The organism is Gordonia liuliyuniae (genome assembly GCF_021739025.1).
Classification (GTDB): Bacteria; Actinomycetota; Actinomycetes; order Mycobacteriales; family Mycobacteriaceae; genus Gordonia; species Gordonia liuliyuniae.
In genome coordinates this window covers 228066-343408 of record NZ_JAKKOT010000007.1, presented here as the reverse complement: position 1 = coordinate 343408, position 115343 = coordinate 228066, and the positions used below count along the sequence as shown (strand labels likewise).

The window sequence follows — 115343 nt, the reverse complement described above, 5'->3', positions numbered from 1 at the left end:
AGTCAGCTTTCCGCCGCGTCGGACATCGGTGTACGGCGTCAGACGTGCCACCTTCTGGCCGCCCGCCGTCATCGAACCCAACTCCTCGGCGAGCTGGTGGAGGATCGCGTTCGCGGTGTCGGGCGCACTCAGCGTGAAGTACACGTACTTGTCCGACCCCATCGATTCGACGAGATCGACGTCGATGTCGAACGTGAGGAACTGTTCGAGCTCGGCGGGGTGCGTGAGCGCCGCGTCGACGAGATGTTCGGGCCGGATCCCCAGCAGAACCTCGCCGTTGCTTCCCGTCTGCCGTGCCCGCCCGGTCACCTGCTCGTGGTCCGGGAACTCGACGTGCCCAATCGGGGTGTCGACACCGGTCGCGGTGAGGCGTCCCGGGATGAAGTTCATCGACGGTGAGCCGATGAAGCCTGCGACGAACAGGTTGACCGGATTGTCGTACAGCTCCTGCGGCGACCCGACCTGTTGGACGTGCCCGGCTCGCATGACGACGACGCGGTCGCCGAGGGTCATCGCCTCGGTCTGGTCGTGGGTGACGTACACGGTGGTCGTGCCGAGGCGGGCCTGCAGGTTCGCGATCTCGGTGCGCATCTGCACACGGAGCTTCGCGTCGAGGTTCGACAACGGCTCGTCCATCAGGAACGCCTTCGGCGAGCGGACGATCGCCCGGCCCATCGCGACGCGCTGCCGCTGGCCGCCGGACAGATTCGCGGGTTTGCGGTCGAGATACTCGCCCAGGTCGAGGATGCGGGCGGCCTCGTCGACCTTCGCCGCGATCTCGTCCTTCGACTTCTTTGCCAGTGTCAGCGGGAACGCGATGTTCTCGCGCACCGTCATGTGCGGGTAGAGCGCGTAGCTCTGAAAGACCATCGCGATGTCACGGTCCTTCGGCGCCGTCTCGTTGACGCGAGCGCCCCCGATCCGGAGTTCGCCGGACGTGATGTCCTCGAGACCGGCGATCATGTTCAGAGTCGTCGACTTGCCACAGCCCGACGGTCCGACCAGGATGATGAACTCGCCTTCGGCGATCTGCAGGTCGATGCCGTGCACGGCGGTCGAGCCGTCCGGGTACTGCTTGGAAACGTTGTCCAGAACGATGTCGGCCATGGGTTATCCCTTCACGGCGCCGGAGGTCAGCCCGGCCACGATACGGCGTTGGAAGAAGAGCACGAAGATGATGATCGGAATTGTGATGACGACGGCCGCCGCCGCGATGGCGCCGGTCGGTTCCTCGAACTGACTGACACCGGTGAAGTTGGCGATCGCGACGGGCGCGGTCTGCGCGCGTTCGGTCGACGTCAACGACAGAGCCAGGAGCAGATCGTTCCAGGCGAACACGAATACGAGGATCGAGGCGGTCACCACGCCCGGCGCAGCGAGCGGCAGGATCACCCGGCGGAACGCCTGCCCGGGCGACGCACCGTCCATCTGCGCCGCCTTCTCGAGCTCCCACGGGATCTCGCGGAAGAACGCGGACAGGATGTAGATCGCCAACGGCAACGCGAACGCCACGTACGGAATGATCAGGCCGGGCCACGTGTCGAACAGGCCGATGCTCCGCTCGATGTTGAACAGCGGGGTGACGAGTGAGATCTGCGGGAACATCGCGATCAGCAGTGCAGCGCCCACGAGCAGCTTCTTGCCGGGGAACTCCAGACGCGCGATGGCGTACGCGGCCATCGTGCCGAGCAGGACCGCGATGAACGTCGAGATGAGGCCGATGCCGATCGAGTTGATGAGGCCCGAGGTGAAGAACCCGGTGTCGAAGATGCTGCGGTAGTTCTCGAACGTCCACGAGGTCGGGATGAAGTTGCCGTCAGTGACGGTGCCCGGGCTCTTGAACGACAGGCTGATGATCCACCACAGCGGAATGATCGCGTACAGCACCACCAAGGTGTTCGCGATCAGCCATCCGGCGCGGCGACGATTGAGAGCATTCATTCTCCCGCTACCTCCCCTCGTCGTCGGAACCGGGCGCCGAAGCGCCGAATCCCTTGATGAACACGATCGCGATCACCGCGACACACAAGAAGATCAAGACGCTGATCGCCGACCCGGTGCCGAGGTTGAACGCTTTGAACAAGTTGTTGTAGCCGAGCATCGACACCGATCCCGTGTCGTGGTTGCCCGACGTCAAGACGTAGATGTTGTCGAAGACGCGGAAGGCGTCGAGCGTGCGGAACAGCAGCGCGACGAGGATCGCCGGTTTCATCAACGGCAGGATCACCTTGACCAGCCGCGTCCAGGCGCCCGCACCGTCCACCTGCGCGGCCTTGAGCAGGTCGTCCGGCACCAACGCCAGTCCGGCCAGCAGCAGCAGCGCCATGAATGGCGTCGTCTTCCACACTTCGGCGAGGATGATCACCGACAGCGCAGGCATCTGACTGGTCAACGGCGTCGACCCGTCCGGTAACAGGTTGACGAGGTAGCCGGTGCCCGGCGTCCACGCGTACTTCCACGAGATCGCGGCGGCCACGGTCACGATGCCGTACGGGATCAACACGACGGTGCGCACCAGGCCTCTGCCGAACATCGCGCGGTGCATGACCAGCGCGATCGCCATACCGATGACGAGTTCGATGATCACCGAGATCACCGTTATGTAGGCCGTCACCCAGAGGGCGGTCCACCAGTAACCGCTACCCAAGACCGTGCCGTAGTTGCTGAACCCGACGAAGCTTCCCGAACCCGGTTCGCGCAGGTTCTCGTCGGTGAACGACAGCCAGATCGAATAGAGGATCGGGTATCCGGTGACGACGAGCATCACCAGCGCCGCCGGACCCGCGAGCAGGAAGGCGAGCCGGCGTTCGGACGACTTGCGTCCGGACTTCGTAACCCCGGACTGCTTGGCCCCGACCGTCTGCGGCGCCGCCTCTGCGGGACGTTCGACTTCGAGAATGTCCGACATGGCCATCGCCGACCCGGCACGCGCAGGTGCCGGCCGTCGCTCCTGAACCGGGTTGCGTGGTGCGTCCACGGCGGGCCGCACGCCGGGCGCGGGCGCCTGGTGCGGGGTCGGTGGGCGGGGGGTTTCCTGCTGGGGGGTTTGCTGCTGGGGCTGTTCCGACTCCGGTCGCGGTTCCGCGGCTTGCGGCGACACCGGGGTCTGCTTGGGCTCCGGGACGACGGTCCGAGTCTCCGGCGGAGTCGCCGTCGGCCGCGTCGGCTCGGTACCCGGCGCCACCCACACGTCCGAGTGGACGGTGGGGATCGGGCCGGTCTGTTCTACGGGCCGCTCCGGCGCACGGTCCTCGGGACGCGCGTGGCGTCCCGGGCTCGTGTCCGGACCGTCACCGTGCGGTGTGAGACCGCCCCGATTGGTCGGCTCATCGTTGTCGTCACTGGTCACGGGACGATCCCCTCCCCGTCGATAGCACTCTGTGCGACTTTGCCCAGCTCATCGGCCTTGCTTTCGGGATTCCACTGCCCCACCGGGCTGAGCGTCGCAGTGATCGCCGTCGACATGTCCTGGTATCGCGGAGTCGCCGGCCGTGGCGCGGCGCCCTCGTCGAGTTGGCGGCGGATGATCTCGTACATCGGATACGCGAGTTGGAAGTCGGCGTCCTCGTACAGCGACGCGATGGTCGGCGGCGTTCCGCCGCGCACCGCGTACACCTTCTGCGCCTGTTCATCGGTGAGACACGATGCCGCCTTGAACGCCAGATCCTGCTGCTTGGACGTCGACGCGACAGCAAGGTTGAAACCGCCCGGCGTCGACTTCGCGGTCTTGCCCGAGGTGATCCCCGGGTAGGCGGCGAAGTCGAACTTCTTGCGGGTCGCGTCGTTGACCTTCGCGATGCGCGGATCGGTCGGATCGTCGGCGGTCGCGTCGATGATGTCCTTGAAACCGGTCAGCGAATCGCCCATGATCTTGGCTTCACCCGCCGCACCGTTCTCCTTGATGCCCGCGAAGACGAACGGCCAGTTGATCTCGAACGCCCCTTTGCCTGCCTCCATGTCGGTTCGGGCGGTGCCCTCGTCGGAGTTGGAGATCGACGGGTCCGAACCCGGCGCGGTCGCGACCTGACGCATCACGGTCAACGCTTCGACGGTCGCCGCACGGTGTTCCGGCGTATCGGTCAGCGTCACCTTCGACGGATCGTTCGGGTCGAGGACTTCACCGCCTGCTGACTCCAGGAGCGAGTTGAACCACACCATAAGGCCCTCGTACTGCTTGGCCTGCAGCAGGATCGCCGCCGGCCCGCCCGCGTCCTTGATCTTCGCCGCGTCGTCGAGCATGCCCTGCCACGTGGTCGGAGCCGTCGTCGTGTCGATGGTCTCCTTCATGAGTTCCGGTCGGTACCAGAGCATCTGGGTGTTGGCCCACAACGGGATCGCGTAGAGGCTCTTCGCGGTGTCGTCGTCGCGTTTCCATTCGACGGTCTCCACCGGGCCCGCGAGCGATATCTGCCGGGTCTTCTCGGCGATGTCGTCCGGGACCCGCACCGCCCAGCCGGCGTCCGCGAACTCGGCGGTCCACACGACGTCCATCGCCATCAGATCCAGACCCGAGTCGTTGCCTGCGAGTCGTCGCGCCAATTGGAGCCGCTGCATGTCGGCTTCCTTCGGCAGCATGTGCATCGCGATCCTGTACTCGCCGTTCGAGTCGGCGCTGCACCTCTGCGCGACTTCGTCGATGTAGTCGAAGCCGTCGGCCGCGGCGTACATGTTGATGACGCCCTGCTCGTAGTCCGAACCGCACGCGGTCAGCATGGGCGCCGTCACCGCAGCGGCGATCCCTGCAATCGCCAATTTCGTCCACAACCGGCGTCGACGCGGTGGGCTAGCACCGATCCCGTCGCCGGAGGAATCCTCTGGTCGCATACCCGCCAAGCCTCCTACCGTCGCAAATCGGCTTTGAAAGCCGATGTGCGAGTAGGGTATCGCACCGGTGAGTGACACACCGCACATCCCGTGCGTATGTGTTCGGACCGATCACGAACACGAGCCCGGCGGCGTTCTAGATGCGGCGGTGTCTAGATTCGGCGGTGTCTAGATCGCGAGGCGGGCGAGCATGTCCCGAGCCTGCTCGGCCGTCTTCGGGTCGCACAGCACGTCGTACCGTCCTGCGACCAATTGCATCGACGACGTGAAGTCACGCTGGCCGCGACTCGCCGCGTACGGGATCGCGGCCGAGATCAGACCGAAGACCATGCCAGCGATGACGCCGTACACGATCGGCACCCATGGGTTGTCCGACGAGAAGAAACTGATCAACGCACCGAGGAACAGGCCGAGCCAGGCGCCCGACACGATTCCGCCGCCGATCACCTTCCCCCAGGTGAGACGGCCCAATACGCGCTCCACCTGCATCAGGTCCACACCGACGATCGTCAGGTTCTCTACGTGGAAGTGGTTGTCCGAAAGATGGTCGACGGCACGCTGCGCCTGCTCGTACGTGTCGTACGACCCGACCGGCCACCCCTTCGGCGGCGTCGGCAGTCCGGGCGTCTGTCGCATCGGGTTAGTCATCACTTCACTCCTGTCACAAACGTTCCGGGCGTTCGCTTCTGCGCTGTGTCTCCTAGGCTTGTAGACATGATGCCTGCCCAGAAGGTCTTTGTGGCCAGACTAGTCGGCCTCGCGGTCCTCGGTCCGGACGGTGAATCGATCGGCCGCGTACGTGACGTCGTCATCTCGATGCATCTGCCCGGCCAACAGCCCCGCGCGCTCGGTCTCGCCGTCGAGCTGACGACTCGACGCCGGATCTTCGTGCCGATGCTGCGGGTCACGAGCATCGAACCCGACGCCGTGACGCTGACGACCGGGCATGTGAACTTGCGCAAGCTCAGCGTCCGCCCGAACGAGGCGCTCGCCATCGGCCAGGTCCTCGACAGCATGGTCCGCACCGACGACCCCGACTATCCGGAGTTGCACGGTGTCGACCTGACCGTCGTCGACCTCGCGATCGAACGCAACCGCAACCGTGACTGGATGGTCACTCGCGTCGCCGTCCGTTCCACCCGTAAGGGCCTTCGACGTCGCGGCGAGACACTGATCATCGAGTGGCGCCACGTCGTCGGCATGAGCCGACTCGAGCTGGCCCGCGTCGGGCAGGGCGTGGAACGTGCGCTCGCGCAGTTCGAAGACATGCGTCCCGCCGACGTCGCCAACGCGCTGCGCGAGCTCCCGGCGAAGCGACGCAACGAGATCGCCGCGGCACTCGAGGACGGGCGGCTCGCCGACATCCTGCAGGAGTTGCCGACCGACGACCAGAGCGCGGTGCTCGCCAGCCTCAAACCCGAGCGTGCGGGCGACGTCCTCGAAGCGATGGATCCCGACGACGTCGCCGACCTCGTCGCCGAGCTCCCGGCCTCGGAGGCCGAAGCGCTACTGGCGCGAATGGACCCCGAGGAGTCCGAGTCGGTCCGGCGACTGCTCCTGCACTCTCCGGACACCGCGGGCGGTGTGATGACGCCCGAACCGCTGATCCTCACCGCGACCGCGACCGTATCCGAGGCGCTCGCCCGCATCCGCAACCCCGACATCAACTCGGCGGCCGCCAGCATGATCTTCGTCGTCCGACCGCCCACCAACACTCCGACGGGCAAGTTCCTCGGCGCCGTGCACATCCAACGGCTGCTGCGCGAACCGCCCGCCGACCTCATCGGCGGCATCCTCGACGCAGAGATGCCGCGCCTGCACCCCGACGACTCATTGGAGACGATGAGCCGGTTCTTCGCCACCTACAACCTCGTGTGCGCGCCCGTCGTCGACGACACCTCGCACCTCCTCGGCGCCGTCCAGGTCGACGACCTCTTGGACGCGCTGCTGCCCAGAGACTGGCGCGAGAACGATCTCGAAGGCCACATCCGATGAGCCCCCGCCACCTCGACACGCCTGCCGACACCCGGCGACGCTTCCGGCTGAATCTCGACTCGGACGTCGTCGGCGTCTACAGCGAGCGCGTCGCCCGGTTCCTCGGCACCGGGCGGTACCTCGCGATTCAGACGATCGTCGTCATCATCTGGATCTTCCTCAACATCGGCGTCTTCGCGTTCGAGTGGGATCCGTACCCGTTCATCCTGCTCAACCTGGCGTTCTCGACACAGGCCGCGTATGCGGCGCCGCTGATCCTGCTCGCCCAGAATCGACAAGAGAATCGCGACCGGATCTCGCTCGACGAGGACCGTCGTCGAGCCGCGCAAACCAAAGACGACACCGAGTTCCTCGCGCGCGAACTCGCTGCGGTCCGACTCGCCGTGGGCGACACCGTGACCCGCGACTATCTGCGCCGCGAACTGGAGGACGCCGTCGAAGACATCGCCGAACGTGTCGCCGCGAAGCTCCGCGACGAGGCCCCGGGTACACGTTCGGACGAATCCGGTACGTAACAGGATTGATCGCCCTGTATGCTTGCTCACAACCGCGGGGGTGGATGATGACAGATGTTCGCCTGAAACCGCGCGAATGACACTCGACTGGAGTTCGCGAATATGGGGATGAGTTTCCGGCACAGCCCGAATCGGGTACGTGTGCCACGGCGCGGAGTAGCCGTGGGCGTCGGCACGGTCGCCGTCGGAGCCGTGCTGCTCGGCGGGATGACCGCAGGCTCTACCTCGCTTCCGTCTGCGCAAAGCCCGATCAACATCGGGCCGTCGCTGCTCACATCGAACGATGCCGCGATCACCGCCGTCGACGACGTCACCCAGATCGTCCCGTCGCAGAGCGGGCAGTTGACCGGTTTCGCTCCCCCGTCCGACCCAGCCGACCAAGAGGCGGAGTCGGCGGCCCAGTTTCGGATCGCGGCGAATCTGCCGTCCGGCCCCCTCGGCATCCCCGGCATCATGTTGAGGGCATACAAGCTGGCGGCGACCCGTGTCGCAGCCGAGACCCCGCAGTGCAAGCTCCCGTGGTACCTGTTGGCGGGCATCGGACGCATCGAGTCCGGCCACGCGGGGAACGGCAACGTCGACCGCTACGGCAACACCCTCACCGATATCCGCGGACCGGTGCTCGACGGTTCGCTCGCCGGTAACGCGGTGATCACCGACTCCGACGGCGGCGACCTCGACGGCGACCGCGGTCACGATCGCGCGATGGGGCCCATGCAATTCATCCCTAGTACCTGGGCCAGTTGGGGTTCGGACGCGAACGGCGACGACAAGTCGGACCCGGACAACGTCTTCGACGCCACCTATTCGGCTGGTCGCTACCTGTGCTCGGGCGTCGTCGACATCATGTCGGCGTCCAACAAGGTCGGCGCCGTGATGCGCTACAACCACTCCGTCGCCTACGCGAACAACGTGCTCGGTTGGGCCGCGGCATACGCTGCGGGCGTGATGCCGACGACTCCGATCCCGGAGATGACGACACCGCCGAAGGACGACGAGAAGAAGAAGGACAAGAAGGACGATAAGAAGGACGACGGCAAGAAGAAGGACGATAAGAAGAACGGCGACGAGTCGAAGAAGCCGAGCAAGCCGTCCACGCCGCCCTCTTCCAGCAAGGACAAGCCGAAACCCAGTCCGAAACCGCAGTGCCTCGGACCGATCTGTCTGCCGCCTCCGCCCGTCCTCCCGTGACCGAAGCGTCCGCCGGGTTCGTTCGGTACGTCGAGTGAGGCTGGCCTGAACTCGAAGGCCCCCGAACACTGACTAGACTGGGCCGCGTGAGTACTCCCACCGAATCCGCAGTTCGTTCTGCGCTCAGTAAGGTCTCCGATCCTGAGATCGGTAAACCGATCACCGACCTCGGAATGGTGAAGTCGGTGGCGATCGCCGACGACGGGAGCATCGACGTCGGAATCTATCTGACGACGTCGGGTTGTCCGCTTCGAACCGAGATAACCGACCGCGTGTCCACTGCGGTGTCGGACGTTCCGGGAGCCGGAGCAGTCCGTGTCGAACTCGACGTGATGGACGACGAGCAGCGCACCGAACTCCGCAAGAAACTCCGCGGCGACCGCGCCGAACCCGAGATCCCGTTCTCCAAGCCCGGCAACCTGACTCGCGTCTACGCGATCGCATCGGGCAAGGGTGGTGTCGGAAAGTCGAGCGTCACCGTCAATCTGGCGACCGCTCTCGCCGACCGCGGGCTGTCCGTCGGTGTGCTCGACGCAGACATCTACGGCCACAGTGTCCCCCGCATGCTCGGCAGCGACGCCAAACCGACACAGGTCGAGTCGATGATCATGCCGCCACAGAGCCACGGCGTGCGGTTCATCTCGATCGGGCAGTTCACCGACGGCAACACCCCGGTCACCTGGCGGGGCCCGATGCTGCACCGCGCACTCCAGCAGTTTCTCGCCGACGTCTACTGGGGCGACCTGGACGTCCTCCTCCTCGACCTTCCCCCGGGGACCGGCGACGTCGCGATCTCGATCGCCCAGTTGATTCCGGGCGCCGAGATCCTCGTAGTCACCACACCGCAGCAGGCGGCCGCCGAAGTCGCCGAACGCGCGGGCGCGATCGCACTGCAGACACGCCAGAAGATCCTCGGCGTCGTCGAGAACATGTCGTGGATGGAGTTGCCCGACGGCTCGCGCGTGGAGCCGTTCGGCTCCGGCGGCGGTGAGTTGGTCGCCGAACGGCTCACCCGAGCAGTCGGCGCCCCCGTCGAACTCCTCGGTCAGGTGCCTCTCGAACAGCAGCTCCGCGAAGGCGGCGACGAGGGCACCCCCGTCGTGCTGTCACACCCCGACTCCGCTTGCGGTTCAGCTCTCCGCGCCGTCGCCGACAAGCTCGCGGTCCGACGACGCGGCCTCGCAGGCATGAGTCTCGGCATCGACACCACCCGGCACGACTGACCCGACTTCGCCGAATCTTCCGGTTTCGGCGAGTCCGTGGAACCGAACCGCGCTACCGTGCGTCTAACTGAGTAGGAGCCCTCAACTCGCACCAGCCCAGGGAGTCGCAGTGAGCAACGACGTAGTCTCCGAAATCGCTGCCTGGAACGCGCGCGCCGCCGCCGCGCGAGCCGCCGGGGTTGAGCTGGAAGCGCTGAGTGGGGCGCTCCGAAAAGTCGTCTCCACGAACTATCTTGGAATGGGGTGCGAGGAAGGCGCCAAAGCGTATGAGGCGTTGAGGCGCCTGATCGATTCAGGGGCAAACAGTCTCCAGGCACAAGCACTGAACGCAGCTGACCTGAGTTCACATGCTAACGCTGCGTTGCAAAGTTTGCTGGAAACGGACGCTACGGGTGCCGCTAGCCTTCGAGCAGCCGGAACTGGCCGGTGATACTCCGGGGTCTCGCTTTCGCGGCGCTTCTAGCGGCAACTGCGGCGTGCATCCTGACCGGGTGTACAAGAACTGGCACGCCCCTCGCAGCGATCTCCGCGACTTCGTCAGTTCGCCAGACAGATGATTCCGGGAAGACGCTTCCTTTCCAAACAAGGCACTCTCGACGGTGGAACTCAGCAAACGATGGCACAGCTTACGAGCCGTGTACCGCTCTGTCTCAAGAACAGCTCGCAGAGCTTGGCATCCGGGCGAGCACTGCAGCGGACGCAGCAGGGACCAACGGCCAGACGCTTCGCGGGTGCGACTGGCGATATGCCGGTGGTGACTTCGACAACCACTGGTCGCTTAGTCAGTTTGTCGGCAACTCGCCCGGACTAGCTACGTCGAAGGAACGCAGATCAGGCGGCATCAACCAATGGCTTCCAGACGAAGTGATTTCCGGCCGCCAGGTCGGCGTGCATATCTATACGACCGGGGACCAGTGCGACACTTATGTCCAGTCCGGGCAGGCGTCTGTCATCACGATGGTCACGCACTATGGGAGACCCCAGCCTCCCATCTCGGAGATCTGCGATCGTGCGCTCGCCTTCACGCGGGCGACTATCGACAAGATGCCGCTCTGAACTGCCTACGAGATTAGCTCCGAGAGTTGTGACCAGTATGTGGTCACAAGTCTCGGAGCTAATGGTTCTGGCGAGTAATGCGGGTGATTACGTGGCGTCCCAGTCGGTGTAGTCGTGGGAACGCTTCGTGACGCTCGGCTTCTCGAGCGAAGGGGCAGGAGGGGGCGCCGCCGGCGCCTGAGGCTCGGGACGGGACGGCTTGGACAGTCTCTGGACGTCGAGAGTCTCACGGACCGTACGGCCGAGGTCGTCGACGGACGACGAGTCGCCGCCCAGAAGGTGCTTGGTCACCACGCTTTTCGGGCTCATCTGGCGGAGCTCGTTGATCTGCTGGATCGGCTCACGGAACTGATCGAAGTCCGCGCCCATCTCGTCACGCAGCTGCCCCGACGCGCCCGTCGCGTAGTCGCGGACCTTCCGGATCGACTGCATCGTCCACGACACCGCGCCCGGCAGCCGTTCCGGGCCGAGAATGATCAGCCCCGCAGCGAGCAGCACAACGATCTCGCCCCAACCGATACTGCTGAACATTCGTGAACCAGCTCGATCCGTCTCTAGTCGCTGACCGGCGTGATCGTACCGTCGAAGGTCCTACCCTCACGCCAATAGGTGAACTTCACCTCGTCATCGATCTTCGATGTACGGACCGCGACCGTCAACTCGTCAGAGCCTTCGATCTGACGACCATTGAAACTCGTCACGACGTCGCCCTCGCGCAGGCCCGCGCGCGCAGCAGCACTCCCCTGCGCGACATCACGTACCTGCGCACCGAACACCTTGTCGTTACGGACCGTCGCAGCGCTGACACCGATCGTCGGATGCTTCATCCGGCCGTCCTTGATGAGCGCATCGAACACCGGGATCGCCTCGTTGACCGGGATGGCGAAGCCGAGACCGATCGAACCGCCGTTTGGTGTCGCGGCAGCCGTGTTCACCCCGATCACGCGCCCCTTCGAATCGACGAGCGGGCCGCCCGAGTTGCCGTGGTTGATCGCCGCATCCGTCTGGATCCCGTTAACCACCGTGTCCGTGTCCGACTCCGCGTCCGGCCGCAACGGCACCGGCTGGTCGACGGCGCTCACAATCCCCGTCGTCACCGTCTTCGAGAACCCCAGCGGAGAACCGAACGCGACGACGTTCTCGCCGATCTTCACCTTCGACGAATCGCCCAACGTCGACACCGTCAGGTTCTGAACGTCATCCACCTTGATGACCGCCAGATCGGTCTTTGGATCCCGCCCGGCGATCCGTGCAGGAACACGACTCCGGTCGGAGAACACGGCCTCGAGCTTCGCGCTGCGATCAGACGCCGCCATCGACACGACGTGATTGTTGGTCGCGATGTAGCCGCGCTTGTCGATCACGAACCCCGACCCGCTCACCCCACCGCCGCCAGTACGCACCTCGATGGTCACGACAGCCTTCTCCATCGCGTTAGTGACCTTCGTGACAGTCGTGCCGTCATCGTCGTCGTCAGAATCGTCGACGTTCAGACGCACCGAATCAGAGTTGAGCGGCGTCGCGACCTCCGCCGTCCACCGACCGACGAGACCACCGAAGACTCCGACGAGGAGCGCGGCCATCAACAACGACGCCAACGCCCACCAGTGCACTCGGCGACCCGACAACAAATCGCGGAGGCCGAGTTTCGGACCCGGATCGACCGGGGTCGGCGCCTTCGCCTCGGCCAGAGCCGGGGACGCCAACGCGACACCAGACGCCGGACTCCGCCACGGATCTTCAGGCGCCTCCGGCTCGTCGTCGTCCGGCACCGCGTGCGGGTCACGCTGCAGAGTCTGCGTCTCGCCTTCCGGACGACCGAACGCCTCGCTCAACACCGGGTCCGGTGCAGCGACCTTCGGCTGCGGACGATCTGTGTTCGGAGTGTTCGCGAACGATCCAGTGACGCCTGCCGGACGTCCGAATACAGCTTCGTCCCGCGACGAGGGGGTTCCATCAGTCACGAGTCAGCGGCTCCGACGATTCGATCGACCTGCGCGACGTACGTCGATCTCGCGCGTCGGGATCTGGCTGAGTTGGCCGAGCAGCGACGGTGGAGCACTCATCTGCGCGCCACCGCGCAGCAGCGACCGCGCACGCACCTGGTTGACGACCTCTTCCGAACACCTCGTGCACAACACCAGGTGGGCGTCGGCGCGCGTCGTGGCCATCGGCGACAATTCGTTGTCCACGTAGGCGACGACGGCCTCCACTGCGAGATGCTCGGTCGCCGCGAACTCGTGACGCGGCGGGCGCTCGGGATTCGGAAGGATCGACGAAGTCACCGGCGCCCAACGGCGACCGGAGGAACGGTGTCCCAGACCCACGGGCGGCGCCCCTTCCACTCGGCGGCCGCCGAGGCGGCCCAATGTGATCGGTCGCGCCCAGCTTACGCGATCAGACCTCACTGGCGACGGCGACCGATCGGCTGTCCGTGTGACCGCGCGCTGCGAGGAACTCACGAATCCCCTGCCGACCGCGGTGGATGCGGCTGCGGACCGTGCCCAACTTGACGCCCAACGTCGCACCGACCTCCTCGTAGGAGAGTCCTTCGATGTCGCACAGGACGATCGCCGCACGGAACTCCGGCGCCAACGAATCCAACGCCTCCTGCAACTCCTGGCCCAGGTTCGCGTCCGCGTACACCTGCTGAGGATCGGGCGTGTCGGTCGGGATCTTCTCGTAGACGGGCTCGAGCGCCTCCATGCGAATCTTGGCGCGACGCCGAACCATGTCGAGAAACAGATTCGTCGTGATGCGGTGCAGCCAGCCCTCGAAGGTGCCGGCTTTGTAACTGGTCAACGAGCGAAACACCCGAATGAACGTCTCCTGGGTGAGGTCCTCGGCGTCATGCTGATTACCCGAGAGACGGAACGCGAGACGGTAGACGCGATCGGCGTGCTCGGCGACGAGTTCGTCCCACGACGGCATCAGGTCTTTGTCGCCGGTCGCGTCGAAGCCCGCGGTGCCGCGGAAAGAGCCACGCGGTGCGGAATCGGTCGGGTCAGAGTGGGTCATCGGTGAAGCGCCAATTCCTTTCCTTGCACTGTCGCAAACAGAATCGCCGTTGTCCGTCTGTCCAACGTCGGCGGTGCGATCGATATTCCGTGCCATCGCCTATGACCCTCTCGCATCCGAATGTGGGCGGACCCAGATTGCCCTGTGTGTTTCCTGAGGATGGGAATCGGAGGCGGTCGGCGTGGGGTGATTCCTGGTCAGTGCCACTGTGGCACCCTCATTCACATGACTGACACGACGGGTTCGCAGACCACCGAGCGGCTCAACGCTTACGCCGAGTCCGCGATCATCGAGGACGACGCGATGACCGCGGCACGGATGCGTGGCGAAGAACTCGGCGCGCGCGCCGTCAGCCCGGCCACCGGCGCCCTGCTGTCGCTCCTCGCGCGGACCGGCAACGCCGAACACGTTGTCGAGATCGGTACCGGCGTCGGCGTGAGCAGCCTCTGGTTGTTGGCCGGGATGCCGTCGACCGGAGTCCTGACCACCATCGATCCCGAGTCCGAACATCATCGTGCCGCACGTGAGACGTTCGCCGACGCCGAAATCGCGCCCGGACGAACCCGGCTCATCAACGGCGCGCCGACCGATGTGCTCACCCGACTGGCCGACGAGTCGTACGACCTCGTGTTCGTGGACGGGCTGCCACTGTCGTACCCGGCGTTCGTCACCGAAGCCATCCGCATCCTTCGGCCGGGCGGCCTCCTCGTCGTCAACAATGCCTCCGCCGACGGGACGATCGACGACCGAGAGTCCACCGACCCGCGCACCCTCGCCGCCCGTGAAGCGGCGATGATCGTCGCCGAGGACGACCGCTTTCTGCCGGCCGTGATTCCCGTCGGAACCGGGCTCCTGGCAGCTGCGAAAAGTCGCTGACGGATTTACTAGCACGTATGCGGTATCTACTCGCCCCGCTTAGCTTCAATCGGCCGTGTACGTGCTAGTAATGTTTTCGAGTCATCTATTCGACCGACTCGTTGACTACTGTCTCGACCATCGAACTCGATAGAACTGTTGGCGACGGAACTGGTGACATCAGATCGAGGGGAGGGCTGGGCTGCATGAGGAGGATCGCAACTGCGGCAGCCGTCGCGGCGTGCGTCGCCGCCGCGGTGACCGGTTGCCGCGGCAGTGGCGACGACGGTCCTGAGTCCGATCCGATCCGGTCGACGTCGACGGCCGTCTCGTCCAGTTCGGCGGTGACCGGCGGACCCGCGAACGGCTCAGTGGGTGCCGGTGCACTCCCCGCGACCGCGGGCCACGGGAAGTGCGTCGACCCGGCATCGCCGATCGTCGCGCAGGCAGTGTCCGCGATCGACTCGTACTACGGCCACGATTTCATCGTCACCACGGCGACTCCCGCCGCCCTCGGCTCGTGCCCTGATCTGCTGTGGGTCGAAGCCGGGCTCGCCGGGGGCACCGGGAGTTCGCCCGAACGCGTCCTGTTCTTCGATGCGGACGGTTTCATCCGCTACGACACCGAGGTCAATACCGCGTTCACCTCCGTCGTCGGGTCGACGCGCAACACGGTCACCGTCCGCTACCGGTGGCTCAACGGCCAGGATGTCAGCGCCAACCCGACCGGCGGGCCCGTCGACGTCGACTACACCCTGTCCGGTCAGAACGTGATCGCCGATCGCACCGTCCCCGACCGGGCACTCGCGCCTGTCGAGGAGACGACCACGGCTCCGCTCCCGCCGACCACACCGCCGACCGGATCGTCGCCGACCAACGAAGTGGCGCCCCCGCCGAGCTCGACAAGCTCGCCGAGCACGACGCGACCGTCGACTTCACCCCCGTCGACGGCTCCGAGCACATCCAGCTCGCCTCGGCCGACCAGGCCGCACCTGCCGTTCCTGCCGCACCTGCCCACGAAGCCGCCACCACCGACCCCGTCGAAGCCGTCGCCGGCACCGACGCCCGCGCCCGGCCCGTCAGCCGAGATCGCCCCGCCAGCCGAGATCGCACCGTCGGCCGAGATCGCACCGCCGGCGAGGCGCTAGACGTCCGTCGAGAATCGGATCCCGCTGTCGGGGATCTGGATCTCCGGCCACACGCGGGCACCGCGCAGCAGTTCACAGCGCGCGCCGATGGAAGCGCGGTCGCCGATCACCGTGTCGCGGACGAGCGCGCCTGCACCGACGCGCGCGCCGAAGCCGACGATGCTGCGTTCGACCACTGCACCAGCTTCGATGACCGCGCCGTCGAACACGACCGCCCCGTCGAGTCGTGCGCGAGCACCGACAGTGGCCCCGCGGCCGACGACGGTCCCGCCGATGAGCACCGCGTTGCGCGCCACGTCGGCCTCGTCGAGCACGAGAGCTTCACCGCACTGCTGCGCGATCGCGGGCGACGGGGCGATGCCGCGCACCAGGTCGGCGCTGCCGCGCACGAAGTCTTCCGGGGTGCCCATGTCACGCCAGTACGCGGCGTCGACGTGCGCGTGGATGTGGCGCCCCTGGGCGAGGAGCGACGGGAACACTTCGCGCTCCACCGAGACCGCGCGGTTCGACGGGATCTCCCCGATGACGTCGCGGTTGAAGACGTAGGTGCCCGCGTTGATCTGGTTGGTCGGCGGGTCCTGCGTCTTCTCGAGGAACGCGGTGACACGGCCGTTCGCGTCCGTCGGCACGCAGCCGAACGCACGCGGGTCGCTCACCCGGACCAGGTGGAGCGTCACTTCCGCGCCCGACTCCTGATGGGTCGTCACCACGTCGCGAATGTCGGTGCCGCCCAGCACGTCGCCGTTGAAGACGAGGATCGTGTCAGCGGTCAACGAGTCGTAGACGTTACGGATGCCGCCGCCGGTGCCCAGCGGCTGCTCTTCGGTCACGTACGTCAGGTTGAGCCCGAGCGACGATCCGTCGCCGTAGTGCCGTTCGAACACTTCGGCCTTGAACGACGTCCCGAGGACGACGTCGGTTACGCCCGCTTCGCGGATCCGCGACAGCAGGTGCGTGAGGAACGGCTGCCCGGCCGTCGGAAGCATCGGCTTGGGTGCGGACAGCGTCAACGGACGCAGCCGGGTGCCTTTGCCGCCGACGAGGACCAGTGCCTGAACAGACGGTGCCACAGAGTTTCCTTCCAGAATTACGTGTCGGATGCGCGGGTGCTCGTCACGGCTGCTCGGCGCGGCGTCGCTCGCGCAGAGCCGCGGCGACCGCGATCTTCGATCGGACGGCGAGTCCGGCCCGCAGCGCCAGGCGCAGGGGTGCGCGGAGCGGCCCCGGATTGCGGTCCGCGTTGAAGCGGTACGCGCTCGCGTGGTGCGCCGGGATCATCTTCTCGGGATGCTTGCTGACCGAGTGACTCTTGGCGTGCAGCACGCGAGCGCTCGGCACGTACACGTTGAGCCAGCCGGCTCGGCCGAAGCGGTCGCCGAGGTCCACGTCCTCCATGAACATGAAGTAGCGGGAGTCGAAGCCGTCGACGCCGTCGAACGCGCTGCGGCGCACCAGTAGGCACGATCCGGACAGCCAGCCGACCGGACGTTCGGTGAGGCCTCGTTCGTCGTCGCGATACGCCTTGGTCCACGGGTTCGACGGCCACACGGCTCCGAGGACTGCGTGCCCCGTACCCGCTACGAGATCGGGGACGGCGCGCGCCGACGGGTACACCGAACCGTCGAGTTCGGTGACGAGTGGGCCGAGGCTCGCGGCACGCGGCCAGCGTCGTGCGGCGGCGACGAGCTCGTCGAGCGAGCCGGGCGACCACTCGACGTCGGGGTTCGCGATGACGATGAACTCGACGTCGGGGTCGAGTTCGGCGACGCCGCGGTTCATGGCGCCGCCGTAGCCGATGTTTCCGCCGGTCTCCACGAGTGTCACGTTGTCGTGGTCGGCAGCAGCCTTCTCGGGTGCCCCGTCGGTCGACCCGTTGTCGGCGATCACGACGTGCGGCGTGTGCTGCGTCGCGTCGGAGAGCGTGCGCAGAAAGTTGTGCAGGTAGTCACCGGACGAGTACGTCACGGTCACCACGCCGAAGGGTGCAGTCACCGCGACAGACTAACCCGAAGACGACACGTCGAGCGCGTCCTGTAGGGCGTCCGGCCAGTCACGCAGCGGAGTCAGACCCGCTCGCACCCAGCTCACCGCGGACAGCACAGAGTACGCCGGACGTGCCGCGGGACGGGGGAATTGTGCTGTGCTGCAAGGCTTTACGCGGCTCGGATCGGCTCCAATCCCGGCGAAGACAGCGCGAGCGAGATCACACCAGGTGGCGTCGCCGCCGTTAGTCGCGTGCAGCACCTCTCCACCGCCCGAACGACCCGACCGGAGGCGTGCGACGAGCTCCCACAGTCCGTCGGCCAGGTCGGGCGCATACGTCGGCGAGCCGCGCTGGTCGTCGACGACGGTCAGTTCGTCGCGCTCGCCTTCCAGTCGCCGCATCGTTGTGACGAAGTCGCGGACCGGGGCGCGGCCGGTGAACAGCCACGCCGTTCGTACGACGACGGCGTCCGGGTCGGCACGGAGCACCGCCCGTTCACCGGCGAGTTTGCTCGCTCCGTAGACGGTGTCGGGCGCCGCGTCGACGGGCAGGTCGGACGGTTCGAGCGGGAACGTCCACGCGCCGCGCGGAAAAACGTAGTCGGTCGAGACGTGGATCAGATGTGCGTCGGCAGCCGAGGTGGCCGCGGCGAGGTGCGCCGACCCATCGGCGTTCACCGCGTAGGCGGCACCGCTCGCCGTCTCGGCGGCGTCGACGTCGGTGTACGCGGCGACGTTGAGTACGACGTCTCCCGCGGCGAGGTCGGTGAGCGACGTCTCGACGGAGTTCGGGGAGGTGATGTCGATGTCGGACGATCGCATCCCCACCACGCGGGCGTCGTCGGGGACCGAGTGGGAGGACAGGAGCGCGGATCCGAGCTGGCCTGCGGCACCGATCACATAGATCGTCGAAGGATGGTTCACGCCGACCATCGTGCCTCACCGGCGATCGCGCTCTACTGCCCGTGTCTCCCGTCCGCTGTGTGTCCCCTCCCGCTGTGTCTCTCTTCCCGCTGTATTCCCCCCGCGCTATCTCCCCCCGCCGTATCTCCCCCCGCCCTATCTCACTGCGAGCGTGGCATCGCCCACGCCGGGGCGCGCTTCCCCGACCCGCACCGGACTCGCCAGTATCCTCGGGCGGAGAGCGCGTCGAACGGCGCGCGTCGACGACATGCAGTGAAGGGAACGACCGAGGCGTGGATCAGCGACGTGAAGGCGGCGGGGACGACTCCCCCCGCGGGGGCACACGCGGAAGCGCCGACGGCACACCGTCGCGTCCGCGTGGGGATGCTCCGCGTGGGGATGCACCGCGTCGACGCCGCCCGGCACCGGTGGACACCGCGGCGCGGCGCCGTCGGACCTCCGACGAGATCCACACCCGTCCCCGCAAGCGGCGGCCGGCTGCGAAGCCGTCGGAGACGTCGGGTGGCAAGCGCACGGTGACGGCCGGCTCATTCCGGGACACGGTGAAACTGTGGGCCACGCGGCCCATCGCCGGGATCGCCCCCAAGCACATCGGCCGCACCGTCGTCGCGCTGTTAGCGATCGTCGTCCTGGTGGTAACCGGCTTCGGCTGGAGTGAAGTCAATTCGATCCGGTCGTCGGCCACCCAGATCGGCGGCCTCGGTCTCGGCGGCGGCGACGACGGCGCGGTGGACATCCTTCTGGTGGGCACCGATTCGCGGAACGATGCGAACGGCAATCCGCTCCCCGAGGACGAGCTCAAACGTCTGAGGGTGAGCGGTGAGGTCACGACGAGCACGGACACCATCCTGCTCGTCCGCATTCCGAATGACGGCTCGGCCGCCACCGCGGTGTCGATCCCGCGAGACTCGTACGTCGACGTCCCAGGCCTCGGTAAGAGCAAGGTCAACGCCGCATACGGCGCGACGCGGGAGACGGTCCGCGCGAAGGAGGTCGAGGACGGCGCGAGCGAAGCCGAGGCGGAGGAAGCGGGTACCAAAGCCGGTCGACAGGCGTTGATCAAGACCGTCGGGAACCTGACCGGCGTCACCGTCGACCACTATGCCGAGGTCGGCCTCCTCGGGTTCGCGTTGCTCACCGACGCGGTAGGCGGCGTCGAAGTGTGTCTCAAGCACGCGGTCCGGGAACCGTTGTCGGGAGCGCGTTTTCACAAGGGGAGGCAGACCCTCGACGGCCCGCAGGCCTTGAGCTTCGTCCGACAGCGCCACAATCTGCCGCGCGGCGACCTCGACCGCATCACTCGCCAGCAGGTCTACATGGCCTCCCTCGCACAGCAGATCCTGTCGACACAGACTCTCACCGACACCGGCAAGCTCAACGAACTGCAGGACGCGGTGTCGAAGTCGGTGCTCCTCGACGACGGCTGGGACATCCTCGGGTTCGCCGAACAACTCAAGGATCTGACCGGGGGCAACATCAAGTTCGCCACCATCCCGGTCGCCGACGACCAGGCGTGGAGCGAGGACGGCACCCAGAGCGTGCTCGGCATCGACCCGACTGCGGTGCACGCCTTCGTCGAACGCCTGTTGGGCGGCGGTGAGTCGTCGAAGTCGGAGTCGGACGATCCGCGAGCCGACTACACGGTGGACGTCGTGAACGCGGGCACCGTCGAGGGGCTCGCAGGCAACGTGTCGAGACTGCTGGCCGGCCGCGGCTTCAAACGTGGCGCCACCTCGACTAAGCCGATGAACGAGTTCGACTCGCTGGTGTTCGCGAACTCGAAGGACAATGAGGGCGCCAAGCAGTTGGTGACCGACCTCGGTGGCGGTATCGAGATCCGGGTGGACTCGTCGCTGCCGGAGGATCGCCTCAAGCTCGCGCTCACCAACACGTACGTCGGCGCGGGTTCGATCGTCAACACCGGCGACCAGGGCGGTGACGATTCCGGATCTGACGAAGGATCGTCGTCGCAGCCGTCCACCAAATCGCCCACGGTCATCAAGGCCGACAACGACGGCCCGGTCTGCGTCAACTGAGCGGCGTCGGCGACGATGGTCCTATGACTGACACGTTGACCGCACTCGTCCTCGGTCGGGTCGCCGACCACGCCCGCCCGCTGTTCACCTTCTACGACGAAGGCACCGGCGAACGCACCGAGTTGTCCGCGGCGACGCTCGGCAACTGGGCGGCGAAGATCGCCAACTACCTGCGCGACGAGATCGGTCTGGCCCCAGGCGACGAGGTGCGCGTCGACCTCCCCGAACACTGGCAGAGCGCGGCGGTCCTCCTCGGGGCATGGTGGGCGGGAGCGCACGTCCTGGTCGACGACGCCGACGGGGACGCTCGGGTGGTGTTCACCAGCCGTGGCCGCCTCGACGCGCACGACGCCGACGAGGTCGTCGTCGTCCCGCTCGATCCGTTCGCGATGGGCTCGCGGGAACTGCCGATCGGGGTGAACGACTTCGGCGAGTCGGTCCGCGCGCACGGCGACCAGTATCGGCCGTCCGGCACCGGGCGACTCGCCCTGAACGACCTGTCCACCGAGACCCTGGCGGCCACGGAATCGACCGCGCGCCAGGGTGATCGGATCGTATCGACACTCCCGTGGAACACGGCCGAGACGATCGCCGCGAACGTGGTGGCACCACTGCTGCACGGCGCGTCGCTGGTGTGGGTGCGCGGCGCGGACGCCGAGCGCGTGGCCGCGATCGCCGCCATGGAGAAGGCGACGGCAGTACATTCGGGAGAATGACACGACTCGGTTACCAGATCCCGAACTTCACCTACCCCGGCGTCGCCCCCGCGGACCTCTTCGATCGGATTCGCGCTCAGGCCGTCGAAGCCGACGAGTCGGGCTTCGACACCGTGTTCGTGATGGACCACTTCTATCAGCTGCCGATGATCGGCGCCCACGACCAGGAGATGATCGAGTGCTACACGCTGTTGTCGGCGCTCGCACAGCACACCTCGCGGGTCCGGCTGTCCGCGCTCGTCACCGGTAACACGTATCGTGAGCCTGCTCTGCTCGCCAAGACGGTCACCGCTCTCGACGTGGTGTCGGGCGGCCGCGCTCAGCTCGGGATCGGCGCGGGCTGGTTCGAGCTCGAACACGACAGTCTCGGTTTCGAGTTCGGTACGTTCACCGATCGCTTCGAGCGCCTCGAGGAGTCCCTGCAGATCGTGCTCGGCATGCTGCGGGGAGAACGCCCGAGCTTGGACGGGAAGTGGTACACGGTGCGTGACGCCGTGAACTCCCCCGCTCCTCTGACCCGCGTCCCGGTGATGATCGGCGGCGGCGGCGAGCGCAAGACGCTGCGGATGGTCGCCCAGTACGCCGACGAGTCGAACATCATCTGCGCACCCGACCAGATCGGCCGCAAGCTCGCCGCGCTCGACGGACACTGCGAGCGCCTCGGCAGGGACCGGTCGGAGATCACCGTAAGCCTCCAGACCTATGCGTGCATCGCCCAGACGCACGATCAGGCGGTTGCCGAGCTCGACGCCTACATCGAACGCGCGCCGCAGGCCGCCGGGCGTCGCGACGGCTTCATCGTCGGCAGCCCAGACGAGGTCCGAGCCCGCTACGAGGCCCTGTTGGAGTCCGGTGTCGACGGATTCAGTGTCAATTTGATGGCGAACGGCCACCTGCCGGGTCGGGTGAGTCTGCTCGGCGAGACCTTGGCACCGCTCATCGGGTGACCTGAAACATCTGGCAATCGGCGAGCGAATACATTAAGACGCGGCCGCACGCTGTGATGCCAATCACTGCCTGCGATCTGCACTGCTCGACCTCGCCGTCCCCTGCCACGAAAGTTCTCAGTCCCGCCTATGATTCGTCTCCCTGCGTCCCGGTCCCACGAGTCCGCGCTGTTCCACGCGGACTTCGTCGCGGCAGGCCGAGCGACCAAAGCGCAGGTCACCGTGATCATGGCGCTGGGACTGGCCGCGATGTGGATACTGCGTCCGATCCTGTTCAACGAACCGCATCCGCTCATCCACGACTGGGCGTTCGCGAGCCTCTGGCTCGTCGTGCCGGCCGCGATCCGGGTGGTGAGTTGTCTGCCTCGCACGCCACCGCCCTGGTCGACGGGGCTGTTCATCGCGTCCGTGTATCTCGATGTCATCACCTTCATGGTGATTCGGTCGCTGTCGGAGCAGGGCGGCTACGACGAGATCCCCATCCTGATACCGATCGCGTACCTTGCGAGCCTGTTGGTGGTGCACATTCGGTTCGTCGTGCTGGTGCCCGCGATGCTCGTCGGCTTCGCGACTCTCGCGATCATCGAGGCGACGACGATCCCGATCACCAGCGCGAGCGTCGTCGACATCGGCGCGGCGGGCGCGATCTTCTTCGTGCCGCTGGCGTCGTCCTGGCTCCACGAGCGTGAGACCGAACTGGGCTGGGTGCGCGAGCGTCGCCTGAACACCCTGTCGACCACGGACGAACTGACCCGGCTGCCCAATCGGCGTGCTTTCGATCACGAGCTTCAGAGAGCGCTGACCGACGGTCCGCTGCCGGTGTCGCTCGCCATCCTCGACGTCGACCGATTCAAGGTTCTCAACGACGCCCTGGGGCACGCAGCCGGTGACCGCACGCTCGCCGCGATCGGCCGCAGCATCGCCGATTCGGTGGACGGACCGAGCACGTTCACGGCGCGGTTGTCGGGCGAGGAGTTCGTCGTCGTGTGGTCGGGCGACGACCCGGAGACCGCCCGCGCTCAGGCCGACCGGGTTCGTGGCGATCTGGCATCGCTCCAGCTGCCGTCCGGACGGTTCGACACGCCCGTGACCGCATCCGCCGGATTCGCCTCACTCGGGTCGCCGCCCGAGGACCCCGCCCGCGCCGCAGCGGTACTCACGGCCACCGCCGACGCCGCACTCTACCGAGCGAAGCACGACGGACGAAACCGACTCGTGGCAGCCGCGACGCTGATCCCGGACTCAGACCCGACGGTCGACGCCCGACTGCAACGACCGGTCGACGAGGTGTCCGTCGAGGTCGAGGATCCCCTGGGTGAACATGATCGTGCGTTCCTCGCCGACTTCGACCGTTCAGGACTCGTCGCCCGGCGAGTGATCATGGCAGGCATCGCGCTGATCGTCGTCGCCGTCGCCGCTGTCGCGCCCGGCCTGCTCGCGCTCCCGGACACCACCGTGACGACGAGCCGGGTGGTGTACGGCTTCCTGATGATTCCGGCCGCGGTCGTAGCCATCGTCGCCGCGACCTGGCGACGTCTGCGTCCGTGGGCAGCCGTCATCCATGTCGTATGCGTCGCCCTGGTCATCGCCGGACAGATGTGGTTGCGCGCGTCCGACGTTCCTCACGCGCAGGAGATCGTCACCTTCCTGATGCCGGTCGCCGTCCTACTCAGCCTCGGCGTCGTGCAGATCCGGTTCCGGTTGATGTTCCCCGCGATGGTCGTCCTGTACATCGGGATCCTTGTCGTCGAGTGCCTCGCCGTTCCTGCCTACGACGGCGATTACCTCGCGTTCTCGCCGATGACCTTCATGACGGCGGTGGTGATCCAGGCGTCGTACCGGCTGCAGCGCGCGGCCAATCTCAACTGGCAGCGGTCCCAACGCCTGCATGCTCTCGCACGGACCGATCCGCTGACCGGCTTACCGAACCGACGGCAGTTCGCCGAGGACTCCGCCAGCCGACCCGCCGACGGTGACACCGGTGTCAGAGCGATCGTGATGATCGACGTAGACCATCTCAAACAATTCAACGACGCATTCGGGCACCTCGCGGGCGACGGGTGCCTCGATCAGATCGCGGACGTGCTCACCCAGTCCGCGAGAGCTGTGCCTGCGCGGATCTATCGACTCGGCGGCGAGGAGTTCGCGGCGATCATCACCGGCGACACCGCGTCGACCGTGGCCGACCGTGCGCGACAGCTGGTCGCCGCCGTCGAAGAAGCCCACATCGAGTCGCCGGTGCCCGGCTGGCCGGTCACCGTGTCGGCGGGCCTGGCCGTCGCCGACGCCTCCGAGGACCTCGGTTCGGCGATGAGCCGCGCCGACGACGCCCTGTACGAGGCCAAACGCACCGGCCGGAACCGCCTCGTGGTCGCCGAGTGCGGTCCGGCCGGTGCGGGCGATCGTTCGTGAGGCGTCTTCTCGACTCAGCCGCGCAGCAGCGCGCGAGCCATGACCATGCGCTGGACCTGGTTGGTGCCCTCGTAGATCTGGGTGATCTTGGCGTCACGCATCATGCGCTCCACCGGGAAGTCGGTGGTGTAGCCGGCACCGCCGAACAGCTGGACGGCGTCGGTGGTGACCTCCATCGCGACGTCGGACGCCATGCACTTGGACGCCGACGAGATGAACCCGAGGGGGCCTGCGCCGCGCTCGGCACGTGATGCCGCCGCGTACACCATGAGGCGAGCGGCCTCGACCTTCATCGCCATATCGGCGATCATGAACTCGACGCCCTGGAACTGGCTGATGGTCTTGCCGAACTGCTTGCGCTCCTTGACGTAAGCGATGGCCGCGTCGAGCGCACCCTGAGCGACACCGATCGCCTGCGCGCCGATCGTCGGGCGGGTGTGATCGAGGGTGGCGAGCGCGGTCTTGAAGCCGGTGCCCTCGTCACCGATGATCCGGTCCTCGGGGATGGTGCAGTTCTCGAAATACAGTTCGGCGGTCGGGCTGCCCTTGATGCCGAGCTTGTGCTCGAGCGGTCCGACGGTGAAGCCCGGGTCGTCCTTGTGGACCATGAACGCCGAGATGCCATTGGCGCCCTTCTCGGGGTCGGTGACGGCCATGACGGTGTACCAGGCGGACTGTCCACCGTTGGTGATCCAGCACTTGGAGCCGTTGAGCACCCAGGTGTCGCCGTCGCGGCGGGCGCGGGTCTTCATGGCCGCGGCGTCACTGCCCGCTTCGCGCTCGGACAGGGCGTACGACGCCATCGCCTCACCCGATGCGATCGACGGCAGGACCTTGGCCTTGAGCTCGTCCGAACCGGAGAGGATCAGGCCCATGGTGCCGAGCTTGTTGACGGCCGGGATGAGCGAGGCGGACACGTCGACGCGGGCGACCTCTTCGATCACGATGCAGGCGGCGAGCGAGTCGGCGCCCTGACCTTCGAACTGCTCGGGAACGTGCACGGCGTTGAAGCCGTTGGCGACGAGGGCGGCACGAGCCTCCTCGGGGAAGCGGGCGTTCTCGTCGACGTCCTTCGCGTGCGGCGCGATCTCCTTCTCGCTGAGCGCACGGATCGCCTCACGAAGTGCCTCGTGTTCTTCCGGCAGCTGGAAGAGGTCGAAATCGGGGTTACCGAACTTGCCCATGGACTACTCCTTTAACCGACATCAGCGCTGTCACTGAGTGTCACTGATTGGGGAACTACCTGAGTTCATCATGGCACTGCGTGCCAGGTCAATCGTTCGCGGACAATGTCGGCTATCTCATCCGGACTGAGATCCGCGCCGTGGGCGACCACCGTGACCGCGTTGGTCTGCGGTGCGCTTGCCCCGCTGGGCATCACCGCGCTCGCGTGGATCCGTCGCAGCTCGGCGCGGAGCGCATCGGCGGTCGCCGCCGCGTCGCCCCGCACCATCTGACGAAGCAGATGATTGTGTGCACCGGTCACCGCCGCCGCGTAGGCCACCTGCCGAACACGTGGGACATCCGGCAGTCGACGCCGCAGCGAATCCTCGAAGAGCCGCTGATAGCGGTAGGTGGTGACGAGTTCCCGATCACGCAGCGCGGGGACCTGCGACACCACTCGATACCGTCCCGTCGCGAGGTCACGATGAGCCGCGAAGTGTGCGAAGACCTCCTCGGCCGCGAGACAGACCGACCACCACGGGTCATCGCCTGCGGCCTCGGCCGCCGCCAACTGCTCGGCGACCAGCGCCATCAGCTGCTCGTGGTCGGCGAAGATGAAGTCCTCTTTGGACCGGAACTGTCGGAACAGGGTGCGACGCGACACGCCGGCCGCCGCGGCGACGGCGTCGACCGTCGTCGCCTCGTATCCGTGCTCGGCGAACAATCGGATCGACTCGGCGACGACCTGCATCCGGAATCCCGCCGAGTCGGACTCGTTCGCTACTGCGCCCGCACTCATGGCATCCAGTATCCAACGCGGCGGAGGTGAGGCAAGCTGGAGTGGTGGAAATCCCTGCTGCCCTCACCGGATTCGACCGCCGCGAGTTCACCCACGAGGCGATCACGCACCACTACTATCGACTCGGCGACGGACCCGCCGTCATCGTCATCCCGGAGATTCCCGGGGTGACCCCGAAGGTCGCCGAGTTCGCGCGCCGTGTCGCCGACGCAGGCTTCACTGTCTTCGTCCCGTCGTTGTTCGGCGTCGACGGCGCCGAACCGAACCCAGGCGGACTGTCGGACCTGCCGCGAGCGGGCGCTGGCATGGTCCGCTCCCTGAGCAAGGTGTGCGTGAGCCGCGAGTTCACGATCTTCGCCGTCGGCGAGACGTCACCGGTCGTGGCGTGGCTCCGCGCACTCGGCCGGGTCGCCCACCGCGAATGCGGCGGTCCGGGGATCGGCGCGATCGGCATGTGCGTGACCGGCGGCTTCGCGCTGGGAATGTCGGTGGACGACACGATGCTCGCGCCAGTCCTGTCGCAGCCATCGTTGCCGCTGGGCATCACGCCGAGCCGACGCCGCACGATCGACATCTCGCCGGAAGACCTGGCGTGCGTGCGTTCACGCTGCCGCAGCGAGAGCCTGCAAGTGATGGGCACGCGTTTCGAGGGCGACGCACTCTCGCCCGGCGGACGGTTCGAGTTCCTCCGACGCGAACTCGGCGACGCCTTCATCGGTGTCGAACTCCCCGACGACGCAGCGAACCCGGACGGCACCCTTCCGCCGCACTCGGTGGTCACCGAGCATCTCATCGACGAGCCCGGCCAGCCGACCCGCGACACCCTCGACCAGATCATCGGGTTCTTTCGGCAGAAGCTGCAGCACGCGTGAACCCGCAGGCCGTCCCAACGAATGTGCTCGATGACCCGTTCACCGCCGCGCTGCGCGGACCCCAGGCACGGTTCGCCCGGACCCGCGGGAACATCGTCACCTTCGAACCCGACGTGTCGGTGTTCTACGGTCATCCACGCGAGATGACCGACCAGGACTACGCCGACCTCGCCGCTTTGACCGGACGGGGGCGTACCGCATCCCTACGCGACCGCAGGACGAGGCTGCCCGACCAGTTCGAGGTGGTCGCCACCGTCGCCCTGGTGCAGTACCGCGGTGACGCCGTCGCACCCGCGGCCGATCCGGAGGTGGTTCGACTCGGCCCCGCGGACGTGCCGGAGATGACGGCGCTCGTCGAGCTCACCGAGCCGGGCCCGTTCCTGCCTCGCACCATCGAGATGGGCGCGTACCTCGGCTACCGCGACCCCGACTCGGGCCGACTTCTCGCCATGGCCGGTCAACGCCTGGAGCTGCCCGGATGGACCGAGATCAGCGCGGTGTGCACGCATCCCGACGCGCGCGGACGCGGGCTGGCGCGGCGGCTCGTCGCCGCCGTAGCGGAGATGACCGTCGCCGACGGCCGCGCACCGTTCCTGCACACGACGGCCGACAACCCGGCGCGCCGCCTGTACGAGAAGATGGGGTTCACGCTCACCTCCGAGCTGCCCCTGGAGATCCTGCGAGTGAGATGAGGACGACCGTGCACACATTCGACGATTCCGGGCCGACGATCATCGGCGCCCCGATGGCCGGGGGTGTGTCGACCCCGGCGCTCACCGCCGCCGTATCGGACGCAGGCGGGTTCGGCTTCTACGGCGGGGCCTACCTGTCGTCGGGCGCGTTGACGGCGGCCGTCCGCGAGATCGCCTCGCTCACCTCGCGCCCCTTCGGCGTCAACCTGTTCGTGCCCGAACGCGTCGACGTCGACCCTGACGAGCTGGCTGCGTACCGCGACCGACTGGCACCGCTCGCCGAGCGCGTCGGCGTCGTCCTGCCGGAGTCGGTGCCGTTCACCGACGACTCGTTCGACGCCAAGGTTGACGTGCTCGTTCGTGAACGCCCGGCGGTGGTGTCGTTCACGTTCGGCCTCCCCGATCACAGCGTCGTCGACCGCCTGCACGAGGTGGACGTCGCCGTGTCGGCGACCGTGACCAGCGTGGCCGAGGCGCGCGTCGCCGCCGAGCTCGGCGTCGATTCACTGTGCGCGCAAGGCTTCTCGGCCGGTGGACATCGCGCGACGTTCGCCATCGCCGACGCCGATCCACAGGTCGAGACCCTCGATCTGGTGCGCGCGGTGGTCGCCGAGACCGGCCTGCCGACGGTCGGTGCGGGCGGTGTCGCAGGACCGGCCGACGTCCGCGCGATCCTCGACGCGGGCGCGGCCGCCGCGCAGATCGGCACGCTGCTGTTGCGGACTCCCGAAGCGGGCACGCGGCAGGCACATCGCGACGCGCTGGCAGACCCGCGGTTCACGACGACCGTCACCACCCGCGCCTACTCCGGTCGCCTCGCCCGCGGGTTGGAGAACGACTTCATCCGCGCCAACACGGCCGCCGCACCGTCGGCCTACCCGCAGGTCAACACGTTGACCGGCGGCATCCGTAAAGCGGCGGCCGACGATCCGCATGTCATCAACCTGTGGGCCGGATCAGGCTTCCGCTCGGCCCGGGCCATCGCGGCGGGCGACGTGGTGCGAGAACTGTCCCGCTGACTCCTGCGTCGGATCAGCCGTCGAGGAGGGTCGTGCGGAGCTTCTCGTCCTTCTCCAGGACCATCGTCTCCAGGCCCGCCTGGAAGGTTTCCATCGCCGACTGGAGGGCGGGATCGCCGGCGGCGAGAATGCGGACGGCGAGGAGTCCCGCGTTCCGTGCACCGCCGATCGACACCGTCGCGACCGGGACGCCCGCGGGCATCTGCACGATCGACAGCAGCGAATCCATGCCGTCGAGGTATTTGAGCGGGACCGGCACGCCGATCACCGGCAGCGGCGTCGCCGACGCGACCATCCCCGGCAGGTGCGCCGCGCCGCCTGCACCGGCGATGATCACCGAGACCCCGCGCGCGGCAGCGTTCTTCGCATAGTCGAGCATGCGTTGCGGCGTGCGGTGCGCGGAGACGACACCGACCTCGAACGGGACGCCGAACTCGGCGAGTGCCTCGGCGGCGGCCTCCATCGTCGGCCAGTCCGAATCGCTGCCCATGATGAGGCCGACGCGAGGTCCTGTCTGTTCTGCCATTCGTCTTCCTCCAAAGTGGTTCGTCGTACCAACGCGTATTCGTCGATTCCGAGCCGCTTCCGACCAGTTCTACCGCTATACGTGGTGGTACGGCGAAATGTCAGGCGTGCGGGTCCCAGCCGTCGGTCCAGACGGCGTGGCTCATCCAGTGCGCGGCACGTTCCGCGCGTTCGCGGACCCTGTCCACGTCGTCGCCGGGTGCGCCGACGACGTTGACGTGGCCGACCTTCCGATCGCGCCGCTCTCCCTTGCCGTACATGTGGACCTTCGCATCGGGCATCCGCGCGAACAGATGGTGCAGACGTTCGTCGACCGACATCTCCGGCGTCTGCTCGGCGCCCAGGACGTTCGCCATGACCACGACCTCCGCGCGGGGTGACGTGTCGCCGAGCGGATAGTCGAGAACTGCGCGCAGATGCTGCTCGAACTGCGAGGTGACCGCACCGTCCATCGTCCAATGGCCGCTGTTGTGCGGGCGCATCGCCAATTCGTTGACGACGAGCCTGCCGTCTGCGGTCTCGAAGAGTTCCATCGCCATCGCGCCGATCACGCCGAGTTCGTCAGCCAATCGGAGCGCCATCTGCTGCGCCTGCTGCGCGATCTCGCGATCGAGGTCGGGCGCGGGCGCGAGCACCACGGCGCACTGCCCGTTGCGTTGGACGGTCTCGACGACCGGCCACGCAGCGCCCTGACCGTACGGCGACCGCGCGACCATCGCCGACAGCTCCCGACGCATCGTCACCTTCTGCTCGGCCATCAGAACCGTGTCGCCGCCCGCCTGCTCGTCGAAAACCGCGAGTGCCTCGTCGCGACCATCGACCAGCCACACGCCACGCCCGTCGTAGCCGCCGCGGACCGCTTTGATCACGACCTGCCAGTCGTTCCGGTCCCCGAACACGATCAACTGGTCGCGAGCCGCGGCGACGTCGCCCGACAGGTCGGCGTAGTCGGGCACCGGCAGCCCCAGTTCGGCGAGCCGGTTGCGCATGTCGAGCTTGTCTTGCGCGAACCGCAGCGCCTTCGACGGCGGGCGCACCGCGACGCCCTCGGCCTCGAGCGCCTCCAGGAGTCCCAACGGGACACCCTCATGATCGAACGTCAACGCGACCGCGCCTTCAGCCGCCTCGCGAAGGTCGTCGAGGACCTCGTGAGAGCCGAAGACGACGTCGCCGCTCACCTGGGCCGCCGGGTCGGTCGGGCCACTGGCCAGCACACGAAGGCACTGGCCCAGCGCGATCGCGGATTGATGGGTCATGCGGGCCAGCTGCCCGCCCCCGATCATGGTGACAGTCGGCATGCCCGATTCTGTCCGGCGCGATTCTGTGCGACCCAGTTCTGTACGACGCGGTTGCGAACTCACGGCGTCAATGGTGTCATGTCCGGCACGAAACGCCGCACAGACGTCCGCGGATGTGTGTGTGCCGGGAGGATTACGTAGACTCGTCCGTTGTGCTGACAATCGACAAGGCAGTCTCCATGCTGCCGGGGCCACTCCACCGGCTCGTCATGAAGCACAGCGAGCTCATCAAATTCGCCATCGTCGGCGGCACGACATTCGTCATCGACACCGCGATCTACTACATGCTCGCGTTCACCGTTCTCGAACAGAAACCAGTGGTCGCCCGGATCATCTCCGGCGTCGTCGCGACGATCCTGAGTTACATCCTCAACCGCGAGTGGGCGTTCAAGAATCGCGGCGGACGCGAACGACACCACGAAGCCCTGCTGTTCTTCCTGATCAGCGGCGTCGCGGTGCTTCTCACCGCGGCCCCGCTCTGGTTGGCCAACAACGTCTTCGGGATGCGTGAGAATTTGGCGGGCCTTGAGCTCGCCGTCCTCGACTTCTTACTCGCGTTCATCATCGGCAACCTGTTCGGCATGGCATTCCGATTCTGGGCGCTGCGACGCTTCGCATTCCCCGACGAGGAGCCGCGCGGCAGCGGCTCGACCGACGTCAACCCGAACCCCGACGAGCTCACCGATGAGGAACTCGGTCACGCCTGACGTGACCGTCGTCGAACGGCCGCCGTCCTCGAGCCGGTAGCACGATCGCGAACACCGCGGGCCGCCGCGACGTCAGGTCCAGCCGCCCGCCTTCGGCTTCGATGAGCGCCCGCGACAACGACAGCCCCATACCGCTGCGGCTGCCGCCGGAGAACCCGCGTCGAAACACGTCCAGCGCGATCTCGTCGGGGATGCCCGGCCCGCTGTCGGCGACCGTCAACCGCACCATCTCGGCGGCCGGCAGGTTCGCGATCCGAACGGTGGTGGTACCCGCGCCGTGCTGCAGCGAGTTGTCGATCAGCACGCTCAACGCCTCCCGGAGACGCCCCGGCTTCCCGGCGATCATCGGGATCCGACCCAATGTCTCCGAGCGCAGCCGCCTGCCCTTGGCCCGGAACGCCGGCTCGAAGTCGCCGATCAACGTGTCGACGACGTCCCGCGCATCGATCGCGCCGCGGCCTGCGGTGTCCTCGCGCGACGCGGCGACCAGCTCGTCGAGCTCCCGCGACAGGCGTTCGACCTGTTCGAGCCCGGCCTCCGCCTCGATGACGACGGCCGGGTCGCTGTGCAGAGTCAGCTCGTCCAACCGCAGGTGGACAGCGGTGAGCCTGCTACGCAGCTGATGGGAGACGTCTCCGACGATCTCGCCCTCCCGCTCCAGCCGCAACACGATCTCACGGTTCGCGTCGGCCAACGCCTCCGCGACGCGGTCGAGCTCGTCGATGCCGTACGACGGCCATTCGGATGAGAAGTCACCGCGGGCCATCGCACCCGCACGTGCGGCGACCGCCGTCAACGGCTCGGACAGCCTGCGGGCCGTTACCACCGCGACGATCGCACCACCGGCGACCGACCCGGTGATCACCAGGAACAGCACCCCGACCGCGACCAGCTGCCGTGGCCGCACGTTCTCCTCCGGAATCTCCAAAGTCATGCGCGCCTGCGGCCCCAGACTCACCGACTCGGCGATCGTGTCGGCATGCTGCTCGGCGCCGATCTCCCGATGCACCGACATCACCGTTCCGTCCGGGCGATCGGCGTCAACGTCGAGACTCAGCCGCCCGCCCGACGGGACCAACAGCCTGAACTGGTCGAGATCGAGGTCGGTGAGCGGGACGCCGTGGCCGCCAGTCTCTTCGGACAGCACGTACTCGGAGATGCGTTTGAGGCTCGACGACAGGTTCTGGCGCGCCTCCTGGGACATGGCCTGGACGGAGAGGATCGTCAACGGCACACCGAGGAGGAGCCCCATCAACGCGACGGTGACGATCATCATCTTCAGTATTCGATTGCGCACGCGGACACCTCTACGGATCGAACCTGAACCCGACACCGCGCACGGTGACGATGTGCTTGCTCCGCGTCGGCTGGTCGTCGCCGATCTTCCGCCGGATCCACGAGATGTGCATGTCGAGCGTCTTCGACGACCGCAGATCGGCCGATCCCCAGACCTGCGTCATGATCTCGTCGCGAGCGAGCGCCTCCCCGGGCCGTTCCATCAGAAACTGCAGCAGGTCGAACTCGCGGTTGGCCAACGTCAGTTCCTCGCCGTCGACGACCACTCGCCGCGCCCGCGCATCGAGCTGGATGTCGCCGTAGTCGAGCACCACGTCCTCGTCCTCGGCGGCGGTGCTGCGTCTCATCAGCGCACGCACCCTGGCCAGGAGTTCGGCCAGACGGAACGGCTTGCCCACATAGTCGTCGGCGCCCGCGTCGAGACCGACGACGAAGTCGACCTCGTCGGTGCGGGCGGTCAACATCAGCACCGCCATCTCCGGTAGGTGTGCGCGAACCGTACGGCACACCTCCAGACCGTCCATCCCCGGCAGCCCGAGGTCGAGGATGAGCAGCCCATAGTCGCCGGACAGCACCTCGTCGAGTGCGTCGGGACCGGTCGGCGCGATCACGCACTCGTGCCCCTCGCGAGTCAACGCGCGTGCCAGCGGTTCGGCGATCGCCGCGTCGTCTTCGGCCAAGAGGATCGGACGGGCGGCTGTCATCTGCGGCGCCCCCGGCCGTAGTCACCCCGGCCAAAGTCACCCCGGCCGTAGTCACCCCGGCCATAGTCACCCCGGCCATAGTCACTGCGGCCAAAGTTACTGTCGTCGTCCTCGTCGAGGATCTCCTGATACAGCTCGGCGTGGACTGCTTCGACGTTCGGGATGTCGTGGAACGAGAGCGGTTCATCCGATGCCGACTCGATGACGAGCGTGCCGGTCCGCAGCATGCGGTCGACGAGACCGTGCCGGAACTCGACCGACGTGATCCGGCGCATCGGGATGTCGATCCCCGAACGTGTGACGATCCCGTTCCGATACATGACCCGGCGGTCGGTGACGACGAAATGGGTCGTCCGCCACGACAGCACCGGGCGCGCCAGCCAGTACGCCGTCGCCACCGCCCACACGACGATGACCGCGATCGTCAACCACATCGACGTCCCGTCCGACAACGAATCGCTGGTGTTGATGTAGCCGAGGGCCACCCCGGCGAGCGCGGTCACCACCAAGAACAACAGCACCGGGACGATGAGACTCTTCCAATGCGGGTGACGATGGATGACGACCTGTTCGCCGGGTGCGAGATTGTCGCGCGGATATCCCATGTGGACCGAGCTTAGTGCGTCGAAGACGTTCAGGTGTCGACCTGTAACGCGCCGTCGTCGTTACACTCGATGCACGAGGTGCTCGTCGGACGGCAGGTGTGTGCGAGCACGAGGCGATGCGACGGCGAAGGTGCTTGCGAGAGATGACGAACTACGATCCGCGCGACCCGCGCTACCAGGCGAACCAGAATCCGCAGACCCGGGCGTACAGCCAGGCGAACGACTACGAGTACGGCTACACCGAGCAGCAGTACTCCCAGCAGCCCCAGGACTACACCCGACAGGGGTACGCGCAGCAGAGCCCCAAGCCGAAAACGCCGCGGCGCGGCCCCGACATCGATCCGCTGATGTTCTGCGGCGGCGTCCTGATGACCGGCGTCGTCACCGGCCTCGCCGCCTGGCTGGTCGGCTGGATCATCCGGACCGTCACCCAGAAGGTGAACGATTCGGGCAAGCTCGGGATCTGGAATCCGCTTGCCCAGGACGAACTGTGGTTCGCGCTCGTCGGCTTCGTCGTCGCCATCCTGGGCGGAGCACTCTGGTACCTGCTGCAGATCGGCACGCCCGCGCCCGACCAGTTCTACCGCTGGGTCGTCGGGCTGCTCATCGCGGCGAGCATCGTCATCCCGTTGGCCCTGTCGGCCGAGATCTCCACCGGCATCGGCACCGCGATCATGCACCTGATCATCGGCCTGCCCGTGTTCACCCTGATCCCGACGATGGGGACCGCGAGCCGCCGTAAGCAGCGGTAGGCACCAGTCCTACACCGGGCGTAGATGCGTGACGTCGCCCGCCGACGCCACGACCGGCCCGTCCGGGCCGTGCACGACGATCCGCCCCTGATCGTCGACGTCGACGGCGTCGCCGATCACCTCGACATCGCCGGGCAGGATCAGCCGTACACGCTTGCCTAGGGTCGCGCTCGACGCTCGGTAGTCGGCGACGAGTCGGTCGACGCCGTCCGGCCAGTCGGCGAGGCGATCCGACAGTGCCCGCAGATAGGCGGCGGCCACCTCGGTTCCGTCGACGGTTCGGCCGGCGAGCCCACTCACCGACGCCGCGCTCGCGTTCTCGACACTCGACGGATCGAGGTCGACGTTGACGCCCGTCCCGATCACTGCGATGCCGCCACCATCGGGCAGCGGCCGGAACTCGGAGAGGATGCCCGACAGCTTCCCGCCGGGGCCGTCGTCGTCGGACGGTGCGAGCACGTCGTTCGGCCATTTGAGTTCGGCTTCGACGCCCGCAACCGCCGACAGCGCATCGCGGACGGCGAGTCCGGTCAGCAGCGACAGCCAACCAACCCGTTCGGCATCGAACGGACGGACCAGCACTGCCGCCGACATCGCAAGCTGCCCGTGCGGCGTCTTCCACACCCGGGCGTGTCGTCCGCGGCCTGCCGACTGGAAGCCGGCGACCCGCACCGTGCCCACCACGTCCGCATCCTCGGCGCGCGCGATCAGATCGGCGTTGGTCGATCCGGTCTCGGCGACCACTTCGACGGTGTGCCACCGGGTTCCGGCGAGCAGATCACGCAGGCGAGCAGCGTCGGGAAGAGCGGATTCGGTCATGGGCAGACACTCTAGCCTCGCAATGAAACAACCTGCGTAAGTGAATGTGAGGATATTCTCACATACGATCCGGTTGACCGGAGTCACACCTGTCTCGTTAAAGTCGATGTTCATGACGACTGCTTCGCGCGACGAAGGCGCTACACCCGACATCCACACGACGGCCGGTAAACTCGCCGACCTGCGCAATCGCCTCGCCGACGCCGAACACCCGGTCGGCGAGAGCGCGATCGAGAAGATTCACGCGAAGGGCAAGCTGACCGCCCGCGAGCGCATCACTCACCTCCTCGACGACGGCTCCTTCGTCGAACTCGACGCGCTGGCCCGCCACCGCAGCACCAACTTCGGCCTCGCCGAGAAGCGTCCCGTCGGCGACGGCGTCGTCGTCGGCTACGGTACAGTCGACGGCCGCGAGGTCTGCGTGTTCAGCCAGGACGTGACCGTGTTCGGCGGCAGCCTCGGCGAGGTGTACGGCGAGAAGATCGTCAAGGTCATGGACCTGGCGCTCAAGACCGGCCGTCCGCTGGTCGGCATCAACGAGGGTGCCGGCGCCCGCATCCAGGAGGGTGTCGTCTCACTCGGCCTGTACGGCGAGATCTTCCACCGCAACGTGAAGGCGTCCGGCGTCATCCCGCAGATCTCGCTGATCATGGGCGCGGCGGCAGGCGGCCACGTCTACTCCCCCGCGCTCACCGACTTCACCGTGATGGTCGACCAGACCAGCCAGATGTTCGTGACCGGTCCCGACGTCATCAAGACCGTCACCGGCGAGGACGTGACCATGGAGGATCTGGGCGGCGCGACCACGCACATGACCAAGTCCGGGGTCGCCCACTATGTCGCTCAGGACGAAGAGGACGCGCTCGAGTACGTCAAGGAACTGCTCAGCTACCTGCCGAGCAACAACCGCGCCGACGCTCCGCGTCTCCCCGCGAACGTCGCGTCCGGCAGCATCGAGGACAACCTCACCGACGAGGACCTCGAACTCGACACGCTGATCCCGGATTCGCCGAACCAGCCGTACGACATCCACGAGGTGATCCGCCGGATCCTCGACGACGACGAGTTCCTCGAAGTCCAGGCCGAGCGCGCGATGAACATCGTCGTCGGCTTCGGTCGTGTGGAGGGCCGCAGCGTCGGCATCGTCGCCAATCAGCCGACCCAGTTCGCCGGGTGCCTGGACATCGACGCATCCGAGAAGGCCGCACGCTTCGTGCGCACCTGCGACGCCTTCAACGTCCCGATCATCACGCTCGTCGACGTTCCGGGCTTCCTGCCGGGCACCGACCAGGAGTACAACGGCATCATCCGCCGCGGCGCGAAGCTCTTGTACGCCTACGGCGAGGCTACGGTCGGCAAGATCACCGTCATCACCCGTAAGGCGTACGGCGGCGCGTACGACGTCATGGGCTCCAAGCACATGGGCGCCGACGTCAACCTGGCGTGGCCGACCGCGCAGATCGCCGTCATGGGCGCTTCGGGCGCCGTCGGGTTCGTCTACCGCGGCAAGCTGAAGGACGCCGAAGCCAACGGCGACGACGTCGACGCGCTCCGCCTTGAGCTGCAGCAGGAGTACGAGGACACCCTCGTCAACCCGTATGTGGCCGCCGAACGCGGATATGTCGACGCGGTGATCCCGCCGAGCCACACTCGCGGTCAGATCGCGAACTCGCTGCGCCTGCTCGAACGCAAGCTCGTGCAGCTGCCGCCGCGCAAGCACGGAAACATCCCCCTATGACCGACGTGACTGTGACCGGCGTGACCGAGGAGAATGCTGTGGAGTCGACCGCAGAGGATAGCGCCGAGAGCGTCCCAGCGAAGCCGTTCCTGACCGTCGTGTCAGGCAGTCCGACGGACGAGGACGTCGCCGCTCTGGTGAGCGTGCTCGCGTCCGCGGGCGGTGGCGGCGGCGACACCGGCCCCGTCACGCGCAACGACTGGGGGCGTCCGACCGACCTGCATCGTTCGACATGGGGCATGCCGTCGTCGTTCCCCAACCGCGGTTGATGGGCTCGATATCTGTCGTTCTGGGTTCGGCGTCGCCGGCACGTCTTCGCGTGCTGCGCGACGCCGGACTCGTTCCGCAGGTCCTCGTCGCCGATCTCGATGAGGACGCGATCGTCGCCGCGATGGGCGACGTGCCGCCCGCCGATGTCGTGACTCGTCTGGCCCGGGCGAAGGGCGAGGCGATCGTCTCGTCGATCCGGTCGGACGGCAATCCGTCGTTCGAGGCGGCTCGCGCCGACGGAGTGGTCCTCACGTGTGATTCGATGCTGCTGCTCGACGGCGAACTGTCGGGTAAGCCGCACACCCCCGATGTCGCGATCGCTCGGTGGAAGCGGATGCGCGGCACGAGCGGCCACCTGTTGACCGGCCACTGTGTGACCCGTCTGCGCGACGGCGCCGTCGAATCGGTCGTCGCCGACCACAGGTCGACGGACGTCGCCTTCTCGGACGTCTCCGACGAGACGATCGCACGGTACGTCGCGACGGGCGAACCGCTGAAGGTCGCAGGCGCGTTCACGCTCGACGGTCTCGGCGGTTGGCTCCTCGACGGCATCACCGGCGACCCGTCGAGCGTCATCGGCATCAGCCTCCCCCTGACCCGGGAACTGCTTGCTCGGGTCGGCGTCGACGTGACCGATCTCTGGAGGACGTGAGCCTCGGGGCGACGAACGAGGACTGCCGACGAACGCTCCCGGCGCCGTGACCGTCACCAACGCGGAGGTTACGACCCAAGCGCCTCCGGCCAGTAGTTCTTCAGGCACGTGAGCGGCTGCCCGTGGCCCGTCAGCTTCTCGGTGAATCCTCGGGTCAACGCCTGGATGCGTTCGATGGACGTGCCGTGGCCCTGATCGGGAAGGGGGTCGCCGATGCTGAAGATGAGGACGGCGGCCTGCGCGATCTCTTTGATCGAGAGGTCCTTGCGGGCGAATACGGTGCCCGCCCAGTTGCCTGCGAAGCAGTCGGCGAGGAGTTCGGGATCGTTGCCGCGCGGGAACTGCGATTCGATCATGCCGTACGCGTCGGCGAGGCGGTACATGACGTTGTGCCCGTACTCGTGGGCGATGATCGTGGCGGCGGTGAAGTCGCCGAGCATGATGCCGTCGCTACCGAACAGTCTGCCGTTCCAGATGTCGGCGAACGTCTGGACGGGCAGCACGATGGAACCGGTCCGCTCGACGCCCTGGCCGTCGGGTTGTTTGTCGAGCGTGCAGAACAGCGCATTCGGGAAGTCGCTCGTCAACACCGACTCGGACTTGCCGAGGCACTCGGAGGTGAAGGTCTCTCCCGGTTCGATGAGGACGCGGCCGGGCGTGATGGATTCGATGTTGAGTTCGGCGAACCACTCCTGCCACGTCCGGTCGAGGTCGTCGAGGACCTCCGTCATGTATGCGGGAACGGTCGTGGACGCGTTGGCCGGAGTGACCCCGCTGTCGGCGATCTGCTTGCTGGAGTAGACGGGAAGCTCGGGGCACTCGGTAGTCGTGCAGTGTGCGGGCGGCTGCGGTGCGGCGCGGGTCGGGGTGCCGTCCTGACCGGTGGCGCATCCCGTCATGACGACGGCTGTGGCGATGACGCTCACCGCCGCCGACATGATTCGTTTCGCACCGTTTCGGCGCTTCGGACCCGTTCGCATGAAGTGACGCTAACAGGACACGACGGCGCACCGTCCCGACACCGTCATTCGGCCGACCGTATGCTAGAAGGGACAGTCGGCTTAGGCCGCCGCGCACCAGAACTCGGGAGACTCGCTCATGCCAGTGGAATTCGACTCGAACCCGGCTTTCGCCTCGTTCGCACACCCGGAACGTCTTGTCAGCACCGAGTGGCTGTCGGCCCATCTGGGCGCTCCGGGGCTCAAGATCGTCGAATCGGACGAAGACGTCCTGCTGTACGACATCGGGCACATTCCGACCGCGCAGAAGGTCGACTGGCATCTCCATCTGAACGACCCGGTGACCCGCGACTACATCGACGGCGAACAGTTCGCGAAGCTGATGAGCGAGAAGGGCATCGCACGTGACGACACGGTCGTCATCTACGGCGACAAGAACAACTGGTGGGCGGCCTACGCTCTGTGGGTGTTCACGCTCTTCGGACACGAGGACGTCCGTCTCCTCGACGGCGGCCGTGACGCCTGGATGGACGAGCAGCGCGACACGTCGTTCGACGTTCCCGTCTACCCCGCGACCGACTACCCCGTCGTCGAGCGGGACGACCCGTCGATCCGCGCGTTCGCCGAAGACGTCTTGACCTCGTTGGGCACGACGCCGTTGATCGACGTCCGGTCGCCGCAGGAGTACACCGGCGAGCGCACCCACATGCCCGACTACCCGGAGGAGGGTGCGCTGCGCGGCGGCCACATCCCGACCGCGGTGTCGATCCCCTGGGCTAAGGCCGCAGCACCCGACAGCCGTTTCCGGTCCCGCCCCGAGTTGGAGGAGATCTACGGCGCATTCGATCCGACGACGCCGACCATCGCCTACTGCCGCATCGGTGAACGCTCAAGCCACACCTGGTTCGTGCTCACCTACCTCCTGGGCTTCTCGAGCGTCCGCAACTACGACGGCTCGTGGACCGAATGGGGCAACCGTGTGCGCGTCCCGATCGCGCAGGGCGAAGAGCCGGGCGCCGCGCCCGGCGCGCGCTGACGAGGGGACATATCGTGTCTCTGCCCTCAGCCCTGGCTGAGATCGTCGACGACTTCTCGGCTCTCGCCGACTCCGACAAGGTGACCTTGCTGTTGGAGTTCGCGAGCGAACTCCCCGATCTCCCCGAATCCATGCACGAAGAGGCGATGGAACCGGTACCCGAGTGCCAGTCGCCCATCTTCCTGTCCGTGGATGCCGCTGACCGCTCGGCCGTCGCGTTGTATTTCAGCGCACCTCCCGAGGCGCCGACGACACGCGGTTTCGCGTCGATCCTGCATCAAGGGTTGAACGGCGCGTCCGCGCAGGAGATCGCGGAGGTCCCCGCCGATTTCTTCCACGATCTGGGTCTGGCCGCCGTCATCAGTCCACTGCGGCTCCGCGGTATGGCCGGCATGCTCGCACGGATCAAGCGCCAGGTCGCCGAACAGTCGGGCGGAGTGAGTTCGTAGCGTCGAATGGATTTTCTGCAGATACTCGACGCGCCGGTTCAGCCCGGCGGACTCGTCGAGTGGATACCGACGGTCGAAGGCGGTCTCGGTAGCTGGAGCCGCGACGACCGGCTCACCTCGCACAACCACGAACAGCATCTTCGTGCCGCGTTCGAGTACCGGGCGCGGACGCAGCGCGAAGGCGGACGCGAATCGTGGCTGGGCCTGTCCATCGACTTCGATGAACCGATGTCGGTGCCCGCGGTGCGCGCGGCGATGTTGGCGTGGATCGACCGCCACGAGGTCCTGCGCACCCATGTCGTCCTCAAACACGACCACACCGAGCGCTATAGCACTGCGCCGGGCAGCGCTCACCTGACGATGAGCCGGATCGGCTGGTACACCGAGACGCCGTTGCTGTTGGAGCAGGTCGCGGGATCGTTCGACCGGGCGACCGCTCCCCTGCACTGGCCCGCGTACCGGTTCGCGACGGTCGCGCGCGCCGACTCGTTCACGTTGCTGTTCGCTGCGGATCACTCGCTCGTCGACGGCTATTCGCTGGTCACCGCACAGTACGAGCTGACCGAGTTGTATCGGGCGGCGCGCGAGGGCCGCCCGCACACCCTCGAATCGACGAGCAGCTACATCGAGTTCAGTAACGGTGAGCGCAGCCGAGCCGACTCCGCCGACGCGACACATCCCGCCGTCCAGACGTGGCGCGAGTTCTTGGCGAGACACGGCAGCGTCCCGCACTTCGCGCCGCTCGCCCCGGTCGAGTCGTCGCCCGACGAACCGTTCGACATCGAGCATCCACCGCAGGCCTCGCGCACCGTGCGACTGCTCGACGACGCGCAGACCCGCGCGTTCGAGGCGACCGCGGCCGCGGCAGGCGGGAACCTGCTGGCCGGGCTGGTGGCTGCGCTCGCACTCGCCTACCACCGGGTGGCCCCCGGCGAGGACTTCGCGGTGGTGATGCCTCGACACACGCGCAACGATCCGGCGTGGCTGCACGCGTTGGGATGGTTCGTCGGTCTGTCGCCGGTCGCCGTGGACGTCTCCGACTCGCCGGATCTCGCCACGGCCACGCGGCGGGCCGCCCAAGGGCTGCGGGACGGTCGGCACGGCGCGTCGTTGCCGTTTCTGCGCGTGGCCGAGCTGCTCGGCCCGCCGCCCGCCCCACGCTTCGTCGTCTCGTTCATGGACACGCGCGGCACACCCACTGCCGCCAACGCCGACGCCGGCTGGGCGCGTGTGTTGCGAAGTCACTCCTATTCGGGCGACGAAGTGTACGTCTGGCTCAACCGGACGCCGACCGGTCTACGCATGCATTCGCGCTATCCGGCAGAGCAGCCGGGCCCGGTGCTGCCGTTTTTGGACGACTTCGCCCAGCTACTCGCGAGTACAGCGGAGGCGGAGTAGAACCAGTTCCCGAAATCCGAGGACGGCCTCAACCGAGCAATCGCTCGGTGCTATACGCTGAGTCTCGGAAATCGCGGCGCCCCGAGTTCTCGGAGCGTCTCGGTGAGCGCCACACGTGGATACCCGCGAGCGACGCGCAAGCCCCGACGCCCGTCGGCGAGCGGTCCGCATCGGATCGCCCGACGCCCGGACGTCATGCAAGCCCGACGAATGCCCGCACGCGTGGGCCCGCCCCAGGAGAGCCAGTGTCAAGTTCGATTGCACAGACGACCATCAAGAAGGTTCTTATCGCCAACCGCGGCGAGATCGCGGTTCGCGTGATCCGCGCCGCGAAGGACGCAGGCATCGCCAGCGTCGCGGTGTACGCAGAGCCCGACGCCGACGCCATCTTCGTCAAGCTCGCCGACGAAGCCTTCGCCCTCGGCGGCCAGACGTCCGCCGAGTCGTACCTCGTGTTCGACAAGCTCCTCGACGCGGCAGCCCGGTCGGGCGCCGACGCCGTCCACCCCGGCTACGGCTTCCTCTCCGAGAACGCCGACTTCGCGCAGGCCGTCCTCGACGCAGGCCTCACCTGGATCGGACCGTCGCCGCAGAGCATCCGCGATCTCGGCGACAAGGTGACCGCCCGCCACATCGCCGAACGTGCCAAGGCTCCGATGGCGGCAGGCACCAAGGACCCGGTCAAGGGCGCCGACGAGGTCGTCGAGTTCGCCAAGACCTACGGCGTTCCCGTCGCGATCAAGGCGGCGTTCGGCGGCGGCGGCCGCGGCATGAAGGTCGCCCAGACCGTCGAAGAGATCCCCGAGCTGTTCGAGTCGGCCACCCGTGAGGCGCTCGCCGCGTTCGGCCGCGGCGAGTGCTTCGTCGAGCAGTACCTCGACAAGGCACGCCACGTGGAAGCCCAGGTCATCGCCGACCAACACGGCAACGTCGTCGTCGCGGGCACCCGCGACTGCTCGCTGCAGCGTCGGTTCCAGAAGCTCGTCGAAGAGGCGCCCGCGCCGTTCCTGACCGACGACCAGCGCTCGCGCATCCACTCGTCGGCGAAGGCCATCTGCCGCGAGGCCGGCTACTACGGTGCGGGCACCGTCGAATACCTGGTCCAGGGCGACACCATCTCGTTCCTCGAGGTCAACACGCGCCTGCAGGTGGAGCACCCGGTCACCGAGGAGACCTCCGGCCTCGACCTCGTGCGCCAGCAGTTCCGCATCGCCGAAGGCAAGGAACTCACGATCTCCGAGGATCCGACTCCGCGCGGCCACTCGTTCGAGTTCCGCATCAACGGTGAGGACGCAGGCCGTGGCTTCCTCCCCGCTCCGGGCCCGATCAGCGTCTACCAGGAGCCGACCGGCCCCGGCGTGCGCGTCGACTCCGGCGTGGTCGCGGGCGACGTCATCGGCGGTCAGTTCGACTCGATGCTCGCCAAGCTGATCGTCACCGGCGAGAACCGCCAGCAGGCGCTGGAACGTTCGCGTCGCGCCCTCGCCGAGTTCCAGGTGGAGGGTCTGGCGACGGTCATCCCGTTCCACCGCCACATCGTCTCGAACCCAGCGTTCATCGGCGACGACGAGAAGTTCGACGTCTACACCAAGTGGATCGAGACCGACTGGGACAACACGATCGAGCCGTACGCCGGCGCCGAACCCATCGAGGACGACGCCGAGCCGCGCCAGAAGGTCGTCGTCGAGGTCGGTGGACGTCGCGTCGAGGTCTCCCTGCCCGGCGACCTGAACCTGGGCGGCGGTGGCGCCACGAACGGCGCGATCCGCAAGAAGCCGAAGGCCCGCACCCGCGCCAAGGGCGGCGCGAAGGCAGCCTCCGGCGACGCCGTGGCCGCACCGATGCAGGGCACCGTCGTCAAGGTCGCCGTCGCCGAAGGCGACACCGTCAGCGCGGGTGACCTGGTCGTCGTCCTGGAAGCGATGAAGATGGAGAACCCGGTCACCGCCCACAAGGACGGCACCGTCACCGGGCTCGCCACCGAGGCGGGCGCTCCGGTCACCCAGGGCACCGTCCTCCTCGAGATCAAGTAGTCGGTCTCGACTCAGCAGTTCATGGAGCCGGTCGAAGTCTTCGCGGGCGCGTGGTATCTCCGCGCGCTGCGAGACGACGACCGGCTCTCTGACGTCCCGGCCCTGGCGCTCTTCGACGTCGACGATCCCGCCGCATACATCCGGGCCGCGAACGACGGGTGGGCAGACGAGTCCCGCTTCGTCTGGGCGGTGTGCGTTCCGACGACCGGCGAAACCGTCGCGCTCATCGCAGTGCGGGCGACGGGGGCGACCACGGCCGATCTGGTCGGCGTCGCACGCGACGGTTACGACGACGCCCTCGCCGACGCCGTCGGCCCGGTGACGCGTTTCGCGTCCGGCGCGCTCGGTCTGACGACCGGCCCACTCGTCCCTACTCCCCCGTAGCCCGTCGCTACTCGCGCGTACCGGCCCACAACCCCGGACAAATGCCTGCTACCAGCAAGTAAGGGTTTCTTGTCACACCCGAAAAGGTGGCCCCGGGCACACTGAACTTGCGACAATCGTCCACGGCACCACACCGTTCGTCTCGTAGCGAGCGCCCGACGTGCCCGCAGCCCCACCCGTACTTCCCCCACAGCAAGGAGCTCTGCGTGTTCAAGCGCATCGCGATCGTGAACCGAGGCGAGGCCGGCATGCGCCTCATCAATGCCGTTCGAGACCTCAGTGCCGAGACCGGCGAAACGGTCGAGGTCGTCGCCCTGCACACCGATGTGGACCGCACCTCCACCTATGTCCGGGAAGCCGACATCGCCTACGACCTCGGTCCGGCAGCAGCACGTCCGTACCTCAACATGGAGATCCTCGAGCGCGCGCTCGTCGAATCCGGCGCCGACGCGGCGTGGGTCGGTTGGGGTTTCGTCGCCGAGGATCCGGCGTTCGCTGAACTCTGCGACCGCATCGGGATCACGTTCATCGGCCCGTCGGCCGACGCCATGCGCAAACTCGGCGACAAGATCGGCGCCAAGCTGATCGCCGAGGAAGTCGGAGTGCCGGTCGCGCCGTGGAGCCGCGGACCGGTCAGCGACGTCGAGGAGGCCAAGGAGGCCGCCGCCAACATCGGCTATCCACTCATGTTGAAGGCGACCGCGGGCGGCGGCGGACGCGGCATCCGCAAGGTGTCCGACGACAGCGAACTCGTCGACGCCTACCAGCGCACCCGTGAAGAGGCCGAACGGGCTTTCGGCAGCGGCATCGTCTTTCTGGAACGACTCGTCACCGGTGCGCGCCACGTCGAGGTCCAGGTGATCGCCGACGGCCAGGGCACAGCGTGGGCACTCGGCGTCCGCGACTGTTCGGTGCAGCGACGCAATCAGAAGGTCATCGAAGAGTCGTCGTCGCCCGTCCTGTCCGCCGAGCAGGCCGACGAGGTCAAGGCGTCGGCCGAGCGGTTGGCGAACGCCGTCGGCTACCGCGGCGCCGCGACCGTCGAATTCCTGTACCACCCGGGCGAGAAGTTGTTCGCCTTCCTCGAGGTCAACACCCGTCTGCAGGTGGAGCACCCGATCACCGAGTTGACCAACAGCTTCGACCTGGTGCGCGCGCAACTGCATGTGGCGTCCGGCCACAAGTTGGACGGCGTCAAACCCGTCGAACGCGGGCACGCCGTCGAAGCCCGCCTCAACGCCGAAGACCCCGACCGCGACTTCGCGCCGTCACCCGGCCGCATCGCTCGCCTCAACCTGCCGACCGGCCCCGGCATCCGCGTCGACACCGGTGTCAGCGAAGGCGACACCATCCCCGCCGACTTCGACTCGATGATCGCGAAGATCATCGCCTACGGCAGCGACCGCGAGCAGGCACTCGGTCGGCTGCGCCGCGCGATGAGTCGCACCGGCGTCATCATCGAAGGTGGCGCCACGAACAAGAGTTTCGTGCTCGAACTGCTCAACCAGCCGGAGGTCATCGACGGTTCGGCCGACACCGGCTGGATCGACCGGGTTCGCGACGAGGGCCGCCTCGTCTCCCATCAGCATTCGACGGTCGCCCTCGCCGCTGCCGCCATCGACGCCTACGAGGAGGAGGAGGCCACCGAGCGGACTCGCCTGCTCGTGACCGCGTCGGGCGGTCGCCCGCAGGTGCTCCACGAGAGCGGACGTCCGCTCGACTTCAAACTTCGCGGCATCGGCTATCGGGTGCGCGTCGCCCGGGTCGGCGCGCACCGGTTCCGCGTCGTCGTCGAGGCAGGCGACGACGCGCGCACCACGGACGTCGACGTCGAGCGGTTCGATGCGCACGCCGGCCAGCTCACCGTCAACGGGGTCCGCTACCGTCTGCTCACCGACACGCACGGCCCGATCCACCTGGTGGACGTCGACGGCGTCACGCACCGCATCAGTCGCGACGAGGGCGGCGTCGTCCGTGCTCCCGCGCCCGCGCTGGTCATCGCGACCCCGCTCGACGTCGGCGCCGAAGTCGAGGCAGGCGACCCCGTCCTGGTCCTCGAATCGATGAAGATGGAGACCGTCCTGCGCGCGCCGTTCAAGGCTCGCCTCAAAGAGTGCGGCGTGACGGTCGGCGCCCAGGTCGAGACCGGTGCACCGCTGCTGCGCCTCGAACCGATCGAAGACGACTCCGAAGCCGAGGAGACCACGTCGGACGCGGCGGCGCTCGACCTGCCGGAGGACCCCGGCCCCGTCGGCACCGACGAACTGTTCGCCCGCGGCCTGGAGGATCTCCGCAGCCTGCTACTCGGCTTCGACGGCGACCCCGCCGACACCGGCCGCGTCCTCTCCGACTATCTCGCTGCGCGCGAAGCCGCCATCGCCGGCGGGTTCGCGCCGCACGAGGCGGAGACCGAGCTCGTGACCGTGTTCGGCGACATCGCCGCGCTCTCGGAGCAACGACCGTCCGACGAGGTCGGCAACGATGCGCGCGTGCACAGCGCCCGCGAACACTTCCACACCTATCTCCAGAGCCTGGACGTGGATGTCGCCGGCGTCCCCGAGCGGTTCCAGACGAAACTGTCGTACGCGTTGCAGCACTACGGCATCGACGATCTGGAACGCACCCCGGACTTGGAAGAGGCCGTGTTCCGGATCTTCCTCGCACTGGGTCGCCCCGGTGACACCGTCCCGGTGGTGACCGCGATCCTGCGTCGCTGGCTGAGCGAGCCCGCACCCGATCATGAGGACAGCGAAGCGACCGGTCGTTCCCTCGAACGCCTCGTGGCCGCCACCCAGGGTCGGCTTCCCGCGGTCGCCAACCTGGCGCGCGGCGTGCTGCACGCCTGGTACGGCCAGCCGCGTCTGCGTCGCACCCGCGACGCCGTCTACAGCCGGGTCCGCGAGCACCTCGCAGTCCTCGACGCCACCCCGACGGTCGCCGACCGCGCCGAGCGCATCGCCGACATGGTTCGCAGCACCGAGCCGCTCGTGTCGATCCTCAGCGAACGACTCGAGCATGACGACCTCGACGACGCCGTGATGCTCGAAGTCCTGACGCGCCGCTACTACGGCAACAAGGGGGTCACGAAGATCGCGTCCCACCGCTCGGGCGGATGCACCTTCGTCGTCGCCGAGCGCGACGGTTCGACGCTGGTCTCGGTCGCCGCGAGCTTCGACGACCTGGCCGCTGCGCTGGAGGGGCTCGTCGAGCTGGCGAGCAAGACGCCGGCTCTCGACGCCGACATCTACCTGCGGTGGGAGGGGCAGCCGGCATCGTTCGACGAGCGCGCTGCCGCCCTCGACGACGTCATCGGCGCCGGCGCCCTGCCCGAGTCGATTCACCGGATCACCGCGACCGTCGCAGGCCGCGGCGACGACACGATGCACCACCACTTCACATTCCGCCAGTCGGCGACCGGTCTCACCGAGGATCGACTGATCCGTGGCCTGCACCCGCACATCGCGCGTCGCATGCAGATGGAACGGCTGCGCAAGTTCGAGCTGACGCGACTGTCGTCGTCGGACGACGAAGAGGTGTACCTGTTCCGCGCGGTCGCGACCACCAACCCGGCCGACGACCGGCTGATCGCGTTCACCCAGATCCGCGACCTGACCGCGGTGGCCGACGACGGTGAACTGCTGACCCTGCCGACCGCGGAGACCACGTTCGCGACATGTGTGGACGCGATCCGCGGCGCACAGACCCAACGCCCGTCGAACAAGCGGTTCAACACCAACCGCATCGTCATGTACATCTGGCCGTCCATCGACGTGTCCGACAACACGCTGCGCCGCATCGTCGAGCACACCGTGGACGCGACGTCGGTCGAGGGTGCAGGCCTGGAAGAGGTCCTGCTCATCGGACGTCAGCGCGACAAGAAGACCGGTGTGCTGTCGAAGGTCGCCGTGCGGATCACGTTCGATCCGACGGGAAAGCCGTCGGTCGAGGTCGGCGTGCCGGACGACGAGCCGGTGGAACCGCTCGACGAGTACCGCCAGAAGGTGTTGAAGGCCGCCAGCCGCGGCACCGTGTACCCGTACGAGCTCGTCGATCGGCTCGGCGACTTCACCGAATACGACCTCGTCGACGACCTCCTGGTCCCCGTCGATCGGCCGAAGGGCAGCAACACCGCGGCCGTCGTCGTCGGTGTCGTGAGCACGTCGACCGACAAACATCCGGAGGGCGTCCAGCGGGTGGTCATGCTCGGCGATCCGACGAAGGCCCTCGGAGCCTTGACCGAACCGGAGTGCCGCCGCTATTCGGCTGCGCTCGATCTCGCCGAGGAGCGCAAGCTACCCGTCGAGTGGTACGCGCTGTCGTCCGGCGCCGCGGTACGCATGGACTCGGGCACCGAGAACCTCGACTGGGTGGCCGCGACGCTCAAGCGCATCGTCGAGTTCACTCAGGACGGCGGCGAGATCAACATCGTCGTCAGCGGCATCAACGTCGGCGGGCAGGCGTACTGGAACGCCGAAGCGACGATGCTGATGCACACGAAGGGCATCCTGGTGATGACCCCGGACTCCTCGATGGTGTTGACCGGCAAGCAGGCCCTGGACTTCTCCGGCGGCGTGTCGGCCGAGGACAACTTCGGCATCGGCGGCTACGACCGGGTGATGGGGCCGAACGGCGAAGCGCAGTACTGGGCGCCCGACTTGAACTCGGCGGTCGACATCGTGATGAGCCACTACGACCACACCTATGTGGCTCCCGGCGAGGACTCCCCGCGGGCGGCCGCGTCGTCTGACCCGATCGACCGGGACATCTCCGACTTCCCGCATGAGTCCGAAGGCAGCGAGTTCGCGACAGTCGGCGAGATCTTCTCGGCGACTGCCAACCCGGATCGGAAGAAGCCGTTCGACATCCGCTCGGTGATGCGCGCCGTCGCCGACCAGGACCTGCCTGCTTTCGAGCGGTGGGCCGGCATGGGCGACGCCGACACCGTCGTCGTGCAGGACACGCACATGGGTGGCCGCGCCGTCACCCTGATCGGCATCGAGTCGACGCCGATCAACCGCCGCGGATTCCTGCCGACCGACGGCCCGGACACCTTCAGTGCGGGAACGTTGTTCCCGCAGTCGTCGAAGAAGGCCGCCCGCGCGATCAACGCCGCCAGCGGAAACCGCCCGGTGGTCGTCCTGGCGAACTTGTCCGGCTTCGACGGTTCCCCGGAGTCACTGCGCAAGCTGCAGCTGGAATACGGCGCCGAGATCGGCCGCGCGATCATCAACTTCGACGGTCCGATCGTCTTCTGCGTCATTTCCCGCTACCACGGCGGCGCGTTCGTCGTCTTCTCGAAGGCGCTGAACCCGAACATGACGGTTCTGGCGATCGACGGGTCGTTCGCGTCCGTCCTCGGCGGAGCCCCCGCCGCGGCGGTCGTGTTCGCCGGTGAGGTCGGCGTGCGGACTGCGAAGGACCCGCGGGTCCAGGAGCTCGTCGCGCAGGCGGCCGACGCGTCGGGCGCCGAGCGTGCGGAGTTGAGCGCCGAACTCGACGAGCTGCGCGCATCCGTGCGGGCCGAGAAGATCTCCGAGATGGCCGCCGAGTTCGACGGCGTCCACGACATCCACCGCGCGGTGCGTGTCGGCTCGGTCGATGCGGTGATCGCCGCAGCCGAACTCCGTCCCCGGATCATCGACGCCTTCGCGAAGTAGGTACCACCGCGCGCATCGCGTTGCACAACGGTCGCCTGGCGACCGTTGTGCAACGCGATCCCGGCCCGACTACCGGGCGGCCCCGGCCAAGGCGGCGCCCCAGGACTGCATCGGCAGCCTGATCGACTCTCGTTCGAACTCTCCGAGTACCCGGCTGCGCAGATGGCGCTGCACACCCCACTGCGCACCAGGCTTCGTGGTCACCGTCATGCGCAGCATCGCGTGGGACGACGTGACCTCTTGGACGCCGAGCATCTCGGGTTCGCCGAGGACCTCCTCGACGATCTCGGCGTCGCGCGCAGCACGCAGCGCCGCACTCAGCGCGACGTCCTGCGCCCGCTCGAGGTCGGCGTCGACGGCGACGGGGACTTCCAGGCGGGCGACGGCGAAGTCCTGACTCATATTGCCGACCCGCTGGATCTCGCCGTTGCGGATGTACCAGAGCGTGCCGTCCATGTCCCGAACGGTCGTGATGCGCAGGCCGACGGATTCGATCTCGCCGATGACCTCACCGAAGTCGGCGATGTCGCCGACCCCGTACTGGTCCTCCATCATCATGAACACACCGGACACGACATCGGCCACCAGGTGCTGAGCGCCGAAACCGATGGCGAGTCCGAGGATGCCGGCCGACGCGATGAACGGTGCGATGTTCACGTCCAGTTCGGACAGGATCGACAAGACCAGCCAGACGAGGATGACGACCGACACAGTCGATTTGAGGACCGAGCCGATCGTCTTGGCGCGCTGCGCGCGGCGTGCGTTCGCCTTCGGGCTGCTGCGCGCCCCGGCCCGTTCGCGTAGGCCTCGGACGAGGCGTTTGCCGCCGTCGTCTCGCGACGCGCGCGGCTTCGTCACGCGGTCGATCACACGGAACAGCAGCCATCGCACCACGAGCGCGGCGACGATGAAGCAGACGATCCTGATCGGTGTCTCGATCAGCCACGTTCGGTTGGTGTCCGTCCATTCGAATGCGAGCGATTGAGTAGTCATGGTGTCGACCGTACGTACGACACCGTCACCTGTGCAGGTCCCCGATGAGTCGCCGGATCTCACGCGCCGCGATGACCATGGCGAACGCTGCGAAGATGATCGACACCACTGCGATGGTCGAACGCCGACCGTTCTCGGTTCGGTTCGCTCAACCCGCGGTGAGCCGACGGCGGTCCAGCAACGCGAGCTGCAAGGCGCTCAACAAACGCTCGGCAGGGTCGTCCAGGTTGAGTCCGGACACCTGACGGGCGCGGTCGACGCGGTAGCGGAGTGTGTTCGGGTGGACGCCGATCCGGTTCGCCGCATCGCGGACGTTGCCGTGGGCGTCGAGGTAGGCGCGAACGCTCTCCTCCAGGTGCGCAGTGCGTTCGGTGTCGTACGCGACCATGGCGGTCACCCGGGGGTCGACGAGTTGGTCGCGGTCGACGAGCGCGTCGAGGATCTCGCCGAGCAGGACCGCGGTGCGCGCCTGGGCGAGCGTCGTCACCCGATCGGCTCCGCCCGCGCGGGTCGCGGCGAACACGCGATCGACCTCGCGGCGAGCCCGGGCGACCTCGGCCAGCCCGTCGACCGGGAACACGACCGTCGCGTGCAGGCGGCCGCCGCCCAACACCGGGTCGCCGTCGAACCGGGCGACCAGCTGACCGACCCAGCGGGTGATCGGCGCGACGTCGGCGGCGGGCACCAGGATGTACGCGCGCTCGGCGATCAACGTGGTGAGCGCCGACGTCGCGTACGCGCTCGCGTGCAGCCGAACGGCTCCGCCGACGGCGGCGATCGCGTCGGTGGGCGTGAGCGACCCGCCCTCCGCGGCGATACCGATCACCGCCGCGCGCTCGGTCACCGGCCACCCGAGATATGCGCCGGCCGACGATGCGTCGACCCCGCCGTGCTCGCCGAAGAGTCGCTGCAGCAGTTGAGCTTCCGCCGACGGCGCCGCCATCGACCGGGTCAGGATCCGTGACGCGACCGACGCGGCGCCGGTCAGCACGTCGACCGAGTCCGCGACCAACTCGGTCGCGGCTTCCTGGACCCAGATCGAGCCGAGATGCCGACCGGTGGCGCTGTGCACGCCGATCACGAGCCGCCGCCGCATCGCGTGCTCGGCGTCGGCGGGCACGTCGACCACTTCTCCCCCGCGACGGATCGCGTCGAAGACACCCCACCTGCGCAGCAGTGCGAGGTAGCTCGGCGGGCCCTCCCGCCCGAGGATCGTCTGCACACGCAGATCGTCGGCCTCTCCGTTGGACGGCGAGTAGGCCAGGACCCGCGCACTCGTCGCGTCCTCGATCGACACCAGCCCGCCCGTCCCGCGCGCCACCAGGCCGACGAGCCCGATCAGATCGACGTCGGCGAGCACGTCCGGATCTCCGGGGTGTCCGGCGGCCTCGCGCCCACGGTGCAGGTCGGCCTGCACCAGACCCAGGATCCGGTCCCACCGCGCTCGCGCGTGGACGCCGACGACGGCGACGCCCGACTCGTCGACGATCGGCTGCGCCTCGGCCGGCTCCGTGAACGCCTTCGTGAGGATCGCGCGCGGCAGGCGGCCCCGGTGCTCGCGCATCAGCCACTCGCGCAGCCGATCACCGTCGACCCCCACGAGGACGATGAGATCGGTCGACGCATCGGCTCCCGCCGCCACATCGTCTGCGTCGAGCAGCGCGACATCGGCGACCACGGCGTCGTCGGCCCCGGTCACCGCCCAGTCGACGGCGGTGTCGAGGGCATCGATCACATCACCCAACGGGGCTCCCTGAAATTCCGGCGTGCTCACATCCTGACAGCACCTTCAGAGATTCGAACAACGAATAGACGTCGTTGTTGTGAGAATGCACGAGGCGGGTCGGCGGCGCGCAGACTGTACTGGCAGACATGACCACCGCGCACGACTCCCACCACGACACGTCCGCGACGGACGCCGCCGAGCCGGCGACTCTCGCCGACCTCGCAGTCCGGGCCGACCATCTGGTCACCCGGTGGCTCACCGACGCCGCTTCTCGGGGCGACCGCCCGCATGCCTCCGCACGACGCCTGGCCGCGGTCCTGTCCGACCCGAAGGGCCTCGACTTCACCGTCGGCTTCGTCGACCGCGTCATCGGCACCGAGGACACCGCAGCCGCGGGAGCTGCGCTCGCCGAGATCGTCGCCGACGCACCTGATTCGCTCGGCGCACTCGACCTGCTGCAACTGCGCGCCGGCGCCGCCCTCTCCCGGCGGATCCCGAAAGTCGTGATCCCCATCGCCCGCGCACGTATGCGCGCCATGGTCGGCCACATGATCGTCGACGCCCGCGAGAAGCCGTTCGCGAAGGCGGTCAAGACCTTGCGCGCAGGCGACCACCGCCTCAACGTCAATCCCCTCGGCGAAGCCGTTCTCGGCGACGCCGAAGCCGACAACCATCTCGCCGACGCGCGGGCACTGTTGCGTCGCGACGACGTCGACTACGTGTCGATCAAAGTCTCGTCGATCGCATCCCAGATCTCGATGTGGGCGTTCGACGAGACGGTCGACTACGTCGTCGAGCGGCTGGCGCCGATGTACACCGAGGCCGCCGCGGCACCTGCCGGCAGCAAGTTCATCAACCTCGACATGGAGGAGTACCGCGATCTGGAACTGACGATCGCCGTGTTCACCCGCCTCCTGTCGCGGCCTGAGCTGCATGACTACGAGGCGGGCATCGTCCTGCAGGCCTATCTGCCCGATGCGCTCGGCGCGATGCAGCGTCTGGCCGCGTTCGGCGCGGAACGGGTAGCAGCGGGCGGTGCGGGCATCAAGGTCCGCTTGGTCAAGGGCGCGAACCTGGCGATGGAGACCGTCCACGCGGAGATTGCCGGCTGGCCGACGGCGACATGCGAGTCGAAGGCTGCGACGGATGCCAACTACAAACTCGTCCTGCACTGGGTGTGCACGCGTGAGCGGACGGCAGGACTTCGGCTCGGCGTCGCCGGACACAACCTCTTCGACATCGCGTTCGCCCACCTGCTCGCCGATTCGCGGGGCGTAAGCGACCGCGTGGAGTTCGAGATGCTGCAGGGCATGGCCACCGAGCAGGCCGAGGTGGTGAGCGCCGACGTCGGACGTCTGCTGCTGTACGTGCCGACCGTCAAGCCCACGGAGTTCGACGTCGCGATCTCGTATCTGGTTCGCCGACTCGAGGAGAACGCCGCGTCGGAGAACTTCATGTCCGGCATCTTCGATCTCGCGCCGGGCAGCGACGTCCACCGACGCGAGGCCGGCCGGTTCACCACTGCCGTCCACGGGTTGCAGCGACTGCTCGACGAGCGCGGCGAGCAGCCGCCGCTGCCCAATCACCGCCAGGACCGCGCGGCCGAGGAGTCCGCAGCCGAACGCCCGTCGCTGCCGTTCTCCGGCACGCTCCCCTCGTTCACGAATGAGCCCGATACCGATCCGTCGCTGTACGCGAACCAGGCGTGGGCGCGAGCGGCGATCGCCCGCAGCGCGGCGCCGGGGTGGCTCGACGCGCAGAGTGTTCCGCCGACGCTGGCCGCATCCGACGTCGACGACCTCGTCGGACGTGCCCGCACTGCGGCGGTCGCCTGGTCTGCCCGGCCCGCCGCCGAGCGCGCGGCGATCCTGTATCGCGCCGCCGACCTGCTGTCGCATCGTCGGGGCCACCTCGTGTCGATCGCCGCCGCGGAGGCAGGCAAGTCGGTCGCGCAATCAGATCCGGAGATCTCCGAGGCCATCGATTTCGCCCGCTACTACGCGCACCGGGCGCTCGAACTCGACCGGATCGACGGGGCGAGCTTCACCCCCGACCGCGTGATCGTGGTGACGCCGCCGTGGAACTTCCCCCTCGCCATCCCCGCGGGCGGGACGTTCGCCGCTCTCGCGGTCGGTGCAGCGGTGATCCACAAACCGGCGGCGCCGACCCCCCGGTGCTCGATGGCGGTGTTGGAAGCCCTGTGGGACGCCGGAGTTCCGCGCGAGGCATGTCTCGGCGTGTTCCCGGACGAGGGCGACGCAGGCCGCGCTCTCATCAGTCACCCGGACGTCGACCGCGTCATCTTGACGGGCGCGTCGGACACTGCGGCACTGTTCGCGTCCTGGCGGACGGACCTGCGGATCAACGCGGAGACATCCGGCAAGAACGCCATGATCGTCACCCCGTCGGCGGATCGCGACTTGGCGATCGCCGATCTCGTGCACAGTGCGTTCGGTCATGCCGGGCAGAAGTGCTCGGCTGCGTCGCTCGGCATTCTCGTCGGCAGTACCTACTCGTCGACGCGGTTCCGCAGGCAATTGATCGACGCTGCCTCGTCGATGGTCGTCGGATGGCCGACCGACCTGGCCGCCACCGTCGGACCGTTGACCGAGCCGCCGAGCGAGAAGCTGCTCCGCGCCCTCACCACATTGGAGCCGGGCGAATCCTGGCTGTTGAAGCCGCGGATGCTCGACGACTCCGGCCGACTCTGGTCGCCCGGCATCAAGGACGGCGTGGCGCCGGGATCGTTCTTCCATCTCACCGAATGCTTCGGCCCGGTCCTCGGGTTGATGCGCGCAGACGACCTCACCGAGGCACTCGCGCTGCAGAACGCCACCGACTTCGGGCTCACCGCGGGACTCCACTCGCTCGACACTGCCGAGGTCCGAACCTGGCTCGCGGAGGTCGATGCGGGCAACGTCTACGTCAACCGCGGCATCACCGGGGCCATCGTGCGCCGCCAGTCGTTCGGCGGCTGGAAGCGCTCGTCGGTCGGGCTGGGTTCCAAGGCGGGCGGGCCGAACTATCTGATGCTGCTGGGGTCCTGGGCCGATGCCCCGGCGAGCGAGACGGATGCCTCGACGGACGCAGCGGTCTCGGCACCGCGTACACCGGCGGTCGCCTCGCTGGCCCGGTCGGTTGCGTCCTGCCTCACCGACGCCGAGAAGCAGTGGTTGGCGCACGCGCTCGCCGACGACGACCGCGCCTGGGCCGCAGAGTTCGGCGTCGGCCGGGACGAATCCGGGCTGGCGGCGGAGGCGAACGTGTTCCGCTACCGACCCGCGGACCTCGTCCTGCGCGTGTCCGCCGACGCGGGTCCCGCGCCGACCGCCCGGCTGCTCGCGGCCGCGGCGACGTCGGGCGCACGAGTACGGGTCAGCGTGTCACCGGACGTCGGGTCGGCGACCGCACAGGTCGTGGGTGTCGCGACATCGCAGGGCGTGCCGGCGGCGTCGGCCTCCGACACCGACTTCGCCGCCTCGATCAGGACGATCGGCGCGCCGCGGATCCGGCTCGTCGGTTCGGCGCCCGCCGCGGTCCTGGCTGCAGCCGCGGCACGGCCGGACGTCGCACTGCTCGACGACGCAGTCACCTCGTCGGGGCGGGTCGAGCTACGGTACTGGCTCAACGAACAGGCGGTGTCGATGACGTTGCACCGGTTCGGGAATCCGAACCGGCCGTTCCACCTGCTCGCCACCGAGCTGACGACGCCCCGATGACGCTCCCCGCCTGACGCTTCGTGCACGCGAACGAATATCGTCGGACCGATTCGTTCGGATCCACATTAGTGACGCGTGCGCGGGGCGGCAGAATTCCCGAGGTACGAGATGTGGATCACATACGCCCAGTCGTGTGGTCGGATGGCAGGCAGGTGATCGCATCCACGTCTTCGACCAACACCAGAGGGAGCCCCGATGTCAGTAGCGTCCGACGGCAGAGCGTTTCAGATCTTCGCCGTCGTCCTGTACTTCACGGCGATGCTCGGCATCGGGTACTACGCGTACCGCAAGACCAAGAACGACCTCGACGGGTACATGCTCGCCGATCGCGGGCTCAAACCGTGGATCGCCGCGCTGAGCGCGGGTGCCTCCGACATGTCCGGATGGCTGCTGATGGGTCTGCCCGGCGCGATGTACCTGTCGGGGCTCTCCGAAGCGTGGATCATGATCGGTCTGCTGATCGGCGCGTGGACCAACTGGAAGATCACCGCGCCACGGCTGCGCGCGTACACCGAGGTGGCCGGTGACGCGATCACCATCCCGAGCTTCTTCGAGACGCGCCTGCGCGACTCGTCGCGCATCCTGCGCATCGCCTGCGGCGTCATCATCCTCGTGTTCTTCACCTTCTACGTCTCCAGTGGAATGGTCGCGTCCGGCAAGTTCTTCGACAGCGCGTTCGGCATCGACTACACGGTCGGCATGTTGATCGTCGCGGGCGTGACGATGCTCTACACGCTGTTCGGCGGGTTCCTCGGCGCGTCGTTGACCGACGTCGCGCAGGGCGTACTGGTGGTCATCGCGCTCCTGGCGGTGCCGATCATCGGCGTCATCAACCTGGGCGGCGTCGGCGCGACGATCGACGGGGTCCGCGGGGTCGATCCCGACGATCTGAGCTTCTTCGCAGGCAGTTCGGCCATCGCGATCATCTCGTCGGCGGCATGGGGTCTCGGCTACTTCGGGCAACCGCACATCATCGTGCGCTTCATGGCGCTGCGCTCGCCCGCCGAAGCGGGCACCGCCCGGCGCATCGGCATCGCCTGGATGTTCGCCTGCGCGCTCGGCGCCGTCGGCACAGCCCTGGTCGGCATCGCCTACTTCGCCGAACACACCGCGGAGGCTCCCGAGGACTCCGAGACCGTCTTCCTCGCGCTGTCCCAGATCCTGTTCCACCCGTTCATCGCGGGCCTCGTCCTGGCCGCTGTGCTCGCCGCCATCATGTCGACCATCTCGTCGCAGTTGATCGTCTGCTCGTCTGCGCTGATCGAAGACCTGTACAAGCTGGTCGCGGCGAAGACCGGTCGACGTGAACTCAGCGACACCACGTACGTCCGCCTGGGCCGTCTCGGCGTCCTCGCGATCGCTGTGATCGCCGCCGTTCTCGCGATCTCGCCGTCCAACAGCATCCTCGACCTCGTCGCGTTCGCGTGGGCGGGCTTCGGCGCGGCGTTCGGACCGGCCATCGTGCTCTCGCTGTACTGGCGCCGACTCACCTCGTGGGGCGCACTCGTGGGCATCGTGGTGGGTGCAGTGGTCGCCTACGCGTGGGGCCAGTCGTCGTTGAGCGACGACATGTACGAGATCGTGCCGGGCGTTGCCGCGAGCTTCCTCGCCGCCATCGTCGTCAGCCTGATCACGTACCGGCCGAACCCGGAGATCGACGCCGAGTTCGACGCCGCGAAGCGGTTGGCGAAGACCGGTAGTGTCGGCAAGCCCGGCGATGAGGCCACACCGGTCGACGCCAGGGTTTAACGCACACGATCTCGCGAATGTGGAAAGCGCCGACGCATCGATAGAATCAGCCTCGCAACAGGTTCGCCCGGCGATTCGTCGTTCCGGGCGTCGAAAGAGGGAATCCGGTGAGAATCCGGAGCTGACCCGCAGCGGTATGTCGGAACGACCGCCGTCACATGCACTGGATCCGTGAACCGGTTCTGGGAAGCGACGACCAGTAGGAGCGCACAGCGCACGCCGACAAGCCCGAAGACCTGCCTGTCGTACCGGGCGCGCCGCGCTCGGTGGCTGTCCGCCTCGTGGATCGGGCGATGGCTCCGGTCGGGGGCGAGCATGCTCGCACCCCGGTGGAGCGCATCTCCTGTCGGGCGACGGTCGTCACCACTGTTTGCAGGAGAAGAAGCATCCATGTCCGTCGACACGACGACACAGACCACCGCACCGTTCATTGCGACTGTCCCGGGCACCGCCCGTATCGGCGCGAATCGAGAACTCAAACGAGCCGTCGAAGCCTACTGGGCCGGTCGTTCCGACCGCGCCGCTCTCGAAGCCGTCGCCGCCGATCTGCGGGCGACGAGCAGGCGCGCCCTGACCCACTCCGGCATCGACTCGGTTCCGGTCAACACGTTCTCGTACTACGACCAGGTACTCGACACCGCGGTGATGCTCGGTGCGCTGCCACCGCGCGTCGAGGCGATCAGCGATCCGCTCGACCGCTACTTCGCCGCCGCACGCGGCGGCGGCGGCCACAGCGACACAGATCACAGCAACACAGACAGCGTCGCACCGCTGGAGATGACCAAGTGGTTCGACACGAACTACCACTACATCGTGCCGGAGATCGGCCCGGACACGTCATTCGTTCTCGACGCGACCAAAGTTCTGGCCGAACTCGCAGAGGCGGCAGCCGACGGGCTGCACGGACGCCCGGTGGTCATCGGCCCGATCACATTCCTCGCGCTGTCGAAGGCCGTCGACGGAGCGGACGCACCGCTGGCCCGTCTGGACGAGGTCGTCGCGCTGTACGCCGACCTTCTCGGCCGTCTCGCCCAGGCCGGCGCCCAGTGGGTACAGATCGACGAGCCCATCCTGGTGACCGACGCCGTCGAGAACCTCCCGGCACTCGCCGAGAGCGTCTACTCGACGCTGTCCGAGGTGGCGACGCGGCCGTCGATCCTGGTCCAGACGTATTTCGGCGACGCGCGCGAGTCGCTCGCGGCGCTGGCCCGCACCGGTGTGGAAGGCGTCGGCGTCGACCTCGTCGCGGGCGGAGTCGAGAGTGTGAAGTCTGCCGGACTCGGCGACAAGGTCGTCGTCGCGGGCGTCGTCGATGGACGCAATGTGTGGCGCACCGACCTCGACGCCGCGCTCGCGACGCTCGAGTCGCTGCGCGGATCGGTCGGCTCGCTGGCGGTCTCGACGTCGTGCTCCACCCTGCACGTGCCGTACACCCTGGCAGGCGAGGACGGTCTCGATGACGCGCTCCGCGGCTGGCTGGCCTTCGCGAGTGAGAAGCACGACGAAGTCGTCGCACTCGCCCGCGCGTACGCGAACGGCCGCGCCGGCCAGGCCGAGGCGTTCGATTCGGCAGCCACCGCACTGGCGAGCCGCGCGGACGACCTGAGACTGCACGTCGACTCGATCCGCACCCGCCTGGCCGGGCTGTCGTCGGCCGACTGGACGCGTCCGGACTCTGCGGCGCGACGCACCGTGCAGGACGCGGCGTTGAACCTGCCTGCCCTGGCGACCACGACCATCGGCTCGTACCCGCAGACCACCGACATCCGGAAGGCCCGGCAGGCACTGCGCACCGGCGCCATCGACGACGCCGAGTACACCCGGCGCATGCGGGCCGAGATCGCCGACGTCATCGCACTGCAGGAGAAGATCGGCCTCGACGTCCTCGTGCACGGCGAGCCCGAGCGCAACGACATGGTCCAGTACTTCGCCGAGCAGCTCGACGGCTTCTTCGCGACCTCGAACGGCTGGGTCCAGTCGTACGGTTCACGCTGTGTGCGTCCGCCGATCCTGTTCGGTGACGTCGTCCGCCCGACCCCGATGACGGTCGACTGGATCGCGTACGCCCAATCGTTGACGGCCAAGCCGGTCAAGGGCATGCTCACCGGTCCGGTGACGATCCTCGCGTGGTCGTTCGTGCGCGACGATCAACTGCTCGCCGAGACCGCGAACCAGGTGGCGTTCGCGATCCGCGACGAGACTGTCGACCTCGAGCGGTCGGGTGCGGCGATCATTCAGGTCGACGAGCCCGCGCTACGTGAACTGCTGCCGCTGCGGGCGGCCGACCGCGCGGCGTATCTGGCGTGGGCGGTCACCGCCTTCCGTCTGTCGACGGCCGGGGTCGCCGACGCCACCCAGATCCACACGCATCTGTGCTATTCGGAGTTCGGCGAGGTGATCGGGGCGATCGCCGACCTCGACGCCGATGTGACGTCGATCGAGGCGGCACGCTCGCATATGGAGGTCCTCGCCGACCTCAACGGGATCGGATTCGCCAACCAGGTGGGGCCGGGCGTCTACGACATCCACTCACCGCGTGTGCCCGCCGCCGACGAGGTCACCGCGTCGCTGCGTGAGGCGCTCTCCGCCGTTCCGGCGGACCGCCTGTGGGTCAACCCCGACTGCGGTCTCAAAACCCGGACCACCGATGAGGTCGCCGAGGCGCTGACCAACATGGTCACCGCCGCGCACGCCGTGCGCTGACGGCCAGTGACCTCAGATTCCCCGCTCAGCACCGACCCCGGCCGCACAACCGGTCGCGCCCCTGAGCGGGGAATCTGACGTCACGCAGGCATCCGGCGCTGCTGCGGACCGTTGTAGGCCGACAGTGGGCGGATCAGCGCGTTGGACGCAGACTGCTCCATGATGTGGGCGGTCCACCCGGTGATCCGGCTCATCACGAAGATCGGCGTGAACGCGCCGATGTCGAAGCCCATCAGGTGGTAGGCCGGGCCGGTCGGAAAGTCGAGATTCGGCAGAATGCCTGTGCGCGAGGCCATCTCGTCTTCGAGCTCGCGGTAGATCCGCAGCCACTTGCTCTGTCCGAGATGCTCGGACGCCTCGACGAGAGCGTCGTACATGGTGGGCACTCGGGAGTCACCGTTCTTGTAGACGCGGTGGCCGAAGCCCATCACCTTCTCGTGGGCGTCGAGCTTGGCCGTCAGCCAGGGGCGTGCGCGTTCGGGGCTGTCGATCTCGATCATGTCGTACATGACCGCCTCGTTGGCACCGCCGTGCAACGAGCCCTTCAGGGCGCCGATCGCCGCGGTGACGGCGCTGTACATGTCCGACCCGGTCGAGGTCACGACCCGCGCGGAGAAGGTCGACGCGTTGAAGCTGTGTTCCGCGTACAGGATCATCGACTTCTCGAAGGCCCGCACGATCGCCGGATCCGGGATCTCGCCGAAGCACATCGTCAGGAAGTTCTCGGCGTACCCGAGTGCGTGGTGCGGCTCGATCGGGTCGAGGCCACGGCGCCGTCGCATGTCCGCCGCCACGATCGTCGGGAGGATCGCGAACATCCGCTGCGCCTTGGCCATGAGCTTCGCCGGATCGGTGGAGTCCTCGTCGGGATCCTCAGTACCCAGGTAGCTGATCATGGTGCGGACCACGTCCATCGGATGACAGGTGTCCGGCGTCCGCGCCAGCACAGCCTGCGCGGACCGGTCCAGCCGACGGCTGGCCCGTTCCCGCTGGGTGAACTGCGCCAACTGCGCATCAGAGGGCAATTCGCCATACCAGAGGAGGTAGGCGACCTGCTCGAACGAGCAGTTGGCGGCCAACTCCTGCACCGCATAGCCGCGGTAGGTCAGCGAATTCGTCTCGGGCACCACTTTGGAGACGGCCGTCGTGTCGACGACGACCCCGGCGAGCCCCTTGTAGATGGCGGGGGTTGATTCGGTATTCAGGGTTGATTCAGTATTCATGGGGTCGCTTCCCTGATCTGCGGTCGGAGCGCGGTCTGGTGTAGGTGAAGAGGTTCTGGTCGAAGGCGTTGTAGTCGGAGTAGCGGAGGAACTCGTAGAGCCGCGCTCGGTGCTGCATGACGTCGAGCTGCCCCGCCTGCGTGCCGTCCTCCGCGATGGCGGCCAGTCCGGATTCGACGGCGCCCATCGCGAGCCGGAGTGTGGTGACCGGGTAGATCACCACATTGAATCCGAGGTCGCGCAACTGATCTGTGGTGAGCAGCTCCGACTTTCCGAACTCGGTCATATTGGCCAGGAGTGGTGCGTCGACCGCCCCGCGGAAGGCCTCGAACTCCCGTTCATCGGCGAGCGCCTCGGTGAAGATGAGGTCGGCGCCCGCGTCGATGTAGGCCTTCGCCCGGTCGATGGCGGCGTCAAGCCCCTCCACACCGCGGGCATCGGTGCGCGCGCAGATGATGAAGTTCGGGTCGCGCCGGGCGCCGACGGCTGCCGCGATGCGCCGGAGCATGTCCTCGGTCGGGACGACTTCCTTGCCGTCGAGGTGACCGCACCGTTTCGGATTCACCTGGTCTTCCAGGTGGCAGCCGGCCAGCCCCGCGTCCTCAAGCGTGGTGATGGTTCGGGCGGCGCTCATCGGCTCACCGAACCCGGTGTCCGCGTCGATGAGCGTCGGGAGATCGGTCGCCCTGGCGATCGATCCGCCGCGTGCAGCGACCTCGGTGAGGGTCGTCAAGCCGATGTCGGGCAGCCCGAGATCAGCGGCCAGCGCCGCGCCGGAGACATACACGCCCTCGAAGCCGGCGTCGGCGACGATCTTCGCGACGAGCGGGCTGAACGCGCCGGGCCACCGCTGCAGATCTCCGGAGTCGAGAGCGGCACGGAGATTCGCGCGCTTGTCGGCGTCGCTCACGCCGGAGCTGAAGAGCCCGGTGGTCTGTCCCGCCATCAGAGGATTCCTGCACCGGTCGCGGGCGCGGAGGCGAGCACGTCGTCGAGCACACGGACGTTCAGTCCACCGAGGGCATCGGCGGCGAGGGACTGCAGTCCGGTCGCGGCCGCGGTGAACCGTGCCTGCTCGGCCGGGTCGACCACGCCGTCGGCCATGCGGGCGAACTTGTCGAGGTACTGCGTACGGGCGAACGGGCGGGCGCCGAGCGGGTGCGCGTCGGCGACGGCGAGCTCGTCTTCGATGACCTCGCCGCTTTTGAGAGTGACGACGGCGCGTGCGCCGAACGCCTTCTCGTTCGGGTCGGTCGAGTGATAGCGGCGCGTCCACTCGGGGTCTTCGACAGTCGAGATCTTCTTCCACAGTTCGACGGTGTCGGCGCGCGCCGCCCGCTCCGGTGCGTAGGAGCGCTCGTGATCCCACTCGCCGTCCTGGAGCGCGACGGCGAAGATGTACATGACCGAGTGGTCGAGCGTCTCGCGGCTGGCGGTCGGATCGAACTTCTGCGGGTCGTTCGAACCGGTGCCGATCACATGGTGCGTGTGATGGCTGGTGTGCAGGACAATGGACGCGATCTGATCGAGATCGCCGATCCGGCCCCGCATGCGCCGCGCCAGGTCGATCGGGGCCTGGCTCTGGTATTCGGCCGAGTGCTCCTTGGTGTAGCTGTCACAGATCGCGCGCTTGGCTTCACCGGGGCCGGGGAGCGGAACCGTGTAGCGCGCGTCGGGCCCGCCGAGCAGCCAGGCGATCACCCCGTCTTCGCCCTCCCAGATCGGAGCGGGGGCGCCTTCGCCGCGCATCGCACGGTCGACGGCTTCCACGGCGATCTTGCCCGCGTGCGCCGGCGCGTAGGCCTTCCAGCTGGAGATGAGGCCCTTGCGCGACTGGCGGGTGGCGGTCGTCAGGTGAAGCGCCTGGCCGACGGCCTGGTAGACGGTGTCGACGTCGAGGCCGAGCATGGTGCCGATGCCCGCGGCGACCGACGGCCCGAGGTGTGCGACGTGGTCGATCTTGTGCTCATGCAGGCACATCCCCCGGACGAGGTCGATCTGGATCTCATACGCGGTGGCCAGTCCGCGGATCAGATCGTCTCCACTGGCTCCCGTGCGCTGCGCGACAGCGACGAGCGGCGGGATGTTGTCGCCGGGATGTGAGTATTCGGCCGCGAGGAACGTGTCGTGGAAGTCGAGTTCGCGGACGGCGACCCCGTTGGCCCACGCCGCCCATTCTGGTGCGTACTCACCGTCGACGCCGAACACGGTTGAGCCGCCGGTCAGCGGGCGGCACTGCGCTTGACGTCGCGCGCTCGTGACCGGTCGACGAGCCACGGACGCCGCACTCACCGCGGCGTTGTCGATGATCCGGTTGACAATCATCTCGGCGGTCTCGGGAGGCGCCTCCACCGGGTCGACCGCGACCTGGGCGATCTTGTACGCCAGGTGCTCCTCGATCGGGAAATCCTCTGCACTGCGACGTGTACGTACTTCGTGATTGATCATATTTGCACCGTACGCACGACGAGGTATCGATAGAAAGACCTGGCAGATGCGTATTTGTGCGGATTCTTTGATGGATTTCTGCGTATGTTGCGTACACCCGGTGACGTAGAGTCACTCTCATGGCGAAGACCTTCGTCGGCGCGCGACTGCGCCGATTGCGCGCCGATCTCGGCATCTCGCAGGCAGCTCTCGCGCGACGCGTCGACCTGTCGACGACCTATGTGAACCAGTTGGAGAACGACCAGCGTCCGATCACCGTGCCAGTGCTGTTGAACCTCACGTCAACGTTCGACCTGCCGGCAGACTTCTTCGCCGACTCGGGTGATGCCCGACTGTCGGCGGACGTCGCCGATGCGCTCCTCGCGCACGGCGACCCGGCCGATCGCGCCGAGATCGCCGAGTTGGTCTCGCGGATGCCGTCCGTAGGTCGGACACTGGTCACGCTGCAACGCAGACTCAGCGCGGCGACCACCGCGCTCGAAGACCGTCGATCGGCCGACACCGTGGCCCCCGACGTCCCAGTGACGCCGTTCGAGCAGGTCCGCGACTACTTCTACGATCGCCGCAATCACATCGCTGAGCTGGACGTCGCCGCAGAGGACCTGTTCACCGCCGCCCGGTTCACCGTCGGCGGCCTCGACCTGCAGTTGGCCGATCATCTCGACGACGTCTTCGGCGTCCGTGTGGTGATCGGTTCGTCGACGGACCCGTCGACGGCGAAACGCCGTTTCGATCCGGAGTCGTCGACCGTCACTCTGGCGCGACATCTGACGGCCGGGCAACGCGCCTTCGCGTTGGCCACCCAGGTGGCTCTGCTGTCCCAACGCGAGCAGATCGATGCGTTGATCGCGGCGTCGTCGGTGGCCGAGGGTTCCCGAGCCGTCCTCCGAGTCGGGTTGGCGAGCTACTTCGCGGGCGCGCTCGTGCTCCCCTATGGTCGCTTCGCCTCGGCCGCACGGGAACTCCGTTATGACATCGGACTCCTCGCCCGACGGTTCGAGGTCGGGTTCGAGACGGTCTGCCACCGGCTGTCGACGCTGCAGCGACCGGGCGACCGCGGGATTCCGTTCATCTTCGTCCGGGTCGATCGGGCCGGGAACATCTCGAAACGGCAATCGGCGACGGCGTTCCACTTCTCTCGTGTCGGTGGCAACTGTCCGCTCTGGGTGGTCCACGACGCGTTCTCGACACCGGGCCGCATCCGCACGCAGGTCTCGGAGATGCCCGACGGCCGCAAGTACTTCTGGCTGGCGCGGACCACCGACACGTCCGCGCCGGGACACCTGTCGACGGCTGGCGAGTTCGCGATCGGCCTCGGCTGCGACCTCGCGCACGCCGACGAACTCGTCTACACGACCGGCATCGACTTCGCCGATCCCCGGACCGTCGTCCCCATCGGCGGCGGCTGCAAGGTGTGCGACCGCCCGGCCTGCCCGCAGCGCGCGTTCCCGATGCTCGGACACGGAATCCACGTCGACGAGCTCGTCAGCGACTCAGTCCCGTACCGGCCTGCGTGAGAGAGCTAACGCGGCCGCACTCACACGATCCAGTCGAGCAATTCCAATGCGACTGCGACGTGGACGGGGTTCTCGCGCACGGGGACCGGCAGCAGAGCATCCGCACGCGCGAGCCGACGGAGGACGGTGTTGCGGTGTGTGTACAGCACCGCCGCCGTCTCACTGACTCGGCATCCCGCGGCGAACCAGGCGCGGACGCACTCCAGGACCTGGTCGTCGGCGCCTTTCAACTCGCCGAGCGTGGACGTCACGAACTCGTCGGCAGTTGCCCGGTCCTCCCCCAGCAGCGCGACCAGTCGCACCTGCTCGTACCGGGCCACCCGTCTCGAGGACCGCGGACGCCCCAGCAGTCGTCGTACAGTGAGCGCCTGGAAATGACTGGCGCGGAACCCGTCCCGCGCCTCCCCCGCCGATCCGATCGCGACGCGGACCCCGGGATGAGCCGACACAGCGTCGTCAGCATCCACCGTCGCCGTCGGCAGCCACACCCACAGTTCCGACGCTCCAGAGATGACGACGAGCCGCCGCGTCACACCGCTCGCCTCCATGATCGACTCGCATGTCGCCTCGAGTTCCTCCGGCGGCGTGCCCGGATCGCCGACCAGCACCAGCGCGGTGTGCGGGCCGTCCAGTCGGTACCGCAGCTGGCTCTCCGCTCGTTCGGCGGTGATCGGTGCACCTTCGAGCACCAGCGCGACGGCTGCTCGCCGCTGGGCGTGCGTGTCAGCGGCGAGTTCGGCCCGAGCCGTCTCGATCAGTTCCGCGAGTTCGCGGACCGTGTCGTCGATGAATCTGGCGATCGACGTCGACGTGACCTCGAGCAGTTCGCGCAGGAGTTCGGGATCGTCGGTGAGGCCGAAGCAGATCTGCATCCACAACCGCCACGCGACATTCTGAGCGGTCCGGAACGAATCGAGTGCTCGCGAGTCGAATCCTCGACGTGCGAGATCGCGGATGTAGGCTCGCGCCTCCTCAGTGATCGCGACGGGGACGCGAGCCCCCGGCTCGACCATGTTGACCGCCGCCCAATGCGAGAGATTTCCGGCGTTGATCCGCAAAGCGACTTCCAGAAGCGGCGAATCGCCAGCGACGCCCTCCATGCCCGCTCCGCTGGTCGCGGCCGAGTTGAGCTCGGCGATCCACTCCGGCGGCGCATCGAGAACGGCCCGCACTCCCGTCCGGATCAGTTCGGCGACGGCAGGGGTCACTGGAGTATCCACAGGAAACAAGTCCATGTGGTGCATTATGCACTGCACGCCGCGCACAACTGATGCGATTCACCCTTGCACCGGGGTCACTGTAACAACGATCATTGATACACACTGATCGTCGACGGACCCCTGCATCGGCACGGGACCGCCGGAGAATCTCGACAAGAACGGACAGGCCATGACCACTGACGCCATCCTCACTGACGGCCCGCTCGACGTGCTCGTCCTGGGAGCAGGAATCTCCGGGATCGGCGCGGGACACTACCTGCGCACCGAGCACCCGTCGAAGAACTTCGCGATCATCGAGTCCCGCGACGTCGCGGGCGGCACCTGGAACCTGTTCAAGTACCCGGGCATCCGTTCGGACTCGGACCTGAACACCTTCGGCTACGAGTTCAAACCGTGGCGCGACCCACAGGCGATCGCCGACGCTCCACGCATCCTCGACTACCTGCACGAGGCGATCACCGAGGACCGCCTCGACGAAGTCATCGTGTACAACCGGCGCGCCACCTCCGTCGACTGGTCCGAGGCCGAGCAGGTGTGGAACGTGACCGTCCACCGCAACGACACCGATGACGACTTCGTGATCCAGGCCCGCTGGCTGTTCTCGGGCACCGGCTACTACAACTACGCCGAAGGGTTCACCCCCGAGTTCCCGGGCATCGAGAAGTTCGCCGGCCAGGTGGTCCACCCGCAGCACTGGCCCGAGGACCTGGACTACGCGGGTAAGAAAGTGGTCGTCATCGGTTCCGGCGCGACGGCCGTCACCCTGGTCCCGTCGATGGCAGGCGAGACCGAACACATCACCATGCTGCAGCGCACTCCCACCTACGTGATCCCGCTCCCCCGCGAGGACGCGATCTCGAACTTCATGAAGAAGGTCCTCGGCGCCGATCGTGGCTATGCGCTGAGCCGCCAGAAGAACATTCTTCAGCAGAAGATCGTCTTCAACCTCTGCCAGCGGTACCCGAAGCCCGCTCGCACGATCATCCGGGCGACCAACACGGCGCTGCTGCCGAAGGACTTCGACGTCGACACCCACTTCAACCCGCCGTACAACCCGTGGGACCAGCGGCTCTGCGTCGTGCCCGACGGCGACCTGTTCAAGGCCATCAGCAAGGGCACCGCGTCCATCGAGACCGGCCGCATCAAGACGTTCACCGAGAACGGCATCCTCCTGGAGGACGGCACCGAACTCGACGCCGACATCGTCGTCACCGCGACCGGCCTCAACCTCCAACTGTTCGGCGGCATGGAGATCAAGGTCGACGGCGAGACGGTCGACCTCTCGGACACCGTCGCCTATCGCGGCATGATGTTGTCGGGCGTACCGAACTTCGCCATGGCGATCGGCTACACGAATTCATCGTGGACGTTGAAGATCGGGCTGCTCTGCGAATACTTCTGCCGCATGCTGACCTACATGGACGCGAGCGAGTACACCTCGGTCCGCGCCGTCGCCGACAAGAACATGGATACGCGCCCACTCCTCGACTTCGGCGCGGGTTACGTCCAGCGCGCCCTGAACTGGCTGCCCAAGCAGGGCACCGAAGCCCCGTGGACGATGACCATGGCCGTCTCGGCCGACGTCAAGCAGCTCCGCAAGGGCGACATCGTCGACGACTACCTCGATTACCGTCGCGTGAGCGTGCCCGCCGAGACTGCGGCCGTCTGACACACACCTCACAAGCAGGCACTCCCCTCACAAACAGGCACTCACCTCACAAGCAGGCACACGAGCAGGGCCGGGGCGGTCGTCGCCCCGGCCCTGCTTAGTGTTTCCCCAGTCGACTGTTGTCAGTCAGCGAGGAGTCCCTTCGCGACATGCGTCACCTGGATCTCGTTCGATCCGGCGTAGATCATCAACGACTTCGCGTCGCGGGCCAGCCGCTCGACCTTGTATTCGGCCATGTAGCCGTTACCGCCGAACAGTTGCACGGCCTCCATGGCGACCTCGGTGGCCGCCCGGGACGAGTACAGCTTCATCGCCGACGCCTGCGCGAGAGTCGGCGGCCTGCCTGCCTTCGACGCCTCCATCGCGACGAACAGCATGTTCTGCACGTTGAGTCGCGCCACCTCCATCTCGGCGAGCTTGAGCTGGATGAGCTGGAACTTCGCGATCTCCTGCCCCCACAGCGTGCGCTTGCGCGCATAGTCGATCGACAGTCGTTGCGCCTCGTTGATGATGCCGAGCGAGAGTGCTGCGATGCCGATCCGCTCGGCGGTGAAGCCCGACTTCGCGCTGTCGCCGCCACGCTTGTCGGCTCCGGTGTCCTCGGTCTCGCCGAGGAGGCGGTCCGGCGTCAACCGGATCTCGTCGAAGAACAACTCGCCGGTCGGCGAACTCATCATGCCCATCTTCTTGAAGGGCTTGCCGCGCGTGAGGCCCGGCATGTCGCCGTCGAGCACGAACGTCAACACCTTCCGCTCACGCATCGGAGTTCCGTCGCCCTCGTCGAGTTTGGCGAACACGACGATCGTGTCCGCGTACGGCCCGTTGGTGATGAACGTCTTGTTACCGCGGAGGATGTAGTCGTCGCCGTCGCGCCGGACGGTGGTCTTCATGCCGCCGAGCGCGTCCGAGCCGCTGTCGGGCTCGGTGATCGCCCAGGCGCCGACCTTGCGCATCGTGACCAGGTCGGGCAGCCACCGCCGCTTCTGTGCGAGTGTGCCGCGGCTGCGGATCGTCGACGCCGTCAGCCCCATCGAGACGCCCATCGAGCCGATCGTTCCCAGGCTGACGCCCGCCATCTCCATGTTGAGGATGAGGAACATCGAACTTCCCAGGCTCGACGACCCTCCGCTCGGCGCCCGCTTCTCGCCAGCCTCCTCCGCCGCGAGTTCCTTCTCCAGGCTCTCGACGTTCATCGCGTCCATGCCGAACGTCGCCAGCATCTTGCGAATGATGTCGTACGGAGGGAGTTCGCCGCTCTCAAGCTCCTCGATGTGCGGGCTGACCTCCTTCGCGATGAACCCGCGGATGGCGTCCCGCACCATCACGTCTTCGTCGGACCACTCGAACATGCGACCTCCAAGAAATTGAAACGTGTTCTACCTTGCTCACGACAGTAGCGTCCACGACACGAACGCGCCTAACGTGCCCCGACCGGTTTCGGGGCACCATCACCACAGGGCCAGATCGTCCTGCCGAACGCCGCGTTCGAGGCGCCGATGCCAGTCGCGGTTGAGCCAGAGTTCCACGATTTCAGGCTTGGTGCCTGCCTGGCCGGCCCAGCGGTGGATGAGGTTGGAGTACCGGGCGTACGTCCGCACCGAGAACTGGGAGGCCCCGCCGTCCTCCATCCAGCCGTACCGGACCATGCTCGACGCGCTGAACTTGTCGAGCAGTTGGGGCCGGTCAGGTTTCGCCCCGTGGACGGCCCAGCAGTACAGCGACATCAGCGAGTGTCCGACACCCGGCGCGACCGGCCACCCCGACCAGGTGCGGAACGCGCCAGTCTGGACCAGCGCGGGCTCGGCCTCGCACGCGTCGAGCGCTCGCGCGATGAGATCGAACGGGCGGTAACCGTCGTGCGGATCGCGCACATCCAGGAAGCGCCGGTAGCCGCCCCTGTCCCGGTGCGAGCGGAGCCATGCGGCGCACAGGTACAACCTGTTCAACGCGGGCTCGGAGCCGAGGTCGAGCGTGGTGCTCGCCGCGTCGAGGTCGCCTCGGCGGATGTGTCCGACCCCCGACTCGATCTGGCGGCCATCGGCGTTCACCGCGTAGACGCGCGCCGGGATGCGCAGCGCCTCCAACTGCCGATTCCACTTGTCCAGGTCGACCTCGGCGTAATCGTCCAAGACCGTTTCCGCGTACGGCTGGCGGTGACACCAGTGAACACAGTCCTTCGGCACCACCAGCTTCTCGTCACCCCGCTTCATGCCTGCAGGATGGCACGCGGCTATGACAATTCCTGCTGGGACAATTCCTGCTGGGACAATTCCTGCTGGGACAATTCCTGCTGGGATGATTCCGAAGACGACGACAGATTCACCGACAGCACGGACGACGGACGGACGTCGACGGCGAAATACGTCGCAGCGCTCGCGCAGGCCACTGCTTGCGCGACGGGCGATGCGACGATCAGCGCGTCACCGTCACGGACGACGGACCGGATTCGGGCGACGAAGTCGCGGACCGTCTCGCCTCCGTGCGGTGCCGTGTCCGGGTCAATGAACCACTGCCGCAGGTCGGCTGCGTCCGCCTCTGCTTCGACTTCCTCAGGTACGAGGCCGCGCCACCGCCCGACGTCGAGCGTCGTGAGGGCCGGATCGACTTCGGCGCGCACACCGAGGATCTCGGCGGTCTGGACGGCAGAGGTCTCCGGCCCGACGCGGTAGGTCGGTGCAGCGGACACCGCGAGGCGGGCGACGTCGCGCTGCCCGCGTACGTCGAGGTCGTCGTGTTCGCCGCCGAACCGGACCGCACGGTTGGGGGCGGTCCGGCCCGCGACCACGACGGTGACGCTCAGGCCGACACTCGCTCGGCCGCCGCGACCGTCGACCGGGTGCGACGCATCATCAGACCGAGGAGTCCGATGAACACGGTGGTCAGCACCACCCACAACAGCACCTGGTTGGCGATCGCGTAGACGCGGAAGTCGGCCACCACTTGGCCGGGAAAGCCTGGTGCGACGATCCGATCGCCGTCCATGACCGGACCCGGGACCTCGGTGAACTCGGGCAGCAGCGATGCGGTGATGCTCACGCCGACCAGGTAGACGACGGCGCCGACGATGCTCGACCACCAGGCGCCGATTCGAGACGACAACGAGGTGGCGACCAGGACGCCGACGATCGTCAAGACGATCGACACGATCGTGATCGTCAGATACGAACTCGACCGCGAACCGATCGTGTCCTCCTCACCGACGGCGGGCGGATTCGGCGGGTACACGAAGAACGGGACGGCGATGACCGCGACGAATGCGACCCCCGCCAGCGCGGCGGCCAGCGCACGGGGATCGGTCGACGGTCGACGCCGTCCGACGTACGCCCACGCGACCGTGAATGCGACCGCGAACAGCGCACCGATCGCGAGGGCGAAGACGACAGTGCCGATGCCCGCACCGATGTTCTCCTGCACGGATCGCGTGAACAATTCGTGCTCGTGCTCGTGTTCGCCACTCAGCGTCGCTTCGGCGTCGGACCGGACGCCCTCGTAGTCGATGGCCTTCGCGACCTGCGGTTCGATGAAAATGCGTGCGTAGGCATATGCGATGAGCCCGGCGACCAGACCGGAGAGCAGGCCTGCGCCGATGAACTTGCGTTCCATGTTCTGTTCTCTTCCTCAGTCCTGAGTCTAGTGGCAGGGGAAGCCGAGGAAGTGCCGCGAGTCATGGATGAACTCGTGGACGTGGGTATCGTCTCCGAAGATCGAGACGGCGCCCTGATCGTAGCCGAGGAAGTAGTAGGCCAACGCCGCGACCAGCACGGTCGCAGTCAGCGCCAGCGCGGTGCTGACGACGGAGACATCGGGGAGAGCGAGGGCGCGGGTCGCGTCCTGGGGTGAGACTGCGGAAAGCGTCATGGATCAGATCGTCCTGTCCTCCGGATCGGGCGTCCGGGTCGTAGCGGCGGTACACCCGGCCGGTGATCTGGCTCGTCCCGCCCGCAGGCGAGAACTCACAGTGGCGCGACCGCTTCGGATTCTCACCGAATTCCCCGCACCGGGATGAACAGGACCATACTCCTGGGCGCACCCCACAGCCTCAGGTACGTTGACGCGGATTGTCGGTGCCATGCGATTGAATGGTCATGTGGCCACCCGTGACTCCGCACTGGACCGGATGCAGCCAGCCACCCGACGCTGGTTCACCGGGGCTTTCGCACGCCCGACGTCGGTGCAGTCCGGCGCGTGGGACGCGATCGCGAACGGCGACGACACGCTGGTCGTCGCACCGACCGGATCAGGTAAGACGCTCGCGGCATTCCTGTGGGCGATCGACACGCTGACCCGCGACCCCGACACCGAGCGCTCGGGGGTCAGCGTCGTGTACATCTCGCCGTTGAAGGCGCTCGGCGTCGACGTCGAACGCAACCTGGCGGCGCCGCTGACCGGCATCGCGCACACTGCAGCCGAGCTCGGGGCGCCGCCGCCGTCGGTGACGGTCGGCGTGCGGTCGGGCGACACTCCGGCGGCGGACCGTCGAGCCCTGCAACGCACGCCGCCGGACATCCTGATCACGACGCCCGAATCGTTGTATCTGATGCTGACGTCGTCGGCACGGGAGACGTTGACGAGCGTCCACACGGTCATCGTCGACGAGGTGCACGCCGTGGCCGCCACCAAACGCGGTACGCACCTGGCGCTGTCGCTCGAACGACTCGACGACCTGCTCCCCCGCCGCGCGCAACGCATCGGACTCTCGGCCACGGTCCGCCCCGAGGAGCGGATCGCAGGCTTCCTGTCCGGCTCGACGCCGTGCACCATTGTGAAACCACGGGCCGCCAAGACGTTCGACCTCCGCGTCGAGGTGCCCGTCGACGACATGGCGAACCTGCCGGCACCGGCCCCCGCTGCCGGGGCCGACCTCGACGACGCGTTCTCCCCGACCGCCGGATCGTTATGGCCGTTCATCGAGGAGTCGATCGTCGACGAGGTCGGCCGGAACCGGTCGACGATCGTGTTCGTGAACTCGCGGCGCCTCGCCGAACGGTTGACGGCGCGGCTCAACGAGATCGCCGCCGCCCGCGCGGGCGCACCCCACGACCCTGCGACGGCGAATCCGTCTGTGCCCGGCGGGATGCCGTCGTACCAGTCGGGGTCCGGGAATACCTCGGGCGCCGGGAATTTTTCGGGCGCCGGGAGCGCAGCGAGCGGGCCCAATTTTTCGAGCGCAGCGAGCGGGCCCAAAACGTCCGAAGCCGGGAGTGTGCTCGCTCGGGCGCATCACGGGTCGGTGAGTAAGGATCAGCGGGCGTCGATCGAGGACGATCTGAAGTCGGGTCGTCTTCGGTGCGTCGTGGCGACGAGTTCGTTGGAATTGGGCATCGACATGGGTGCGGTCGACCTGGTGGTGCAGGTGGAGTCGCCGCCGTCGGTCGCGTCCGGTCTGCAGCGCATCGGGCGTGCCGGGCATCAGGTCGGCGAGATCAGCCGGGGCATCCTGTATCCGAAACACCGCACCGACCTGATCCATGCGACTGTGACGGTCGATCGGATGGGTCGCGGCGAGATCGAGTCGCTCGCCGTCCCGACCAATCCGCTCGACGTCCTCGCGCAGCAGACGATCGCCGAGACGGCGGCGCACGACGTGAACGTCGACGACTGGTACGCGACCGTCACCCGGGCGATGCCGTACAAGGAGTTGACGCGCGGCGTCTACGACGGCGTCCTGGACCTGATCTCGGGCCGCTATCCGTCCGACGAGTTCGCCGAGCTCCGCCCGCGTGTCGACTACGACCGCGCCGCGGGGGTCCTGACCGCCCGGCGCGGCACCCTGCGGCTGGCCGTCACCTCCGGCGGGACCATCCCCGACCGAGGGCTGTTCGGGGTGTTCTTGGCGGGGGCCGGGAACCGAACGGGCGGGCCCGACGGGACGGGTTCGGGCAGCGACTCCGGTCAGCTTCGGCGGGTCGGTGAGCTCGATGAGGAGATGGTCTACGAGTCGCGGGTCGGCGACGTGTTCGCGTTGGGCGCGTCGAGTTGGCGGATCGAGGAGATCACGCACGACCGCGTGCTGGTGACCCCGGCGTTCGGGATGCCGGGTCGGCTCCCGTTCTGGATCGGTGACTCGCAGGGCAGGCCGGCCGAACTCGGTGCCGCGATCGGCGCGTTCGTCGGATCGATCTCCGACGACGACAAGCTCGCGAAGCAGGCCGAGCGGCTGGGTTTGACCGATCGTGCCCGCGGAAACCTGTCGTCGCTTCTCCACGAGCAGCGCGAGGCCACCGGCACGCTCCCCACCGACCGCACGCTGGTCGTCGAACGGTTCCGCGACGAACTCGGCGACTGGCGGCTGGTCTTGCACTCCCCGTACGGGCTGCGCGTGCACGCGCCGTGGGCGTCGGCGATCGGAGCGCAGTTGTCGGCGCGTCTCGGGATCGACGGCGCGACTACCGCGACCGACGACGGGATCATCGTCCGCCTGCCCGACACCGACGATGCGCCGCCCGGCGCCGACGTGTTCCTCGCCGACCCGGACGACGTCGAAGACCAGGTGACGCAGGCGTTGGCGGGTTCGTCGATGTTCGCGTCCCGGTTCCGGGAGTGCGCCGCCCGCGCCCTGCTGCTGCCCCGGCGCGATCCTGGTCGACGCGCGCCTCTCTGGCAGCAGCGCCAGCGCAGCGCGCAACTCCTCGCGGTCGCCGCCCAGTTCCCCGACTTCCCGATCGTCTTGGAGACGGTCCGCGAATGTCTCGCCGACGTGTACGACCTGCCTGCACTGATCGAGCTGCTGACCCGGATCCGTTCGCGGAAGGTCCGGGTGGTCGAAGTCGAGACGGCGTCGCCGTCGCCGTTCGCGGCGTCGATGCTGCTGGGCTATGTCGGCGCGTTCATCTACGACGACGACGCGCCGTTGGCCGAGCGGCGCGCGACCGCGCTCGCCCTCGACACTGCTCTGCTCTCGCAGCTCCTCGGCCGCGTCGACCTGCGTGAACTCCTCGACCCCGACGTCATCGCCGCTGTCACGGCTCGCCTGCAACGGCTCGCTCCCGACCGCCGAGCCCGCGACACCGAGGACGTCGGCGACCTGCTGCGTTGGCTCGGACCGCTGACTGTCGACGACGTCGCCGCCAGGTGCCGCGACGACGTCGACGCGGCGGCCGCACTCGACGAACTCGCGGCGACGGGCCGCGCGATCGCCGTGCGCCATCGGGGCCGGGAACTGTTCGCGGCCGTCGAGGATGCGGCCCGCCTGCGCGACGGGCTCGGCGTCCCACTCCCGCTCGGCGTGCCCGCCGACTTCCTCGTCGCGGTCGGCGACCCGATCGGCGATCTGGTGCACCGCTTCGCGCGCACGCACGGACCGTTCACGGTGGACGAGGCCGCCGAATCACTCGGCATGGCGGTCGCCGTCGTCGCCGGAGCCCTCGACGCACTGGCCGGCCGTCGCATCGTTCTCGACGGCGAGTTCGTTCCCTACGATGGGCCGGCGCAACGGCAGTGGTGCCACAACGAGGTACTCGGACAGCTGCGCCGCGGGTCGCTCGCCGCGGGTCGCGCCGAAGTCGAACCGGTGTCGACGCAAGCGTTCTCCCGCTTCCTGCTCGACCGGCAGCATGTGGTGGATCGGGCCCGGCTGACGGGGGTGTCGGGTGTCGCCGAGGTCGTCGAACAGCTCGCCGGGCACCCGATCCCGGCGTCGGCGTGGGAGACGCTCGTCCTGCCGACCCGGGTCCGCGACTACACGCCGGCGATGCTCGACGAACTGCTCGCCGCAGGCGAGGTCACCTGGTCCGGGCACGGCGCGATCGGTGGGTCGGACGGCTGGATCGCGCTGCACCTGTCCGACGCGGCGCCGCTCACGCTGCGGCCCGCCGACGACCTCGAGCTCACCGACCTCCACGAGCGGATCGTCTCGGCCCTCGATGGCGGCCACGCGCTGCGGGCCCCCGAACTGCGGGACGTCGCCGCGACCGACGACTCGGCTATGCAGGCGGCACTGTGGGACCTGGTGTGGGCCGGGCGTGTCACGAACGACTCGTTCTCGGTGGTCCGAGCAGCGCTGAATCCGACACGGAGCCGCCCGTCGTCGCCGTCGCACGCGTCACGGGGCCGGGCGCCGCGCCTGCGCACCGCCCGACTCTCGGCGCGATACCTCGCGGGCGTCGACGGTGTCGCCGCGGCCGTCCCGCCGCTGCTCGGCGGACGGTGGTCGGCACTGCAGCGTCCGACGATCGACGCCACGACGCAGGCCGCCGCCACCTGCGAGATCCTGCTCGACCGGTTCGGTGTCGTCACGAAGGGTGCGGTGACCGTCAGTGAGATCGACGGCGGCTTCTCCCGGATGTACAAGGCGCTCACCGTCTTCGAAGACAGCGGGCAGGTGCGGCGCGGCTACTACGTCGACGGGCTGGGCGGTGCCCAGTTCGCGGCCGGACACACCGTTGACCGGCTGCGCGACGAGGTCGACGTGCCCCGCGACCGCCGGACCGAGGCGGTGCTGCTGGCGTCGACCGACCCGGCGAACCCGCACGGCGCGGCACTCGACTGGCCTTCGCGCGAGGACACCGGTCACCGCCCGGGCCGCAAGGCCGGAGCGGTCGTCGCACTCGTCGCAGGCGATCTCGCCGTGTTCATCGAACGCGGCGGGAAGACGGTTTTGACGTTCACCGACGACGCCGAACTCTTGGCGGCAGCGGCTCGCGCGGTGGTCGCCGCAGTCCGCGCCGGCCGCGTGCCACGCATCCACGTCGATCAGGTGGACGGCCAACCGGTGCTGTCGACGGACTTCGGCCGCGAGTTGAGCGCCGCGGGATTCTCGTCGACGCCGCGCGGGCTCCGGATGAACTACGACCCGAGGATGGGCTGAGGCGTGCCCGAAGGCGACACCGTGTTCGCCGCCGCACACCGGCTCCGCGCCGGCCTGGCCGGGAAACCCCTGACCCGCAGCGACTTCCGGGTGCCCCGCTATGCGACCACCGACCTGTCCGGGTGGGCGGTCACCGGCGTCCGCTCGGTGGGAAAGCACCTGTTCATCGACGTGTCCGCGGGCGAGCGCACCGCGTCGATCCACTCGCACCTGAAGATGGAGGGCCGCTGGCAGGTCGGGCAACTCGGTTCGCGGTGGCGCAGGCCCGGGCATACCGCGCGCGTCGTCCTGCGCACCGACGATGTCGAAGCGGTCGGGTTCGATCTCGGGGTCGTCGACGTCCTCGCCGACCCGGCGACCGCTGTCGCACACCTCGGGCCCGATCTGCTCGGCGACTACTGGGACGCCGCCACGGCCGTCGCGAACCTGGCTCGGTCACCCGACACTCCGATCGGCGTCGCACTCCTCGACCAACGGCTTCTCGCAGGCATCGGCAACGTGTACCGCAGCGAGATCTGCTTTCTGCACCGTGCCCGTCCGACGGCGCGCGTCGCCGACGTCGATCTGCCCGGGATCGTCGAGACTGCGCATCGCCTGTTGTGGGAGAACCGGCTGCGGCCGATCCGGTCGACCACCGGCGTCACCGCGCGGGGCCGCGAACTGTGGGTATACGGGCGCGATCGACGCCCCTGCCGCAGGTGCGGCACCACCGTGGTCCGGGACATGCTCGGCGAGCTCGACGGGCAGGGCGGGCTCGACGGGCAGGGCGGGCTCGACGGGCAGGGCGGGCGGGGCGTGTACTTCTGTCCCCGATGCCAGCAGCCGTAAGTCCCTAGCCACGGGCACTGTGGCGGGGAAGGATGGGGCGTATGACCACGCATAACGACTCAGTGACCGAGATGTCCGAGGCCCAGGCCTGGGAACTGTTGAGCGGCACCGTATTCGGACGTCTCGCGGTGAGTGTCGACAATCAGCCGGAGATCTTCCCCCTCAACGTCCACGTCGACGACCGCACCATCTTGTTGCGGACCGCAGAAGGCACCAAGCTGTCGTCGTTGGCCGTCAACGAACGCGTGTGCTTCGAGACGGACGCGTTCACGAGCCGGGTCGGGTGGAGCGTCATCGCCAAAGGATCCGCCCACATCCTGACGGGGACCGACGAGATCGCCGAAGCCGACCAGGCGCCCCTGCGCCCGTGGATTCCGACGCTCAAGACGATCTACGTGCGGATCACCGTCGACGAGATCAGCGGTCGACGCTTCACTATCGGCCCGGAACCTGACCGCGTCATCAGCTGATCAGTCCGGGACCGGCACCGGTTCCAGGATCTCGGCGCGGGCTTCGGGAGCTGCGGCGCGAAGAGCATCGGCCGACTCGTCGTCCGGCTGGCGCTGCGAAGCGATCTCCGCTTCGACCCGTGCTGTGTAGGTGGCGACCTCCTGCGCCGCGTCGGCCTCGTCCCACCCGAGGTACGGGGCCATGAGCTCGGCGACTTCCACAGCGCAGTCGACGCCGCGATGGCTGTACTCGATCGCGATCCGGGTGCGCCGCGCCAGCACGTCTTCCAGATGCAGTGCGCCTTCGACGGCGACGGCATAGACGATCTCGGCGCGCAGATACTGGGGTGCGGCGGCGAGCGGCCGCAGCAGCGACGGATCCTCGTCGCGCAAGTGCAGCACGTCGTCGAACATCGAGCCGTACCGGTTGAGGAGACGGCGGATCCGGTACGGGTGCAGATCGAACCGCTGTCCGAGGTGCTCGCACTGGTTGATCAGCGCGAAGTATCCGTCCGCGCCGACGAGCGGCACCCGCTCGGTGATCGACGACGCGACCCGCGACGGCAGGTAGTCGATGCACGCGTCGATGGCGTCGGCGCCCATCACCCGGTAGGTGGTGTACTTGCCGCCCGCGATCGACACGAGTCCGGGAGCGACGACGGCGACGGCATGCTCGCGCGACAGCGTCGACGTGCCCTCGTCCTCGCCCGCCAGCAGCGGCCGCAGCCCGGCGTAGACGCCTTCGATGTCGTCGTGCGTCAGCGCGGTGACGAGCTCGGTGTTCACTCGGTCGAGGATGTAGTCGATGTCCTTGCGGGTCGCCGCCGGATGCGCGAGATCGAGGTTCCAGTCGGTGTCGGTGGTCCCGATGATCCAGTGCGTCTCCCACGGGATGACGAACAGCACCGAGTTCGCGGTGCGCAGGATGATCGCGGACTCGCTGACGATCCGGTCGCGCGGCACCACGATGTGGACGCCTTTGGAGGCGCGAACCGTGAAGTGCCCGCGTTGTTTCGACAGCGCCTGCACTTCGTCGGTCCACACGCCGCCCGCGTTGATCACACAGTGCGCCTTGACCTCGGTGGTCTCCCCGGTCTCACTGTCGCGGACCTTCACACCCTTGATCCGGTCGGCTTCGGTGAGGAAACCGACGGCCTGCGTCGACGTGCGGATCACCGCACCGTAGTTCGACGCGGTCCGCGCCAACGTCAGACTGTGGCGGGCGTCGTCGACGACGGTGTCGTAGTAGCGGATGCCGCCGATGAGCGCGCGGCGCTTGAGTCCCGGCGCCACGCGCAGTGCGCCCGACCGGGAGACGTGGCGTTGTCCCGGAACCGATTTCGCGCCACCCATCCGGTCGTAGAGAAACAGGCCGGCCGCGACGTAGGGGCGCTCCCAGATCCGTCGGGTCAACGGGTAGAGGAACGGCAGCGGCTTCACCAGGTGCGGCGCCAGCAGCCGCAGCGACAGCTCGCGCTCGTGGAGCGCTTCCCGGACCAGACCGAACTCGAGCTGCTCGAGGTAGCGGAGCCCGCCGTGGAACATCTTCGACGAACGGCTCGACGTCCCGGACGCGATGTCACGGGCTTCGACGAGCGCGACGCGCAGACCGCGTGTCGCCGCGTCGAGTGCCGCACCGACACCGACGACGCCGCCGCCGACCACCACGATGTCGAACTGCTCGCTGCCCAGCCGACGCCACGCTTCGTTCCGGTAGGCGGGGGTGAGGTCGGCAGGTCGGTCCGGATTGAACTCGGTCTCCATGCGCGCGAGCCTACTATGACGCAGGTGCGGCACCGCAGTCACGATGTGACATGACACACTGTGGCCGTGAGTTCACGCGGAAAGTACGTCGTCGCAATCGATCAGGGAACCACGTCCACACGCGCCATGGTGTTCGACCGGGCGGGCCGAGTGGTCGCGTCCGAGCAGCTCGAACACCAACAGATCTTCCCGCGCGCCGGATGGGTCGAGCACGATCCGGTGGAGATCTGGCGCAACACCCGCCGCGTCGCCGCGGCCGCGATGGCCGCCGTCGAACTGCTTCCCGGCGACATCGTCGCGTGCGGCATCACCAACCAACGGGAGACGACCGTGGTGTGGGATCGGGCGACCGGTGTGCCCGTGCACAACGCGATCGTCTGGCAGGACACCCGCACCGACACCCTGTGCGAGGAGCTGGCGGGCGACGAGGGCGTCGACCGGTACCGCACGCGCACCGGGCTCCCCCTCGCGGCCTATTTCGCTGGACCCAAGATCCGGTGGATCCTCGACAACGTCGACGGCGCCCGCGAACGCGCCGAGCGCGGCGAGCTCGCATTCGGCACCATGGACTGCTGGCTGGCGTGGCACATGACCGGTGGCGTCGACGGCGGACTCCACGTTACCGACGTGACGAACGCGTCCCGGACCATGCTGATGGACCTGCACACGTTGGCGTGGGATGAGCAGATCTGCGCCGAGATGGGCGTCCCGGTGTCGATGTTGCCCCAGATCCGCAGCAGCTCGGAGGTCATCGCACCGCTGCGCGCGGAAGGCGCCCTCCCCGGTGTGCCGTTGGCCGGGATCCTCGGTGACCAGCAAGCCGCGATGTTCGGGCAGGCGTGCCTGGACCCGGGCGAAGCGAAGAACACGTACGGCACCGGCAATTTTCTGCTGCTCAACACCGGGACCGAACCCGTTTACTCCGATCACGGACTGCTGACGACGGTCTGTTACCGGATCGGTGACGACGACGCCCGCTACGCGCTCGAAGGATCGATCGCGGTGACCGGCTCCCTCGTCCAGTGGTTGCGCGACAATCTGGGCCTCATCTCGGACGCCGCCCAGGTCGAAGAGTTGGCGCGGGCCGTCGACGACAACGGCGGCGTCTACTTCGTGCCCGCGTTCTCCGGGCTGTTCGCGCCGCGCTGGCGTGCCGACGCGCGCGGCGTCATCGTCGGCCTCACCCGGTTCGCGAACCGCAACCACATCGCCCGCGCCGTCCTGGAGGCGAGCGCCTACCAGACGCGTGAGGTCATCGAGGCGATGGAAGCCGACTCCGACGTCACCTTGCACACGTTGAAGGTCGACGGCGGGATGGTGGTGAACGAACTGCTGATGCAGTTCCAGTCGGACATCCTCGACGTCCCCGTCGTCCGGCCCGTCGTCAACGAGACGACCGCCCTCGGCGCCGCGTACGCGGCCGGGCTCGCCGTCGGCTACTGGGAGTCGACCGACGACATCCGCGCCAACTGGGCTGAGGGTGGGCGCTGGGATCCGCGGATGCCGAACGAGCAGCGGGACGAATTGTTCGCCGGCTGGAATCAGGCGGTCGAGCATAGTTTCGGGCTGGCCTAAGGGCCGATCGCCCGTCCTTCGTCGCCCCCCGGGCCTTGACATACAACCGTTTGGTTGTATGTTTAATGAATGGCCGAGAACGACGAGGACAGGGCAGACGCACTGTTCCACGCGTTGTCGGACCGGACACGTCGCGACATCCTGCGGCGTGTCCTGGCCGGCGAGCACTCGGTCAGCGCGTTGGCGGAGAAGTACGACATGAGCTTCGCCGCGGTACAGAAGCACGTCGCAGTCCTGACGAAGGCGGGATTGATCACCAAACGACGGGACGGGCGCAGGCAGTTGGCGTCCGGCGACGTGGCGGCTGTGCGATCGGTGTCCTCGATGTTGAGCGACATCGAACAGATCTGGCGCGGCCGGATCAACCGGATCGACGAGCTACTCGCCGATGAAGAGTCCGAGAACACCTGAAACGCAAAGCATTCCACGCCTAGGAGCACATCATGCCTGTCATCGACGTCACCACCGATACCGACGCCCTCACCCTCACGATCACCGCGGAGTTCTCCGCACCGGCCGAACGCGTGTGGCAGATCTACGCCGATCCCCGCCAACTCGAGAAGATCTGGGGACCGCCGACCTTCCCGGCGACGTTCGTCGAGCACGACTTCACGCCCGGCGGGCGCGCCACCTACTACATGACGTCGCCCGAAGGCGAGAAGTTCGGCGGCTGGTGGGAGTTCGTCACGATCGACCCGACGTCGACGTTCTCGTTCCGCGACGGATTCGCCGACGCCGACCTCAACCCGGTCGACTCGATGCCGGTCTCGGTGAACACATACACGTTCTCGTCGACCGACAACGGGACGCGTGCCGTCTATACGTCGACGTACACGAGCGCCGACGAATTGCAGAAGGTCCTCGACATGGGCGTCGTCGAAGGCGCATCGGGCGCCATCAACCAGATCGACGCACTACTCGCCGCGTGACGCGACAGTGATGCCTTAACCCTCTCGTCGGTGTCCGTGGTGACACCAACGAGAGGGTTCAAGTCGGCGAGTTATCCACAGACACTGAAACGGGTCTTCTCGTGGGACGTCTGTCCAGCCATGCTGTCGCCCTGACGGGGGTACAGCGGGTTCCGAGAAGGCCCTGGCGAGCGTGCTCGCATTTCAGGACGGGGATCTCAATGCGGGAGCGCGAGCCATCGACAACGAGGTGTGCGAGTTCGCTGACGAGTGAAAGGCGTCGGCGGATATGTTGGTCAATTATGACGTCATGGCCGCAGATCCGGGGCTTGTCTTACAGCACGATGGGTCGAACGGCCCGTGGCACCGTGTATTCCGATGACGGAACCGTCAGCTTCGTGCGGTTCGGTCCGCCCACATCATGGCGCATCGAGAACTCGGACGGTTCACCTGCCTATATCGAGAACGCCTCCGACGAGTACCGATTCGGCGAGGACAGTGTCGCCGTACACACTGCGAAATTCCCGAACCGCCTTGTCGCAGTGTTGGGCGTGCCTCCGACGGTGTTGTTCACCGCGTACCGCACGTGGACGCCAGCGGAGCTGACGGGACGACCGCCGCGGTTCGGTGAACCGAAGCGCGTGGCCGAGACCGAGGTTCGTGGCCGCCGGGGCTGGGAGATGGAGTTCGACGATTCCTACGGCGGTCCAACGGTCAGTATGGTTATCGACGCCGAGTTGGGGATGGCGCTCTCGTGGAGTCAAGGCGAGCGGTGGGTGCAGATGGAGTCGCCGGTACTGGACCGGGATTTCGCCCCTTCGTTGTTCTCGTGGGAGGGCGCGACCATCGAGTTCGAGGAGCATCTTCAGTCTCCCGAGCAGCTCGAGCATGAACAGAGAACGCGGGAACTGACGGAGATGCCGCCGACCCACGTCGGGTGGCTCCCGACGGAGGTCACCGTCTCGCCGACTGAGGGTGACCCGTTGTCGGGTGCCCTGGATGTGACGGTGTCGGCAACGTCGACTCAGTTCGGTGTCCGCCGCTGGCTGACCGAGCTCGGTGAGCCCGAGCCGGGGTTCTCGATGGAACGTTACTCACCCCGTGCACGCAGCACGATCGGCCCGTGGACAGTCGAACTACGTTCCTACAACGAGATGTCCGCCGAGGAAGCCGAACGCGTCCTCGCTGGAGTGGTGTTGCCCGATCCGCCCGGGAACACCGGCGACATTCGGGCCGCAACCACCGCGCGTCAGCAAGCCGCGGATGAGGCTGAGATCGTTGCCGCACTGGGCACAGGCCGCGATCTCGACGACTACCTACACCCGCACGATAGCGGTGGCACGTCGCTTCTCGTGCGCACACACTTCAGCAACGATGAACGCTGGCGCGAGGTCGCGCTAGCGGCGCTGAAGCCCGTACCCAGTAGTTTCGACGACGATTCCACCTTCCAAGCCGGGCTCACCTGCATCGACCATCCCCATAACGACGGCCTGACTGTCGACGACCTGCTCACTCGTATCGGCGAGGAGAACCCTCCCTACTACGCGTTCATCGCCGACGCGACCACCATGAGCGGCCCCGAGATGGCGATCCTGGTGATCGACTGCGGCCGTACTGACTTCGATCACGAACCCGGCCGGACGTTCCGTGTCATCCCGGAAAAGATGCAGTCGGTCGAAAACAACCTCTCGATCGCCAACATGGACTTTCGCGACTTCGCCGACGCCGTCGACGACGACGGGGTCTTTCGTGGCTTTCCGCCCTCTCCACCGCACGTCGCGACGCTGCACCGCGACGAACTCATCGCCCTCAGCGCCACCAACCAGTCAACCCTGGCACTGACCCGATTCGCCGAGGAACTACCCCACATTGACCACCCCTACATGGTCGTCTACGAGTCGCCGCGAGCCAGACTGCACGACTTCACCACCGCCCTCGACCCTGAATCGAACGAGATCCGCGTCGGAGTCGAGGACTACCTGGCTGCAACCGCCCGCGACGGCCTATGCCATTCCGGATTCGTCCAAATCATCGGCGGAAATTGGAATCTGGTGATCGACCCCCAGACCGGAACGCTCGAAGCAGCCATGCTCCGACAACACCAACCATCCACGCCGCCCTGACCCCCGAATGGAATTCGGCCTCCACAGACTCTGAGGCGAGAAGCAGTTCTGTCACAGCGGTCGATGCGGCCGCAATCCGATTGCGCGGGCCACAGCTAATGTGGCGCTGAGGGTCAGGATGACCAGGGTTGTCGCGACGACCCATGTCGAGGTGACAGTGGAAAAGCCCAACGCCCAGGCGCTCGCCACCCCGACAGCAGTCGCGATCAGCGCACCCACCGGTAACACGAGAGCGACGGCTCGGCCTGTCGCGCGGGCTGCTTGGTCGCCGACCATGCGTAGTGTCGTGTACACCGCTGCGATCGCGAGGCCGTAGCCGAGCGCACCACAGACTGCGTACAACACCAGCGGGTGGAGCCAGTCGGGGAGGTCCGCTACCGTGGCCGCCGCAACCATGGCGGGCAGCACTCCCACCGCGCAACCGGCAAGTCCGACTGCCGCGGTGAACCCGACACGACGCTTTGGCTGCACTCGTGCACCGGTCAGATGCAGCATCCCTCCACCGAGTGCTCCCGTTACCGTGCCCACCGCAGCGATCACCGCATACCGTGTCGGCTCCGCAACAGTGGCACCCCCTCCAGTGAACGACCCGACGACGAGGTACCCACCACTGCCTGGTCCCGTCAGTGCCTCAAACACCGCCGCTGCCAACAGCCCGATGACACAACCCAGGAACATCAACCACAGACACATGCGACCCATACAGGCATAGTGCCGCATATACACACTCCACGACAGCAGCCCGCCACTCTCTAAGGGATTTCCCGTCGCGTTGCGAGCTGTTGAGCGCAGCCATGTAGAACACCGTGCGCAAACCTCGGTGGTAGCGCTGGGGTCTACGCAAGGTGCCGTGACGATTGCCTGAATCTTTGGGGCACTAGAGCAAGTCCGGCGTAGGGGACAAGTGATCGGACGACCGTGCGCCACCGCACGCAAACTTGCGCGCGCTCTCCACGATCGCGGGTGGTCCGGCGCGTTCACACCGTGCCCGAAATGCCCGTCGGTTGCTTAACCCTCTCGTCGGTGTCCGTGGTGACACCAACGAGAGGGTTAAGGCATCACAGTCGGACGTCGTGCGCCGCGCGGGCGGGTTCGACCCGCCACGACTTCGCGGCGGCGAACTCACGGAACGCGACGACGACGCCGACCAGAGCGAGCGCGGCGAAACCGAAGGTCAGCACCCGAGCCGAGCCGACGACGTCCGGGCCGCCGAGCGAGACGAGGACGCCTGCGATCGCCGAGCCGAAGGCGTTCGCGATCAACTGGCTCGTGTTGAGACCCGCGGACGCCTGCGCAGCCTCGGCGTCGTCCGTGCTCACCCGCATCCCGGCGGTGAACCAGTGCGAAATCGCCATGCCGATGCCGGTTCCGGCGAACAGCAGGGTCACATACCAGCCGACGATCACCCAGGTCGACGGATCGTTCACCTGCAGGAGGCCGTAGGCGGCCAGTCCGGCCGCGAGGATCAGCGGGCCGGCGACGCGGACGACGCGGCGCATCCGGTCGGTCTCTGCGCCGCTGCTCGACAACGTGCCGACCGTCCACCCCCACGAGATCGCTGCACCGAGCAGTCCCGCGGCGAGCGGCCCCAGTCCGCCGATCCGCTGGCCGAACAGCGGGATGAACATCTCGACCGTCGACACCATGGCCAGGACGATGATGCCGAGATAGATCCACCGCAGCGGCGACCGGCCACGATAGGTCATCTCCGGCAGCACCCGGTTCGCCGCGCCACGCTCGTACCAGACGAACACGACGCCCGCGAGCAGTGCGACCACCAGGAGGATTACGGTCGCCGCGCCGTCGACGATCGACGCGATCGACACCGCGGCCGCCGCGCCCGTCAACAGCACGAGCGACCCCCACGGGACGGCGTCGGCCGACGCCTCCCCCGCGCCCGCGGGCAACGCGCGGAACGTGAGCGCCACCAACGCGACCGCAATCACCGCGAGCAGAGCGAACGCCGCCCGCCACGCACCGATCTGCGCGAAGAAGCCACCCACGATCGGGCCGATCACGTTCCCGACACCCCACATCGCCGACATCAACGCGATCGACCGTTGCCAAAGCCGTGCAGGCAGCACGGTCCGCACCACGGCGAAACCGAGTCCGACGAGGATCCCGCCCGCGAAACCCTGCACGCCGCGTCCGACGAGCATCACGACCATCGTCGGCGCCGCACCCGCGACCACCGTGCCCGCCGCGAAGCCAACGAAGCCCGCCACGTACGACCAGCGGGCGCCGAACCGGGACAGCACCCGGCTGACCAGCATCGACGAGATGACGGATGCGACGAGGAACACCGTCATCGTCCACGAGTACAGCTCTTCACCGCCGATGTCGACGACGGCGTTCGGCAGCAGACTCGTCGTCAGATAGACATTGATCGCATAGAGAGCGACGCCGCCCGCGAGCACGATCACCGATGCGCGGTGTTCGCGGGCGGCCAGCTCAGACCAAGAAGCCAACGTCGACCATCAATCCAGATCGTCGTGGCGCACGAGTTGGCGCGCCGCTTCGGCGACCGACCCGGACAGCGACGGGTACACCGAGAAGGTGTTCGCGACCTCGGACACCTGCAGCTTGTTCTCGACGGCCAACGCGATCGGCAGGATCAGCTCGGACGCATTCGGCGCGACGACGACGCCGCCGATCACCACCCCCGTGGCTGGTCGGCAGAAGATCTTGACGAAGCCGCGACGCAGGCCGCTCATCTTGGCGCGCGGGTTCGTCTTGAGCGGGAGCATCACGGTGCGGGCCGGATACTCGCCCGCATCGATCGCCTTCTGGGACACACCGACATTCGCGATCTCGGGGCGCGTGAAGATGGCCGACGCGACCGTCTTGAGCCGCAGCGGACTGACGCCTTCGCCCAACGAGTGGTACATGGCGATACGGCCCTGCATGGCAGCGACCGACGCCAGCGGGAGCAGGCCCGTGCAGTCGCCCGCCGCGTAGACGCCGGGCACCGACGTGCGGCTCACCCGGTCGACGGTGATGTAGCCGTTGCGGTCGGTGACGACTCCCGCGTCGTCGAGCCCGAGACCGTCGGTGTTGGGAACCGAACCGACCGTCATCAACACATGCGATCCGGTCACCTGCTGGCCGTCGGCCAGGTGCACGGTGGCGGAGTCCGCGTCGCGCGTCACCCGATCGGCGCGCGCGTGCTTGATGAGCGTCACACCGCGCTCGGAGAACACGTCCTCGAGGACGAGCGCAGCATCCTCGTCCTCATGGGGCAGCACCCGGTCCCGGCTGGACACCAGAGTGACCTTGACGCCCAACTCGGTGTAGGCGTGCGCGAACTCGGCGCCGGTGACACCCGATCCGACGATGACCAGGTGGTCGGGCAGCACCTGCAGGTCGTACAGCTGACGCCAGTTGAGGATCCGTTCGCCGTCGGGCACCGCCGACGGCAGGACCCGCGGCGACGCACCCGTCGAGATGAGGACGACGTCGCCCTCGTACTCCTGCTCGGTGCCGTCCGGCGCGGTCGCGATGACCGTGTGCGCGCCGATACCGGGCTGGGCCTGCGCCAGACGCGCACGACCGGCGACGATCTTCACGCCCTCGCTGGTCAGACGGGCCCGGATGTCGGCCGACTGCGCGAACGCCAGATCCTTCACCCGCTGGTGGATGCGTGGCAGATCGATCGCCGACGCGTCGACCTGGACGTGGACGCCGAGGTCGCGTGCGCGTCGGACGTCGGTGCGGATACCGGTCGACGCGATGAAGGTCTTGGAAGGCACACAGTCCCACAGGACGCAGGCCCCGCCGGGACCGTCCGCGTCGATCATCGTGATGTCGGCGCCGTACGCGGCTCCCGCCAGGGCCGCTTCGTAGCCCGCGGGGCCTCCGCCGATGATCACGATTCTGGACACAGTGGCACTCTCCTATTGCTGTTGCGCCCCAATTGCTGATTCGACGGGGCCGCCTGTACAAACTTAGCCGGGTCACGGCTGCGACGCATTGCGTGAGCGCATAGGCTTGGCCCGTGCCGATCTACGCCGCCTACGCCTCGAACATGGATCCCGCGCAGATGCTGCAGCGGGCGCCCCACTCCCCCATGTCGTCGACGGGGTGGTTGAAAGGATGGCGGCTGACCTTCGCCGGAGACGACATCGGCTGGGAGGGCTCGCTCGCCACCGTCACCGAGGACCGCGACGATCCCGGTGCGTGCGTCTTCGTCGTCCTGTACGACGTCCCGCCCGAAGATGAGAAGAACCTCGACCGGTGGGAGGGCACCGAACTCGGCGTCCACCGCAAGATCCGCGCCCGCGTCGACACCGCGGACGGCCCGGTCCTGGCCTGGCTGTACGTGATCGACGGGTACGAGGGCGGTCTGCCGTCCGCCCGCTATCTCGGCGTGATGGCCGACGCCGCGGAGATCGCGGGCGCCCCGGCCGACTACGTCGAACGGCTCCGCCTGCACGAGGCCCGCAACGTGGGTCCTGGACCCGACGCACCACTCGACGACGACTGACACCCTCGCATCGCGGATTTACTAGCACGTATTCGGCCCGGATCGACGAATTCGGCCGAGTAGATACCGCATACGTGTCAGTAATGCCGGAGTGACGGTCAGACGCCGAGCGCGGCTCCGGCCAACACTGCGATGCCGATGCCGAGCGCACGCTCGTCGATGTCGAAGTTCGGCTGGTGCAGGTCGCACATCGGGCCCGAACCACTCCACACGCCGAGTCGCGCCATCGCGCCCGGCACCCGTTCGAGGTACCAGGCGAAGTCTTCACCGCCCGCCGACTGCGGGGTGTCGACATCGGCGCCGGGACCGAGCGCTTCGACGGCTCGCCGCAGCAGCGCGACACTGTCGGCCTCGTTCACCACGGGCGGCACACCGCGGAAGTACGTGATGTCGCAGGCGACGCCGAGAGGCGCAGCGATCTCACCGATCACGCTGCGTACCAACGGTTCCAACTTCCGCCAGGTGTCGTGGTCGCCGGTGCGGACGGTGCCGCGCATCCGCCCCTCCTGCGGGATGGCATTCGGCGCGTTCCCCGAGTGGACCGCGCCCCACGTGACGACAGTGCCAGACCGCGGATCGATGCGTCGTGACAAGATTCCCGGCACTCCGGTGATGATCGCGCCCATCGCGTACACCAGATCGTTGGTCAGGTGTGGCCGCGAACTGTGTCCGCCCGGCCCGTGCAGATGCACCTCGACGCGGTCGGCGGCCGACGTCAGCGGCCCCGCCCGCAGTCCGACGGTGCCGACCTGCAGATGCGGATCGCAGTGCAGCGCGAAGATGCGACTCAGTCCGTCGGTGACCCCGGCGTCGATGGCGTCGAGCGCACCGCCGGGCATCACCTCCTCCGCGGCCTGGAACAGGAGCCGAACCCCGAACGGCAGCCCGCCGTCACGGTCGATCTCGGCGAGCAGGAGTCCCACGCCCATCAGGATCGCCGAGTGCGCGTCGTGCCCACATGAATGGGAGACGCCCTCGTTGCGGGAGGCGAACGGCAGCCCCGTCTGCTCCGGAATCGGCAGACCGTCCAGGTCGGCCCGCAGCCCGATGCGCGGCTGATCGATGGGCCCCAGATCACAGACGACGCCCGTGCCCTTGGGCAGGATGCGCGGAGCGAGCCCGGCAGCGGTGAGGATTCGGACGACGGTCGCCGTCGTCTTCGTCTCGTGCATCGACAGTTCTGGCGACGCGTGCAGTTCGCGCCGCCAGCCGATCACTCGATCGAGGTTGGCGTCCAACCAATCGGAGATGACCGGAAGCATCAGAGCAGGGTGACAGGAGTCGCCGTGTTCAGATCCTCCAGAAGCGGCAGTCGCAGTCCGCGTTTGATGGTGGAGAGGTTGTCACCGACCAGCGCCGCCCGTTCACGCGCCACCTCGCGGGCCCGGCCGAGGATCGCGGCCGCAGGAACGGACTCTTCGACGATGCCCGCGGCCCGCGCGTCGTCGCCGCCGTAGCGTCGGCTGGTCAGCATCGCCTCGGTGGCGGTCGTGTCCGACATGCGGGTGCGGATCAGCGACGCCATCCCCCGCGTGAACGGCATGTTCAGCGCGGCTTCGGGCAGCGAGAAGAACCCCCGGTCCGAGCGCATGACGCGGTAGTCGGCGCACAGCGCGAGCATCGCGCCTCCGCCGAAGGCGTGCCCGTTGACCGCGGCGATCACCGGTGCCGGAGCGGTCAGGACCTTCACGTACAGCTGGTGGATGGTGTCCAGGTACCCGGGCAGGTCGCCTGCGTTGGCGGCGATGTAGTCGGTGTCGAGGCCGTTGGAGAAGAACTTGCCCGTCGCCGACACGATCAGCGGCTTGCGGGCGGCGAACGCCTCGTCGAGGAGGGCGGTGACCTGGTCGAGCCACGCCAGCGCGAAACGGTTCTCCGGGTTCGACTCGTCCAGTTCGACGCCTTCGGCTCCGAGGAACAGTTCAGCGGCGTCGTCAGTCACGTTCAAGTACGGCATAGCTGAAAACCTTATCTTAGGGTTGTCGCATGGATCCGACCATCGACCCCGACTCCGCTGCGGCTGCCGCCGCCGACGCTCTCGCCGCCCAGACCGCTTGCCCTCGACACGATGTGGCGGTCGTCCTAGGGTCGGGGTGGGCGCCCGCGGCCACCGCCATCGGCACACCGTCCGCCGAGATCGACATGCTCGACCTCCCCGGCTTCGCGCCGCCGTCCGCACAGGGCCACGCGGGCACCGTCGCGTCGATCGACGTCGACGGCGTCCGGGTGCTGGTCATGCTCGGCCGGATCCACGCCTACGAAGGACACGACCTGGCGCGGATCGTCCACCCGATCCGGACCGCCGCGGCGGCCGGCGTCCACACCGTGGTCGTGACGAATGCGGCGGGCGGCATGCGCCCCTACATGTCCGTCGGCCAGCCGGTCCTGATCGCCGACCAGATCAACCTGACCGGCCGGTCACCGCTGCGGGGCGCGCACTTCGTGAACATGGTCGACGCGTACTCGCCTGCCCTGCGCGCCGCGGCGCGCCGCATCGACCCGACCCTCGCCGAGGGCGTGTACGCGGGGCTGCCGGGCCCCCAGTACGAGACGCCGGCCGAGATCACCATGCTCGGTGTGCTGGGCGCCGACCTCGTCGGCATGTCGACGGTCCACGAGACGATCGCCGCGCGAGCGGCGGGCCTCGACGTGCTCGGTCTCTCGTTGGTCACCAACCTCGCGGCCGGGATCACCGGCGAGGCGCTCGATCACGCGGAAGTCCTCGCCGTCGGTCGCGCCTCTGCGTCCCGGATGGGTGAACTCCTCGCGTCCGTGATTCGCGAGATCGGCGACCGCGGCTGATGCTCACGTTCGGCACCGCGGGCCTGCGCGGCCCCGTCCACGACGGCCCAGACGGTATGAACGTGCGAACCGTGACACGTGCGACGGCCGGCCTGGCCGCCTGGTTGACCGCGAACGGGCTCTCGGGCGGGACCGTCGTCGTGGGACGAGACGGTCGGCACGGGTCCGAAGAGTTCGCTGCTGCTACGCGAGAAGTGTTGGCGGCGTGTGGATTCGATGTCGTAGCACTCCCGGACCCTGGCCCGACCCCGCTCGTCTCGTTCGCGTGCCGAGCCCTCGACGCGGTGGCCGGGGTGATGGTGACCGCGTCGCACAATCCGCCCGACGACAACGGCTACAAGGTGTATCTCGACGGTGGAGCCCAACTCGTCGAACCCGCCGACCGAGCGATAGAACAGGCGATCCGCGCCGTCGGCGACGACGTCCCGCGCACGCCCGTCACACCCGATGCGCGGGCGCACCGGATCCGCGACGACTACCTCGCGCGGCTGCGCGTGCGGTTCCCCGCGTCCGACGGCCCGAACGTCCGCATCGCGGTGACCGCGATGCACGGAGTCGGCGGAACCCTCGTCGTCGACGCGCTCCGCGACGCCGGATTCCCCGACGTGCACCCGGTACCCGAACAGTTCGACCCCGACCCCGACTTCCCCACCGTCGCCTTCCCCAACCCGGAGGAGCCGGGCGCCGTCGACCTCCTGTTGGCGACCGCGGCGCGGGTCGACGCCGACCTGGCGATCGCACTCGACCCGGACGCCGATCGGTGTGCGGTCGGCGTCTCCCACGGACAGACGTGGCGGATGCTGACCGGCGACGAGACGGGCGCGCTGCTCGGCGCGGCGATCCTCGACGACGCGCTGGTCCGCAGTGGACCACGCCCCGTCGTAGCGAGCTCCGTCGTCTCCGGCACGCTGATGCACGACGACGCGCTCGCCCGCGGCGCCGACGCCCGCCGCACGCTCACCGGTTTCAAATGGCTGGTGCGGGCGGGCGAACCACTCGCCTACGCGTACGAGGAGGCGATCGGTCACTGCGTCGACCCCGACGCCGTCCGCGACAAGGACGGGGTCAGCGCGGCGCTCGCCTGTGCCCGCATCGCACGCGACTGGGTCGATCGCGGCGGACTGTCGGCCGCGCTCGACCGGCTCGCCGAACGGCGCGGCGTCTACGTCACCGCGCAACGCTCCCTCCGCTTCGACGACCCCGCACAGATCACCGCGTACATGTCCCGGCTTCGCGCCCACCCGCCGCGCGTCCTCGCGGGCTTCGACGTCACCGTCGCCGACTACGCGTCGCGCGACGACGGACTGCGGACCGATGGCGTGGAGTGCGTGGGGTTTCGACTCGACTCGACCGAGCGGCTCCGCGTGTTTGTACGGCCGAGCGGGACGGAGCCGAAGGTGAAGATCTACGGACAAATGACCCGCTCCGCCGCAGGCACTAGTGTTGGTCGCGTACGCGCCGACGTGTCGGGGGAACTCCAGCGCGCGCTGGACGAGGTCGCGACCGTCGAACTCAGGGAGGACCGCAACCGATGACGTACCCGATGCCGCCCCGAGGTCCTCAGCGGTCGCCCTGGGCGTCGCCCGCCGTGATCGTCGCCATCGTCATCGGCGTGCTCGTGCTGATCGGCGGCGTCACCGGCGCCCTCGTATACGCGAACTCGCACTCGGACGAGACAGCGACCGCAGGATCCTCGAGCGAATCCTCATCGCCGAAGCCGGCGCAGTCGGGTTCGACGGTGACCGTCACCCAGCAGCCGCAGCAGGGACCCACCGCGCAGGACCCCACCCCGACCACCGCGCCACCGCCGACGACCTCGCATTCGTCGCCGACGGTGTCGGGAGCGGACTGGCAGGGATTCACCGGATCGTCCGCGCGGTGCAACGCCGACGACGCCGCAGTCTTCGTCGGCTACACCGATCGGTCTCAGGTCGTCGTCTGCCAGGTCGGTTCACAGGTGGGCCGCAACTACTACAAGGGTTCAGCCGACGGCGGATCCATCGAGATCGGATATCCGACTCGTTCAGGCAACACTTTCACCGCGGTCAACGGCGGAACGACCTACGAGGTCAGCACATCGGCGCTCGTCATCACTCCGGCGGGCGACGGCCCACACGTCGAATCGATGATTCAGGCGTGGGTGGACTGACGTCGAAGCGCCCACGTGACTGCGGTCGTGCCGATCAGCACCGGCGGGAACGCTAGCGGGGGCCGAACTGGCGGTCTCCCGCGTCCCCGAGTCCGGGGACGATAAACGAGTGGTCGTCGAGACCCTGGTCCACGGCTCCGATCACCACGCGGACCCGGTGAGGGCTGGCCTCCAGAGCCGCGATGCCCTGCGGAGCCCCGACGACACACACCGCGGTCAGATCGTCGGCGCCGCGCGCGGCGAGCAGATCGAGTGTGTGGACCAGCGATCCGCCGGTCGCGAGCATCGGGTCGAGGACGTACACGGGTTGACCCGACAGGTCGTCCGGCAGCGATGCGAGGTATTCGACAGGTAGCGCCGTCTCCTCGTCGCGGGCGACCCCGATGAAGCCGATGCGCGCGTCGGGCACCACGTCGAGTGCGGCGTCGAGCATGCCGAGCCCGGCCCGCAGGACCGGCACGAACAGCGGCGGAGACTGGATCCGGGCGCCCGGTGCGACTGCGACGGGAGTCTGCACGTCGAACTCGTCCACGGGCGCGTCCCGCAGCGCCTCGTAGACGAGCATCGACGAGAGCCGTGCGAGCGCGCCGCGGAATCCGGGGTTGTCGGTCCGTTTGTCCCGCAGGATCGTCAACCACGCGCGTGTAGCGGGATGGTCGACGACGCGGACGTCAAGAGAAGAAGCCGTCGTCATGGGAGAAGTGTAGGACGTGCACGACCGTCACGGATTCACGTGTTGGGACGGTAGAAGCCTTCGAACGACTGTCCCGCGTTGTTCGTGTAGAGCGGCGACACACCGACGGGGTCGCCGCCCGTTTCGACGTACTGGCCGTTGCCGATGTACATCGCGACATGACCGGACCAGACGGCGAGGTCACCGGGTTGCAGGTCCGACTGGGACACCGCGACGCCCGCGGTGTCCTGATCCTGCGCGAGTCGCGGCAGGTCGACGCCTGCCTGTTGGTACGCCCACTGGGTGAGGCCACTGCAGTCGAAGCCGTCGGTGGTGGTCCCGCCCCACACGTACGGGGTGCCTTGCACGCTGAGGGCGGCCCGGACGGCGGTCGCGGCGCGCTCGTTCGGCGCGTACACCGTCGACCCGTCGGGCAGCACGATCTTAGTTCCCTCTCCTCTCGTGGCGGTCGTCTGCGTGGAACCCGTCGTCACCTCGGCGGGCGCGTTGTGCCTGCCGAGAGCAGCCGTGTCGGCCTCGAGTTCGGTCTGCGCCTTTTGAATCACCTGGACGCCGCGTGCGATGTGGTCGAGCGCGAGTGGGATCAGCGTGGCCAGTCCGGCCGGTGTCGCGATCGCGGGCACTGCCGACGCTGCCGTCACGAACGATTCGACGAGCGCGTTCAGGGCCGTGTTCGCGGTCCGCACGTGTCCGGCCGCCGATTCGATGGTCGTCGCGACGTCGGTGCCGGCCCGGCCGACCGCGGAGTCGGCGGCGGCGAGCGTCGTCGCCGTCGACGCGGCGGCATTTCCGCCGTCGCCCTTCCATCCGGTCTTCACCGCGGCGACGGTCCGCGCCGACTCGTCCGACGCTGCGGTGAGGGTCGTCTCCGCGTTGCCGAGAGCCGTCGTCGCACCGGGCGGGAGCACTCCGGTGCCGAGCACCGACACCAGCATCTTGAGCGGTGCGATCAACAGTGCGGCGCTCATACCGCCACCGCCTGCGCGCCGGCCTCGTCGCAGCCGCAGTACGCACGGTCGGCGGTCACCGTCTTCGACGCCGTCGACGAGTGCGCGGCGCTCAGGCCGTCGAGGGTCCGGGTGCGTTGCGCGCCGACGTCGGCGAGCGCCGACAGGAAACCTGCCCCGATCAGACCGAATGTCGCCGCGAGTGCTCCCGTGTCGATGCGTTCGGCGTTCGCCTGCGTCGCCACCTGGTCTGCCGCGCGCTGTTGCGTCTGCACCGCCTGACCGACTGATGCTGGTTCAACTGTGACTGTCTTCATACTCAGTCAGACGCGCCGGACGCGGGTTCGGTTCCATCACCGTCGGCGTGTCGCGACAGGGCCCGGAGTCGCCGGAGATCGGGCTGTCGGGCCGTTGAGGCGGGGGCGTTGAGCAGGATCGGCCGAACATGACTACGCTCTGTGGTCATGGCCGGAGACATTGTCCCCATTGAACTCGGACTCACCGAAGGCAACCTCTTCACTCTGTGGGCCCCGCGATGGCGCGAGGGCGACGACGAGTGGGAGGCCTTCCTTGGGCTCGACGAGGATCTGTACGTTCTCGACTCTGTCGCAGAACTCGCTGCTTTCGTGCGCAGCGACGACGACAACGACCTCGCCGACCACCCGGCGTGGGACACGATCAAGAAGCTGCAGGCCGAGGAACTCATTCCCGACGACCGGCACTCCTACGACCTGATCGGCGTGCCCGAACTGGCCGCTGAGGACCCGAAGCCCGAGGTGATCGCCGAACTCGAGGACGCTCTCGAGATCGTGCGGATCATCGGCGAGGTATGCGACCTGGAGCCGGTCGTCAAGTTCTTCACCGGCAACCCGATTCTCGGCGCGGTAGCGGTCGGCACCAACGACTTCGCCGGCCGTGACGGTATCGACCTGTGGGTCCGCATCGGCCGCATCATCGCCAAGCACTGGGACGACGTCATCGACGCGCTCGACGACGTCGTCGCCAAGCCGAAGGTCGACGCGAAAGCCGTCGAGGAGGCCGAGGAGGAGCTGGCCGCCGCGGCATCGGCCGAGGACGAGGACGAACCGGACGACGACATCGACGAGTTGGTCGGAGCGGACGTCGACTCGGATGACGACGACCAAGACTCCGACGAAGACTCCGATGAGGAGGACTCCGACGACGAAGACGACGATGAAGTAGACGAGGACGATTTCTGGGCGGCCGTCGGCATCGACCCGATCCGCATCTACACCGATGCCGGTGAGTTCCTGACGCTGCGCTGCTACCTCGGCGACGACCCGCTGTTCCTCGGCTCCAAGGGGCAGATCTTCGGGTTCGGCTCCGAGCGTGCACTGACCCGCTTCCTGGCGGGCGACTCCGAGCACGATCTGTCCAAGCTGTCGACGTTCGCCGACGTGCGCAGCGCCGCCGAGACCGCCGAGATCGAGTACCAGGTGCTGCCGGAGAACGTGTACGCGCTCCAGGGCATCGACGAGGACATTCTCGACGGCCCTCGCCGCGTCGAGTCTCGCCAGATCGACCTGGCCGTCGAGCTGCTCACCGACGCCGCCGACTACGCGGGCATCGAGACCGTCAACGAGCAGCTCGCGTCGACCACTCCGCTCGGCTGGCTCGTCGACTATGCGATCAACCCGGATCCGAAGCGGCTGGCCCCGTCCGGACCGTACGACAACGAAGCCGAAGTCTGGACCGCCCTCGTGCACGACTTCGAAGACCGGCTCGTCAAGCGCGGATAGCGGTCAACGACGACACGTTGGCACTCGAACCGCTCCTGGAGAACGGTTCGAGTGCCAACGTTCGGCGGCGCGTGCGTCGCCGACGCTAGCCCATCAGCACTCGGAACCCGGGTTTGATCACGTCGTCGATGAGTGCGAGACGCTCCCCGAACGGGAGGAACGCCGATTTCATGGCGTTGACGGTGAAGCGTTCGAAGTCGGTCCACCCGTAGCCGAACTGCTCGTGCAAGACCATGAACTCGCGGCTCATGGTGGTGTCGCTCATCAACCGGTTGTCGGTGTTGACGGTGACGCGGAACCTCAGTCGAGCGAGTTTGTCGAACGGGTGGTCGGCCATCGACGCGACCGCGCCGGTCTGGACATTGCTGCTCGGGCACATCTCGAGAGGGATCCGCTTGTCGCGCACATAGTTCGCGACACGTCCGAGGCGCGCCGAGCCGAGTCCGGCGGTCAGGTCGATGTCATCGGTGACGCGCACCCCGTGGCCCAGCCGGTCGGCGCCGCAGAACGCGATCGCCTCGTGGATCGACGGCAGACCGAACGCTTCACCCGCGTGGATCGTGAAGTGGGCGCATTCGGCGCGTAGATACTCGAACGCGTCGAGGTGCCTGCTCGGCGGGTTGCCCGCTTCTGCGCCCGCGATGTCGAAGCCGACCACCCCGCGGTCTCGGAATCGGACGGCGAGCTCAGCGATCTCGCGGGAGCGCGCCGCATGCCGCATCGCGGTCAGCAGAGCGCCGACCACGATGCCGCGCCCGGACGCGCGTGCAGCCACTCGTCCCTCCTCGAACCCGGCGAGAACAGCGTCGACCACCTCGTCGAGCGTCAACCCCGCCTCGAGATGCTGTTCCGGCGCGAACCTGATCTCCGCGTAGACGACGCCGTCGGCGGCGAGGTCCTCCACGCATTCGCGTGCCACCCGCTCGAGTGCGGTCCTCGTCTGCATGACGCCGACCGTGTGCGCGAACGTCTCCAGGTACTTCTCCAACGAACCGCTGTCGGCGGCCGTGCGGAACCAGCGGGCGAGGGCTACGGCATCGTCGGCCGGCAGCTTGTCGTAACCGGTCTCGCGCGCGAGATCCAGGACCGTCGCCGGGCGCAGCCCGCCGTCGAGGTGATCGTGCAGAAGTACCTTGGGCGCCAGTCGGCATTGTTCGACGGTGATCATGGCTCGACCGTATCCGGCCGAGCATCGACTCGCTCGCCGGATGAACGACGGCGCGAGCGCCCCGCCCGTCGATGACACGATCCGGTCAGCGGCACGCAACTCCTGGGTCGCCGAACGTTCCCCTGGCGTCGTTAGCGTCTGCGCCATGACTTCTCGACTCGCCCGCCTCACCACCGCCGCCGTGACGGCCGCGATCGCCGCAGGCGCCGTGCTCGCCGGCCCCGTCCATGCTGAACCCACCGCCGACACGAGCGTCGAACTCCAATCGCACCGCGGTGGACGCGGCGAGCACACCGAGGAATCGCTGTACGGCTTCGCTCGTTCGCTCGAGTTGGGCGTCACCACGCTCGAACTCGACGTTGTCATGACCAAGGACTCGGTCCCCCTGGTCTGGCACGACCCGCAGATCCAAGCCGACAAGTGCCGTGACACGCTGCCCGCGTTCGTCGGCGATCGCCAGTTCCCGTACGTCGGCAAGGACGTCCACGATCTGACTCACCGTCAGATCCAGACGCTGATCTGCGACAAGAACCTCGCAGCCTTTCCCACTGCGAAGCCGGTACCGGGCAACCGCATCGCGACCCTCCCCCAAGTGTTCGCGCTGGCCGCGAAATACAAGAACAACAAGGTCCGGTTCAACATCGAGACCAAGATCGAAGCCGAAGAACGTGACCGAAGCGCGCAGCCCGCCGTGTTCGTCGCGTCGATCCTGCGCCACGTCCGCCAGGCGCAGCTCACCGACCGCGTCGAGATCCAGAGCTTCGACTGGCGCAGCCTCCCCTTGGTTCGCGCGCAGGAGCCGAGCATCCCGCTGGTGGCCCTCTACGACGACACGACGTGGAAGTCGGACTCGCACTGGCTCGGCCCCGTCGACTACGACCGTTCGGGCGGCGACGTCGTCGCCGCCGTCAAGTCCGCGGGCTTCGACGTCCTGTCCCCGGCCTTCGCGCTGTCGAACGCCGCCCTCGTCGCCGACGCCCACGCCGCAGGCCTACGGGTGATCCCGTGGACGGTGAACGAGAAGTCCGACATGCGTGCGCAGCTCTCCTACGGCGTCGACGGCATCATCACCGACTACCCGACCCGCCTGCGTTCGGTGTTCCGGGCCGAGGGGATCGCGCTGCCGACGGCCTACCGGCGGGATTGAGCTCGGCCGCCCACTCGCCCGAGCACGCGCGGGCCTGGCCGGGCCGCAGGCGCGACGATCTGCGCCGCGTCATCGAGTCGCTCGACGGCCCGTTCCAGGCGCGACTCGTCGTCGAAGGCGAGCGTGAACAGCGGTTCGCCTGCGCGGACCGGGTCACCGACGCCCGCATGCCAGGTGACGCCCGCGGCGTAGGAGACGGCGTCGCCGGGACGTGACCTGCCCGCCCCCAACAGCCAGGCCGCTTCGCCGACGGCCAGCGCGTCGAGGGAGCCGAGGCGTCCGTCGCCGGTCGCGGTGACGACGTAGGTGTGTCGCGGCGCGGGCAGCGGTGCGTCCGGGTCACCGCCCTGCGCGGTGATCATCGAGCGCCACGTGTCCATCGCGCGGCCGTTGCGCAGGTTCTCTGCCACGTCCACCTCACCGAGCCCGCCTGCGTCGAGCATCTCGCGCGCCAACGCCACCGTCAGCTCGACGACGTCGGACGGTCCGCCGCCCGCGAGAACCTCGAGCGATTCGGCGACCTCGACGGCGTTGCCCGCGGTCCGGCCGAGCGGCGACGACATGTCGGTGAGCAGGGCCCGCGTGTCGACGCCTGCATCCGCGCCCAGCTCGACCATCGCTTCGGCGAGTTCCGCAGCGTCGGCGTAGGACTTCATGAAGGCCCCCGATCCGACTTTCACGTCGAGGACCAGAGCGCCCGTCCCCTCGGCGATCTTCTTGCTCATGATGCTGCTGGCGATCAGCGGGATCGACGCCACAGTCCCGGTCACGTCGCGCAGCGCGTACAGCTTGCGGTCGGCGGGCGCGAGGTCGGCGGTGGCCGCGCAGACGACGGCCCCGACCTCGCGCAGCTGCGCCCGCATCTCGTCGACGGTGAGATCGGCGCGCCACCCCGGGATGGACTCGAGCTTGTCGAGAGTGCCACCGGTATGACCCAGGCCCCGCCCCGACAACTGCGGAACAGCCAAGCCGTACGACGCCACCAGCGGCGTCAACGGCAGCGTGATCTTGTCGCCGACACCGCCCGTCGAATGCTTGTCGACCGTCCGCAGCCCGGTCAGATCCAGTCGGACACCGGAGTCGATCATCGCGGCGGTCCACTCGGCGATCTCCCGTCGTCCCATCCCGTTGAGCACGATCGCCATGAGCAGCGACGACATCTGCTCGGGTGCGACGTCGCCGGACGTGTACCCGGCGATCACCTCCCGGATCTGCTCGGTGGACAGTTCCCCGCCGTCGCGTTTGGCCGCGATCACCGTTACCGGGTCCATCAGGGCCTCCGCACGCGGTCGAGGTCGCCGGGCCCGAACGCGTCGGGCAGCAGATCGCCGAGCGGTCGCGGCCCGCGCGCACCGTCGACGAGCAGATCCGGGCCGCCGAACTCCAGCAGCACCTGACGACATCGCCCACAGGGGGTCAGCGCCCGGCCGTCGCCGTCGCACACTGCGACAGCGACGAGACTCTTGTTCCCGCTGCCGGGCGAACCCTCTAGGGCACCTCGGGAAACACCGACTGAGACCAAAGCCACCTCGGCGCAGAGACCGAGACCATATGAGACATTTTCCACATTGGCTGCGGTGATCAATTCGCCAGACCCGGTGAGAGCGGCAGCCCCCACCGGGAACCGGGAGTACGGCGCATACGCCCTGGTCATCGCGGTCGCAGCCGCCTTTCGGAGAACTTCGAAGTCTATGGGCGTCACAATTCCCTCTCGCCGAGCTGTCAAATACAAAAGGTAAGGCATACCTAAAGAAATTCGAGGACCCTGATCACATTGTTCGGGCAATTCACGATAGGCCTCAGCTTAGGTTTAAAGTCAGGTGCGATGGGTCCCGCCGCGTCGTTGCTCGCACGCCTCGAGACACCAGTAAATGACAACGACTTTGGAGGCGTAGTTTCGCGATGAGCACCCCCACCGAGGTCGCACCAGCACCGGTGCGCAAACGATCTCTCTACCGAGGTGACCCAGGAATGTGGTCGTGGGTGTTGCACCGCATCACCGGCGTCTCCATATTCTTCTTCCTCTTCGTGCACGTCCTCGACACGGCCGTGATCTCGGTCAACGAGAACACGTACACCGAGATCATCGAGACCTACAAGACGCCGCTGATCGGCCTCATGGAGATCGGTCTGGTGTTCTGCGTCCTGTACCACGCACTGAACGGCCTTCGCGTCATCCTGGTCGACTTCTGGGGCAAGGGCGCCAAGTACCAGCGCCAGATGCTCTGGACCGTCTTGACCGTCTTCGCCATCGTGTTCATCGCTGCTGCGGCCCGCCTGCTGCAGATCCTGATCACCCACGCGTTCTAGGACCGGGAGAAAACAATGACTGAAGTCAAGACACTCGGTACCGAGTACGACCGTCCCGCCAGCCTGGACAACCCCCGCAGCCCGCGTCCGCACAAGGGCGGCAACTTCGAGAAGTACGCGTGGATGTTCATGCGCTTCTCGGGCATCGCCCTGATCATCCTCACGTTCGGCCACATGTTCATCATGCTCATGGTCGACGACGGTGTGCACCGCATCGACGCGAGCTTCGTGGCCGATCGTTGGAAGCAGCCGTTCTGGCAGGTCTGGGACCTCTTCATGCTGTGGCTCGCCGAAATCCACGGCGCGAACGGTGTCCGCACAATCATCGCCGACTATTCACGCAAGGACAGCACCCGCTTCTGGCTCAACGTGCTGCTCGGCCTCTCGATGATCTTGATCCTCGTCTTGGGCACCTACGCGATCCTCACCTTCGGCCGCAGCTAAGGAGTACTGAGAAACACCATGCAGGAACATCGCTATGACGTCGTCATCGTCGGTGCAGGTGGCGCAGGCATGCGCGCGGCCATCGAAGCCGCGCCCCGCGCCCGCACCGCAGTGCTGACCAAGCTGTACCCGACTCGCAGCCACACCGGCGCGGCGCAGGGCGGCATGTGTGCCGCACTCGCCAACGTCGAAGAGGACAACTGGGAGTGGCACACCTTCGACACCGTCAAGGGCGGCGACTACATCGTCGACCAGGACGCAGCCGAGATCATGGCCAAGGAGGCCATCGATGCGGTGCTCGACCTGGAGAAGATGGGTCTCCCCTTCAACCGCACCCCCGAAGGCCGGATCGACCAGCGTCGATTCGGCGGCCACACACGCGATCACGGTAAGGCCCCGGTCCGCCGCGCCTGCTACGCCGCCGACCGCACCGGCCACATGATCCTTCAGACCCTGTACCAGAACTGCGTCAAGCACGACGTCGAGTTCTACAACGAGTTCTACGCGCTCGACATCAACATGACGACCGACGAGAACGGCGAGCCCGTCGCCAACGGTGTCGTCGCCTACGAGTTGGCCACCGGCGAGATCCACGTCTTCCACGCGAAGTCGATCGTGTTCGCCACGGGCGGCTCGGGCCGCATGTACAAGACGACGTCCAATGCGCACACCCTCACCGGTGATGGCATGGGCATCATCTTCCGCAAGGGTCTGCCGCTCGAGGACATGGAGTTCCACCAGTTCCATCCGACCGGCCTCGCCGGTCTGGGCATCCTGATCTCCGAAGCGGTCCGCGGCGAGGGCGGCATCCTCCGCAACGCCGACGGCGAACGATTTATGGAGCGATACGCCCCGACCATCAAGGACCTTGCGCCACGCGACATCGTCGCCCGCTCGATGGTGCTGGAGGTCCTTGAAGGTCGCGGTGCCGGCCCCAACAAGGATTACGTCTACATCGACGTCCGCCACCTCGGCGAGGACGTGCTCAACGAGAAGCTCCCCGACATCACCGAGTTCGCGCGCACCTACCTGGGTGTCGACCCGGTCACCGAGCTCGTCCCGGTGTACCCGACCTGCCACTACGTGATGGGCGGCATCCCGACCAATGTCAACGGTCAGGTCCTCAGCAACAACGAGCAGATCGTCCACGGCTTGTTCGCCGCGGGCGAGTGCGCGTGCGTCTCGGTGCACGGCGCGAACCGTCTCGGCACCAACTCGCTGCTCGACATCAACGTGTTCGGTCGTCGTGCGGGCATCTCCGCCGCCGACTACGCGAACTCCGCGGCGTTCAGTGAGATCGAAGAGACGCCGACCAAGCTGGTCGACGAGTGGCTCGCCGGGCTGCTCTCCGAGCACGGCAACGAGCGCGTCGCGGACATCCGCACCGAGTTGCAGCAGCTGATGGACAACAACGCGTCGGTGTTCCGCACCGAGGAGACGTTGACCACCGCGCTCGACGGCGTCCGCGCGCTCAAGGAGCGGTACAACCACGTCCGCGTCCACGACAAGGGCAAGCGGTTCAACACTGACCTCCTCGAGGCCGTCGAACTCGGCTTCCTGTTGGAGATGGCCGAGGTCACCGTCGCCGGTGCGATCAACCGCAAGGAGTCGCGCGGCGGCCACGCCCGCGAGGACTTCCCGAAGCGCGACGACGAGAACTTCCTGGTGCACACCATGGCGTACAAGAAGGGCTTGGGCCTGCTCGCCGACATCGAGCTCGACTACAAGCCCGTCGTCCAGACCCGCTACGAGCCAATGGAGCGTAAGTACTGATGACTGCCACTGTGGAGAACCCAGCGACCAGCGAGCCACCGTTGCCCGACGTCCCCGCCGAGGCGACCATGGTCACGCTGAAGATCTATCGGTTCAACCCGGAGGATCCGGATGCGCAGGGCTTCGAGAGCTTCCGCGTCCCGGCGTTGCCGACCGACCGCCTGCTCAACCTGCTCCTCTACGTGAAGGGCTACCTGGACGGTTCGCTGACGTTCCGCCGCAGCTGCGCGCACGGCGTGTGCGGCTCGGACGCGATGCGTGTGAACGGCGTCAACCGTCTGGCCTGCAAGCTCCTCATGAAGGATCTGCTGCCGAAGGACTCGTCGAAGGAGATCACGATCTCCATCGAGCCGATCAAGGGCCTCCCCGTGGAGAAAGACCTGGTCGTCGACATGGAGCCGTTCTTCGACGCGTACCGCGCGATCAAGCCGTTCCTGATCACGTCGGGTAACGAGCCGACCGCCGAGCGTCTGCAGAGCCAGGCCGACCGCGCCCGCTTCGACGACACCACCAAGTGCATCCTCTGTGCCTGCTGCACGACGAGCTGCCCGGTGTTCTGGAACGAGGGCTCGTACTTCGGTCCGGCCGCCATCGTCAACGCTCACCGGTTCATCTTCGACAGCCGGGACGAGGCCGCAGCCGAGCGTCTCGACATCCTGAACGACGTCGACGGCGTGTGGCGTTGCCGCACGACCTTCAACTGCACCGACGCATGCCCCCGCGGCATCCAGGTGACGCAGGCCATTCAGGAAGTCAAACGCGCCCTGATGTTCTCGCGCTAGAAACCGCAGACCTTTCTCTGCAGCCCCGAGAGAGCCCCGACCATACCGGTCGGGGCTCTCTCGCAACCTCGGTTCCCTTGTCGCAGCTTCAATGCTGCTTAGCAGCCTGCGACCAGCCTGCTAAGCCGCATTGAGGGGGCGAGGTTGTCGTTGAGGGTGCGATAACACAGTTGCGGGTGCGGCCGGAGAGTTGAGACTGCGGGGAGCGTCGAGCCAAGCTCTGACGAGCGGCAGGTACCGTCTTATGCGATGTTCAGATCACCCGCCGGGCGGCTTGCGAGCCTCCTCACCGCAGCCGTCCTCGTCGCGCTCCCCGCCGTGGTCGGGAACACCTGGGCGCATGCCGACCCGGACGCCGTGTATCCGACCGAGTTCGTGCCTGCCGCGCACCCGGACACCGCCGACTGTCCGCACCAGTTGCACACCCCACCCGCGGTCGACACGTCCGAGGCCGTGGCACCGGGTGAGACGACGCCCACTCCCCTGCCGGTGCCCACCCCGGCGGTCGGCGGCGAGAAGTTGAGCGGCTGCGACGTCGTCCACGATCCGGCCGCCGGCCCACTCCCGACGAATCTGACGAGTGCGGGATGGTTGATCGCCGACCTCGACAGCGGCGACGTCATCGCCGCCAAGGATCCGCACGGACGGTACCGGCCCGCGTCGACCGTCAAAGTCCTGCTCGCGCTGACCGTGCTCGACGAGCTGGACCTCGACACGACGGTGACGGGGACGCTCAACGACTACGGGACGGAAGGCGACTCGTGCGGGATCGGGCCGGGCGGCACGTACACCGTCCGTGACCTGTTGACCGGGTTGTTGATGGTGTCGGGCAACGACTGCGCCAACGCCCTCGCTCGCGAGCTCGGCGGGTACGACCAGACGTTGGCCGCAATGAATGCGAAGGCCGCGTCGCTCGGCGCGAAGGACACTCGCGCGACCACCCCGTCCGGGCTCGACGCGGCAGGCATGTCGACGTCCCCATACGACGAAGCCCTCATCTTCCGTGACGCCATGGCGAACGAGACGTTCCGCCACATCGTCTCGCTGACGACCTACCCGTTCCCCGGCTTCCCGCCGCTCAAGGACGTTCCCGGCGACAAGCCGCACCCCGGGTACACGATGGGCACCAGCAACACCCTGCTCCGCGACGGCTTCCCCGGCATGCTCGGCGGCAAGACCGGCTACACCGACGACGCGTTGAAGACATTCGTCGGCGCCGTCGAACGCGCCGGCCGCACACTGCTCATTGTCCAGATGTACGGCGTGAACCAGCTCGACAATCTGTATTCGGACCAGGCGGTCCGCCTGCTCGACTACGGGTTCGCCGCACCGGCCGGAACCTCGATCGGGTCGCTGGCCGATGCCGCGCCCGACGATGCCGGGACCGAACACTCGCCCACCGGCGACGACGTCCACACCGCGTGGAACATCTCCTGGATCGGGGTGGCCGCGGTGGTGCTGATCGTCGGTGCCGCCGCATGGATCGCCGTCCGGTTCGGTCGCAGACGGCGCTGATTCCTTTTCGTCCTGACTACTGTTCGCCCTGACTACTGTTCGCCCGGACTACTGTTCGTCCCGACTACTTTTCGCGCCGCTTACTGGTCACTGCGGATGCGACCGCGCCTGCCGCTGCTCCGATTCCGGCCGCGGTCAGGATCTCCCGAGCCTTCGGGCCACTGGAGACCTTCTGGATGGGCGCGAGGTAGACGGGCCCCTTCTCGTCGTCGTCGGGGTTCTCCACCTCGTCGACGGTCAGGTACTTCTCGTTGTCCGGGTTGGTGGCGTTCCAGGCCGATGCGTACAGGACGATCCTGGACGCGAGGTAGGCGAACACCATCACACCGATGATCGGACCGAACGCCGCACCGGCGGGGCTGCTCATCACCGACTGCAGGTATACCGATCCGAGCGATTTGAGGATCTCGAACACGATCGCCGTCACGAACGCGCCGGGCATCACGACGCGGATGGGCAGCTTCTGCAACGGCAGTTTCGCGAGCACGAAGCTGAAGAGCAGCCAGGTGGCGACGACCGAGATGACGACCGCGGCGATCTTCAGGATCCATTTGCCCCACCACGTCTCCTCGACGCCGACGAGGCCGAGCACCCACCTGCCCACCGGTCCGGAAGCGAAGACGGTGATCGCGATGGTGCCGACGAACAGGACGCCGAGGAGGACGAAGTTGATGAGGTCGTAGACCTTGCCCATCACCGCGCTGCGCTGCTGCCGACCACCCCACATCTCGCTGAGGCCCATGCGTACCAACGCCATCCACCCGAGCCCGGTGAGAGCCGCGCTCAACAGACCGATGACACCGACGGCCCGGCGAGATTCGATCGCCGAACCGATGATGTCGTTGAGCTGCGTTCCGAGTTCGCCCGGCACGTTCTCCACGACGGCGTCGGTGATGTCCTGGATCAGTTCCGGACGGCTGGCGAGTACGAAAGCGGCCACCGAGAACGCGACCATCAGAACCGGCACAAGCGAGAGGATGCCGATGAAACTGATCGCCGCCGCGTACGTGTTGCCTCGGCGCTGGTTGTAATGGTCCTGCATCGCCATCAGGCGTGCGACGGGCGGCCACTCCATGACGGTCGCGAAGAAGGCCTTCAATCGGGCGATAAGGGCTTTGATGCGGTCCACACATTCCTCTTGTCGTCGGGCTGTCACCTGTGCCGGGCCATCACATCGTCAGATGCGCATATCGTCACATGGGCACATCCTCACACGGGCCGCCCCCGCGGATCACCCCTTCGGCGCGACGAACCCTACCTTGTCGTAGACGTCGGCGAGCGTCGTCGCCGCGATCTCGCGGGCGCGGGCGGCGCCGTCGGCCATGATCGTGTCCAGGTAGGCCGTGTCGGCGAGGATCTCATCGACCTTGCCACGCAACGGCGACACGAAGTCGGTGAGGATCTCCGCCGTCTCGACCTTCAGGTCACCGTAGCCCTTGCCTTCGTAGGTTCGGACGATCTCGTCGACGCCGCGACCGGTCAGTGCTGCTTGGATGGTCAGCAGGTTCGACACGCCGGGCTTGCTCTCACGGTCGAACGCGATGACTCGATCGTTGTCGGTGACGGCCGACCGGATCTTCTTGGCCGACCGCTTCGGGTCGTCGAGCAGGTTGATCAGCCCCGAGTCGCTCTCGGCCGATTTGCTCATCTTCGCGGTCGGATTCTGCAGGTCGTAGATCTTCGCGAACTCCTGCACGATGTGCGGTTTGGGGACCGTCAGCGCCTTACCGAAGCGCTTGTTGAACCGCTCCGCGAGGTCGCGCGTCAGTTCGAGGTGCTGACGCTGATCCTCACCGACCGGCACCGCGTCCACCTGGAACGCAAGGATGTCCGCGGCCATCAGGACCGGATAGGTGAACAGTCCGACACCCGCGGCGTCCTGCCCGGCCTTGGCGGCCTTGTCTTTGAACTGCGTCATCCGGCTCGCTTCGCCGAAGCCGGTGATGCAGGTGAGCACCCAGGTCAGCTGCGCGATCTCGGGGACCTGCGACTGCGCATAGATCGTCGCCCGATCAGGGTCGACGCCGACTGCCAACAACTGCGCGATGCTGCGGCGCGTCCGCTCCCGCAACTGCTTCGGCTCGAACGGCACGGTGATCGCGTGCATGTCGGGGATGAAGTAGAACGCGTCGAAGTCCTCCTGCAACTCCACCCACTGCTTGACCGCACCCAGGTAGTTGCCGAGGTGGAACGAATCGCTCGTCGGCTGGATGCCGGACAGGACGCGGCGACGCGGGGTGGGCTGTGCGGGAGAGGTCATGCACCGATTCTTTCAGATCGGCTCAACCGGGTTTTCGCCCGGCGTCACGCGAACTCGGCGGTGACCGGGGCGTGGTCGGACCAGCGGCGGTCGTACGCGTCGGGGCGATCCACCCAGGTGCGGGTGAGCCGGTCGGCGAGCGTCGGCGTCGCCAGGTGGTAGTCGATCCGCCAGCCCGAATCGTTGTCGAACGCCTTGCCACGCCACGACCACCACGCGTACGGACCGGCGACGTCGCCGTGGTGGCGGCGTGCGACGTCGACCCACCCGGAGTCGATGCGGGCGCCGACCCACTCACGTTCGTGCGGCAGGAAACCGGAGTTCTTGCGGTTGCCCTTCCAGTTCTTGATGTCGTGCTCGGTGTGCGCGATGTTCCAGTCGCCCGCGACGGCGACCTGCCGGCCGCTCGTCAGCAATCGGTCGAGGTACGGCCCGAACTCGTCGAGGAATCGATTCTTCTCCTCATACTTCTCGACGTCCTTCGGGTCGTCGGTGAGCGCGGCGCCAGACGGCAGGTAGAGACTCGCCGCGGTGACCGTGGCGCCACCGAGATCGAAGTCTGCTTCCACGTAGCGGCCGAGGGGGTCGAATTCGTCGCTGCCGAAACCGATCCGGACCGCGGCAGGCTCGGTGCGCGAGAGGATGCCGACACCCGAACGACCTTTGACGGCCGACTCGGTCATCACCAGATGCCAGCCGTCGTCCAGCGCCGGAGCAAGAGCCTTGCGGGTGAGCGCTTCGGAGGCCCGGACCTCCTGCAACAGCACCACGTCCGTGGAATGCGCGGACAGCCACGGCAGCATTCCGTGGTTGTTCTCGTTGCGGGTCTTCACCGCGGCGCGGATCCCGTTGACGTTGACGGTGGTGATGGCGAACGAGCCGCCAGAAGAATCAAGCCCAGAAGAATCAGACACAGAAGAATCAGACACAGAAGAATCGGACACGGGGGAATCAGTCACGGTGACCGACCCTAGCCGGTCGATACGACAGCAGCGTCGTCACGCCGTTTGATAAGGACGGCCACCGCGAGCACGACGGCGCCACCGAGCGCGAACAGTGCGCCGACGAGCGAGGGCGCACGGTAGCCGTACCCCGCCGCGATGACGACACCGCCGACCCACGCGCCGAGAGCGTTCGCGACGTTGAGCGCCGAATGGTTGAGCGCCGCGGCGATGGTCTGCGCCTCCTGCGCGACATCCATCAACCGGGTCTGCAGTCCGGGGATGGCCGTCGATCCCGCCGAGCCGACGAGGAAGGCGACGATGAGCGCGGGCCAGCCGGTGGTGACGACGAGCGCGAACAGTCCGAGTGCGAGCGCGGCGCCGATCATGCCGATCGCGATGGCACGGTCGCCGAAACGGTCAGCGAGGGCGCCGCCGACGATGTTGCCGGTCACCATGCCGAGACCGAACAGAGCGAGCGCGATCGGGACGGTCCACTCGGCGAGTCCGCCGAGCGAGGTGAGCGCCGTGTTGAGATAGGTGTAGAACGCGAAGAAGCCACCGAATCCGACCATGCCGACGACCAGCGTCAACCAGATCTGTCGACTCTTGAGACCGGCGAGTTCCGTCCGTGGATCGGTGGTCACCATGTCACTCAGGCTCGGCACCACTTTCCAGAGCGCGGCGACGGTGACGACACCGATCACGACGACCATCGCAACGGCGCTGCGCCACCCGAAGTGCTGGCCGAGCCAGGTGGCTGCGGGCACGCCGAGGACGTTGGCGACCGACAGTCCCAGCATCACCTGGCCGACCGCCTGCGCGCGCCGCCCAGGCCCCGCCAGGTGTGCCGCGACCAGTGCGGCGACGCCGAAGTACGCACCGTGCGGGAGCCCGGCGATCACTCGCGCCACCATCAGCATCCCGTACGACTGCGCCACCAGGCTGAGCGCGTTGCCGACGGTGAACGCCACCATCAGCGAGATGAGCAGCGTCCGACGGGACATGCGCGCCGCGGCGACCGCGATCACGGGCGCACCGATGACGACGCCGATCGCGTAGGCGGAGATCAAGTGCCCGGCCGTCGGCTCGTCGATCCCGAGGTCGTCCGCGATGTTCGGCAGCAATCCCATGGCGACGAATTCGGTGGTGCCGATACCGAAGCCACCGAGCGCGAGGACGATGATGACGACCGCGAGAGGCAACGCGGGCTTGGCCGGTTCGACGGTTCGGTCGGGGCTGACGTCGCTCGCTTCGAGGCTCACAGCTGATTCACGCACAGTGCCATAACGTGTGCGCCCGGACAGTCCATCCCGGCCGCGTCGGTGATGTCAGTCACCGGCCGTCCGCGGCGCGCTCCACGTCGCACCTCGTGTGAGTTGCGACACGCGAACAACCCTCACCGGAACCACGGCCCACCTGTGAGGACACGCTTTTCTCGCGTTGTCCCCCAACCGGATGAATTGGCTTGTCCGGCGCAGGTTGGGTACAAGGACCAATGCCTATGTCACCACGTGACACCAACCGAGAGAAGGGGAATCTGTTGCCGACGGCTTGCAGCGTCACCGGCCTCCCAGTCATGTTTCGCACCATCATGTCTTGGGCTCCCGTCGCCGCACGAGCCGCTGCGCCCGGCCCCGCGGAGCCGCCGGACATCTGACGTGGGACGAATCCCGACCGACCGCCTGGTCGCGACGCGTCAGCGTCGCCCGACGTGAAAGTGATTCACCCATGACCGACATGACAACCCTCTCCGGCCCGATCGTCATTCTGCTCTACGTGGCGTTCTTCGGGACGAGCCTCTACATCGCGCTGCGGATCAGCAAGCGTAAGGAGAACGCCGACGGCTACATGACCGGCGGCGGCCGGATCGGCTTCGGTATCTCGGCCGCATCGATGACCGCCACCTGGATCTGGGCGTCGTCGATGTACGCCTCGGCGACGTCCGGCTACACCTACGGCATCTCCGGACCCATCCATTACGGGTTGTGGGGCGCGCTGATGATCCTCCTCATCTACCCGTTCGGGCGCCGCATCCGAAAGGTCGCACCGAACGCGCACACCATCGCCGAAGTGATGTTCGCTCGGCACGGACGATCGAGCCAGCTCCTGCTCGCCGGATCGAACATCCTCGGCAGCCTGATCAGTTTGACCTCCAACCTGATCGCGGGCGGCGCACTCGTCGCCATGCTCTCGCCGTTCTCGTTCACGCAGGGCATCATCGCGATCGGCGGCGGCGTCCTGCTGTACACGCTCTGGTCCGGCTTCCGCGCCTCGGTGCTCACCGACTTCGTGCAGGTCGTGTTCATGCTCGGCGCGGTCGTCATCATCATCCCGGTGGTGTTCTTCGCTGCGGGCGGCCCCGACCTGTTCACCACGGGCTCGGTGAACCTCACCGAGTCGCAGAGCAACTTCTTCTCGTCGGACGCCTTCTACAACCAGGGCGCGCCGTACATCGCCGCCGTCCTCGCGTACGCGATCGGCAACCAGACGATCGCTCAGCGCCTGTTCGCCGTCCGCGAGGATTTGATCAAGAAGACGTTCGTCACCGCGACCTTCGGTTACGGGTCGGCGATCATCGGCATCGGCATGCTCGGCGTCCTCGCCCTCTATGCGGGTGTCGAGCCGATGGACGGCGACGTCAACAACCTAATTCCGCAGATGGCCGCCACCTATCTGCCCGCCGTACTGCTGTGCCTGTTCTTCATCATGATCATCGGCTCGCTCGCGTCGACGGCGGACGCCGACATGACCGCGCTCGCGTCCATCGTGATGGCCGACATCTACGGACAGAACATCGCGGGCAAGAAGCGGGCGAACCCCGCGACCATGGTCCTCATCGGCCGCATCACAATGGTCGTCGCGACCTGCGCCGCCCTCGTGTTCGCCGGCGCCAACCTGAACATCCTCGATCTACTCGTCTTCGTCGGCGCGCTGTGGGGAGCCCTCGTGTTCCCGGTGATCTCGTCGTTCTACTGGAACCGCGTCACCAACATGTCGTTCAGCGTCGCGGTGGTCGTGGCTCTCGCCTTCTTCCTCCCGGTCCGCTTCTCGTGGATCTCGATGGACGGCGGCGTCGGTATCTTCTTCGACGTCCTGTCGACCATCGGCATCGGCGTGGTGCTCGGCCTCATGGCGTTCGGCTTCTTCGGTAAGAAGCCTGCGCTCGTGATCGGCGTCGTCTCGACCGTGGTCGCGGCGCCGTTCGCGATCGGCTTCCTGCACCAGTACGCGGTTCTGTCCGGATCGCTGGTGGCGTACGCGGTCAGCACCATGGTGTGCGTCGGCCTGACCATGCTCAACACCGGCCCGCGCTTCGACTTCGCCACCATCGCCGTACGCACCGGCGACTTCGACGAACGCGCGGCCGAACCAGACCTCGACGCCGAACTGCACGACCTCGAAGCGGAGATTCCGCCTGTGACCACCACCCGAGAGGACGACGGCAAATGACCGGATTCTGGATGACCATCTACGTGCTGGTGTGGCCGCTCGTCACGTTGACCACCCTGAGCGTGATCGTGCGGGCGTTCTTCAAGGAGTGGCGTCAGGCCCGCAAGGAGGGGCGCCCCATCGTCTGACCGAACCAACCCTCTAACACGCGGCACTGCCGTAGCGAAAGGGTTTAAGTTCAGGATGCTCGAGGCGTTCCCGCGGGCCCGCGCCGGTGAGATATTGTTCTCGACAGGTCATGAGTGTCAGCGAAGAGCCCCGGCTTGCTGACCGGCAACCCTCCAACCGCGGTGGGGTGCTCCGGGTGATGACCTGGCGGCAACGGGCGCAGCCTCGTCGCCGCAAGCGCGGGTCCGAAGGTCGGACCCTCCACGTGCGGGCTTCAGCCCCGCCGACCACAGAGAGAGTGATGACGTCTATGTCTGACGCCGCGAACTGGAGCTTCGAGACCGCCCAGGTTCATGCCGGGCAGGTGGCCGACACGACCACCAACGCTCGCGCCCTGCCGATCTACCAGACCACGTCGTACGTGTTCGACAACACCGAGCACGCTGCGAACCTGTTCGCACTCGCCGAGCCCGGCAACATCTACACGCGCATCATGAACCCCACGCAGGACGCTGT

At 67.4% G+C, this 115343-nt stretch carries 99 protein-coding genes, 1 pseudogene and 3 riboswitches (2 of these 103 cut by a window edge); of the genes and pseudogenes, 51 read left to right on the top strand and 49 right to left on the bottom strand.

Annotation, left to right across the window (positions count from 1 at the left end; translation table 11 throughout):
• From L5G28_RS16920 to L5G28_RS16900, 5 genes are all read right to left on the bottom strand, one after another.
• On the bottom strand, positions 1 to 1107 hold the 5' portion of the coding sequence (locus L5G28_RS16920) for an ABC transporter ATP-binding protein (protein ID WP_236999450.1). The gene continues 63 nt to the left of window position 1, outside the view; 1107 of the gene's 1170 nt are visible here — the first part of the coding sequence; the start codon lies at positions 1105 to 1107; its stop codon lies beyond the left edge, outside the window.
• A gap of 3 nt (positions 1108 to 1110) precedes the next feature.
• Positions 1111 to 1941, bottom strand: coding sequence for a carbohydrate ABC transporter permease (locus L5G28_RS16915; protein ID WP_236999451.1), 831 nt, complete (start codon positions 1939 to 1941; stop codon positions 1111 to 1113).
• 7 nt (positions 1942 to 1948) lie between these two features.
• Complete coding sequence (locus tag L5G28_RS19465) at positions 1949 to 3349, bottom strand: ABC transporter permease subunit (protein ID WP_237002538.1); 1401 nt, start codon at positions 3347 to 3349, stop codon at positions 1949 to 1951.
• Entirely contained in the window at positions 3346 to 4725 is a 1380-nt protein-coding gene (locus tag L5G28_RS16905) for an extracellular solute-binding protein (RefSeq protein WP_237002537.1), read from the bottom strand. Before L5G28_RS16905 ends, L5G28_RS19465 begins: the two co-directional genes overlap by 4 nt.
• Positions 4726 to 4992: 267 nt before the next feature.
• Positions 4993 to 5472: a YflT domain-containing protein gene (locus L5G28_RS16900; protein ID WP_236999454.1), complete on the bottom strand. Its 480-nt coding sequence runs from the start codon at positions 5470 to 5472 to the stop codon at positions 4993 to 4995.
• A 66-nt stretch (positions 5473 to 5538) separates the two neighbouring features.
• Here L5G28_RS16900 and L5G28_RS16895 point away from each other — a divergent pair, with 66 nt between their 5' ends.
• The 5 genes from L5G28_RS16895 to L5G28_RS19530 all read left to right on the top strand — a co-directional run bounded on the left by L5G28_RS16895 (position 5539) and on the right by L5G28_RS19530 (position 10804).
• Entirely contained in the window at positions 5539 to 6819 is a 1281-nt protein-coding gene (locus L5G28_RS16895) for a magnesium transporter MgtE N-terminal domain-containing protein (RefSeq protein ID WP_236999455.1), read from the top strand.
• On the top strand, positions 6816 to 7334 hold the full coding sequence (locus tag L5G28_RS16890; protein ID WP_236999456.1) for a DUF1003 domain-containing protein: 519 nt from the start codon (positions 6816 to 6818) through the stop codon (positions 7332 to 7334). Before L5G28_RS16895 ends, L5G28_RS16890 begins: the two co-directional genes overlap by 4 nt.
• A 102-nt stretch (positions 7335 to 7436) precedes the next feature.
• Positions 7437 to 8525: a lytic transglycosylase domain-containing protein gene (locus L5G28_RS16885; RefSeq protein WP_372477248.1), complete on the top strand. Its 1089-nt coding sequence runs from the start codon at positions 7437 to 7439 to the stop codon at positions 8523 to 8525.
• An 86-nt stretch (positions 8526 to 8611) separates the two neighbouring features.
• Entirely contained in the window at positions 8612 to 9748 is a 1137-nt protein-coding gene (locus tag L5G28_RS16880; RefSeq protein WP_372477247.1) for an Mrp/NBP35 family ATP-binding protein, read from the top strand.
• Between the two features lie 426 nt (positions 9749 to 10174).
• Entirely contained in the window at positions 10175 to 10804 is a 630-nt protein-coding gene (locus L5G28_RS19530) for a DUF3558 domain-containing protein (RefSeq protein WP_372477246.1), read from the top strand.
• A gap of 87 nt (positions 10805 to 10891) precedes the next feature.
• Here the strand turns inward: L5G28_RS19530 and tatB are convergent, their stop codons facing one another.
• The 4 genes from tatB to sigE form a co-directional block, all read right to left on the bottom strand.
• Positions 10892 to 11335, bottom strand: coding sequence for a Sec-independent protein translocase protein TatB (tatB, locus tag L5G28_RS16875; RefSeq protein WP_236999460.1), 444 nt, complete (start codon positions 11333 to 11335; stop codon positions 10892 to 10894).
• A 23-nt stretch (positions 11336 to 11358) separates the two neighbouring features.
• A complete protein-coding gene (locus L5G28_RS16870; RefSeq protein ID WP_237002535.1) occupies positions 11359 to 12768 on the bottom strand; it encodes a S1C family serine protease in 1410 nt (469 codons plus the stop codon).
• A 3-nt stretch (positions 12769 to 12771) separates the two neighbouring features.
• A complete protein-coding gene (locus L5G28_RS16865; RefSeq protein ID WP_237002534.1) occupies positions 12772 to 13089 on the bottom strand; it encodes a zf-HC2 domain-containing protein in 318 nt (105 codons plus the stop codon).
• A 112-nt stretch (positions 13090 to 13201) separates the two neighbouring features.
• Positions 13202 to 13822 (bottom strand): RNA polymerase sigma factor SigE, encoded by a 621-nt coding sequence (gene sigE, locus L5G28_RS16860; RefSeq protein WP_237002533.1) that lies wholly within the window; start codon positions 13820 to 13822, stop codon positions 13202 to 13204.
• Between the two features lie 225 nt (positions 13823 to 14047).
• Here sigE and L5G28_RS16855 point away from each other — a divergent pair, with 225 nt between their 5' ends.
• Positions 14048 to 14698: an O-methyltransferase gene (locus L5G28_RS16855; RefSeq protein WP_236999464.1), complete on the top strand. Its 651-nt coding sequence runs from the start codon at positions 14048 to 14050 to the stop codon at positions 14696 to 14698.
• Positions 14699 to 14883: 185 nt separating this feature from the next.
• Complete coding sequence (locus tag L5G28_RS16850) at positions 14884 to 15825, top strand: LppP/LprE family lipoprotein (RefSeq protein WP_237002532.1); 942 nt, start codon at positions 14884 to 14886, stop codon at positions 15823 to 15825.
• Here the strand turns inward: L5G28_RS16850 and manB are convergent.
• Genes manB through rfbD form a run of 3 tightly spaced genes read right to left on the bottom strand, consistent with a single transcriptional unit; the run spans position 15822 to position 18741 of the window.
• Positions 15822 to 16895 carry a mannose-1-phosphate guanylyltransferase gene (manB, locus tag L5G28_RS16845; RefSeq protein WP_237002531.1) on the bottom strand — a complete coding sequence of 358 codons (1074 nt, stop codon included), beginning with the start codon at positions 16893 to 16895 and terminating at the stop codon, positions 15822 to 15824. The genes L5G28_RS16850 and manB overlap by 4 nt on opposite strands.
• A gap of 43 nt (positions 16896 to 16938) precedes the next feature.
• Complete coding sequence (locus L5G28_RS16840) at positions 16939 to 17817, bottom strand: glycosyltransferase family 2 protein (protein ID WP_236999467.1); 879 nt, start codon at positions 17815 to 17817, stop codon at positions 16939 to 16941.
• A 9-nt stretch (positions 17818 to 17826) separates the two neighbouring features.
• Positions 17827 to 18741: a dTDP-4-dehydrorhamnose reductase gene (rfbD, locus tag L5G28_RS16835; protein ID WP_237002530.1), complete on the bottom strand. Its 915-nt coding sequence runs from the start codon at positions 18739 to 18741 to the stop codon at positions 17827 to 17829.
• Between the two features lie 263 nt (positions 18742 to 19004).
• Between rfbD and L5G28_RS16830 the strand changes: the two genes are divergently transcribed.
• The 4 genes from L5G28_RS16830 to L5G28_RS16815 all read left to right on the top strand — a co-directional run bounded on the left by L5G28_RS16830 (position 19005) and on the right by L5G28_RS16815 (position 24843).
• The gene (locus L5G28_RS16830; RefSeq protein WP_372477245.1) at positions 19005 to 20768 is read left to right on the top strand and encodes an LCP family protein; all 1764 of its coding nucleotides are present in this window, start codon (positions 19005 to 19007) and stop codon (positions 20766 to 20768) included.
• Between the two features lie 23 nt (positions 20769 to 20791).
• Positions 20792 to 21484, top strand: a complete 693-nt coding sequence (locus L5G28_RS16825) for a TIGR03089 family protein (RefSeq protein WP_237002529.1) — start codon at positions 20792 to 20794, stop codon at positions 21482 to 21484.
• Entirely contained in the window at positions 21481 to 22431 is a 951-nt protein-coding gene (locus L5G28_RS16820) for an LLM class F420-dependent oxidoreductase (RefSeq protein WP_236999471.1), read from the top strand. The genes L5G28_RS16825 and L5G28_RS16820 overlap by 4 nt, the downstream gene beginning before the upstream one ends.
• A gap of 129 nt (positions 22432 to 22560) precedes the next feature.
• Positions 22561 to 24843 carry a GGDEF domain-containing protein gene (locus tag L5G28_RS16815; protein WP_237002528.1) on the top strand — a complete coding sequence of 761 codons (2283 nt, stop codon included), beginning with the start codon at positions 22561 to 22563 and terminating at the stop codon, positions 24841 to 24843.
• 14 nt (positions 24844 to 24857) lie between these two features.
• Here the strand turns inward: L5G28_RS16815 and L5G28_RS16810 are convergent, their stop codons facing one another.
• Both L5G28_RS16810 and L5G28_RS16805 read right to left on the bottom strand, forming a co-directional pair.
• The gene (locus tag L5G28_RS16810) at positions 24858 to 26027 is read right to left on the bottom strand and encodes an acyl-CoA dehydrogenase (protein ID WP_236999474.1); all 1170 of its coding nucleotides are present in this window, start codon (positions 26025 to 26027) and stop codon (positions 24858 to 24860) included.
• A gap of 68 nt (positions 26028 to 26095) precedes the next feature.
• Positions 26096 to 26806, bottom strand: coding sequence for a TetR/AcrR family transcriptional regulator (locus L5G28_RS16805; protein WP_237002527.1), 711 nt, complete (start codon positions 26804 to 26806; stop codon positions 26096 to 26098).
• Between the two features lie 50 nt (positions 26807 to 26856).
• Between L5G28_RS16805 and L5G28_RS16800 the strand changes: the two genes are divergently transcribed.
• From L5G28_RS16800 to L5G28_RS16790, 3 genes are read left to right on the top strand one after another with little or no spacing between them, the layout of a single operon-like run.
• Complete coding sequence (locus tag L5G28_RS16800; RefSeq protein WP_237002599.1) at positions 26857 to 27678, top strand: dienelactone hydrolase family protein; 822 nt, start codon at positions 26857 to 26859, stop codon at positions 27676 to 27678.
• The gene (locus L5G28_RS16795; protein ID WP_237002526.1) at positions 27675 to 28370 is read left to right on the top strand and encodes a GNAT family N-acetyltransferase; all 696 of its coding nucleotides are present in this window, start codon (positions 27675 to 27677) and stop codon (positions 28368 to 28370) included. The genes L5G28_RS16800 and L5G28_RS16795 overlap by 4 nt, the downstream gene beginning before the upstream one ends.
• Positions 28367 to 29389 carry a nitronate monooxygenase gene (locus L5G28_RS16790; protein WP_237002525.1) on the top strand — a complete coding sequence of 341 codons (1023 nt, stop codon included), beginning with the start codon at positions 28367 to 28369 and terminating at the stop codon, positions 29387 to 29389. Before L5G28_RS16795 ends, L5G28_RS16790 begins: the two co-directional genes overlap by 4 nt.
• Positions 29390 to 29402: 13 nt before the next feature.
• Here L5G28_RS16790 and purE read toward each other — a convergent pair whose 3' ends face one another.
• Positions 29403 to 29915 (bottom strand): 5-(carboxyamino)imidazole ribonucleotide mutase, encoded by a 513-nt coding sequence (purE, locus tag L5G28_RS16785; protein ID WP_237002524.1) that lies wholly within the window; start codon positions 29913 to 29915, stop codon positions 29403 to 29405.
• A gap of 100 nt (positions 29916 to 30015) precedes the next feature.
• Positions 30016 to 31212 (bottom strand): 5-(carboxyamino)imidazole ribonucleotide synthase, encoded by a 1197-nt coding sequence (locus L5G28_RS16780; RefSeq protein ID WP_237002523.1) that lies wholly within the window; start codon positions 31210 to 31212, stop codon positions 30016 to 30018.
• A 179-nt stretch (positions 31213 to 31391) separates the two neighbouring features.
• On the opposite strand from L5G28_RS16780, the gene L5G28_RS16775 reads away from it, so the two are divergent.
• A complete protein-coding gene (locus L5G28_RS16775) occupies positions 31392 to 31919 on the top strand; it encodes a GtrA family protein (protein WP_265744508.1) in 528 nt (175 codons plus the stop codon).
• Here L5G28_RS16775 and L5G28_RS16770 read toward each other — a convergent pair.
• From L5G28_RS16770 to L5G28_RS16760, 3 genes are read right to left on the bottom strand one after another with little or no spacing between them, the layout of a single operon-like run.
• Positions 31891 to 33216 carry a sensor histidine kinase gene (locus L5G28_RS16770; protein ID WP_237002521.1) on the bottom strand — a complete coding sequence of 442 codons (1326 nt, stop codon included), beginning with the start codon at positions 33214 to 33216 and terminating at the stop codon, positions 31891 to 31893. The genes L5G28_RS16775 and L5G28_RS16770 overlap by 29 nt on opposite strands.
• 10 nt (positions 33217 to 33226) lie before the next feature.
• Positions 33227 to 33919 (bottom strand): response regulator transcription factor, encoded by a 693-nt coding sequence (locus L5G28_RS16765; RefSeq protein WP_237002520.1) that lies wholly within the window; start codon positions 33917 to 33919, stop codon positions 33227 to 33229.
• A complete protein-coding gene (locus tag L5G28_RS16760; RefSeq protein WP_237002519.1) occupies positions 33916 to 34524 on the bottom strand; it encodes a PH domain-containing protein in 609 nt (202 codons plus the stop codon). Before L5G28_RS16760 ends, L5G28_RS16765 begins: the two co-directional genes overlap by 4 nt.
• Before the next feature lie 143 nt (positions 34525 to 34667).
• Between L5G28_RS16760 and L5G28_RS16755 the strand changes: the two genes are divergently transcribed.
• Positions 34668 to 35276 (top strand): DUF6069 family protein, encoded by a 609-nt coding sequence (locus tag L5G28_RS16755; protein ID WP_237002518.1) that lies wholly within the window; start codon positions 34668 to 34670, stop codon positions 35274 to 35276.
• Positions 35277 to 35285: 9 nt separating this feature from the next.
• Here the strand turns inward: L5G28_RS16755 and L5G28_RS16750 are convergent, their stop codons facing one another.
• Positions 35286 to 36095 (bottom strand): biotin--[acetyl-CoA-carboxylase] ligase, encoded by an 810-nt coding sequence (locus tag L5G28_RS16750; RefSeq protein ID WP_237002517.1) that lies wholly within the window; start codon positions 36093 to 36095, stop codon positions 35286 to 35288.
• A gap of 112 nt (positions 36096 to 36207) precedes the next feature.
• Between L5G28_RS16750 and L5G28_RS16745 the strand changes: the two genes are divergently transcribed.
• Genes L5G28_RS16745 through L5G28_RS16735 form a run of 3 tightly spaced genes read left to right on the top strand, consistent with a single transcriptional unit; the run spans position 36208 to position 38755 of the window.
• Entirely contained in the window at positions 36208 to 37833 is a 1626-nt protein-coding gene (locus tag L5G28_RS16745; protein WP_237002516.1) for an acyl-CoA carboxylase subunit beta, read from the top strand.
• On the top strand, positions 37830 to 38102 hold the full coding sequence (locus L5G28_RS16740; protein ID WP_237002515.1) for an acyl-CoA carboxylase subunit epsilon: 273 nt from the start codon (positions 37830 to 37832) through the stop codon (positions 38100 to 38102). The genes L5G28_RS16745 and L5G28_RS16740 overlap by 4 nt, the downstream gene beginning before the upstream one ends.
• Positions 38066 to 38755 carry a Maf family protein gene (locus L5G28_RS16735; protein WP_237002514.1) on the top strand — a complete coding sequence of 230 codons (690 nt, stop codon included), beginning with the start codon at positions 38066 to 38068 and terminating at the stop codon, positions 38753 to 38755. The genes L5G28_RS16740 and L5G28_RS16735 overlap by 37 nt, the downstream gene beginning before the upstream one ends.
• A 68-nt stretch (positions 38756 to 38823) precedes the next feature.
• On the opposite strand, the gene L5G28_RS16730 is transcribed toward L5G28_RS16735, so the two are convergent.
• Positions 38824 to 39735, bottom strand: coding sequence for a neutral zinc metallopeptidase (locus tag L5G28_RS16730; protein WP_237002513.1), 912 nt, complete (start codon positions 39733 to 39735; stop codon positions 38824 to 38826).
• Between the two features lie 118 nt (positions 39736 to 39853).
• Here L5G28_RS16730 and L5G28_RS16725 point away from each other — a divergent pair, with 118 nt between their 5' ends.
• The 6 genes from L5G28_RS16725 (at position 39854) to L5G28_RS16700 (ending at position 50671) form a co-directional block, all read left to right on the top strand.
• Positions 39854 to 40750: a sulfurtransferase gene (locus tag L5G28_RS16725; protein ID WP_236999492.1), complete on the top strand. Its 897-nt coding sequence runs from the start codon at positions 39854 to 39856 to the stop codon at positions 40748 to 40750.
• Between the two features lie 14 nt (positions 40751 to 40764).
• Positions 40765 to 41199 (top strand): SufE family protein, encoded by a 435-nt coding sequence (locus L5G28_RS16720; protein ID WP_237002512.1) that lies wholly within the window; start codon positions 40765 to 40767, stop codon positions 41197 to 41199.
• Between the two features lie 6 nt (positions 41200 to 41205).
• Positions 41206 to 42597 carry a condensation domain-containing protein gene (locus tag L5G28_RS16715; protein ID WP_237002511.1) on the top strand — a complete coding sequence of 464 codons (1392 nt, stop codon included), beginning with the start codon at positions 41206 to 41208 and terminating at the stop codon, positions 42595 to 42597.
• A gap of 245 nt (positions 42598 to 42842) precedes the next feature.
• On the top strand, positions 42843 to 44630 hold the full coding sequence (locus L5G28_RS16710) for an acetyl/propionyl/methylcrotonyl-CoA carboxylase subunit alpha (protein ID WP_237002510.1): 1788 nt from the start codon (positions 42843 to 42845) through the stop codon (positions 44628 to 44630).
• A gap of 21 nt (positions 44631 to 44651) precedes the next feature.
• Positions 44652 to 45014 (top strand): hypothetical protein, encoded by a 363-nt coding sequence (locus tag L5G28_RS16705; protein WP_237002509.1) that lies wholly within the window; start codon positions 44652 to 44654, stop codon positions 45012 to 45014.
• Positions 45015 to 45220: 206 nt separating this feature from the next.
• Complete coding sequence (locus L5G28_RS16700; RefSeq protein ID WP_237002508.1) at positions 45221 to 50671, top strand: ATP-binding protein; 5451 nt, start codon at positions 45221 to 45223, stop codon at positions 50669 to 50671.
• Between the two features lie 69 nt (positions 50672 to 50740).
• On the opposite strand, the gene L5G28_RS16695 is transcribed toward L5G28_RS16700, so the two are convergent.
• Both L5G28_RS16695 and L5G28_RS16690 read right to left on the bottom strand, forming a co-directional pair.
• Positions 50741 to 51664, bottom strand: a complete 924-nt coding sequence (locus L5G28_RS16695; protein ID WP_237002507.1) for a mechanosensitive ion channel family protein — start codon at positions 51662 to 51664, stop codon at positions 50741 to 50743.
• 148 nt (positions 51665 to 51812) lie between these two features.
• Positions 51813 to 53438, bottom strand: coding sequence for a PucR family transcriptional regulator (locus tag L5G28_RS16690; RefSeq protein WP_237002506.1), 1626 nt, complete (start codon positions 53436 to 53438; stop codon positions 51813 to 51815).
• Positions 53439 to 53536: 98 nt separating this feature from the next.
• Between L5G28_RS16690 and L5G28_RS16685 the strand changes: the two genes are divergently transcribed.
• From L5G28_RS16685 to metE, 3 genes are all read left to right on the top strand, one after another.
• A complete protein-coding gene (locus tag L5G28_RS16685) occupies positions 53537 to 57109 on the top strand; it encodes a proline dehydrogenase family protein (RefSeq protein WP_237002505.1) in 3573 nt (1190 codons plus the stop codon).
• A gap of 195 nt (positions 57110 to 57304) precedes the next feature.
• Positions 57305 to 58858: a sodium/proline symporter PutP gene (gene putP / locus L5G28_RS16680; protein ID WP_237002504.1), complete on the top strand. Its 1554-nt coding sequence runs from the start codon at positions 57305 to 57307 to the stop codon at positions 58856 to 58858.
• A gap of 42 nt (positions 58859 to 58900) precedes the next feature.
• Positions 58901 to 59116, top strand: a riboswitch (cobalamin riboswitch).
• A gap of 132 nt (positions 59117 to 59248) precedes the next feature.
• Positions 59249 to 61561: a 5-methyltetrahydropteroyltriglutamate--homocysteine S-methyltransferase gene (gene metE, locus L5G28_RS16675; protein WP_237002503.1), complete on the top strand. Its 2313-nt coding sequence runs from the start codon at positions 59249 to 59251 to the stop codon at positions 61559 to 61561.
• Between the two features lie 80 nt (positions 61562 to 61641).
• Here the strand turns inward: metE and L5G28_RS16670 are convergent, their stop codons facing one another.
• The 3 genes from L5G28_RS16670 to prpD are packed head-to-tail and all read right to left on the bottom strand — an operon-like array spanning position 61642 to position 65232.
• On the bottom strand, positions 61642 to 62784 hold the full coding sequence (locus tag L5G28_RS16670) for a bifunctional 2-methylcitrate synthase/citrate synthase (RefSeq protein ID WP_237002502.1): 1143 nt from the start codon (positions 62782 to 62784) through the stop codon (positions 61642 to 61644).
• Positions 62774 to 63730 (bottom strand): methylisocitrate lyase, encoded by a 957-nt coding sequence (prpB, locus tag L5G28_RS16665; protein WP_237002501.1) that lies wholly within the window; start codon positions 63728 to 63730, stop codon positions 62774 to 62776. The genes L5G28_RS16670 and prpB overlap by 11 nt, the downstream gene beginning before the upstream one ends.
• Complete coding sequence (prpD, locus tag L5G28_RS16660) at positions 63730 to 65232, bottom strand: 2-methylcitrate dehydratase PrpD (RefSeq protein WP_237002500.1); 1503 nt, start codon at positions 65230 to 65232, stop codon at positions 63730 to 63732. The genes prpB and prpD overlap by 1 nt, the downstream gene beginning before the upstream one ends.
• Positions 65233 to 65351: 119 nt before the next feature.
• Between prpD and L5G28_RS16655 the strand changes: the two genes are divergently transcribed.
• Positions 65352 to 66749, top strand: coding sequence for a short-chain fatty acyl-CoA regulator family protein (locus L5G28_RS16655; RefSeq protein ID WP_237002499.1), 1398 nt, complete (start codon positions 65352 to 65354; stop codon positions 66747 to 66749).
• 20 nt (positions 66750 to 66769) lie between these two features.
• On the opposite strand, the gene L5G28_RS16650 is transcribed toward L5G28_RS16655, so the two are convergent.
• The gene (locus L5G28_RS16650) at positions 66770 to 67984 is read right to left on the bottom strand and encodes a PucR family transcriptional regulator (RefSeq protein WP_308191988.1); all 1215 of its coding nucleotides are present in this window, start codon (positions 67982 to 67984) and stop codon (positions 66770 to 66772) included.
• 154 nt (positions 67985 to 68138) lie between these two features.
• Here L5G28_RS16650 and L5G28_RS16645 point away from each other — a divergent pair, with 154 nt between their 5' ends.
• Entirely contained in the window at positions 68139 to 69638 is a 1500-nt protein-coding gene (locus tag L5G28_RS16645) for a flavin-containing monooxygenase (RefSeq protein ID WP_237002497.1), read from the top strand.
• Between the two features lie 122 nt (positions 69639 to 69760).
• Here L5G28_RS16645 and L5G28_RS16640 read toward each other — a convergent pair whose 3' ends face one another.
• The 5 genes from L5G28_RS16640 to L5G28_RS16620 all read right to left on the bottom strand — a co-directional run bounded on the left by L5G28_RS16640 (position 69761) and on the right by L5G28_RS16620 (position 73496).
• Positions 69761 to 70987 carry an acyl-CoA dehydrogenase family protein gene (locus L5G28_RS16640; protein ID WP_237002496.1) on the bottom strand — a complete coding sequence of 409 codons (1227 nt, stop codon included), beginning with the start codon at positions 70985 to 70987 and terminating at the stop codon, positions 69761 to 69763.
• Positions 70988 to 71086: 99 nt separating this feature from the next.
• Positions 71087 to 71848 carry an 8-oxoguanine DNA glycosylase OGG fold protein gene (locus tag L5G28_RS16635; protein ID WP_237002495.1) on the bottom strand — a complete coding sequence of 254 codons (762 nt, stop codon included), beginning with the start codon at positions 71846 to 71848 and terminating at the stop codon, positions 71087 to 71089.
• Between the two features lie 20 nt (positions 71849 to 71868).
• Positions 71869 to 72423: a histidine phosphatase family protein gene (locus L5G28_RS16630; RefSeq protein ID WP_237002494.1), complete on the bottom strand. Its 555-nt coding sequence runs from the start codon at positions 72421 to 72423 to the stop codon at positions 71869 to 71871.
• Positions 72424 to 72434: 11 nt separating this feature from the next.
• Positions 72435 to 73241 (bottom strand): CbtA family protein, encoded by an 807-nt coding sequence (locus tag L5G28_RS16625; RefSeq protein WP_237002493.1) that lies wholly within the window; start codon positions 73239 to 73241, stop codon positions 72435 to 72437.
• 27 nt (positions 73242 to 73268) lie between these two features.
• Complete coding sequence (locus L5G28_RS16620) at positions 73269 to 73496, bottom strand: CbtB domain-containing protein (RefSeq protein ID WP_237002492.1); 228 nt, start codon at positions 73494 to 73496, stop codon at positions 73269 to 73271.
• 40 nt (positions 73497 to 73536) lie between these two features.
• A riboswitch (cobalamin riboswitch) is annotated at positions 73537 to 73655 on the bottom strand.
• A gap of 52 nt (positions 73656 to 73707) precedes the next feature.
• On the opposite strand from L5G28_RS16620, the gene L5G28_RS16615 reads away from it, so the two are divergent.
• Genes L5G28_RS16615 through L5G28_RS16605 form a run of 3 tightly spaced genes read left to right on the top strand, consistent with a single transcriptional unit; the run spans position 73708 to position 79742 of the window.
• Positions 73708 to 78444, top strand: a complete 4737-nt coding sequence (locus tag L5G28_RS16615) for an ATP-dependent helicase (protein WP_443669974.1) — start codon at positions 73708 to 73710, stop codon at positions 78442 to 78444.
• Positions 78445 to 78447: 3 nt separating this feature from the next.
• Positions 78448 to 79272, top strand: coding sequence for a DNA-formamidopyrimidine glycosylase family protein (locus L5G28_RS16610; protein WP_237002491.1), 825 nt, complete (start codon positions 78448 to 78450; stop codon positions 79270 to 79272).
• Between the two features lie 41 nt (positions 79273 to 79313).
• A complete protein-coding gene (locus tag L5G28_RS16605; protein WP_236999516.1) occupies positions 79314 to 79742 on the top strand; it encodes a pyridoxamine 5'-phosphate oxidase family protein in 429 nt (142 codons plus the stop codon).
• Here L5G28_RS16605 and L5G28_RS16600 read toward each other — a convergent pair whose 3' ends face one another.
• Positions 79743 to 81485 carry a glycerol-3-phosphate dehydrogenase/oxidase gene (locus L5G28_RS16600; RefSeq protein ID WP_237002490.1) on the bottom strand — a complete coding sequence of 581 codons (1743 nt, stop codon included), beginning with the start codon at positions 81483 to 81485 and terminating at the stop codon, positions 79743 to 79745.
• 66 nt (positions 81486 to 81551) lie between these two features.
• On the opposite strand from L5G28_RS16600, the gene glpK reads away from it, so the two are divergent.
• From glpK to L5G28_RS16580, 4 genes are all read left to right on the top strand, one after another.
• A complete protein-coding gene (gene glpK, locus L5G28_RS16595; protein ID WP_308191987.1) occupies positions 81552 to 83060 on the top strand; it encodes a glycerol kinase GlpK in 1509 nt (502 codons plus the stop codon).
• Positions 83061 to 83129: 69 nt separating this feature from the next.
• Positions 83130 to 83471, top strand: coding sequence for an ArsR/SmtB family transcription factor (locus L5G28_RS16590; protein ID WP_237002489.1), 342 nt, complete (start codon positions 83130 to 83132; stop codon positions 83469 to 83471).
• A gap of 32 nt (positions 83472 to 83503) precedes the next feature.
• Entirely contained in the window at positions 83504 to 83989 is a 486-nt protein-coding gene (locus L5G28_RS16585; protein ID WP_237002488.1) for an SRPBCC family protein, read from the top strand.
• A 347-nt stretch (positions 83990 to 84336) separates the two neighbouring features.
• Entirely contained in the window at positions 84337 to 86091 is a 1755-nt protein-coding gene (locus L5G28_RS16580) for a DUF6924 domain-containing protein (RefSeq protein WP_237002487.1), read from the top strand.
• A 51-nt stretch (positions 86092 to 86142) separates the two neighbouring features.
• Here L5G28_RS16580 and L5G28_RS16575 read toward each other — a convergent pair whose 3' ends face one another.
• From L5G28_RS16575 to L5G28_RS16565, 4 genes and pseudogenes are all read right to left on the bottom strand, one after another.
• Entirely contained in the window at positions 86143 to 86586 is a 444-nt protein-coding gene (locus L5G28_RS16575) for a hypothetical protein (RefSeq protein ID WP_237002486.1), read from the bottom strand.
• A gap of 262 nt (positions 86587 to 86848) precedes the next feature.
• Positions 86849 to 86996: pseudogene (locus tag L5G28_RS19460) on the bottom strand (transposase); the annotation flags it as partial.
• A 153-nt stretch (positions 86997 to 87149) separates the two neighbouring features.
• Positions 87150 to 88559, bottom strand: coding sequence for an MFS transporter (locus L5G28_RS16570; protein ID WP_237002485.1), 1410 nt, complete (start codon positions 88557 to 88559; stop codon positions 87150 to 87152).
• 9 nt (positions 88560 to 88568) lie between these two features.
• Positions 88569 to 89972: an NAD(P)H-quinone dehydrogenase gene (locus L5G28_RS16565; protein ID WP_236999521.1), complete on the bottom strand. Its 1404-nt coding sequence runs from the start codon at positions 89970 to 89972 to the stop codon at positions 88569 to 88571.
• 113 nt (positions 89973 to 90085) lie between these two features.
• On the opposite strand from L5G28_RS16565, the gene L5G28_RS16560 reads away from it, so the two are divergent.
• The gene (locus L5G28_RS16560; RefSeq protein ID WP_237002484.1) at positions 90086 to 90574 is read left to right on the top strand and encodes a gamma-glutamylcyclotransferase family protein; all 489 of its coding nucleotides are present in this window, start codon (positions 90086 to 90088) and stop codon (positions 90572 to 90574) included.
• Between the two features lie 98 nt (positions 90575 to 90672).
• Here L5G28_RS16560 and L5G28_RS16555 read toward each other — a convergent pair whose 3' ends face one another.
• Together L5G28_RS16555 and L5G28_RS16550 are read right to left on the bottom strand one after the other, a co-directional pair.
• Complete coding sequence (locus L5G28_RS16555; protein ID WP_237002483.1) at positions 90673 to 91836, bottom strand: amidohydrolase; 1164 nt, start codon at positions 91834 to 91836, stop codon at positions 90673 to 90675.
• A complete protein-coding gene (locus L5G28_RS16550; RefSeq protein ID WP_237002482.1) occupies positions 91836 to 92531 on the bottom strand; it encodes an enoyl-CoA hydratase/isomerase family protein in 696 nt (231 codons plus the stop codon). Before L5G28_RS16550 ends, L5G28_RS16555 begins: the two co-directional genes overlap by 1 nt.
• Positions 92532 to 92560: 29 nt before the next feature.
• On the opposite strand from L5G28_RS16550, the gene L5G28_RS16545 reads away from it, so the two are divergent.
• The 3 genes from L5G28_RS16545 to L5G28_RS16535 are packed head-to-tail and all read left to right on the top strand — an operon-like array spanning position 92561 to position 95525.
• Entirely contained in the window at positions 92561 to 93376 is an 816-nt protein-coding gene (locus L5G28_RS16545; RefSeq protein WP_237002481.1) for a purine-nucleoside phosphorylase, read from the top strand.
• Positions 93376 to 94911: a phospho-sugar mutase gene (locus L5G28_RS16540; RefSeq protein WP_237002480.1), complete on the top strand. Its 1536-nt coding sequence runs from the start codon at positions 93376 to 93378 to the stop codon at positions 94909 to 94911. The genes L5G28_RS16545 and L5G28_RS16540 overlap by 1 nt, the downstream gene beginning before the upstream one ends.
• Entirely contained in the window at positions 94908 to 95525 is a 618-nt protein-coding gene (locus L5G28_RS16535) for a hypothetical protein (RefSeq protein ID WP_237002479.1), read from the top strand. Before L5G28_RS16540 ends, L5G28_RS16535 begins: the two co-directional genes overlap by 4 nt.
• A gap of 52 nt (positions 95526 to 95577) precedes the next feature.
• Here the strand turns inward: L5G28_RS16535 and upp are convergent, their stop codons facing one another.
• The 3 genes from upp to L5G28_RS16520 are packed head-to-tail and all read right to left on the bottom strand — an operon-like array spanning position 95578 to position 97483.
• The gene (gene upp, locus L5G28_RS16530) at positions 95578 to 96219 is read right to left on the bottom strand and encodes a uracil phosphoribosyltransferase (RefSeq protein WP_236999529.1); all 642 of its coding nucleotides are present in this window, start codon (positions 96217 to 96219) and stop codon (positions 95578 to 95580) included.
• A gap of 35 nt (positions 96220 to 96254) precedes the next feature.
• Complete coding sequence (locus L5G28_RS16525) at positions 96255 to 97187, bottom strand: C40 family peptidase (protein WP_237002478.1); 933 nt, start codon at positions 97185 to 97187, stop codon at positions 96255 to 96257.
• Complete coding sequence (locus tag L5G28_RS16520) at positions 97184 to 97483, bottom strand: type VII secretion target (protein ID WP_265744438.1); 300 nt, start codon at positions 97481 to 97483, stop codon at positions 97184 to 97186. Before L5G28_RS16520 ends, L5G28_RS16525 begins: the two co-directional genes overlap by 4 nt.
• Positions 97484 to 97630: 147 nt before the next feature.
• On the opposite strand from L5G28_RS16520, the gene L5G28_RS16515 reads away from it, so the two are divergent.
• Positions 97631 to 98926, top strand: coding sequence for a SatS C-terminal domain-containing protein (locus tag L5G28_RS16515; protein ID WP_237002476.1), 1296 nt, complete (start codon positions 97631 to 97633; stop codon positions 98924 to 98926).
• Between the two features lie 85 nt (positions 98927 to 99011).
• Here the strand turns inward: L5G28_RS16515 and L5G28_RS16510 are convergent, their stop codons facing one another.
• The gene (locus L5G28_RS16510; RefSeq protein ID WP_237002596.1) at positions 99012 to 100094 is read right to left on the bottom strand and encodes an adenosine deaminase; all 1083 of its coding nucleotides are present in this window, start codon (positions 100092 to 100094) and stop codon (positions 99012 to 99014) included.
• Between the two features lie 145 nt (positions 100095 to 100239).
• On the opposite strand from L5G28_RS16510, the gene L5G28_RS16505 reads away from it, so the two are divergent.
• Entirely contained in the window at positions 100240 to 101241 is a 1002-nt protein-coding gene (locus L5G28_RS16505) for a glycerophosphodiester phosphodiesterase family protein (RefSeq protein WP_237002475.1), read from the top strand.
• Here the strand turns inward: L5G28_RS16505 and L5G28_RS16500 are convergent.
• Complete coding sequence (locus L5G28_RS16500) at positions 101226 to 102512, bottom strand: thymidine phosphorylase (RefSeq protein ID WP_237002474.1); 1287 nt, start codon at positions 102510 to 102512, stop codon at positions 101226 to 101228. The two genes, L5G28_RS16505 and L5G28_RS16500, sit on opposite strands and share 16 nt — an antisense overlap.
• Entirely contained in the window at positions 102512 to 102946 is a 435-nt protein-coding gene (locus tag L5G28_RS16495) for a cytidine deaminase (RefSeq protein WP_237002595.1), read from the bottom strand. Before L5G28_RS16495 ends, L5G28_RS16500 begins: the two co-directional genes overlap by 1 nt.
• A 197-nt stretch (positions 102947 to 103143) precedes the next feature.
• Between L5G28_RS16495 and sdhC the strand changes: the two genes are divergently transcribed.
• The 5 genes from sdhC (at position 103144) to L5G28_RS16470 (ending at position 108065) form a co-directional block, all read left to right on the top strand.
• A complete protein-coding gene (gene sdhC / locus L5G28_RS16490) occupies positions 103144 to 103551 on the top strand; it encodes a succinate dehydrogenase, cytochrome b556 subunit (RefSeq protein ID WP_236999535.1) in 408 nt (135 codons plus the stop codon).
• Positions 103552 to 103566: 15 nt separating this feature from the next.
• Positions 103567 to 103995 carry a succinate dehydrogenase hydrophobic membrane anchor subunit gene (locus L5G28_RS16485; protein ID WP_236999536.1) on the top strand — a complete coding sequence of 143 codons (429 nt, stop codon included), beginning with the start codon at positions 103567 to 103569 and terminating at the stop codon, positions 103993 to 103995.
• An 18-nt stretch (positions 103996 to 104013) separates the two neighbouring features.
• A complete protein-coding gene (gene sdhA, locus L5G28_RS16480; protein WP_237002473.1) occupies positions 104014 to 105768 on the top strand; it encodes a succinate dehydrogenase flavoprotein subunit in 1755 nt (584 codons plus the stop codon).
• Positions 105768 to 106550 (top strand): succinate dehydrogenase iron-sulfur subunit, encoded by a 783-nt coding sequence (locus L5G28_RS16475; RefSeq protein ID WP_237002472.1) that lies wholly within the window; start codon positions 105768 to 105770, stop codon positions 106548 to 106550. Before sdhA ends, L5G28_RS16475 begins: the two co-directional genes overlap by 1 nt.
• A 249-nt stretch (positions 106551 to 106799) precedes the next feature.
• Complete coding sequence (locus L5G28_RS16470) at positions 106800 to 108065, top strand: D-alanyl-D-alanine carboxypeptidase family protein (RefSeq protein WP_237002471.1); 1266 nt, start codon at positions 106800 to 106802, stop codon at positions 108063 to 108065.
• A 64-nt stretch (positions 108066 to 108129) separates the two neighbouring features.
• Here L5G28_RS16470 and L5G28_RS16465 read toward each other — a convergent pair whose 3' ends face one another.
• From L5G28_RS16465 to L5G28_RS16450, 4 genes are all read right to left on the bottom strand, one after another.
• On the bottom strand, positions 108130 to 109194 hold the full coding sequence (locus L5G28_RS16465; RefSeq protein ID WP_237002470.1) for a YhjD/YihY/BrkB family envelope integrity protein: 1065 nt from the start codon (positions 109192 to 109194) through the stop codon (positions 108130 to 108132).
• A 102-nt stretch (positions 109195 to 109296) separates the two neighbouring features.
• Complete coding sequence (trpS, locus tag L5G28_RS16460) at positions 109297 to 110325, bottom strand: tryptophan--tRNA ligase (RefSeq protein WP_237002469.1); 1029 nt, start codon at positions 110323 to 110325, stop codon at positions 109297 to 109299.
• Positions 110326 to 110369: 44 nt separating this feature from the next.
• Positions 110370 to 111239 (bottom strand): exodeoxyribonuclease III, encoded by an 870-nt coding sequence (locus L5G28_RS16455; RefSeq protein WP_237002468.1) that lies wholly within the window; start codon positions 111237 to 111239, stop codon positions 110370 to 110372.
• 56 nt (positions 111240 to 111295) lie between these two features.
• Positions 111296 to 112546, bottom strand: coding sequence for an MFS transporter (locus L5G28_RS16450; protein ID WP_372477244.1), 1251 nt, complete (start codon positions 112544 to 112546; stop codon positions 111296 to 111298).
• Positions 112547 to 112997: 451 nt separating this feature from the next.
• Between L5G28_RS16450 and L5G28_RS16445 the strand changes: the two genes are divergently transcribed.
• From L5G28_RS16445 to L5G28_RS16435, 3 genes are all read left to right on the top strand, one after another.
• The gene (locus L5G28_RS16445; RefSeq protein ID WP_237002466.1) at positions 112998 to 114719 is read left to right on the top strand and encodes a sodium:solute symporter family protein; all 1722 of its coding nucleotides are present in this window, start codon (positions 112998 to 113000) and stop codon (positions 114717 to 114719) included.
• Positions 114716 to 114847, top strand: coding sequence for a putative transporter small subunit (locus L5G28_RS16440; protein ID WP_236999544.1), 132 nt, complete (start codon positions 114716 to 114718; stop codon positions 114845 to 114847). Before L5G28_RS16445 ends, L5G28_RS16440 begins: the two co-directional genes overlap by 4 nt.
• A 106-nt stretch (positions 114848 to 114953) precedes the next feature.
• Positions 114954 to 115073: riboswitch (SAM riboswitch) on the top strand.
• Between the two features lie 55 nt (positions 115074 to 115128).
• Positions 115129 to 115343, top strand: partial view of a bifunctional o-acetylhomoserine/o-acetylserine sulfhydrylase gene (locus tag L5G28_RS16435; protein ID WP_265744435.1) — the 5' end (the start) only. It continues 1096 nt past the right edge of the window; 215 of the gene's 1311 nt are visible here — the first part of the coding sequence; it begins with the start codon at positions 115129 to 115131; the stop codon falls past the right edge of the window.

Coding starts and splice junctions, on each gene's coding strand:
- L5G28_RS16915 (WP_236999451.1), bottom strand. CDS start 1,941: ATGAATGCTCTCAATCGTCGCCGCGCCGGATGGCTGATCGCGAACACC.
- L5G28_RS16900 (WP_236999454.1), bottom strand. CDS start 5,472: ATGACTAACCCGATGCGACAGACGCCCGGACTGCCGACGCCGCCGAAG.
- L5G28_RS16895 (WP_236999455.1), top strand. CDS start 5,539: ATGATGCCTGCCCAGAAGGTCTTTGTGGCCAGACTAGTCGGCCTCGCG.
- L5G28_RS16890 (WP_236999456.1), top strand. CDS start 6,816: ATGAGCCCCCGCCACCTCGACACGCCTGCCGACACCCGGCGACGCTTC.
- L5G28_RS16885 (WP_372477248.1), top strand. CDS start 7,437: ATGGGGATGAGTTTCCGGCACAGCCCGAATCGGGTACGTGTGCCACGG.
- tatB (WP_236999460.1), bottom strand. CDS start 11,335: ATGTTCAGCAGTATCGGTTGGGGCGAGATCGTTGTGCTGCTCGCTGCG.
- sigE (WP_237002533.1), bottom strand. CDS start 13,822: ATGACCCACTCTGACCCGACCGATTCCGCACCGCGTGGCTCTTTCCGC.
- L5G28_RS16855 (WP_236999464.1), top strand. CDS start 14,048: ATGACTGACACGACGGGTTCGCAGACCACCGAGCGGCTCAACGCTTAC.
- L5G28_RS16850 (WP_237002532.1), top strand. CDS start 14,884: ATGAGGAGGATCGCAACTGCGGCAGCCGTCGCGGCGTGCGTCGCCGCC.
- rfbD (WP_237002530.1), bottom strand. CDS start 18,741: ATGGTCGGCGTGAACCATCCTTCGACGATCTATGTGATCGGTGCCGCA.
- L5G28_RS16825 (WP_237002529.1), top strand. CDS start 20,792: ATGACTGACACGTTGACCGCACTCGTCCTCGGTCGGGTCGCCGACCAC.
- L5G28_RS16820 (WP_236999471.1), top strand. CDS start 21,481: ATGACACGACTCGGTTACCAGATCCCGAACTTCACCTACCCCGGCGTC.
- L5G28_RS16815 (WP_237002528.1), top strand. CDS start 22,561: ATGATTCGTCTCCCTGCGTCCCGGTCCCACGAGTCCGCGCTGTTCCAC.
- L5G28_RS16810 (WP_236999474.1), bottom strand. CDS start 26,027: ATGGGCAAGTTCGGTAACCCCGATTTCGACCTCTTCCAGCTGCCGGAA.
- L5G28_RS16805 (WP_237002527.1), bottom strand. CDS start 26,806: ATGAGTGCGGGCGCAGTAGCGAACGAGTCCGACTCGGCGGGATTCCGG.
- L5G28_RS16790 (WP_237002525.1), top strand. CDS start 28,367: ATGAGGACGACCGTGCACACATTCGACGATTCCGGGCCGACGATCATC.
- purE (WP_237002524.1), bottom strand. CDS start 29,915: ATGGCAGAACAGACAGGACCTCGCGTCGGCCTCATCATGGGCAGCGAT.
- L5G28_RS16780 (WP_237002523.1), bottom strand. CDS start 31,212: ATGCCGACTGTCACCATGATCGGGGGCGGGCAGCTGGCCCGCATGACC.
- L5G28_RS16775 (WP_265744508.1), top strand. CDS start 31,392: ATGCTGCCGGGGCCACTCCACCGGCTCGTCATGAAGCACAGCGAGCTC.
- L5G28_RS16765 (WP_237002520.1), bottom strand. CDS start 33,919: ATGACAGCCGCCCGTCCGATCCTCTTGGCCGAAGACGACGCGGCGATC.
- L5G28_RS16760 (WP_237002519.1), bottom strand. CDS start 34,524: ATGGGATATCCGCGCGACAATCTCGCACCCGGCGAACAGGTCGTCATC.
- L5G28_RS16755 (WP_237002518.1), top strand. CDS start 34,668: ATGACGAACTACGATCCGCGCGACCCGCGCTACCAGGCGAACCAGAAT.
- L5G28_RS16750 (WP_237002517.1), bottom strand. CDS start 36,095: ATGACCGAATCCGCTCTTCCCGACGCTGCTCGCCTGCGTGATCTGCTC.
- L5G28_RS16745 (WP_237002516.1), top strand. CDS start 36,208: ATGACGACTGCTTCGCGCGACGAAGGCGCTACACCCGACATCCACACG.
- L5G28_RS16740 (WP_237002515.1), top strand. CDS start 37,830: ATGACCGACGTGACTGTGACCGGCGTGACCGAGGAGAATGCTGTGGAG.
- L5G28_RS16735 (WP_237002514.1), top strand. CDS start 38,066: ATGGGGCATGCCGTCGTCGTTCCCCAACCGCGGTTGATGGGCTCGATA.
- L5G28_RS16730 (WP_237002513.1), bottom strand. CDS start 39,735: ATGCGAACGGGTCCGAAGCGCCGAAACGGTGCGAAACGAATCATGTCG.
- L5G28_RS16725 (WP_236999492.1), top strand. CDS start 39,854: ATGCCAGTGGAATTCGACTCGAACCCGGCTTTCGCCTCGTTCGCACAC.
- L5G28_RS16715 (WP_237002511.1), top strand. CDS start 41,206: ATGGATTTTCTGCAGATACTCGACGCGCCGGTTCAGCCCGGCGGACTC.
- L5G28_RS16705 (WP_237002509.1), top strand. CDS start 44,652: ATGGAGCCGGTCGAAGTCTTCGCGGGCGCGTGGTATCTCCGCGCGCTG.
- L5G28_RS16695 (WP_237002507.1), bottom strand. CDS start 51,664: ATGACTACTCAATCGCTCGCATTCGAATGGACGGACACCAACCGAACG.
- L5G28_RS16685 (WP_237002505.1), top strand. CDS start 53,537: ATGACCACCGCGCACGACTCCCACCACGACACGTCCGCGACGGACGCC.
- putP (WP_237002504.1), top strand. CDS start 57,305: ATGTCAGTAGCGTCCGACGGCAGAGCGTTTCAGATCTTCGCCGTCGTC.
- metE (WP_237002503.1), top strand. CDS start 59,249: ATGTCCGTCGACACGACGACACAGACCACCGCACCGTTCATTGCGACT.
- L5G28_RS16670 (WP_237002502.1), bottom strand. CDS start 62,784: ATGAATACTGAATCAACCCTGAATACCGAATCAACCCCCGCCATCTAC.
- prpB (WP_237002501.1), bottom strand. CDS start 63,730: ATGGCGGGACAGACCACCGGGCTCTTCAGCTCCGGCGTGAGCGACGCC.
- prpD (WP_237002500.1), bottom strand. CDS start 65,232: ATGATCAATCACGAAGTACGTACACGTCGCAGTGCAGAGGATTTCCCG.
- L5G28_RS16655 (WP_237002499.1), top strand. CDS start 65,352: ATGGCGAAGACCTTCGTCGGCGCGCGACTGCGCCGATTGCGCGCCGAT.
- L5G28_RS16650 (WP_308191988.1), bottom strand. CDS start 67,984: ATGGACTTGTTTCCTGTGGATACTCCAGTGACCCCTGCCGTCGCCGAA.
- L5G28_RS16645 (WP_237002497.1), top strand. CDS start 68,139: ATGACCACTGACGCCATCCTCACTGACGGCCCGCTCGACGTGCTCGTC.
- L5G28_RS16640 (WP_237002496.1), bottom strand. CDS start 70,987: ATGTTCGAGTGGTCCGACGAAGACGTGATGGTGCGGGACGCCATCCGC.
- L5G28_RS16635 (WP_237002495.1), bottom strand. CDS start 71,848: ATGAAGCGGGGTGACGAGAAGCTGGTGGTGCCGAAGGACTGTGTTCAC.
- L5G28_RS16625 (WP_237002493.1), bottom strand. CDS start 73,241: ATGGAACGCAAGTTCATCGGCGCAGGCCTGCTCTCCGGTCTGGTCGCC.
- L5G28_RS16620 (WP_237002492.1), bottom strand. CDS start 73,496: ATGACGCTTTCCGCAGTCTCACCCCAGGACGCGACCCGCGCCCTCGCT.
- L5G28_RS16615 (WP_443669974.1), top strand. CDS start 73,708: ATGCGATTGAATGGTCATGTGGCCACCCGTGACTCCGCACTGGACCGG.
- L5G28_RS16605 (WP_236999516.1), top strand. CDS start 79,314: ATGACCACGCATAACGACTCAGTGACCGAGATGTCCGAGGCCCAGGCC.
- L5G28_RS16600 (WP_237002490.1), bottom strand. CDS start 81,485: ATGGAGACCGAGTTCAATCCGGACCGACCTGCCGACCTCACCCCCGCC.
- L5G28_RS16590 (WP_237002489.1), top strand. CDS start 83,130: ATGGCCGAGAACGACGAGGACAGGGCAGACGCACTGTTCCACGCGTTG.
- L5G28_RS16585 (WP_237002488.1), top strand. CDS start 83,504: ATGCCTGTCATCGACGTCACCACCGATACCGACGCCCTCACCCTCACG.
- L5G28_RS16575 (WP_237002486.1), bottom strand. CDS start 86,586: ATGCTGCATCTGACCGGTGCACGAGTGCAGCCAAAGCGTCGTGTCGGG.
- L5G28_RS16555 (WP_237002483.1), bottom strand. CDS start 91,836: ATGCTTCCGGTCATCTCCGATTGGTTGGACGCCAACCTCGATCGAGTG.
- L5G28_RS16550 (WP_237002482.1), bottom strand. CDS start 92,531: ATGCCGTACTTGAACGTGACTGACGACGCCGCTGAACTGTTCCTCGGA.
- L5G28_RS16545 (WP_237002481.1), top strand. CDS start 92,561: ATGGATCCGACCATCGACCCCGACTCCGCTGCGGCTGCCGCCGCCGAC.
- L5G28_RS16540 (WP_237002480.1), top strand. CDS start 93,376: ATGCTCACGTTCGGCACCGCGGGCCTGCGCGGCCCCGTCCACGACGGC.
- L5G28_RS16535 (WP_237002479.1), top strand. CDS start 94,908: ATGACGTACCCGATGCCGCCCCGAGGTCCTCAGCGGTCGCCCTGGGCG.
- upp (WP_236999529.1), bottom strand. CDS start 96,219: ATGACGACGGCTTCTTCTCTTGACGTCCGCGTCGTCGACCATCCCGCT.
- L5G28_RS16525 (WP_237002478.1), bottom strand. CDS start 97,187: ATGAGCGCCGCACTGTTGATCGCACCGCTCAAGATGCTGGTGTCGGTG.
- L5G28_RS16520 (WP_265744438.1), bottom strand. CDS start 97,483: ATGAAGACAGTCACAGTTGAACCAGCATCAGTCGGTCAGGCGGTGCAG.
- L5G28_RS16515 (WP_237002476.1), top strand. CDS start 97,631: ATGGCCGGAGACATTGTCCCCATTGAACTCGGACTCACCGAAGGCAAC.
- L5G28_RS16510 (WP_237002596.1), bottom strand. CDS start 100,094: ATGATCACCGTCGAACAATGCCGACTGGCGCCCAAGGTACTTCTGCAC.
- L5G28_RS16505 (WP_237002475.1), top strand. CDS start 100,240: ATGACTTCTCGACTCGCCCGCCTCACCACCGCCGCCGTGACGGCCGCG.
- L5G28_RS16500 (WP_237002474.1), bottom strand. CDS start 102,512: ATGGACCCGGTAACGGTGATCGCGGCCAAACGCGACGGCGGGGAACTG.
- sdhC (WP_236999535.1), top strand. CDS start 103,144: ATGAGCACCCCCACCGAGGTCGCACCAGCACCGGTGCGCAAACGATCT.
- L5G28_RS16485 (WP_236999536.1), top strand. CDS start 103,567: ATGACTGAAGTCAAGACACTCGGTACCGAGTACGACCGTCCCGCCAGC.
- sdhA (WP_237002473.1), top strand. CDS start 104,014: ATGCAGGAACATCGCTATGACGTCGTCATCGTCGGTGCAGGTGGCGCA.
- L5G28_RS16475 (WP_237002472.1), top strand. CDS start 105,768: ATGACTGCCACTGTGGAGAACCCAGCGACCAGCGAGCCACCGTTGCCC.
- L5G28_RS16470 (WP_237002471.1), top strand. CDS start 106,800: ATGTTCAGATCACCCGCCGGGCGGCTTGCGAGCCTCCTCACCGCAGCC.
- trpS (WP_237002469.1), bottom strand. CDS start 110,325: ATGACCTCTCCCGCACAGCCCACCCCGCGTCGCCGCGTCCTGTCCGGC.
- L5G28_RS16445 (WP_237002466.1), top strand. CDS start 112,998: ATGACCGACATGACAACCCTCTCCGGCCCGATCGTCATTCTGCTCTAC.
- L5G28_RS16440 (WP_236999544.1), top strand. CDS start 114,716: ATGACCGGATTCTGGATGACCATCTACGTGCTGGTGTGGCCGCTCGTC.